Source organism: Sulfitobacter sp. UBA1132, assembly GCF_002311545.1.
GTDB lineage: Bacteria > Pseudomonadota > Alphaproteobacteria > Rhodobacterales > Rhodobacteraceae > Sulfitobacter > Sulfitobacter pontiacus.
Window position 1 is genome coordinate 1 of the sequence record NZ_DCAN01000019.1, and the last position, 110,032, is coordinate 110,032.

Here is a 110,032-nt window from a genome sequence, read left to right on the forward strand (position 1 = left end):
CTCGTTGACCTCGAACAGGTCGATGTCGTTGATGTTCATGCCATTGTCGGCAAGGATCTTTTCGGTCACCGGAACAGGGCCGGTCAGCATGATGGTCGGGTCGGTCCCGATCTTGGCGGTGGCACGGATGCGCGCGCGTGGCTTGAGACCGTATTTCTCGCCGAATTCCTTGTTCCCGATAAGGACAGCCGCCGCACCGTCCACGATGCCCGAGGAGTTCCCCGCGTGGTGGATGTGGTTGATCTTTTCGAGGTGCGGATATTTCATCAGCGCGACCTTATCAAAGCCGGGCATGACCTCGCCCATCTGCTGGAACGCAGGGTTCAGCGACCCGAGCGACTGCATGTCGGTTTGGGGGCGCATGTATTCGTCATGGCTGAGGATCGACAGACCGTTCTGGTCCTTGATCTCGATCACGGATTTATCAAAGCGCCCTTCGTCCCACGCCTTTTTCGCACGCTGCTGCGACTGCATCGCCAGCTTGTCGGCCTCGTCACGGGTAAAGCCGTATTCGGTCGCGATGATGTCAGCCGAGATGCCCTGCGGCACGAAATACCGCTCCATCGCGAGCGAAGGGTCAACGGCAATCGCAGCACCGTCGCTGCCCATGGCCACGCGGCCCATCATTTCAACGCCACCGGCGATATAGCCCATGCCTGCGCCACCGCGCACCTGGTTGGCGGCAAGGTTCACAGCTTCCATGCCAGAGGCGCAGAAACGGTTGATGGCAAGGCCGGGGATGCGTTCATCCAGATCGGATGCCAGCACGGCAGAGCGCGCCAGACAGCCGCCCTGTTCCATCACCTGGGTCACGTTCCCCCAGATCACGTCCTCGACGGCGTGGCCTTCGAGGTTGTTCCGCTCTTTCATCGCATTGAGCGTCAGCGCGGACAGGCGCAACGAAGTCAGCTCGTGCAGGGCGCCGTCTTTGCGGCCCTTGCCACGCGGGGTGCGCAGGGCGTCGTAGATATATGCTTCGGTCATGTGGTGTCTCCCTTTGGGTCAGGCGCGGTCAGCAGGGCTGCCGGGCATCAGGTCGTAGGGGGCTTTCCAGCCCGGTGTGTCGCTCAGACGCGTGAGCCACGCGTCGATATGGGGCCAGTCCTTGCGGACAAAGCCGAAAGGCTCGGGGTAATACAGATAGCCGCAGCAACTCAGATCGGCGTTGGTGATCCCGTCGCCGACAATCCAGTCGCGGCCGTTCAGATGGTCGTTCAGCACGGCATAGGCCGCAGACAAACGCCCCTGCATAAAGCCGATGACTTCTTTGGGCTGCTTGTCTTCGGGCAGGAAGTTCATCAAAAAACGCGTCATACCGGCGTTCGAGCTAAGCTTGTGGTTGTCCCACAGCACCCACCGCAGGATCTCGCGGCGCTCTTCGGGATTGCTCCCGCCGAATTTGCCGGATTGCTCCGAGACATAATCCTGGATCACGCCGGATTGGGTCAGACGGATGTCACCATCAATCATCACCGGCGCTTCGCCCATGTTATTGATCGTCGTGCGGTAGTCCGGCGTGCGGGTTTCGCCGCCGAAGAAATCAACTTTCACCGGCTCCCAGTCGAGCCCCGACAGCTGCAGCGCAAGCGCCGCCTTATAGGCGTTTCCGCTTTCGCCGAAGCAATGCAGTTTGATGGTCATCTGAACCCTCCCTCAAGTCCTGTGTGTTGATCGTCGTCGTCCCGTGGGGGTTTCACACCCCCACACCCCCGTGGAGTTTATCCGGCAAAATGAAGATGCGCGGGTTTGCGTTAATCAGTTACTAATCATCCTGTCGTATTCAACCCCCGCGCGGCAGGCTGGAGAGCTGAGCCGCGTGCAAAGTGAAGCCCTGCTTTGGTCGCGCTGATCGCAGGATCAGGGCAGGGTGTTTGCGCTTCATTTTGCCCCTTAAACTCTCCCCGAAGGGTCGGGTTCGGCAGGGCGTTCGGGGTGTGGTGGTGTGCTACCTCTTTCGTCCGTCCAGTTCCGCGTTGAACAGCCGCAGTCGCGCGGTCAGGTTCTCTTCGTCGATCACGCTGTTGAAGTTCTCGAAGAGAAACGACAGCGCTTCGCCTTCATCCAATCCGGCCTCTGCCGCGAATTTCTTCAGGCGGCGGTAGCCGTCTTCGGTCATGGCGACAGGGAAGCGGCGGGTCAGGCGGAAACGTTTGGGCATCGGGCGTCCTTTCAGTCAGCATCGGGGTGGGGGATGTCCCCACCCCGGTGCAACCTAGAAGTTTGCCGCGTCCAGCGCCATCACAGTATCCGCGCCGGTTTCGATCCGCTTGAGATGCAGCGAAGTCGCGGGCAGTTGGCGGGCCATGTAGAAACGGCCGGTTGCCAGCTTGGTCTCGTAGAAGGACGCGTCGCCGGTGCCATCTTTCAGCGCTTTCTTCGCGGCCAGACCCATTTTCGCCCACATCAGGCCCAGACAGACATGCCCGAACATATGCATGAAATCATTCGACCCCGAGAGCGCGTTGTTGGGGTTCTTCATGCCGTTCTGCATGAAGTACATGCCCGCCGATTGCAGGTCTTTGCTGGCAGCCTTCAGCGGCTCCATAAAGCTGGCGTCGAACTCGGCGTCCTGGCCTGCGTTTTCCTTGATGAAGGTCTTGACCATATCAAAGAAGGCCATGACGTGTTTGCCACCGTCCTGCGCCAGCTTGCGGCCCACGAGGTCCAGCGCCTGAACGCCATTGGCCCCTTCGTAGATCATGGCGATACGGGCGTCGCGGGTGAACTGGGACATGCCCCATTCCTCGATATAGCCGTGGCCACCATAGACCTGCTGCGCCTTGACCGTCATGTCATAGCCGATGTCGGTCAGGAAACCTTTGATGACGGGGGTCATCAGCGAGACAAGCCCGTCGGCATCCTTGTCATCCGCGCGGTGTGCCGCGTCGATCAGGCTGGCCCCCCAGAGGATGAACGCCCGCGCCCCTTCGACAAAGGATTTCTGCTCCATCAGGCTGCGACGGATATCGGGGTGGACGATCAGCGGATCGGCAGGCTTGTCGGGGTGCTCTGTGCCGGTGACGGCACGGCCTTGCAGGCGGTCCTTGGCGTAGGCCAGCGCGTTCTGATAGGCCACATCGGCCTGCGCCAGACCCTGCATGCCGACGCCCACGCGGGCTTCGTTCATCATGGTGAACATCGCGCGCATGCCTTTGTGTTCGTCACCCAGCAGGTAGCCGACCGCGCCGTCATAGTTCATCACACAGGTAGAGTTGCCGTGGATGCCCATTTTCTCTTCGATGGAGCCGACGGACACCGCGTTGCGTTCGCCAAGCGCGCCGTCTTCCTTGACCATGAACTTGGGCACGATGAACAGCGATACGCCCTTGATGCCTTCGGGGCCGCCTTCGATCTTGGCCAGCACCAGATGGATGATGTTATCGGCCATGTCGTGTTCACCGGACGAGATAAAGATCTTCTGGCCGGTGATCTTATAGCTGCCGTCTTCCTGTGGCGCTGCCTTGGTGCGCATCAGGCCCAGATCGGTGCCGCAGTGGGGCTCTGTCAGGTTCATGGTGCCGGTCCATTCGCAGGACACCATGTTGGGCAGATACGTATCTTTTTGGGCGTCAGAGCCGTGGGCGAGGATCGCCGAGGCCGCACCGTGGGTCAGGCCCTGATACATGGTGAACGCCTGGTTGGACGCCGAGAACATCTCGCCCACGGCGGTGCCGAGGATATAGGGCATGTTCTGGCCGCCGTATTGCTCTGGCATGTCCAGACCGGTCCAGCCGCCTTCCTTGACCTTCGCAAAGGCGTCCTTGAACCCTTTGGGGGTGTAGACGACGCCGTTCTCCAGACGGCAGCCTTCCTGATCACCCACCGCGTTCAGCGGGGCGAGGACTTCGGAGGTCAGCTTGCCTGCTTCTTCCAGAATGGCAGAGGTGAAATCCGCCTCAAGCTCGTCGTAACCGGGGGTGGACGACGCGGTGACGTTCAGCACATCGTGCAGGACGAATTGCATATCCTTGATCGGGGCGGTGTAGCTCGGCATGTGGTGTTCTCCCTTGGCCATCTGGCCGTCGTTTGGTCAGTATATCTAGGTCGGTGTATCAGGTGTTCGGGTGCGCCGGACTGCGGGCCTATTCTGCCGCGTTGCGGGCGCTGTTGATGGAGGCGATCATTTTCTCCCCCCATTTCAACTGGTTTTGCAGGTCGTCGATGGCGTTGTTCAGATCCTCGCGCTGTGCTTCGAGGTCGGCCAGACGTTCGCGCGCGATGTCATAGGTGCGCGCCAATTGGGTCTGTTGCTGGTCGCCCATGTGGTACAGGTCCAGCAACTGGCGGATTTCTTCGAGGCTGAAGCCAAAGCGCTTGCCACGCAGGATCAGTTTCAGCCGCGCACGGTCCCGTTTGGTAAACAGGCGCTTTTGTCCCTGACGTTCGGGGAAAAGCAGTTCTTTCGCTTCGTAGAACCGCAAGGTGCGCGGGGTCACATCGAAGGCGGTGCACATCTCGCGGATGGTCATCGTAGTGTTGGACATATCAGTTACTCGCTATTCTATCACTGCTGTAGAACGGTCAACTTCACCTAAACTGGGAGCGGTATAACCCAGAAACAAGCTTACGTAACTTGGACGCTACGTCAAACATTTGCTTTACGTTGAGTAAATCTGCGTAACCCCACGGGGATTTTCCCGAGGCGGTCATTGATAGGTATCTCGCGCCGACTAAGTGGTGTGGGGGAGCAAGTTTTATCGGCCGGGGGGGGATATGTCCGAGGATATGGATCCGCGATTATTCACAGAGTGTCTGCGCGAGGTCAGCAGCGTTTCGGCGCTATGGCTGCTGGTGCAACGCTTTGCCAAAGCGCAGGATTTTCGCACGGTCACCTATCACAGTATTGATGTGCAATCGCTTGGGGACTCCAGCTTTGGCGCTGTCGCGATCGGTATCCCGGCAGAGTTTCACCGGATGTATACCGAAGAGCACCTGTATCTGGACGATCCCTTCCCCCCCTTCGCGGCCTCACAGATCACCCCGTTTTTCTGGCGTGACCTGCCGCAGCTGACCACCTTGACCGAAAAGCAGAAAGCCTATCTGAACAGAGCGAGGGAATTCGGCTTTGCCGATGGGCTGGTCTGTCAGGTCTTTGGGCCACAGGCGCGCAATGCTTTGGTCAGTATCGGCTTCCACCACGACAGGCCGCGCCCGACCGATGCAGAGGTTCTGGACCTGCACGTCGCCAGCCAGTTTGCCCATATGCGGTTTTGCGCGCTTGTGGCAGGCCCTGCTGCACCCAATCGGCGCTTGTCCCCGCGCGAGCTGGAATTGCTGCGTTGGATCGCGCGCGGCAAGAGCAACACCTCGATCGCGCAGATCATGGGGGTGTCGCGACACACGGTCGATACGATCATGCGGCGTCTGTTTGGCAAACTGGATGTGACCGACCGGACCCGCGCTGCGGTGCGGGGGCTGGCCTTTGGCCTGATCGATCCGTCGCTGGATAACCTGTCGTAATGCAAGGGAGCGTGACCGGATGTCGCGCACTTACGGGACGTGCGCATCACCCGTCGGACGCATAGTCGTGGCGAATTCTCAACTGTAAGTGGACAGGCCGTGGCGCAGAACAAACCCCCGAAACCCTCAACAACACCGAATACCTATGATCTTGCGCAGGGGCCGGTGATTTCCGCGTCTTCTGCATCGCGGGGGCTCAAGGATGCGGCCAAGCTCGTTGAAGACGTGGCGTATGAATTTGCTGCCTGCCTCGACGCTGATTCACTGTCGGAGCTGATTGTGACAGCAGCAGACCTGACCCGTCTTTCCGATGTGATGGGTCGGATGGCCGCGCGGCAGGCGTAAGCCGGCCCGCATCGCATCGATTTCTCATACCATCGCTCGATGCTGCCAACGACGGCACCCTCCAGCCAGCGGCTGTCAGATATGGTAGCGCCCCGTAAACCCAAGGCGCTACACACAAATATCAGTCGCGCTTGGCCAATGCGGCCTCTGTATCGTCGCGAGATTTCTGCAGCTCTTCGATGGCTTCGTCCAACTGCTTGCGCTGTTCTGCCAGCTCTCCCAACTGGCGGTCCGCGCTCACGACCCACGCCCGCATTTGCGCTTCGGTGCCTTCGTTTTCATAGATCAGCAGCCACTGGCGGATGCCTTCCAGCGAATACCCGAACTTGCGTCCCCGCATGATCAACTTCATGCGGGCGATTTCCCGCGCGCCATAGCTGCGCGACCGGCCTTCGCGCTCGGGGTGGAGCAGTTCTATGTACTCGTAATAGCGCAACGTGCGCGGCGTGACGTCAAACTCCGCACACATTTCTTTAAAGTTCAGGCGTTTGTCTGTCATCTTGGTCTCCTCAAGTTCGGAAACTATGCGGTTCACTTTCCAAGCGCAACACTGGGGTTGCTCTTGCTTGGCCGCTCGGTTGATATGGGGAGAATAACGCCAAGGAAGTAAAAAATGTCAGACAAACTTCGCATCGCCAAGCAGTTCATAGCGGCGCTGCCTTACAGCGGTGCCCTGGGCATGGAACTGCAAGAGCTGGACGGCGGCGTCGCCGTGATCGACATGCCGTATGATGAACGGCTGATCGGCGATCCGCGCACAGGTGTCTTGCATGGCGGGGCCGTGTCGGCGTTGATGGATACTTGCTGCGGGGCCGCGGTGATGAGCCACCCCAGCAATCCCGGTGGGACGGCGACGATTGATTTGCGCATCGAATATCTGCGCGCGGCTGTGCCCGGTCAACGGATCACGGCGCGGGCGGAATGTTATCACGTGACGCGGAATGTCGCCTTTGTGCGCGCCACGGCACAGGACGAAGAAGACGGCAGCCCGGTCGCCACCGCCACCGGCAGTTTCACGGTGGAGGGCAAACGATGAGCACACGGAGCAAACCCGAGGCGGTACAGGTCGTCAAAAAGCGTCGCGATGCGGCGCTACGCGCGCTGGTAGACGGGGTGCCCTACATCAGCTTTCTGGGGATCGAGTTCGACCGCCGTGGCGACGAGCTGACCGGCGTTCTGCCGTTTTCCGACAAGCTGATCGGCAACCCGCTGTTGCAGGCGCTGCACGGTGGGGTCACGGCCTCGTTCCTTGAGGTCACGTCGATCATCACGCTCAGCTGGGAATACCTGTGGGAGGATCTTGAATCCGGTGCGCTGGCCGTCGACAAGATGGATGCGACGCATCTGCCACGACTGCCCAAGACCATCGACTTCACCGTCGATTACCTGCGTTCGGGTCTGCCGCGCGATGCCTATGCGCGCGCGCGGATCAACCGGTCGGGGCGGCGCTATGCCTCGGTGCATGTCGAGGCATGGCAGGACAACCGCAGCAAGCTTTTCGCGCAGGCAACGGGCCATTTCCTGATGCCCCAACGCCGTGACTGACGCGATTCCCAAGGGCGAAGTCAGCGCCGTCGCCCAAGGCAAACTATCCGCGAAAGAGGTGGTGACCCACCGCCGCGTGCTGAACATCGCCATCCCGATTGTTATCTCCAACGCCACCGTGCCCATCTTGGGCGCGGTGGATACCGGCGTCGTCGGGCAGATCGGGCTGGCGGCCCCTATCGGAGCCGTGGGAATCGGCGCGATCATCCTGTCATCGCTCTACTGGGTATTCGGCTTTCTGCGGATGGGCACCGTCGGGCTGACCGCGCAGGCGGCAGGCAACAACGACGCGGCAGAGGTCGCGGCACTGCTGACACGCGGGCTGCTGATCGGCGGGCTGGCGGGCCTTGCGCTGGTGATGCTGCAGATACCGCTGTTCTGGGCGGCGTTTCAGGTTTCTCCGGCCAGCGTCGAGGTTGAGAACCTCGCCCGGTCCTATATGGGGATCCGCGTCTGGTCCGCCCCGGCGGCGATTGCGATATACGCGATCACCGGCTGGCTGATCGCGCAGGAACGCACCCGTGCCGTGCTGGTGGTGCAACTGTGGATGAACGGGCTGAATATCGCGCTGGACCTGTGGTTCGTGCTGGGGCTCGGCTGGGGTATCCAGGGCGTCGCCATCGCGACCTTTCTGGCTGAATGGTCGGGGGCGGCGCTTGGGCTGTGGTTCTGCCGTGCGGCTTTTGGAGTGCCTGCATGGCGGGACTGGGCGCAGGTGTTCGACGGGCCGCGCTGGATCAACATGATGAAGGTCAACGGCGACATCCTTGTGCGGTCGCTTCTGTTGCAGGCGGTGTTCGTCTCGTTCCTGTTTCTGGGATCGGGGTTGGGGGATGTAAAGCTCGCCGCTAACCAGGTGCTATTGCAATTCCTGATGATCACGGCCTTTGCGCTTGACGGTTTCGCCTTTGCGGCCGAGGCGCTGGTCGGGCGGGCCATGGGCGGCAAGCAGCGTGATGTTCTGCGACGGGGCGCGGTGCTGACCAGCGGCTGGGGTCTGCTGGCCTGTGCCTTGATGACCGTGGGCTTCGCATGGGGCGGGGGCATGATCATCGACCTCATGACCACGGCCCCGCTTGTGCGCGAAGAGGCGCGGGTGTTCTTGCCCTATATGGTCGCGGCCCCGCTGCTGGGGTGGGCGTCATGGATGCTGGACGGAATCTTTATCGGGGCCACGCGGTCGCGGGACATGCGCAACATGATGGCGGTGTCCTTTGTGATCTACTGTGCAAGTGCGGCGCTGCTGGTGCCGTGGCTGGGCAACCACGGGCTGTGGATTTCGCTGCTGGTGTCCTTTGTCGCGCGTGGGGTCACGCTGGCGCTGCGGTACCCCGCGTTGGAGCGTGCGGCGGGATAGGCCCCGCCCGCGCAGGGTCGGGGCGAAGTCGCGCGGATAGCGCCCCGATCTGCGCCGGGGCGTCCTGTCAAAGCCAAGCGCTGCGGTTGCTGCCCACGGCATCGGCCACGGTGTCAAACCCGTCCTGCTTCAGCAGTTTGTCGAGCCCCTTGGCGATATCCGCCGCCAGTGACAGCCCGCCATAGACCAGCGCCGTATAAAGCTGCACCGCCGAAGCGCCTGCGCAGATTTTGGCATAGGCATCCTCGGCCGAGCTGATGCCCCCGACGCCCACCAGCGGAATATCGGTAAGCGTCGACAGGCGCGCCAGCACGCGCGTGGATTTTTCGAACAGGGGCTCGCCCGACAGCCCCCCCATCTGGTCACGCTGCGCGTTCTTCAGGCCGGTGCGGTCCAGCGTTGTATTCGTGGCAATGATCGCGGCAACATCTGCGTCATTGGCGACCTCGGCCACATCGGCGATCTCCGCCTCGGTGAGGTCGGGGGCGATTTTCAGGAACACGGGCGTATCGCCGCGCACCTCCATCACGCCGGCCAGAAGTGCTGCGAGGGCGGCCTTGCCCTGCAGGTCACGCAGCTTTTCGGTATTGGGCGAGGATACATTGACCGTGGCGAAATCCACGTGATCGCGGGCAAGCTCCATCACGCGGGCGAAATCGGCGGCGCGGTCGGTGCTGGTCTTGTTGGCCCCAAGGTTGAGCCCCACGGGCACGCCCGCGCCACGGCGCGCCAGACGCGTGCAGATCGCCTGCATGCCTTCGTTGTTGAAGCCAAAGCGGTTGATCGCCGCGCGGTCCTCGGTCAGGCGGAACAGACGGGGTTTGTCATTGCCGGGTTGGGGCAGGGGCGTGGCGGCCCCGACCTCGATAAAGCCGAAACCCGCGTTGGACAGCGGCGCGACGGCGGTTGCGTTCTTGTCAAACCCCGCGGCAAGGCCGACAGGGTTGGGCAGGCTCATCCCGGCAAGCGAGGTTTTCAGCCGTTTCGATGTGACCGGACCGGGTGTCGGGGCCAAGCCAAGCCGCAGTGCGGTGATCGCCAGACCATGGGCCGTTTCGGGGTCAACCTGATGCAGGGCGCGCAGCCCCAGCTGCTCGGCCATGCGTTTCATGCAAATTCATCCGTCAGGGGCAGCGGTGCGCTGCGGATCAGGCGCGATGTCACAACCGCGGCCTGACGGTGCACCACCGCCTGTTTGTACCGCGGGTCCGAGATCAGCTGCAAAAAGGCATGGGCGTTGGGGTATTGCGCGATGAACATCACATCCCAATCCTCGTCCGAGGGGCCGATCAGCGTCGCCTCGAACTGGCCGCGCCACAGGATCGATCCGCCGACATCCGCCAGCACCGGACCGCTTTCGGCACCGTAGTTCTTATACGCTTCCGCCCCTGTCAGCGCCTTGGCGGCCAGCGCGTGATCGTCGGGGTAGGCGGCCTTGTCGCGCAGTTTGACAAGGTTCACCATGTTCAGCGGCGTGTCGCGGTCCAGCCCCTTGAAGGCGTCGAACTGTGCGCGATCCGGGTCGATATATCCTGTCATCATTCAGCTTCCTTAAAGCCAGCGGGAAATTCATGCGCCCCGTTCAGCAAGGGCAGGGGCTGGGCCCAAACCACATCCTCTAGCATGAGCATGCGGTACAGATGCGGGAACTCGGCACCGCCGCGCGACACCTCCCATTTCAGCGCATCGCCAAGGCGGTCGGTCTCTACGGCCAGAAGAAACAGGTCTGCCTCACCGGCAAAGTGTTTCGCAGCCGTTTCAGCCGCTTGTTCAGAGGTCGAGAAATGCACATAGCCATCGGCGACATCAACCGGCGCGCCCGTGGTAGAGCCGTCGCGGCGCAGGGCCTGCCATTCATCGGAGCGGAAAATTTTGTAAATCAACATAGCCGCTGTGATGCCTTGGTCGGTGCAAACGGTCAAGGGCTGTGCGCTTTGCCGCAGCGCAGGGCGGTGACCTTGGGGAAGGGCGGGTTTGCGCTCAGATGGTCTTTGACAAGGGGGCAAACTGGGGGTCACCATAGGTGCATAATTCAACCCAAAGGGGGGACCCATCATGAAACGATTCCTGACAGCCACGGCAGCGCTTGCGCTGACCTCGGGCATGGCAGCGGCGGATTATAGTCTGACCATCCTGCACACCAATGATTTCCACGCGCGGTTTGAACCGATCAGCAAATACGATGGCCCTTGTTCCGCCGAGGACAATACCGCCGGTGAATGTTTCGGGGGCACCGCACGGCTGGTCAACGCGATCAAGGACGCCAAGGCGCGCACCAACAACTATGTGCTGGTCGACGGCGGGGACCAGTTTCAGGGCTCGCTGTTCTACACCCACTACAAGGGCAAGATGGCAGCCGAGATGATGAACATGCTGGGCTATGACGGCATGACCGTGGGCAACCACGAATTCGACGATGGCCCCGAAGTGCTTGCCGGTTTCATGGAGGCGATCGACTTTCCCATCCTGATGTCGAATGCTGATGTCTCTGCCGAACCGCTGCTGGCGGACAAGCTGGCGAAATCTGCCGTGATCGAGCGTGGCGGTGAAAAGATCGGCCTGATCGGGCTGACCACCGAAGACACTCACGAACTATCGAGCCCCGGAGACAACGTCGTCTTTACCGATTCCGTGGCTGCCGTTCAGGGCGAGGTCGATCTGCTGACCGCGCAGGGTATCAACAAGATCATCGTGCTCAGCCACTCGGGCTATGGGGTTGACCAGATGGTCGCCGAGAATACCACAGGTGTTGATGTGATCGTCGGCGGGCACACCAATACGCTGCTGTCCAATACCGATGAAAAAGCCGAAGGGGCCTATCCGACGATGGTCAAGGATACGGCGATTGTGCAGGCCTATGCCTACGGTAAATATCTGGGCGAGCTGAACGTGACCTTCGATGACGAGGGTAAGATCAAGGAAGCCTCGGGCGATCCGATCCTGATCGACGCAGGCGTCGCAGAGGACGAGACCACCGTCGCCCGTATCGGTGAGCTGGCCCAACCGCTTGAAGAACTGCGCAGCAAAGTCGTCGCCGAAACCACCGAACCGATCGAGGGCGACCGGTCGGTCTGCCGCGTGCAGGAATGTCAGATGGGCAATCTCGTCGCCGATGCGATGCTGGCCCGTGTGGCGGATCAGGGGATCGAGGTCGCGATCCAGAACAGCGGCGGCTTGCGCTCTTCCATCGACGCCGGAGAGGTGACCATGGGCGAAGTGCTGGCGGTGCTGCCGTTCCAGAACACCCTGTCGACCTTTCAGGTCACCGGTGCGGCATTGGTAGAGGCGCTGGAAAATGGCGTGAGCCAGATCGAAGAGGTCGCAGGTCGTTTCCCGCAAGTGGCGGGCATGACCTTTACCGTGGACACCAGCGCCGAGCCGGGCAGCCGCATCAGCGATGTCACCGTATCCGGCATGCCGCTTGACCCTGAAAAGACCTATGGCGTCGTGTCCAACAACTATGTGCGCAATGGCGGCGACGGCTATGCGCCGTTTACCTCTGCGCAGAACGCCTATGACTACGGTCCCGATCTGGCGGATGTAACGGCTGAATTCATCGCCGCCAACGGGGCCTACACGCCCTATACCGATGGCCGCATCACGGTGAAGTAAGCCAAGTCGCCATATTAACGCGAAACGGCGCGCCGCTGGAAACAGGGGCGCGCCGTTTTTATTTCAAGCACCTGCGACAAGCGCAGGGATTGACCCGATCACTCGCTCAGCGGTGCGGGGTCAAAGCTGATCTCGCCGGAGTAGCTTTTGGGATTGTCCCCAAGTGACGTGCCGATAAAGGTCACTTGGCTGTTTGCCTCTACCGTTTGGCTAAAGCTGCTGCCGGTTTCCAGCGTGCCGGATGACCACGACCCGTCACCCGCGCTGACGTTGCGCGCGGCGCTGGCGTTGTTGACAAAGCGCAGCTCGTCCCCGGCGTCGACATAGATCACGGCAGGAAAGAAGGCGTCGTCAAAGATCACGACGTCATGGGTTTGCGCGGTCGCTGCGGTGGCAGCCGCAAGTGTGACCGCTGTCGCGCCAGCAGAAATGAGTTTGGTAAGTGAAATTGGCATATCCATGCTCCCTTTCAAAAGGGGCCCCCCCCTTAAAACTGATGAAGGGTGTGCTAATGCAGGATTGCGGCGGAAATAGGGCGGATATGCCTCAGAACCTTGGCCTATGCTAAAGAACCTGACCCGTCTGCCCGTCGAGCCACGTCTTGAACGACTGCAAGGCCGCGGTTTCGGCACGGTCCTCGGGCCAGACGAGGTAGTAATTCCCGATGCTCTGTGTCGTCTGCGTTGATGCCAGCACAAGCTGCCCGTCTCGCAGGTAGGGCTCGGCCGAAAAGGTAGGAAGCAGCGCCACGCCTAATCCGTGCACCGCCGCCTGCGCCATGGTTGAGAACTGGTCGAACATCATGCCGGCAGGGGGTTCTTGCGTGACACCAAGCGCGCTCAGCCACCGCGACCAGCCGCGCGGGCGGGTCTCCAGATGCAGCAGCGCATAGCGCAGGATCTGGCTGGGATCCTCCAGCGGTTCGGTCAGCAGTTCGGGCGCGCAGACGGGGACCACCGTCTCGGGCATCAGCGGCAAATAGCGCACACCGGGCCAGTCTTCCTTGCCAAAATGTATTGCAGCGTCAAAGGGGCTGTTCTGGAAGGAAAACGGATGCAACCGCGTGCTGAGGTTCACCGTCACCTCCGGGTGGGACTGGGCAAAGTCGCGCAACCGCGGGGCCAGCCAATGCATGCCGAACCCCGGCAGAATGGCAAGGTTCAGCGCCCCCGCAATCGGGTTCGTGCGCGCGGTGATGGAGGCCTGAGCCAGCCTGTTCAAAACGTCACGCACCTGAATAACATAGCTTTTTCCCGCCTCCGTCAGCACGAGTTGACGCCCTTGACGGTCCAGCAGCGCCACATTCAACTGCGCCTCTAGCGTCTTGAGCTGCCGGCTGATCGCGCTTTGCGTCAGGGACAGTTCCTGCGCCGCCAATGTGGCACTGCCCAAGCGTGCCACTGCCTCGAATGCGAGCAGGGCGTTGACCGACGGAAGGAAGCGACGCGGGGCGATCATATGACTTTGACTCATAGGTTCAGGAGTAACCAGCGATAGTCATTGCCGCCGGGCTTTGCAATACTGCGCCCAAATCCGAACCCCGAGGAGGACATACCATGAGCACCGAATTGCCCGTATTGAAAGCCAAAGACGCCCCCGACATGGGCAGCTTTGATTGGGCGGATGCGTTCCGCCTGAACGAACAGCTGACCGAAGACGAACGCATGATCCAGGAAAGCGCGCGCGCCTATGCGCAGGAAAAGCTACAGCCCCGCGTGATCGACGCTTTCGCCAATGAAACCACCGACCCCGCGATCTTCCGCGAGATGGGCGACATGGGCCTTCTCGGTGTCACCGTGCCCGAACAATACGGCGGCTTGGGCGGCAACTATGTGTCTTACGGTCTGGTTGCGCGCGAAGTTGAACGTGTGGACAGCGGCTATCGGTCGATGATGTCCGTGCAATCTAGCCTCGTCATGTACCCGATCTACGCCTATGGCTCGGAAGAGCAACGCATGAAGTATCTGCCGAAACTGTCCAGCGGCGAATTCATCGGCTGCTTTGGCCTGACAGAACCCGATGCAGGCTCTGACCCTGCGGGCATGAAAACCCGTGCGGTGAAAACCGCCAACGGCTACAAGCTGACCGGCTCCAAGATGTGGATTTCGAACGCGCCGATCGCGGATGTCTTCGTGGTCTGGGCCAAGTCCGAAGAGCACGGCGGCAAGATCCGCGGCTTCATCCTTGAAAAAGGCATGAAGGGTCTGTCCGCGCCAAAAATCGGCAACAAACTCTCGCTGCGTGCCTCGATCACAGGCGAGATCGTGATGGACAACGTCGAAGTCGGCGAAGATGCCCTGTTGCCCCATGTCGAAGGTCTGAAAGGCCCGTTCGGCTGTCTTAACCGCGCCCGCTATGGCATCAGCTGGGGTGCACTGGGGGCCGCTGAATTCTGCTGGCACGCCTCGCGTCAATACGGTCTGGACCGCAAGCAGTTCAACAAACCGTTGGCGCAGACACAGCTGTTCCAAAAGAAACTTGCCGACATGCAGACCGAAATCGCGCTTGGCCTGCAAGCCTCGTTGCAAGTGGGCCGTCTGATGGACAACGCCAACGCCGCGCCGGAAATGATCTCTATCGTCAAGCGCAACAACTGCGGCAAGGCGCTGGACATCGCCCGCATGTCCCGCGACATGCACGGCGGCAACGGCATCAGCGGCGAATTCCAGGTGATCCGCCATATGATGAACCTCGAGACGGTGAACACCTATGAAGGCACGCACGACGTGCACGCGCTGATCCTGGGCCGCGCCCAGACCGGCCTGCAGGCGTTCTTCTAAATCTCTGGCAGAGGGGGCTTCGGCCCCCTCATACCACCGGACCCGTCAGGATTTGACCGACGGTGCCCCACCTTCAAACGCATTCCCGTTGACGTAATCACAAGGCGCTGACTGCATTTCCAGGTGAAGCCCGTTGCCGGTGTAGGGATGCGCACGGGCCAATGCCTCGTCCACCTCTATGCCCAAACCTGCTGCGGTGGGGGCTGTGATGAACCCGTCCTCCACCTTGATCGTGCTCTTGATCAACTGGTCGTGGAACGGCGTTTCGATACATTCGCACATCAGGACATTCGGGATCGATGTTGCCAGATGGATATTGGCCGCCCATTCCACTGGACCCGCATAAAGATGCGGCGCGATTTGCGCGTTATAGACCTCTGCCATGGCGGCGATCTTCTTGGCCTCCCAGATACCACCGACACGGCCCAAGGCAGGCTGCAGGATCGCCGCCGCCCCGGACCGCAGCACAGGCGCAAACTCGGCCTTGGTGGTCAGCCGTTCTCCGGTCGCGACTGGGATCGGCACGGCACGCGCTACGGCGGCCATCTGCTCCACCGCATCCGGCGGGATCGGCTCTTCGTACCAGAGCGGGCTATAGGGCGCGATGGCGTTCCCCAAACGGATCGCGCCTGCGGTGGTGAATTGCCCGTGGGTGCCGAACAGCAGATCGGCCTTGTCGCCAACGGCCGCGCGGATCGCTTTGCAAAAGGCGACAGATTGCGAGATGTCGGTCATCGCCGGCATATGCCCGCCGCGCATGGTATAGGGCCCCGCCGGATCGAACTTGATCGCGGTATAGCCCCGCGCCACACAGTCCAGCGCCGATTCCGCCGCCATCTCGGGCGAGGTCCAGAAAGCGGTCATATCGTGATGCGGCAGCGGGTAAAGATAGGTATAGCCCCGCACGCGCTCGTTCATCCTGCCGCCGATCAAGGCATAGACCGGACGATCCCGATCCTTGCCCAGAATATCCCAGCAGGCGATCTCCAGCCCCGAAAATGCGCCCATGACGGTCAGGTCGGGTCGCTGGGTAAAGCCTGACGAATAGGCGCGGCGGTACATCAGCTCGATATTTTCGGGATTCTCGCCCTGCATGTGACGTGCAAAAACATCCTCGATCACCGCCCGCATGGCCTGCGGCCCAACCGACGCGGCATAGCATTCGCCCCAGCCTACAATGCCGGTATCCGTGGTCAGCTTGACCAATATCCAATAGCGCCCGCCCCAACCGGGGGCAGGGGGCGCTGTGACGATAACCTCAAGATCTTGCAATTTCATCGCGTGATCCTCTTTTCCAAATGGTTCAAAATCCCGGGGGTACGGGGGCTGGCCCCCGTGGCGCTAGCGGTCAAACAGGATGACATTGCGCCGCGCGGCACCGGTCTTGGTATCCTCGATCGCGTCGTTGATCTGCTCCAGCGACCACCGCCCCGAGATCAGCTCGTCCAGTTTCAGCCGTCCTTGGGCATATAGATCGACCATCCACGGAATATCGCGCTGGATCACCACGTCGCCCATTTTGGAGCCGACCGTGCCCTGACCCATTGCGGCGAATGTGCCGGGGTCATAGGTCGCGCCGTCGCCGATATGAGGCATGCCGACCATGACCACACGCCCCCCCGCGGCAAGGTATTTCGGCGCGTCATTATAGGCAGGGATCGCCCCAACGGTCACGATCACCGCATCCACGCCCTTGCGGCCAATCGCCTGTTCCAACTGCCCCCAGGGTTTGTCTTCGGTGGCAAGGATACCATCCGTGGCCCCGAACTCCTTGGCGATCTCCAGCTTCTCGGCGCTCATATCCACGGCGACGATGCGGCGGGCCCCGGCGATGCGCGCGCCCTGAATGGCGTTCAGCCCGACGCCACCGGCACCGATGACCACAACGTCTTGACCGGCCCGCAATTGCGCAGCATTGACCACCGCACCGACGCCGGTGATCACCCCGCAGGCGATCAGGCTGGCGGCATCCTTGGGAATATCGGCGCTGATCCTGACGACCTGCGCCTGATCCACAACGACTTTTTCGGCAAAGGCACCGGATGCCATGGCCTGATGCAGCTTGCCGCCGTCTTTGGTTTTCAGCGGGCCGGTGTCGCCGTCATAGGGGGTTTCGCAGATCACAGGACGACCGCTGGCGCAGTTGGGGCAGCTGCCGCAGGCGCGGATCAGCGTGACCACGACGCTATCCCCGACCGAGACGCCGCTTACCCTGTCGCCCACAGCGGTCACCTGTCCCGCGGCCTCGTGACCATAGACCGCGGGCAGCGATCCGCCCCAGCCCCCACTGGCAAAAGAGATGTCCGAATGACAGATCGCTACGGCATCCAGCGTCACCTCGACCTCGGCCCCCTCGGGGGCGCGGAGTTCTACGTCTTCGATTGTCAGGGGAGCACCAAATTCATGGCAAACGGCGGCTTTGATCAACGGCATAACGGGTCCTTCCGGGCGCGTGAGTTTTGGGGGAGGGTGGCAAGCTCTGCCCCCTCCCGCAAGCGCTATATGCGCCGCGCTGCGTCAGGCTTACGTTATGTCAGTCCACATGCGCGGGATTTATACGCACGCGCCGGAAGAGCACCAAGGCGACCACCCGCGCCATTACGGTCAGCGAGGTCAGCAGCACCGGCCTGCGCCCGAAGCGGTCGGACAGGCTGCCCACCAGCGGGCTGAAGATGAATTGCATCACCGCGAATGTCGTCGCCAACACACCGCCCCACAGCGCGGCGCGTGACAGATCGGCGGATTGGACCTGCGCGATCAGGTCCGGCATCACAGGGATGATCAGACCAATGCCCATGGCATCGATCATGACGGTCAGGATGATAAATATGACCGCCGGACGCATGGGCTATCGCACGCCGGTTGCGCGGTTACAGCGCACGCGCGCGGGCCACGAAGGCGGCTGCATCTGCGGGGGCCTGTCCCATCTGGGTTGACGGGTCAAAGAGGGTCTTGGCCACGTCGGGGTAATCCGCGTGGACCAGATCGGCCAGTGGCACCTGTTTGGCCAGCGCATCTTGGCACAACTGTTTGGTGATCTTCTGGGCCGCGGGGCGGGGCATCGTCTTAGCCAGGGCAAAGCTCAGCGCTTCGGCGTGGATCAGGCCCAGCCCATCCGTTAGCGCGCTGTGCATTTTCACAGGGTGCGGCGTCAGTCCCGCGACAAGGCTTTTGGTGTGGTTCAGCGCGGCGGCAAGGCTCAGTGCCAGCTGAGGCACAGCCATCCACTCCGCGAACCAAGCGCCGCCATCACGCTGATGCTGATGCGCCGCGGCGGCCTGTAGCGTGGCGCGCTGGCCGGTGAACTGGTGCCCGAGGGCGACAATCGCCGAGGGCCCCACGGGGTTCTGTTTTTGCGGCATGGTCGACGACGCGCCTGCCGCCCCAAGGGCAAGCTCGGCGGTTTCGGTCATGGTCAGCGCCAGCGTGCTTTGCGCGATATGCGCCAGCGCTGCCATCACGCGGCCCTGCCAATCGGCGATGCGCAGCACGGGGCCGCGGTCCACATGCCAGCTGCGCCCGGGGTCTTGCAGCCCAAGCGCTTGGGCCAGCTGCGCGCGGGTCTCGGCAGCCTTGGGACCAAGGGCAGAGCCCGTCCCCGCCGCTCCCGACAGGGACACGAACAGCGCCCCTTCGCGCAGCGCCTCAAGCTGGTCGAGCGCATCGCACAGTGGCATGCCCCATTCCGCCAGCACCGCGCCCCAGCTGGTGGGGGTGGCGTGCTGGCCATAGGTGCGGGCAGGCATCGGCAGGGATTGGTGCTGTTCGGCACCTGCCGCAAGGGCCGCGATGATCTCGCGCAGATCGGTTTCCGCCAGCTTGAGCGCCTGACGCAGGCGCAGCATCAGCGCGGTATCGATGATGTCCTGACTGGTCGCGCCCCAATGGACGTGCTGGGCAAATTCCGGTGCCTGCATCTCGGCGCGGAATTGGGCTAGAAGCCCCGGCACGGACACGCCGTTTTCTCCGGTAGAGGCGGCGATCGCCCCGGGGTCGACCTGAATCTCGAGAGAGGCGCGGTGGATCGCGGCGGCGCTCATCTCGGGGATGATACCAAGGCTGCCCTGCACCTTGGCCAGCGCCCCTTCGACCAGCAGCATCGCGCGGATCGCAGCGCTGTCCGAGAACAGGCGGCCTGCGTCACCGGTGTTGAAAAGCTGTGCGAACAGGGGGCTGTCAAAGACGCTGGCGGCCATGGGTTACCTCGGGATAATGTCGTCAATGATCCGCGCCAGACCGGCGGGATCGGTAAAGAAGGGTGAATGCCCGCAGGCCATCTCATGAACATCCGCGCTTGGCCAGTCTTTCGTCATCGTGACCTGATAGGCGGGCGGGATGGTGCGGTCGTCCATACAGCGGATATAGCTGCGCGGCATGGCGTCCGCACGGGCAGTATCTGGCAGAGGCTTAATCGTCGGGGCCACGGCCTGCGCACAGAGGCGTGGTGCGGCAAAACCTGCGACATCCGGCGGGCAGTCGTGATAGAACAGCGCCTCTGTCATTGCGGGATCAAGGGTAAAGCTTTTGCCGTCGGGGGCGAGGCGCACAGCGGGCATCAGCGGTTGTGACGGGGCCTGTTTGCGCATCTCGGCCAGCGACAGACCCGCCGCAGGGACGTAGGCACATAGATAGATCAGCCGCGTCATGGCGCTTGGATTTTTCTGTGCCGCCGCCCCGATGGCAAAACCGCCCATCGAATGACCCACCACCACCGTATCGGGGGTAGAGGCCGCAAGCACCGCATCGGCATAGCTGTCGAGCGTGACCGCGTTGACCGGCGTCGTGTCGTCGCCGTGGCTGGGCAGATCAATCGCACGGGGGCTGTGGCCCAATTCTTGCAACGCAGGGATCAGATGGCGCCAGCACCACGCGCCGTGGCACGAGCCATGGACCAAAAGGATGTCAGACATGGCCAACGCTCTGCAAAAACTCGGTCAGCAGCGCTGCATATTCCTGCGGGTGTTCGACGCAAGGCAGGTGGCCGGCCTTGCGGATGATCTTGAACTTGGATCCCGGGATCAGCTCGATGGTCTCGCGCACCAGATCAGGGGGGGTGGACCCGTCTTCGGAGCCCGCGATCCCCAGCACTGGCAGGCGCAGCGCCGCCGTGGGGGTGTAGAAATCCGTCCCCGAAATCGCGGCAGAGCAACCGGCATAGCCTTCGGCCGGTTGGCGTACGACCATATTGCGCCAAAGCTCAAGCTCGGGCGTGGCGCGGAAGGGGGCGGCGAACCAGCGTTCCATGATGGTGTCCGCCATCGGTTCGATCCCGCTTTCTTGCACTGCGCGCACACGGTCTGCCCACATGTCCTTGGTGCCGATCTTGGCGGCGGTATTGGACAGCACCATGGCGCGGATCAGGTCCAGCCGCTTGGTGGCGAGCCCTTGGGCGATCATTCCGCCAATGGACAGCCCGACAAAGACGCAGCCCTTTACGCCCAGATGATCCAGCAGTTTTTCCGTATCACCAATCAGCGCCCCCATCGCATAGGGCGCGGGCGGGCAGGACGACAGCCCATGCCCGCGTTTGTCAAAACGGATGATCCGCAGACCCTTGGGCAGCAGCGGCAGGATCGGGTCCCACAGACGCAGATCAGTCCCCAGTGAATTGGCAAAGACCACAGGTGCGCCATCCTCCGGGCCATCCACGCGGTAATGCAGGCGCACATCGCCAGTATCGAAAATCTTCATGTCAGAACCTCCTGTGGGGCGTCAGTCAAGCGTGGCAAGCGCCTGCGAGAAAATATCACTGTCTACATTCCCGCCCGAGATAGTGACGATCACATCATCGCCGTCGATCTCGTCTTGCCGGAACAGCGCGGCGGCAAGGGCCACAGCCCCGCCGGGTTCGGCAACAAGTTTCAGCCGGTTGAACGCATGGCCAATCGCCTGCAGCGCCTCTGCGTCGCTGACCACAAGGCCGGGGCCGCAAAGCCGGTTGAGGATTGGAAAGGTCAGATCGCCCGGTTGCGGCGTGACGATGGCGTCGCAGATCGACCCGCCAAGGGCGGCGTTGCGCGTGATCTCTCCTGCGGCGAGCGACCGCGCGGCATCGTCAAAGCCTTCGGGCTCGGCGGTGCGCGCACGCAGCCCCGGTGCTTCGGCTTCAAGCGCCAGCGCGATGCCAGAGGTCAGCCCCCCGCCACCACAGCAGGCAATTACATCGGCACGGGCGATCCCCGCTTCGGCGGCCTGCTGCGCGATTTCGAGCCCCGTTGTCCCCTGACCGGCGATCACCAGCGGGTCGTCAAAAGGCTTGATCAACGTGAGCCCACGTTCCTCCGCCATAGCCGCGCCGATGGCGTCGCGGTCCTCGGTCATGCGGTCATAAAGCACGACCTCGGCCCCAAGCGCGCGGGTGTTGGCGATCTTCAGACGGGGGGCGTCGGCGGGCATGATGATGACCGCAGGCACCCCGTGCAGCTTGGCCGCATAGGCAACACCTTGGGCGTGGTTGCCACTGGAAAAGGCGATGACCCCCTTGGCGCGCACGGAGGGCTCCAGTGCTGACACCGCCGACCAGCCGCCGCGAAATTTGAAGCTGCCGGTGTGTTGCAGGCACTCGGGCTTGACCCAAACGCGCCGCCCCGCGATGTCATCCAGAAACGGAGAGTTCAGCAAAGGCGTGCGCCGCACGTGCCCCTCCAGCCGCCGCGCTGCCGCGCGGATCATGTCGATATTCATTGCATCTTCCCGATCCATTCGTTCAAGGCCGCAACCGCCTCTGGTTCGTCCAGAAACGGAATATGCCCACGTCCCGGCACCCGCGCGACCACCATATCGGGGCGGCGGCGTTCCATCTCTTGCAAGGTTTCCTCGCTCAGCAGATTGGACGCCATGCCACGGATGCAGGCAATTGGCAGCCCGTCAAGCGCGTCAAAGAATGGCCACAGGTCGGGGGAGGGGGCAGAGAACGCCTTGGCCACCGCATCGCGCAGGTGCTTGTCATAAGTGATCTGCAAGCCGCTTTCGGTCTGGGTGTAATGCTTTTGCGCCTCTGCCATCCAACGACTGTCGGGCACGCCGTCAAATTCGGGAAACACACGCGGCATGGCGGCGGCGGCCTCGGCATGGGTCTTGGCGGCAGGGTTGCGGCCGATATAGCCCATGATGAAATCCAGCCCCTGCGGGTCAATATGCGGGCCAACGTCGTTAAAGGCGACGCCCAGCAACCTATCCTTGGCTCCCTTGGCCAGCCCCAATGCATTCAGCCCCCCGCGCGAGGTGCCAAGCACGGCGGCCTTGTCGATGCCAAGATGATCCAGCAGCTCCAGCGCATCACGACATTCAATAGGGGGGGAATAGTGTGACCAGTCAGGGTCGAAGTCAGAGCGCCCGCGCCCGCGATAGTCCATCTTGATCAGACGCACGCCCTTCAGATGGGGGGTGACATAGTCGAAATCCGCTGTGGTCCGGGTCAATCCTGCAAGACAGAGAATCGGCAGACCCGCCCCTTCGTCAGTGAAATAGAGCGATAGCCCGTCGGATGTGGTGAAATGAGCCATTATACGCCTGCCAGTTCTGGGATGCCGTTGAGGTCCTGCAGCACATGGGCCGGTTGCCACGGCAGCCGGTCCATCGGCTCTCCCGCGCGGTTGACCCAAGCGGTGGTAAAGCCAAAGCCTGTCGCCGCCGCCGCATCCCATCCGTTGGACGAGACGAACAACACCTCGGAGGTCGCGCAGGCAAAGCGCTGACCGACCAGTTCATAGACTTTCGTATGTGGCTTGAAGACGCCGACGCTTTCCACCGACAGCACCGCATCCAGCGTGTCACCCAGATTGGCGGAGGAAACCGCACCGTCCAGCATGGCTGGTGATCCGTTCGACAAGATCGCGGTATTCAACCCAGCTTCCTTCAGTGTTTTCAGCATCTTGGGCACTTCGGGGAAGGCCTGAAGCTCCCAGTAAAGCGCCAGCAGGCGTTCGCGCAGGGCGGGGTCGTTGTCGTGGCCGGTCTTGGCCAAAGCCCAGTCCAACCCGTTTTGGGTGACCTGCCAGAAATCATCGTGTGCACCGGTGACAGCGCGCAGCCAGGAATAGCCAAGCTGCTTTTGCCGCCAATGTTCGGCGACCTGCGGCCAGCTGTCTTTTATCGCTGCAAAATCCGGCTCTGACGCCGCTTGCCGTGCGGCTGCGGCCACATCGAACAAGGTGCCATATGCGTCGAACACGCATGTTGTAATCGCCATGATTTCCCCCCTGAATATTTCTTCCGCAAGACTGTCACGACCCGTCACGACAGAAAAGGCCGAAAAACTGGCCTCATGGGGGTTTACGACGGGACGCAGGCTTGAAACACTGCGCGCCGAACCCGGAGCACCCGCGCAGATACGCGGCCTCCTGTATTTTCCCTTTATGGATCGGAGCTTTCTATGACGCAGGTTAAATCCGGCGATACTGTTGCTATTCACTACACTGGTACCCTGCTTGACGGCAGCACCTTCGACAGCTCGGAAGGGCGCGAGCCTTTGGAGTTCACGGTCGGGTCCGGCCAGATCATCCCCGGCCTCGACAGCGCGATGCCCGGCATGGAAGTCGGCGACAAGAAAGTCGTCAAGATCGGCAGCGCAGAGGCCTACGGCGATGTGAACCCCGAGATGCGTCAGGCCGTGCCACGCGAAGGCATCCCTGCGGATATCCCGCTGGAAATCGGCACGCAGCTGCAGATGCAAACCCCGGACGGGCAGGCGATGCCGGTGATGGTTGTCGAGGTTGACGACGCCACTGTGACCCTTGACGCCAACCACCCGCTGGCGGGCAAAGACCTGCAGTTCGACATCGAACTGGTAAAAATCGCCTGAACTACGCCCATACAGTCCGGCGCTTTTGATCGCGCCGGACTGTCTTGTCCTAAGAAACCGCTCGAAACCTCGCGCGCCGCGAAGTAAGCAGCGGTTATGGACAGTCAAAACACCTTCGACATTTTTATCGTGGCCACCCCCGGTCTGGAAGACATGCTTCTCGCCGAGGTGACAGAGAAAGGCTTTGCCAATCCTGTGGCCTCGCCCGGCGGGATCACGGTGCAGGGCGGCTGGCCCGAGGTCTGGCGCGCGAACCTGCACCTGCGCGGTGCCTCGCGCGTGCTGGCGCGGATCGGGTCCTTCATGGCGTTCCATCTGGCGCAGCTGGACAAGCGCGCGCGCAAGTTCCCCTGGGGCGATGTGCTGCGAGCCGATGTGCCGCTACGGGTGCAGGTGACCACGAAAGCCTCTAAAATCTATCACGCCGGTGCCGCGACGCAGCGGATTGAAACCGCCTTGCGCGAAAGTCTCGGGGTTACGATCTCGCCCGAGGCGGCTCTCGTGCTCAAGGTCCGGATCGACGACAATGTGGTGACCATCAGCCTCGATACCTCGGGCGATGCGCTGCACAAACGCGGCCACAAGGAAGCCGTGGGCAAAGCGCCGATGCGCGAAAACCTGGCCTATCTGATGCTGCGTCAGGCGGGGTACACGGGCACCGAGACGGTGGTCGATCCCATGTGCGGTTCAGGGACCTTCGTAATCGAGGCGGCCGAGATCGCCATGGGCCTCAACCCCGGCCGCTCGCGCCATTTCGCTTTCGAAGACCTCGCGAGCTTTGACGCTGCCCAATGGGCCGCCATGCGCGACACCCCCACCACATCCACGCCGCTGCGTTTCTATGGTTCTGACCGTGACGCGGGTGCCGTCCGGATGAGCCGTATGAATGCCGAACGGGCAGGGGTGGCCGATGCCGTGACCTTCGAAAACCACGCCGCGGGCGAGCTGACCCCGCCCGATGCCCCCCCCGGCCTCGTCATGGTGAACCCACCCTACGGTGGGCGCATCGGCAACAAGAAACTGCTTTATCCGCTTTATGGTACGCTCGGCCAAACGCTGCTGACCCGCTTTAAAGGCTGGCGCGTTGGCCTCGTCACGTCCGAGCCGCCCTTGGCCAAAGCCACGGGCCTGCCGTGGAAACCCCAAGGCCCTGCGATCGCCCATGGCGGCATGAAGGTCTGGCTCTACCAAACCCCGCCCCTGCGCTAAACGCGACGCCCTATTTCCAAATGGTCTGAAATCCCGGGGTCCGGGGCAGAGCCCCGTAAATAGAACTTTGTGGCAGCGCCCCGGTCCGCCAGTACCGTCAAAGATGCTCGGCTTGCGGCATCCCCAGCACATGGAACCCGCCGTCGACGCGGATGATCTCGCCCGTTGTACAAGCCCCGGCATCCGAGGCCAGATAGACCGCGGTCCCGCCAACCGCTTCCAACGTCGCATTGGCGCGCATGGGGGCGTTTGTGTCGGTGTGCTTATAGGTCTTGCGCGCCCCGCCAATCGCGGCACCGGCAAGCGTTTTCATCGGGCCGGGGCTGATCGCGTTGACGCGGATGCCTTCGGGGCCCAGATCATTCGCCAGATAGCGCGTGGCGCTTTCCAGTGCGGCCTTTGCCACGCCCATGACGTTGTAGTTGGGCGTCACGCGGTTGGATCCCATATAGGTCAGCGTCAGCAGGGTGCCGCCATTCTCGACCATCAGCGGGTGCGCACGGCGGGCGATCTCGATGAAGGAGTAGGCTGAGATATCCATGGAGTTCTTGAAGTTCGCGCGACTGGTGTTCAGGAAGCGGCCAGTCAGCTCGGACTTGTCGGAAAAGGCGATGGCGTGGACGACGAAATCGATCGTTGGCCAACGCGCGCCCAATTGGTCAAACGCGGCATCAAGCGAGGCGTCGTCGGTGACATCGACATCGACCATGAAGTCCGACGCTACACTCTGCGCCAGAGGTTCGAGACGCTTCCCAAAGGCCTCGCCCTGATAGGTGAACGCCAGTTCCGCACCGGCTTCGGCCATCGCCTTGGCAATGCCCCAAGCGATGGAGCGTTCGTTCGCGACACCCATGATCAGGCCGCGTTTTCCTTTAAGCATGTCTGACATCTGCTGCCCTTACTCTTGGAATTTGGAAAGGATCATCGATCCGTTGGTGCCGCCGAACCCGAAGGAGTTGGTCATCACCGAATCTAGGCCGGCATTGTCCACACGCTCCAGCGCGATTTCGGACGGGTCCAGTTTCGGGTCCAGATCAACGACGTTGATGGACTTGGCGATAAAGTCATTCTTGAGCATCAGCAGGCAGAAGATCGCCTCGAGCGCGCCGGCGGCGCCTTGGGCGTGGCCGGTCATCGACTTGGTCGAGCTGACGGGGGGCGTGCTGCCTTGGCCAAAGACGCGACGGACCGCTTCGATCTCGCCCACGTCGCCGACAGGTGTGGAGGTGCCGTGCGCGTTGATATAGCCGACCTTGCGGCCCTCGGGCAGGGTTTCCAGTGCCAAGCGCATGGCGCGTTCGCCGCCCTCGCCGGACGGGGCCACCATGTCATGACCATCGGATGTCGCCGCATAGCCGGTGACTTCGGCATAGATCGTGGCACCGCGCGCCTTGGCGTGCTCAAGCTCTTCGAGCACCAGCATACCGCCGCCGCCCGAGATGACGAACCCGTCGCGGTTGGCGTCAAAGGCGCGGCTCGCGGTTTCGGGGGCGTCGTTATATTTGCTGCTCATCGCGCCCATGGCGTCGAACAGGCAGGACAGCGTCCAGTCAAGCTCTTCGCCGCCGCCAGCGAACATCACGTCCTGTTTTCCCAGCATGATCTGTTCCGCCGCGTTGCCGATGCAATGCAGCGAGGTAGAGCAGGCCGAGGTGATGGAATAGTTGATGCCCTTGATCTTGAAGGCGGTGGACAGGTTCGCGCTGACGGTGGAGGACATGCATTTCGGCACGGCAAACGGTCCGATCCGCTTGGTCGCGCCGGTGTCGCGTACCACGTTATGTGCGGTGAACAGCGCTGATGTCGACGGCCCGCCAGAGCCCGCCACAAGGCCGGTGCGCGGGTTGCTGATCTGGTCTTCGCTCAGGCCCGCATCCGCGATGGCTTGCTGCATGGCGATATAGGCATAAGCCGCACCGCCGCCCATGAAACGCAGCGCGCGTTTGTCGATGTGGTCGGCCACATCAATCTTGAGCGTCCCTGCAACGCGGCTGCGAAAGCCGTGCTCTGTCATTTCGGGGCTGGCGACGATGCCGCTGGTCCCGTCTTTCAGCGATGCCAGAACTTCTTCTGCATTGTTTCCGATGGACGAGACAATTCCCAATCCTGTGACGACGACGCGGCGCATGGGCTGCACTCCCTTAATCTGTGTGGGGCGGGTGCCCTCTTGATGCTGCGCGGCCCGCACGCTTGTCGCGGGGCCGCACGTTCGTTACCCGTTTGCCGCCTATGGGGCGACAAATCAAGTCATCAGTCTGTCTGGATGATCAGCAAGGTGATCCGAGCGATGATCTGACGGGTGGGCTTAGCTCTCGCTTAGCGCGACCTTCATGTCCTTGACCTGATAGATCACTTCGCCGTCGGCTTCGACGATGCCATCGGCAACGCCCATGGTCAGGCGGCGGGTCTGGATCGCTTTGGTAAAGTCGATCTTGTAGGTCAGCATCTTGCGGTCAGGGCGTACCATGCCGGTCAGCTTCACTTCGCCCACGCCAAGCGCATAGCCGCGCCCCTGCCAGCCGCGCCAGCCCAGGTTAAAGCCGGTCAGCTGCCACAGACCATCCAGGCCAAGGCAGCCGGGCATGATCGGGTTGCCGGGGAAGTGGCAGTCAAAGAACCACAGGTCCGGCGTGATGTCGAATTCCGCCGTGATGTGGCCTTTGCCATGGGCACCGCCATCGGCGGAGACGTCTGTGATCCGGTCCATCATCAGCATCGGCGGGGCGGGCAGCTGCGCATTGCCTTCGCCGAAAAGCTCGCCACGGGCGCATTTGAGCAGGGCTTCTTTGTCAAAGCTGGTGGGGTAGTCGGCCATATTATCGCGGCTCCTGAGGGCTGAATTTCAAATCCCGGCAGGTTTAGCATTGCGCGCCGCAGGCCCGCAAGGGCGCAGGCACACCGCATTTACGCGACGGCGAAAGGCGGCGCTGGCAAGAGTTTCCGGATTTCCGTTTGAAAACCGCCCCCATTGCCCCTTATATATAGCGCATGAGAGGTACTTATAGCCAATGACCCAAACAACACAGCAGATCAGTTCTGAGTGGCTTGCCAAGGCGGGCCTGCGCCCCACGCGGCAGCGCATGACGCTGGCGCATCTGTTGGTGGGCGACGGTCAGCACCGCCATGTCACCGCCGAAAGCCTGTTTGACGCGGCCAAGGGGCAGGGCGATGCCGTGTCGCTGGCAACCGTCTACAACACCCTGCGCGCCTTTTGCGACGCGGGGCTGATGCAGGAAGTCACGGTTGACGGGTCCAAAAGCTATTTCGATACCAACACCCATGATCACCCCCACTTTTTCTGGGAGGATGAGGCACGCCTGTCCGATGCGCCCTCTGACCAATTGGTGATCGCGCAACTGCCCGACGCCCCCGAAGGGGCCGAGATCGCCTCGGTCGATGTGGTGATCCGTCTGCGCCGCAAGGGCTAGGGTCGTTCGGTCTGGGGCACGGTTTTTACCGGTCCCGTGCGTTCAGAACCACTGCCCCGGTTCCATCAACCCCAGATCCAGCAGTTGGCGAGAATGCCATTCAAACGGCGCGGAGTTGTGCCATTTGAAGCTGGCGATACTATCCCTGCTGCCCGGGTTGGACTTGAGCGCCTTGGCCGTGCGGAAAGAACAGATCGACGCCGTGATATTGTGGTGCCACGGGCAGGCGTAGGTGTTGTATTCTTCATCCGTGAAGGTGTGATCGTCCCGCATCCGCAAGCCGGGCTTGGCGCGGAACAGCGAGATACGGTCGATCTTGCGCCGCGCGGCGGGCACATGTTCCTCGAACCGCCAACGCAATCCGCCAAAGAAATCAAGCTGCCGTTCCTTGGGATGGTTGTCCGGCGTGCCGTCAGGCCGCGCCAGCGCGTAATAGCCGGACCGGTCCAGAAAGGCGTTGTCCAGCGATACCGCGTTCGGGGCGGCACCTAGATCATCTGCATAAAGATCAACGACATAGGTGAGCATTGCGTCGCGGCGCTCTTCCGTGTGAAAGGCCAGCAACTCCCCCACGGTGCGCGTCTCGCAGAAAGGGTAGAACAGATATTCGGCGTTGTAGCAGGTATAAAGCCATTGCCCCGGTGCGGCCTCGATCACGGCGTTTACGGCATTTTCCAGCGCGCCCTCGCGGTCCATGTCGTAGTCCACGCGCAGCACGCCTTTGCTTTCGGCGACATCACGGGCCAGCGCGAAGCTGGCGGGCATAAAGGCGACAACGGTGGCAAAGCCAAGCTGCTGGTGGTGGCGCAGCGTCGTCTCGATCTCTATCGCGTCCTCGACCATGATGAGGGCAATAGGCCCCTTGCTCAGCACCGCTTTGCTGTCACTGATAAAATGGTCAAGACTGCGGTACTGCATGACACCCCGGCTCTATTTGTACTGTGCCCTAAATCTGTCAAATCGGGACGCATTGCAAGAGAACGCTGGCGCTGTTAGACCGCGCTTTTGCACCTTTGATCAACGGACCCTGCCATGACCGCGCCAAAAAAGCTGTTCATCAAGACCTACGGCTGCCAGATGAATGTCTACGACAGTGAACGTATGGCCGAGTCTCTGGGCGATAACTACGTCGAGACAAAGACCGCAGCTGACGCCGATATGATCCTGCTGAACACCTGTCACATCCGTGAAAAGGCAGCAGAAAAAGTCTATTCCGAACTGGGCCGCCTAAAGCCTCTTAAGGAACTGAACCCCGATCTGAAGATTGGCGTCGCAGGCTGCGTGGCGCAGGCCGAAGGGGCAGAGATCATGCGCCGTCAGCCGGCCGTCGATCTGGTCGTGGGGCCGCAATCCTATCACCGCCTTCCCGCGATGGAGGCGCGCGTGCGCTCTGGCAAAACCGCGCTTGATACGGATTTCCCCGAAGAAGATAAATTCGAAAAGCTGAAAGGCCGCGGCAAAGCGACGCGTGCGCCTTCTGCGTTTCTGACCGTGCAGGAAGGCTGCGACAAATTCTGCGCCTTCTGCGTGGTGCCCTATACCCGCGGGGCCGAAGTCTCGCGCCCCGCGACTCGCGTGCTGACCGAAGCGCGCGAACTGGTAGAACGCGGCGTGCGCGAAGTCACCCTGCTGGGTCAGAACGTCAACGCCTATCACGGCGTGGGGGAAGAGGGGGCGGATTACACGCTTGCCCGCCTGATCAAGGAGTTGGCCAAGATCGACGGGCTGGAGCGTATCCGCTACACCACCAGCCACCCCAACGATATGGACGATGCGCTGATCGCCGCCCATGGCGAGATCGACAAGCTGATGCCCTATCTGCACCTGCCCGTGCAATCCGGCTCGGACCGTATCCTCAAGCGGATGAACCGCAGCCACACCGCCGAAAGCTATCTGCGGCTGATCGAACGCATCCGCGCCGCGCGCCCCGATATCGTGATGTCGGGCGATTTCATCGTCGGCTTCCCCGAAGAAACCGACGCAGACTTCGAAGCCACGATGGCGCTCGTCCGCGAGGTGAAATACGGCTACGCCTATTCGTTCAAATACTCGACCCGTCCCGGCACCCCCGCCGCCGAACGCCCGCAGGTAGAGGCCGCCATAGCCGACGAACGCCTCCAGCGCTTGCAAGGGCTGATCACCGGTCAACAGCGCGAGATCCAGAACAGCATGGTGGGGCGCGATGTTTCTGTTCTTGTCGAAAAAACGGGCCGCGAGGCGGGGCAGATGGTGGGGAAATCCGAATACCTCCACTCTGTGCATATCGACGAGGCGCAGGCCGAAATTGGCGACGTTGTCCGCGTCAGAATCGTTGATGCCAAAACCAATTCGCTGACGGCGCGTCAGATTTAGGTGTCACCGGTCGCGATTTGCCCGCAATGATTGTAGACCAAAACGACTGCAATGGCCGGAAAATGGCGTAAGTGTGGCAGTAATATAGTAAATATGGCCGCATTCGCGCTTCACAGAAGCGCGTTTACCTCTTAATCTCACAACATATAGCGGACGACCGTGGTGCCTGGGGTATCTGTGGGTCTTCTGGCTGGGGGACAGTAAGAAAAGGACGAGGGCTGTGTTTAATACAATTTCCAAGGGGCTACGGCTGTTTGCGGGCACGATGATTGCCGCAACATTCGTGCTTCAGGCATCTGCTGCCGATGCACAAACAAGATCTCAACAGGGCCGCGACAAGGGCCAGTATATTCCAACGATCTGGGTTGACCCCGATGGGTGTGAACATTGGGTCATGGATGACGGTGCCGAAGGCTATATGACACCGCATGTCACCCGTCAGGGTATTCCGGTCTGCCGCCGGGGTAACGTCTGCGGCGTGATGAATACGGACCAGTTTTTCAACACCGACAGCTACCGTGTGCACCCGCAGGGCCGCGCCCGTCTGGCTGAATTCTTCAAGACCACGGGTGCCGTGTCCTATATCATCAGCGGGCACACAGACAGCCGCGCGTCGGATGCCTATAACATGAAGCTGTCGCTGAACCGTGCCAATGCGGTTGCCAGCATCGCCCAGCAATCGGGGGCCCGCATCGCGGATGTCCGTGGCTATGGCGAACGGATGCCAGCGGCGTCCAATGGCACAGCGGGCGGTATGGCCAAGAACCGCCGCGTCGAAATCATCTGCATTCGCTAAGGGGACAGTAACGTGATGAAAGCTAAGATTATGATGGTCACCGCCTGCGCCCTGACACTGGGTGCCTGCGCTGACTACGAAGGCCGGGGCTATCCCGCCGATAAAACCGTCGACCGTGGCTTTGACAAAAAGCACCTGAGCCAGCTTCAGGCCGGCATCTGGGTCGATCCCAACGGCTGCGACCACTGGATCATCGACGACGGCGTCGAAGGCTACCTGAGCCAGCGACTGGACAAATACGGCAAGCCGGTCTGCTCTGGCGTGGCCCAGCCCACATATACGGCGGGCGACTTCAAAGGCGGCTCGCGCGTCCGAGATCCCAACTGATCTTGCGACCACTCCTGCACATAGGATCGGGCCGGCGCGTTTTACGCTCCGGCCCTTTTTTGTCGGCCCAAAGGGGTACATAGTTTGAATATGGGACCCATATTAATTTAAAGACACCTCCAATTAGGAAAACGCTTTGCCATCTAGTGACACAATGACGCCTCCCGCTTCTCACGCGCAGCAGCTCGAATTTCCGGACAACCGGCTTCTGATCGATCTCTGCGGCCCCTATGACGCCAACCTGACCGCCGTAGAGACGGCGCTTGAGGTCCAGATCGTGCGTCGGGGCAACCATCTGTCGGTGATGGGAGAGGAAGACGCGACCAGCCGCGCGGCCTCAGTGCTCGAAGGGCTTTACGCCCGTCTGGAAGGCGGACGCAGTGTGGAGCCCGCCGATGTTACCAGTTTGCTACGCATGGGCGATTCAGCGGCTGGGACGGGGGTGCGCCCGGGCGACCAGATCGAGATGCCGAATTTGGGCGGCGTCGAAATTCAGACCCGCAAGAAACGCGTCGAACCCCGCACCCCTGCGCAGAAAGCCTATGTGCAATCACTGTTCGACAACGAACTGGCCTTCGGCATCGGCCCTGCCGGTACGGGTAAAACCTATCTTGCGGTGGCCGTCGGCGTGTCGATGTTCATCGGGGGCCACGTGGACCGTATCATCCTGTCGCGTCCTGCCGTTGAGGCGGGGGAGAAACTGGGCTACCTGCCGGGTGACATGAAGGACAAGGTCGATCCCTACATGCAGCCCCTTTATGACGCGCTGAACGATTTCTTGCCCGGTAAACAACTGGCCAAACTGATCGAAGAGAAAAAGATCGAGATCGCGCCGCTCGCCTTCATGCGCGGGCGGACCCTGTCCAACGCCTTTGTTGTGCTGGACGAAGCGCAGAACGCGACCTCGATGCAGATGAAGATGTTCCTGACCCGTCTGGGCGAAGGCTCGCGGATGGTGATCACCGGTGACCGGACCCAGATCGACTTGCCACGCGGCGTGCCATCGGGTTTGCAAGACGCGGAACGGCTGCTCAAGACGATCCCCAAGATCAGCTTTAACTACTTCACCTCGAAAGACGTGGTGCGCCACCCGCTCGTGGCCGCGATCATCGAAGCCTATGAAGCAGATGCAGGCCACGCGTGATGCCCGGCTGCTTCATTTTGCCAGATAAACTCCGGGGGGCCGGGGGCTGGCCCCCGGTGGGGCGCTGATGCAGGCGCTCGACGTGATAGAGGAAGACCCCCGTTGGGCCGGTCTGGACCTTGATACCCTATGCCCCCGCGCGATGCGCGCCACTTTGGCGCATCTGTCGCTGGATGCCGACACCGCCGAGGTGACGGTGCTGGCCTGCGACGATGCACATATCGCCACGTTGAACGCAGATTTCCGCGACAAGCCCACGCCGACGAATGTGCTCAGCTGGCCCGCCGACGAACGCGGAGCCGCGCGCGACGGCGAACTTCCGCTGCCGGTCACGCCGGGGTTCGACAATATGCTGGAACTGGGCGACATCGCGATTTCATATGACACCTGCCACGCCGAGGCAGAGGCCGCAGGCCGCCCGATGGCCGATCACGTGACCCATTTGATCGTGCACGGGCTGCTTCACCTGTTGGGGTATGACCACGAACGGGACGGGGATGCGACCCTGATGGAACGGTTAGAGGTAGAAATACTTGGCAAATTGGGGTTGGATGACCCATATAGAGACGACGCAGTGCAACCGCCTGCCTAAACACATAAAGACAGGACCCGATGGGCGACACAGACGGATCATCTGAGGCGGCGCAGAGCGCGCAGTTGGAAGACATCATACCGGCCTCCGAGGCCGAAGAAACCGAAGACACCCCGAAATCCGGTGGCTTCTTTTCCCGGGTCATGGGCGCACTTAGCGCGTCGGACAACGAGGAAGAGGAGGAGATCACCGCGGCACAGACTGACAGGCTGTCGACCCGCGGCATGATGAACCTGCGCCGGATGCGGGTGGATGATGTGGCGGTGCCCAAGGCGGATATCACCGCCGTGCCGGTGACCTCGACGCTGGATGAGCTGGTCGGCGTGTTCAAGGACAGCGGTCTGACGCGCCTGCCGGTGTATGACGGCACGCTCGATACCCCCGTTGGCATGGCCCACCTCAAGGATCTGGCTCTGACCCACGGATTTAATGGCCGAAACACCGAATTTGACCTTCAGGCGATGCTGCGTCCCTTGCTGTTCGTGCCGCCGTCCATGACCATTGGCGTCTTGCTGACCAAGATGCAGGCCGAACGGCGCCATATGGCGCTGGTTATTGACGAATACGGCGGCGTCGACGGGCTGGTCACGATCGAGGATCTGATCGAACAGGTCATCGGCGAGATCGAAGACGAACACGACGTGGACGAAGGCAAATATTGGACGGTCGAAAAGCCCGGCTGCTACCTTGCGCTGGCCAAGACGCCTCTGGATGATTTCGAGGCCGAGATTGGCCATTCGCTGACCGACCACGATGATGTCGACGAAGAAGAGATCGACACCCTCGGCGGGTTGGTCTTCATGCTGTCGGGACGGGTGCCGGCACGTGGCGAAGTGGTCGTGCATCCCGATGGCCCCGAGTTCGAGGTGATCGACGCCGATCCGCGCCGGATCAAGCGTTTGCGCGTGCGTATGGCCGGATCTCACTGATGACTTTGCGTAGTGCCGCTTGGATGCGGTTCGGGGCCGCGGTGCTTGCGGGCGTTGTCGCCGCCTTTGGGCAGGCGCCGTATGACCTGCCGCTGGTCTTGCTGGCTGCACTTGCGGCTGTTCTGTTGATCTACCGCTTTGCTGCGACGCCTCGGCAGGCCGCAGCGCTCGGCTGGGGCTTTGGCTTTGGCTATTTCTTGCATGGATGGTCTTGGCTGATATCGCCCTTCATGGTCGACCCTGAACGCTATGCCTGGATGGCACCTTTTGCTGTGGCGGGGCTGACGGGCGGTTTGGCCTTGTATTGGGCTTTGGCGTTCTACGTGTCCCGCCGGTTGTCGGCACAGGTCAGGCCGCTGATCTTCGTCCTGCCCGCCGCCGAAATGCTGCGCGGTTATCTGTTCACCGGCTTCCCGTGGGGGATGTTCTCTCAGTCTTTGGTCAACCATTGGCCCGGGCAGGGGCTTGCGCTGGTGGGGCCCTACGGCATGACCCTTGCCTTTGTCGCGCTGGCTGTGGCGATGGTGCAGCGCGCGCGGGGCACATTGCTGCGGCAGGGCGCTGTCTGGGGCGCGCGGGTCTTGGGCGTGGCGGCGTTGACGGTGCCCTTTGGAGGGCGCGACGCTCCGGTTACCGACCATATGATCCGTATGGTGCAGCCGAACGCGGCGCAGAAAGACAAATGGGACCCCGTCAAAATCCCCGAATTCTTTGATCGCCAGTTGGCGCTGACAGCTGCGCCGTCTGCGCAGGGGGATGCGGCGCCTGATCTGATCCTCTGGTCCGAAACCGCCATCGCATGGCCGCTTGATTTGGCCCATGGCGCGCTGACCTATATCAGCGAAGCCGCCGCCGGTACGCCTGTGGTGCTGGGGGTGCAGCGGCGTGACGACATGGCCTATTACAATTCGGCCGTGGTGCTGGGGCCAGACGCCGAGGTTGTGCAGACCTATGACAAGCACCACCTCGTGCCCTTTGGCGAATATATCCCTTTTGGCGATCTGTTGGGCCGTATCGGTCTGCGCGGCATGGCGGCGCAGTTTGGCAGCGGGTTTTCCTCGGGTCCGGGGGCCGCGCTGATGGATCTGGGGCCCTTGGGCCAGGCGCTGCCCCTGATCTGCTACGAGGCCGTCTTTGCGCGGGACGTTAACGCCGCACCTGCGCGGCCTGCGTTCTTGATGCAGCTCACGAATGATGCGTGGTTCGGCAAGGGGCAGGGGCCGTTGCAGCATCTGGCTCAGGCCCGGATGCGCGCGATAGAGCAAGGTCTGCCCATGGCACGCGTCGCCAACACGGGCGTTTCGGCGATGATTGACCCCTGGGGCCGCATCACAAAGAGTTTGGCCCTGAACGAGGCAGGCTTTCTGGATGCCCCTCTGCCCGCTCCACGCCCTGCGACACCCTATAGCAGATGGGGCGAATGGCCGTTTCTTTTCATCACTTTGGCGGGGTTTGCCCTTGTTATCCTGCGCCGACGACGCAACTTAAAGTTTGACCAAAGGGGCAGGCAAAGCTAAGCCCCGTTAATCGGCCACAACGGCTTCCTGACGTGGCTAAGAAATCTATTGGAGCACTAAATGTCCCGCAAAAACTACACGTTCACTTCGGAATCCGTTTCCGAGGGCCACCCGGATAAGGTCTGCGACCGGATTTCCGACGCCGTACTTGATGCCTTTCTGACCGAAGAACCCGAAGCGCGTGTCGCAGCGGAGACCTTTGCGACCACCAATCGCGTGGTCATCGGCGGCGAGGTTGGCCTGTCGAACAAGGACAAGCTGGATGAATACCTTGGCAAGATCGACGGCATCGCCCGCGCCTGCATCAAGGACATCGGCTACGAGCAGGATGAATTCCACCACGCCACCTGCGAGATCACCAACCTGCTGCACCCGCAGTCGGCACATATCGCGCAAGGCGTGGATGCGTCAGGCGACAAGGAAGAGGGCGCGGGCGATCAGGGCATCATGTTCGGTTTCGCAACCAACGAGACGCCAGAGCTGATGCCGGCGCCGATCCACTATGCCCATGCGATCCTGCGCCGTCTGGCCGAGGTGCGCAAAGACGGGACAGAGCCGACATTGCGCCCCGACGCCAAAAGCCAGCTTTCCGTGCGCTATGAAGACGGCAAGCCTGTTGGCGTGTCCTCGATCGTCTTGTCGACGCAGCACGCCGATGCAGGCCAGACCAGTGCCGACATCCGCGACATCGTCGAACCCTATATCACCCAGGTTCTGCCCGAAGGCTGGATCACCCCCGACACCGAATGGTGGGTGAACCCGACGGGGACCTTTGTCATCGGCGGCCCTGACGGCGACGCGGGCCTGACCGGGCGCAAGATCATTGTGGATACTTATGGCGGTGCGGCACCGCATGGGGGCGGCGCGTTCTCGGGGAAAGATCCGACGAAGGTTGACCGCTCTGCCGCCTATGTGGCGCGCTATCTGGCGAAAAACGTCGTGGCTGCCGGTCTGGCCGAAAAGTGTACGATCCAGCTGAGCTATGCCATCGGCGTGTCCAAGCCTCTGTCGATCTACTGCGATACCTATGGTGGCGACGCGGATGTCACGGATGCGGCGATTGAAAAGGCGATCCGCCAGATCATCGACCTGACACCGCGCGGCATCCGCGAGCATCTTCAGTTGAACCGCCCCATCTTTGAACGCACCGCGGCCTACGGCCACTTTGGTCGCGCACCCGAAGCGGATGGCGGCTTTAGCTGGGAAAAGACCGATCTGGTCGATGCGCTAAAAGCTGCGCTGTAAACACATGCGTCATGGCACAGGAAAGGGCAGCCCCAATGGGCTGCCCTTCTGCGTTGGTGGGGGCTGCTATAGATCCCCTAGACCGGGGCGTTTGCCGATAGAGACGTGGTCGATATCTTCGGTCCGGAACCCCTTGATCAGCGAGGGGATCATCGCAAAGACCAGCAGGAAGATGGGCAAGCCGACGACCGTGATCACCTGTTGCAAAGCGGTCAGCCCCAAATCGCCTGCAAGGATCAGCAGCATCGCGGCGACCAGCCCTTCGGACACACCCCAGAACACCCGCTGGCGGGTGGGGCCGGGTTCAGGCGAACCGGTGCACAGCATGTCGACAACCAGCGATGCGGAATCCGAGGATGTTGCAAAGAAGATCGCCACCACCAGTATGGCGATACCCTGCACAATATCGGCGAAAGGGAAGCTTTCGAAAAACGCGAACATGGCAAGCGGGACGGAATCAGCCACTGCGGCGCTCAGCGAACCGGCCTGCGCGCCAAGAGCCGTGCGCGCGGCGGTGCCGATGCCGTCAATCTCCATCGCTTGCCAGCCGAAGATCGAGAACCAGATCAACGTGAACAGCGACGGCCCCAGCAGCACGCCAAAGACGAACTCCCGTATCGTGCGTCCCCGCGAAATCCGCGCGACGAAAAGCCCGATGAAGGGCGACCACGTGACCGTCCAGGCCCAGTAGAACACCGTCCAGCTGCCCTGCCAGCCCCAATCCCCATTCGAGGGGTTGGTATCGGCAAGCATATCATTCCAGAAGGCGAGCCGTGGCAGGTTGCTTAGGTACAGGCCAAAGGTCTCGACCATGCCGCGCAGCAGGAACAGGGTCGATCCGGTCACCAGCACAAAGACCATCAACGCCACGGCCATGCCGATATTGAGGTTGGACAGCAGCTTCACCCCCTTGTCGAGCCCCGCCACGATAGACACCACGGCTACGGCTGTCAGCGCGATCAGGATGCCGACCTGAAGCGGCACGCCGTCGTCCCACCCAAATAGCGCCGACAGACCCGCTGCGATCTGCGATGACCCCAACCCAAGCGAGACCGCGACGCCGAACAGCGTGCCGAGGATCGACGCAATGTCGATCGCCTTGCCCCAAGGGCCGTGGATGCGCTCTTTCAACAGCGGGTAAAAGACCGAACTGACCCGCACGGGCAGATCATAGCGGTTGATGAAATAGGCAAAGGCAAGACCGGGCAGCGCGAAGATCGTCCAGGTGTGCAGCGCAAGGTGGTATGTGGCGATAGAGATGGCGTCTTGTGCGGCCTGTTCCGTAAAAGGTTCAACGCCGGGCAGGGGCGGGTCCGAAAAATGGCTGATCGGCTCTGCCACGCCCCAGAACATCAGCACGGTGCCGATGCCGCCCGCGAATAGCATGGTGAACCACGACAGGTTTGTATAGTCGGGGCGGCTGTCGCGCGGGCCAAGGCGGATATGGCCGTGACGGCTCATCGCGGCCCAGATCAGAAAGCCCAGCCAGACGTTGACGCCAAGAATAAAGAACCACCCCAGATGTGATACGATCCAAGCGCGGCCTGTAGCGAACGCATCCCCGATAGGTTCAGGGGCAAGGACAAGAGCCAGTACAAATAGGGCGGTACACAGGGCGGAAACAAAGAATATCGTGGGATCCGTTCGTAGTCCTAGTCGGCTTGCCAGTTCCCGCATTCGCATGTCCTCCGCTGCATTATTATCGGTTCTTGGTCAGGTAGAACCCTGTAGCTCAACGTAAAGTCTTCGTGATCGTTCCGGGTTTGCTGCGCCTCAAAGGGGCGGCACCGCCGTTGCGCATGGGGCGCGTTGGCTTTTGCGGCGCAGGATTACGCGAAATGTTGCGCCCGTCCCCCGCGCAGGCTAAAGCCAGCGCCATGACACATCCTGAACGCCCCCGCCGCAATTTCTACGGTCGCCTTAAAGGCAAATCGCTTAAGCAAAGCCAGAAAGGCTATATCGAAGAGGATCTAGAGGCGCTGTCGCCCGGTCCTGTCGATTGGGACGCGAACCCCGACCGTACACCACTAGACCTGCCGACGCTGTTTGGCGGCAAGCCCGTCTGGCTTGAAGTCGGCTTTGGCGGCGGCGAACATATGGTGCATCAGGCGGCGCAAAACCCTGACGTAGGCATCATCGGCTGCGAACCTTACATCAACGGGGTCGCGATGCTGTTGGGCAAGATCCGCCGCGCGGGTGTCGATAACGTGGCGATCCACCCCGGCGATGCACGCGATATCTTTGACGTGCTGCCAGAGGCGTCGATTGACCGCGCTTTCCTGCTGTACCCTGATCCGTGGCCGAAAACGCGCCACCACCGTCGTCGCTTTGTGACGCCGGAACATCTTGAGCCGCTGGCAAAGGTGCTCAAGCCCGGCGCGATCTTTCGCGTTGCCACGGACATCGAAGACTATGTGCGCCAGACGCTTGAGCAGGTGCCACGCCACGGGTTCGAATGGCTGGCGGAACGCCCCGGCGACTGGAAAGAGCCGTGGGGCGACTGGATTTCTACCCGCTACGAACAAAAAGCCCTGCGCGAGGGGCGCGTGCCGCACTACCTGACTTTCCGCAAGACCTGAGCGGGCGGGCGCGGGCCAAGAACGCTGGCAATGGACGGGGCGGGATCGCTGGTTTAAGACGGGCTTTCAGGAAGTTTTTTTGAGGGTTATCCATGTCCAGCCACGCCACGCCCGTCCCGATGACCTCTACCGCTTGCGGCCCGCTGTCCGGCGTGGCCGAGGTGCCGGGGGACAAGTCGATCTCGCACCGGTCCTTGATTTTGGGCGCGATGTGCATTGGCGAAACCACCATCAGCGGATTGCTTGAAGGCGACGACGTGCTGGACACGGCCAAGGCGATGCAGGCCTTTGGCGCGGAAGTCACCAATATGGGCGGCGGCAACTGGTCTGTGCGCGGTGTGGGCGTGGGCGGTTTCGCAGAACCGGACGGGGTGATCGATTGCGGAAACTCGGGCACAGGGGTGCGCTTGATCATGGGGTCAATGGCGACCTCCCCCATCACCGCGACATTCACCGGCGACGCCAGCCTGAACGGCCGCCCCATGGCGCGGGTCACCGATCCGTTGGCCTTGTTCGGCACGCAATCTGTCGGGCGCAAGGGCGGACGCTTGCCCATGACCATCGTGGGGGCGGCTGACCCGGTGCCCGTGCGCTACACCGTGCCAGTGCCGTCCGCACAGGTGAAATCCGCCGTCTTGCTGGCAGGGCTGAACGCCCCCGGCAAGACCGTCGTGATCGAGGCCGAGGCCACGCGCGACCATACAGAGCGGATGTTGGCGGGCTTCGGTGCCGAGATCTCGGTGGAAGACACGGATGAGGGCCGTGTGATCACCCTGACCGGCCAGCCAGAGCTACAGGCCCAACATGTTGATGTGCCGCGCGATCCGTCCTCGGCTGCGTTTCCGGTCTGTGCCGCCTTGATCGTGCCGGGATCCGACGTGCTGGTGCCGGGGATCGGGCTGAATCCGACACGGGCAGGGCTGTTCACCACGCTGCGCGAGATGGGGGCCGATCTGACCTATGAGAATGAGCGGACGGAGGGCGGCGAGCCTGTCGCTGACCTGCGCGCCAAATTCTCGCCCGACCTCAAAGGGATCGAGGTGCCGCCGGCGCGTGCGGCGTCGATGATCGACGAATATCCGGTGCTTTCTGTCGTGGCCGCCTTTGCGCAGGGCCAGACCATGATGCGCGGCGTGAAAGAGCTGCGGGTCAAAGAAAGCGATCGGATCGACGCGATGGCCAAGGGGCTGCGCGCCAACGGGATCGAAGTGGACGAGGGCCCCGATTGGTGGGCGGTCACCGGACGGGGGCACGGGAACGTGCCGGGCGGTGCCACCTGCGCCAGCCAGCTGGACCACCGCATCGCGATGTCCTTTATGATCCTTGGCATGGCCGCAACCTCGCCTGTCAGTGTGGACGACGGGTCGCCGATCACCACGTCTTTCCCGATCTTCGAGCCGCTGATGAAACGCCTTGGCGCGGATGTGGCGCGGGGGGATGCGTGATGCTGGGCTTTACCGTTGCGATTGACGGGCCGGCTGCGGCGGGCAAGGGCACTGTCGGGCGCGCTGTTGCGGCGCATTTCGGTTTTGCGCATCTGGACACTGGCCTGCTGTATCGCGCCGTAGGGGCGAAAGTGCTGGAGGGCATGACCGCCGAAGAGGCCGCTTTGACCCTGCAAGCCGATGATCTTGAGAATGACCAACTGCGCACCAACGCCGTGGCAGAGGCCGCGAGCCGCGCGGCCGCGATCCCCGCTGTGCGGGCCGCCTTGGTCGATTTCCAGCGCAGCTTTGCCATGCGGGCAGGGGGCGCGGTGCTGGATGGGCGCGACATTGGCACGGTGATCTGCCCCGATGCGCCGGTCAAGCTGTTCATTACCGCCACGCCCGAGGTCCGTGCACAGCGCCGCTTTGCCGAGCTTAGCGCCAAGGGGGCCGAGGTCACGCTGGAAGGGGTGCTGGCCGATGTGCAGGCCCGCGATGCCCGCGACAGCACCCGCGCCGAGGCACCGCTGAAGCCAGCCGAGGATGCAGAGCTGATGGATACCTCGACCATGGATATCGAAACAGCCGTGGCCCGCGCCATCGAACTGGTGGCCGTACGTAGAGGTGACTAGACGCGGCGGAACGAATATCGGCGCCTGACGTTGGTCTGGGACGTGCCTGGCGATAGGCTGGGCACGATAGGAATAAACAAGAGGTGCTGACTATGAAGACCGCTCAAGACTATCTCGACGCTGCGAATGCCGTTGTCCCCAAGATGGACGCCAAGGACGCGATTGCGAAACATGCCGAAGGCAAGGGTGTCTTTATCGACGTGCGCGATTCCGGCGACATCGCCAAAAGCGGGACCATCAAGGGCGCGCATCGTGTGCCGCGCGGCATGATCGAATTCCGCGCCGACCCGAACAAGGAAGAGATGTATAACCCGATCTTCGAAAAAGACGCCGAGATTTACCTGATCTGCGGCGCAGGCGGTCAGGCCGCGCTGTCAGGTAAGACGCTGCACGACATGGGCTATACCAATGTCACCAACATCGGCGGTTTCCCCGGCTGGAAAGACGCGGGCGGCCCTACCGAAAGCTGATACCACATTGCGCGGATGACGGAATGGACAAGGGCAGGCTACGGTCTGCCCTTTTTGCTGACATCGCCCTGTATGAAGCTGTATGAACAGGGGTTCACCCGTGCCGGCCCTTGCCTTTGCCCCGAAACAGGGCTATACGCGCGACTGTCTAAGGGGCGGATACACGTTTCGGGCGCGAGATATCAGGCAGGGTCGGTTTCATCCGGCCCTCTTTGTTTTGCGGATCGAATCCCATCGCGGATGACAATTTTAACCACAGACCGGCGGAGACAACCGCGCGGCCAGAAACCAAATGCTAAAGGAAAATCAAGCTACATGGCTATGAACTCAATGGAAGACTTCGAAGCACTTTTGGAAGAAAGCTTTGAAATGGACACGCCCGAAGAGGGCTCTGTTGTCAAAGGCAAGGTTATCGCGATCGAAGCGGGCCAAGCTATTATCGACGTAGGCTACAAGATGGAAGGCCGCGTTGAACTGAAAGAATTTGCCGAGCCTGGCGAAGCACCCAAAGTGGAAGTCGGCGACGAAGTCGAAGTATTCCTGCGTCAGGTAGAAAACTCCCGTGGCGAAGCTGTCATCTCGCGCGAGATGGCCCGTCGCGAAGAAGCCTGGGACCGTCTGGAAAAAGCCTATGCCGCAGAAGAGCGCGTTGAAGGCGCGATCTTTGGCCGCGTTAAAGGTGGCTTTACCGTTGATCTGGGCGGCGCAGTTGCCTTCCTTCCCGGTTCCCAAGTTGACGTGCGCCCCGTGCGCGATGCCGGCCCTCTGATGGGTCTGAAGCAGCCGTTCCAAGTTCTGAAAATGGACCGTCGTCGTGGCAACATCGTTGTTTCGCGTCGTGCAATCCTTGAAGAATCCCGTGCCGAACAGCGTGCCGAAGTTATCGGCAACCTGACCGAAGGTCAGGAAGTTGACGGTGTGGTCAAGAACATCACCGAATACGGTGCCTTCGTTGATCTGGGCGGTGTTGACGGCCTGCTGCACGTCACAGACATGGCATGGCGTCGTGTGAACCACCCATCCGAGATCCTGTCGATCGGCGAAACCATCAAGGTTCAGGTCATCAAGATCAACAAAGAGACGCACCGCATCTCCTTGGGTATGAAACAGCTGCAAGAAGATCCATGGGATCTGGTTCAAGCCAAGTACCCGCTGGAATCCACGCACACTGGCCGCGTCACCAACATCACCGATTACGGTGCGTTTGTTGAGCTGGAGCCAGGCGTTGAAGGTCTGGTTCACGTTTCCGAAATGTCCTGGACAAAGAAGAACGTACACCCCGGCAAGATCGTTTCCACCAGCCAAGAAGTCGAAGTCATGGTTCTGGAAATCGATGGCGCCAAGCGTCGCGTTTCCCTTGGTCTGAAACAGACCATGCGCAACCCATGGGAAGTGTTTGCTGAAACACACCCAGAAGGCACCGAAGTTGAAGGCGAAGTCAAAAACATCACCGAATTCGGTCTGTTTGTTGGCCTGCCAGGCGACATCGACGGCATGGTTCACCTCTCTGACCTGAGCTGGGACCAGCGCGGCGAAGAAGCGATCCAGGACTACCGCAAAGGTGACACGGTTCAGGCCGTTGTTTCCGAAGTTGACGTGGAAAAAGAACGCATCAGCCTGTCGATCAAGGGTGTGGGCGGCGACAAGTTCGCAGAAGCAGTGGGCGGCGTGAAGCGCGGTTCCGTTGTGACTGTGACCGTGACCTCCATCGAAGACGGTGGCATCGAAGTCGAATACGAAGGTATGAAAGCCTTCATTCGTCGCTCCGATCTGTCGCGTGACCGTGCCGAACAGCGCCCCGAGCGTTTCTCGGTTGGTGACAAGGTTGACGTCCGCATCACCAACGTTGACGCGAAAGCGCACCGTCTGGGCGTGTCGATCAAAGCACGTGAAATCGCAGAAGAGAAAGAAGCAGTCGAGCAGTATGGCTCCTCTGACTCCGGCGCATCCTTGGGTGATATCCTGGGTGCCGCTCTGAAAGGCGACGAATAAGCCTTAGCGCTTGTTGCACAGATCAGGGGCCTCGCAGTGCACACTGCGGGGCCCTTTTTCGTTGCGAATCGCAATCTGTGGCGAGGGGCAGGGAAGGGCGGCTGGCAGCGCTGTTCCGGGTGGTTGCGTGAAATGTGACTAAAAAATGACTGGAAAACAGCGACTTCCCGCTACTTAATCGCAATAATAGAAATATGCATGACTTCACGAACGCGTTTGGTTTGCTATAGTCCCATCTAGTTAAGACATTAATTGCGCACCTCGGAGGACGTTAAATGATCCGGTCAGAACTGATCCAGAAGATTGCCGACGACAATCCCCATCTCTATCAGCGCGACGTGGAACGGATCGTAAATACCATCTTCGAAGAGATCACCGGCGCGATGTCCGACGGTGATCGGGTAGAGCTGCGCGGCTTTGGTGCCTTTTCAGTGAAAAAACGTGACGCCCGTGTGGGCCGGAACCCTCGCACTGGGGAAACGGTTCATGTAGAAGAAAAGCACGTGCCGTTCTTCAAGACCGGTAAACTGCTTAGAGATCGTTTAAACGGGAATTCCTAATGCGTTATGTTCGCTACCTCTGCATCGCAATCTTCGCCATTGCACTGATCGCGGTTGCCTTGGCCAACCGGTCTATGGTGTCGCTGAAGTTGCTACCGACCGAGGTATCGGGCTGGTTCGCGTTGAACCCTGAAATTCAGGTGCCGCTGTTTATTGTCATTCTGGGCAGCATCATCGCCGGTCTGCTGGTGGGTTTCGTCTGGGAATGGATCCGCGAATACGGCCAGCGTGCCGAAGCCGCACGTCAGGCCCGCGAAATGCGCCGTCTGGAGCGTGAAGTCGCACGCCTGAAAGGCGAGAAATATCAGGACCAGGACGAGGTTCTGGCGCTGCTGGATCAAGCAAGCTAAGCGGGCCTATGCCCCTTAGCGCAGGAAATATCCGATGACCCAAAATTTGCACGTGAAATTCTGCGGCTTGCGCAGCACGCAGGATATTGCGGCGGCCGCTGCGGCCGGTGCGCGCTATGTCGGCTTTGTTTTCTTTGAAAAATCCCCCCGGCACGTCACGATTGATCAAGCCGCTGAACTGGCCATAGAGGTGCCAATTGGGCTGTGTAAGGTCGCGTTGACGGTCAACGCGGATGACGCCTTTCTGGACGCGCTGACGGCCGCTGTGCCAATTGATATGCTGCAGCTACACGGCAAGGAAACGCCCGAGCGTGTCGCCGAGGTCAAGGCGCGCTATGGGCTGCCGGTGATGAAGGCGGTCGGCGTGGCCGATGCAGATGACCTGCCACAGATTGATGCCTATATGGCCGTGGCAGACCAGATCCTGATCGACGCGAAACCGCCCAAAGGGGCAGCGCTGCCCGGTGGCAATGGATTGTCGTTTGACTGGCGCCTGATCGCAGATCGCACATGGGACAAGCCGTGGATGCTGGCGGGGGGGCTGACCCCTGACAATGTGGCTCAGGCCGCTCGTATGACCGGCGCACGGCAGGTAGATGTCTCTTCCGGTGTGGAACGCGCGCCGGGTGTAAAGGACGCAGGGCTGATCGCGGCATTCGGAAACGCCGCGAAGGTCTAGTATTGGCAGGATGGCCCCTTAGAAGGTGAGGGGGTATTCCTTGGCCAGCGCGTCGAATTTCATCAACGACGCAATCAGCGCTGGCATCTGATCCAGATAGATCATGTTCGGCCCGTCCGACGGTGCGTTGTCCGGGTCTTCGTGGGTCTCGATAAAGACCGCGCCCACGCCAATCGCGACCGCTGCGCGCGCCATGACGGGGGCGAACTCGCGTTGTCCGCCGCTGGAGCCACCTTGCCCGCCGGGCTGCTGGACCGAATGCGTCGCGTCCATCACGACAGGGTATCCGGTTTGCGCCATCTGCGGCAGGCTGCGCATGTCAGCGACCAGCGTGTTGTAGCCAAAGGAGGTGCCGCGTTCGGTCAGCAGGATGCGCTTGTTACCGGTGGATTCGATCTTGGCGACGACGTTTGGCATATCCCACGGTGCCAGAAACTGACCTTTTTTGACGTTCACAACCTTGCCCGTATTGCCCGCGGCCAGCAGCATATCGGTCTGGCGGCACAGGAAGGCGGGGATTTGCAGGATGTCGACAGCCTCGGCCGCGATGGCGCATTGCGCTTCGGTATGCACGTCGGTCAGGACGGGGACGCCGATGGATTTGCCCACCGATTGCAGCACAGCCAGACCTTCGTCGATGCCAAGCCCGCGTTTGCCACCAAGGGAGGTGCGGTTGGCTTTATCATAGCTTGCTTTGAACACGAACTGTGCGCCCACGGCATCGCATGCCTCTTTCATCTGGCCGGCGATCATCTGGGCGTGGGTTTCGCTTTCCAGCTGGCAGGGGCCTGCGATCACCGTCAGCGGGCGATCATTCCCGATGACGACATTTCCAACGGTGACTTGGGTCATTTTGTTACCTGTTCTTTCAGAATGGAGGAGGTCAGCGATAGCATGAGGTAGATGCCCGCAAAGATCAGGAATGTCAAAATCGTGTTCTCGAACTTGCGTGGGTATGAGGCGCTTTGCGACGCCACCGGACGCACCGCGACGGTCAGATAGCGGACCTGACGGCTGGCCTCTGTTCGGGCTTGTTCCATCTGGGTCTGGGACGCCTGCAAGGCGGCATCTGCCGCGGCCAGATCGGCCTGCGCCAGTTGCAAGCTGACCGCTTGTTGTGCAAGCGAGTTGGTGCCCTCGGTCGCGCTGTTCATGCGTTCGTTCAGCTTGTCCAGCTGTGCGCTAAGCCGGCGCACGTCGCCTTGGGCGCCGTCCACCTTGGCGCGGTTCGGGCGCGGGTTGTCGAGCAGGGCGGCAAGTTCAAGCTCTTTTTCCAGCAGCAAGGTTTCATAATTGGTGATCTGCCCGCGGATCGATGCGATCACCGCCTGCGGGTCCACCCCGTTGTCGACCTGCAGCTTGATCAGCGCTTCCTGCGCCTCGCGGCGTTTGGCGACCGTCTGCTCATAGGCTTCGCGGGCGTCGCGCATGCCATCTTCGCGCTTTTGCTGCGACAGGGCGTTCACGCGTTCTTCGGCATATTCCAGCAGGTGTTCGGAAAAGTCTTTCGCGACCTCGGGATCGGCGGCAATCACCTCCATGCGGATCATGCCTTCGGTCGGATCGTATCCGATTTTAACGTTGTCTTTATAGTGTTTATACGCTTCCTCGTTCGACGCGTCAGGGTTCATCCGCTGGATCGGGTCGATCGCGGGGTCCGAGAAATGCTTCATAAAGCCGACATCACGGTCCAGCCGCAGCATCGCGTCTTTTGACTGGAGGTAACTTTGTGTCGCGATACTATCGGCGGAGTTGGCAAATTGGGTCGGCAGCAGCCCGCCAAGGGGGCCAAGCCCGCCTGTGCCTTCGTTCTGGATAATCAGGAACTGGCTGTCTGTCGCATACATCGGAGTGGCGATGTTGTAGAAATAATACCCGCCCATGATTGTGGGCAGCCCGACAAAGAAGGCCAGCCGCACCATAAGCAGGCCCATCTTGCGGCGGCGGCGCTTGGTGATGTCGCGCTGGATGTCCGAAATCTCGCGCATGCGGCGTTCCATCGGATTAACGTCGGTCGAGGGCAGATTGCGCCCCCCGGCAGGGACTGTCTGGGGAAGCTGGATGCGCCCTTTCTGCAATGCCGTGCCGGTGGATTGCTTGTCCTGAGGAACGACCAGTTCCAGCATGTTGGAGCGTTGGAACGGGTCGATCCCTTCGGCGCGCAGCAACCGCACCGCATCGAAGTCAGAGGTCGGGGCAAGCCCGTGTTTTTGCGCCACGCGACGGGCCATGCGCAATTGGCGGCCGGTCAGCCCTTCGCGGCGGATCGCGTCGATGTCCTGCTCTCCGCTGACCTCGGTCGTTGATGACACCTCGCCGCTGCGGGCGTCGGTGGGTGGGGTCGGGCGCGCAGCGGAGGCAGCGGCAGCTTGGCTGGGCGCTGCAGCTCTCGGTGCTTCGCCGCGTGATGCAGCCGCAGCGCGTGGCGCGTCGGGGGCCTGCGGCTTTGGCGGGGCTGCCGCGGGGGCATCACGTTCGACCGCGTCGGTTCCTTTTGGGGCCGCAGCAGGGGTCGCACGTTTGATGCGGAATTTTCTAGCCTTGGGTTTCGTAGTCATAAAGCTGTTTGGCCTCTTCCAAGGTGTCGAAGATATGTAGCTTTCCGCCAAGCAAGACAGCAGCGGACCGCGCGAATTGTTCCAACGTCTCTGCTTGGTGCGAAACGATGATGATCGTCGTCGTGCGCAGCCGTTCTTGCAGAATTTCGCCCGCCTTGCGGTTGAACTCCACATCTGTGGTGCTCGGCATGCCTTCGTCGATCAAATAGATGTCGAAATCAAGCGCAAGCAGCAGTGAAAACGAAAACCGTGATTTCATCCCGGCCGAATATGTCCCGACGGGCTGGTCAAAATATTCCCCCAACCCACACAGCCAGCGACAAAAGCTTTCGACGTAGTCAGGGTCCAGCCCATAGAGACGGGCAATATAGCGGGCATTCTCTACCGCGGAAACCTTGTTGACGACACCGCCCATGAACCCCAGCGGGAAGCTGATGTTGCAGCCGCGCCGGATCTCGCCTTCGTCCGGCTTTTCCAGCCCCGCCATCATATTGATAAGGGTCGTCTTGCCGGTGCCGTTCGGGGCGAGGATGCCAAGGGAATGACCCAAATCCACGCGAAATGACACATGGTCGAGAATGACCTTGTGTTGCGTGCCAGTCCAAAAGGACTTGGAGACGTTGTCGAATTCCAGCATGCCTGCTCCGATTGGTGCTGTTGCGGGTATGTCGCGCCCTGTTTCCCGAGCCTTGGGCGGTGTCTAGCCCTCTATTTTGACTATATTATGTCGTAGTTGGGGCCGAATTTACAAGGAGCCAAAACGACCCACGCGCCCGAAGGCAGTGCCATCGGCGATGGTTTGCAGGGGCGCGCTATACGAAAGGTCGAGGGGTGCGGGTGTTAGTGACCGATCACCTTGGCGTCGTGGCACTGGGCATCCTGGGTCTCAAGCTCCAGCGTGACGTGGCTCAGATCGAACTCGGATTTCAGGTGGGATTTCAACGCTTGGCGCAGGGCGCTTGGGTCTGTGGCCTGTTCGGCGACGATATGGGCATCAAAGGCCGCGCCGTGTTCCTCCATCAGCCACAGGTGCACATGATGGACGTCTGCAACACCGGGCTGGTCGCGCAGCGCCGCGATCACGTCTTCGGTGCGCAGCGCATCGGGCGAGGCAAGCATCAAGATCCGCGCCACCTGCGGCAGTTCGGTCCCGGATTGCCAAAGGATGTATCCGGCAATCAGCAGCGTGGCCAATGGGTCCACCCAAGCCCAGCCGAACAGGATCATCAGCGTCCCCGCCACAATCACGGCAACCGACCCCAAGGCATCGGCCACATTGTGCAAAAAGGCCGCGCGGATGTTCACGCTGGATTTCGATGCGCGAAAGGTCAACGCGGCGGTGCCCAGATCCACCAGCAAGGCGAAGCCGGCGACGATCACCACGATCCAGCCCGCCACGGGTTCGGGATTGGCAAAGCGCATCGCGGCCTCATAGACCAGATACAGGCCGATCACGATCAATGTGGTATAGTTGATCAGCGCCGCGACCGCCTCGATCCGGCCGTAGCCAAAGGTCATATCTGCATTGGCTGGACGACGGGCGATCTTGCGCGCGGCGAAGGCGATGATCAGCGCGATGGCGTCGCTGAAGTTATGCAGCGCATCGGCGATCAGCGACAGGCTGCCTGCGACGATCCCGCCGATGACCTGTGCGACCGTGAGGCCGAGGTTGATCGCCACCGCGAGGGCAATCTTGCCGTCGCCGCTGTCGGGATCGACGTGATGATGGTGACCGTGTGACATGGGGGGCTTTCGCTATCTGTGGTGTTAACCGTGGGGATGATCAGGGCAGGGGACCGCGGCGTCGGCGCAACACTCTGTCATCAGGAACTCGGACAGATCCTGTACCGCGTCATGGGACACCGCCGCGCAGATGGTGCTACGCCCCTGCCGCTGCTGGCGCACCAGCCCTGCGGCTACAAGCAGTTTCAGATGATGGGTCAGCGTCGACCCGGTGATGCCCGCGCGATCACCCAGCGTGCCAATGGTCAGCCCGTCAGGGCCTGCGCGCACCAGCAAACGGAGAACTTGCAACCGTTGCTCTGACCCGAGCGCGGCAAAGCGCGCAGCAGCCAAGGCGAGATCATGGGGGGAGGCGGGATTCATTTTCATGTTTTTAGAAATATAGAAATGACTGGCCGCGTCAAGCTCATTTCGAAATGTCTCGAAATGAGTGCTGGACACCACCGCGTCACCGCCCCCTTTGAAACCGGCGCGCCACCGCTTAGGTCTACCCCCATGACCGACATCCGCCCCGAACTCAGCCAATGCACCCTCTGCGCCGACCGCTTTGCGGCTACGGCGACGGGGCACCGGCCCAATCCGGTGGTCTGGTTCCAACCGGGCGCGCGGCTGCTGATCGCCTCGCAAGCGCCGGGGTTGAAAGTGCACGAGGCAAACACCCCCTTCTGGGATGCCTCTGGCAAGCGGTTGCGCGACTGGCTGGGCGTGGACGAGACGACCTTTTATGACCGCAGCCGCGTGGCGATCATCCCCATGGCCTTCTGCTTTCCGGGCTATGACGCCAAGGGCAGCGATCTGCCGCCGCCGCCGATCTGTGCGAAAACATGGCGGGCCCGGGCGCTGGATACCGTGCCCGATGTCCGGCTGACCGTGTTGATCGGGGCCTATGCCATGCGCTATCACCTGCCCGGGTTCACCACAGTCACCCGCGCCGTTGCCGATTGGCAAAACCACTCGAAGGGCGTCTTTGCCTTGCCTCATCCCTCGTGGCGCAATACCGGTTGGCTCAAGAAAAATCCGTGGTTCGAGGAGGACGTGCTTCCCCGGCTCCGCGCTGCTGTAAGGAATGTACTGGATGACTGAAGCGACGCCACTGGACATCGCCCATGCCGCCATGATGGCCGATGAAAGCGATGACGCTGCCCGCCTGCGGTTCTATGAACGCATGGCCGATGTGGAGCTTTTCCTGCTGCTCGAAGCCGAACCGGACGCCGATCAGGTCAGCCCTGTCCTGCTAGAGGACGCCTATGTGCTGGTCTTTGACCGGATCGAACGGCTTGCGGCCTATGTCGGGCAGCCCGCGCCCTATGTGGCGCTGTCCGGGCGCGCGATTGCGGGGATGCTGGATGGCCAACCGCTTGGCATGGCGGTGAACCTGGATGTCGCCCCTTCGGCGATCCTGCTGCCCGACAGCGCCGTGGCTTGGCTGCGCGACACACTCGCCCATGAAGCCGGAGAGGTCGAGGCGCGCATCGACCGTGTTCTGCCGCCCAAGGGCCTGCCCGAAACGCTGATTGCCGCGATTGATGCCAAGCTGGCGACCGCCACAGGCATGGCGGCAGGGGCGTGGCTGGTCGGGGTTGAATACACCGGCGGCGGGCGCGGGCATCTGCTGGGCTTTGTCGGGGCCATCCCGCGCGCGCAAGACGCGCTGGTTCGTGCCGCTTCCGAGGCGCTGACATTCTCGGGTATCGATGCGGGGGCGATGGATGTGGGCTTCTTCGCGCCCTCTGATCCGACGGTTGAAAAGCTGTCGAAAGTCGGGCTGCGTTTTGATCTGCCCCAGATGGACCCGCTGGAAAAAACCCCGCGGATGGAGGCCCCCGGCTCTGACCCGTCAAAGCCGCCGATCCTGCATTAGCGAGGACCAAAGCCGCTTGCATCCCGCCCCGCTTGGCGCGATCAATAGGCCATGACATTGAACCCCGCCGATCCCGCATTCGAGGCCGCGCTGCGTGCCGAACTGTCGCCCGACGTCTTCCGCGCGGTCGAACCCCGCTATCTGGAAGAACCCCGCGGGCTGTATGCCGGAAAATCGGCCGTGCTGGCCCTGCCACGCACGGTCGAAGAGGTAGCGACCCTGATCCGCCATGCCAATGCAGCACGGGTCGGCGTGATCCCCTATGGCGGAGGTACCGGACTTGTGGGCGGCCAGGTGGCAGAAACTGGCCCCGCTCCGCTGATCCTGTCGCTGGAACGCATGAACAAACTGCGCGCAGTCTACCCCGATGAAAACGTGCTGGTAGCCGAAGCGGGGATGATCCTGTCCGACGTGCAAGACGCCGCCGAGGCGGCGGATCGCCTGTTTCCCCTGACCCTCGCGGCACAGGGTTCTGCCCGAATTGGGGGGAACCTCGCGACAAATGCGGGCGGCACCGGCGTGCTACGCTATGGCAACGCCCGCGATCTCTGTCTGGGGCTAGAGGCCGTGCTGCCCGATGGCCAGATATGGAACGGCCTGACACGGCTGCGCAAGAACAACACCGGCTATGATCTGCGTCACCTGCTGGTCGGTGCCGAGGGCACGCTTGGCGTCATCACCGCCGCTGCGCTCAAACTCTTCCCGCGGCCCGCCAAGACGGGGACCGCGCTGCTGGTCGTGAACTCTCCGGCGGCAGCGCTGAAGCTGCTGTCGCTCGCGCGCAGTCAGTTGGGCGAGATGATCAGCGCGTTCGAGATCATGAACGGCGTCGGGCTGGATTTCCTCACCGAAAAGATGCCCGAACTCCGCCAGCCCTTCGACACCCCGCCAGAATGGAGCGTGCTGATCGAATTGGGCCTCAGCGGTGATCTGGAACCGATGGCGGCGCTCGAGACACTGTTTGCCGCCGCCTTCGAGGCGGAGCTGGTGACAGACGGGCTCATCGGGCAAAGTCAGCAGCAGTCCGAAGATTTCTGGGCCGTCCGCGAGATGATGCCCCACGCCAACCGCCAGATCGGGTCGATCTCCAGCCACGATATCTCGGTCCCCCTGGGCGCGCTGCCCGAATTTATCATCCGCGCGGGGGAAAAGATCGGCGCGCTGGGCGATTTCAGGATCAATTGTTTCGGCCATGTGGGCGACGGCAACCTGCACTACAACGTTTTCCCGGTGCAGGGCCGAAGCCGCGAGGATCATCTGGAGGATCGCTTGCCCATCAAGACGGCGATCCATGATCTGGTGCACGAGCTCGGCGGCTCTGTCAGTGCGGAGCACGGGATCGGGCGGCTCAAGGTCAAAGACCTCGAACGCTATAGCGATCCGGCGAAGCTCTCTGCGTTGCGCGCGATCAAGGCGGCGCTGGACCCGAACGGGATCATGAACCCCGGCGCGATGTTCCCCGCGCCGGAATAAAGTCTTGGCAACGCGGTTTACGCGCCTTCAAAGGCACAAAGCGCGTTGACCTCCATCCCCATCGCTTCCAGCCGCTTGCGCCCGCCAAGTTCCGGCAGGTCGATGATAAAGGCGCAGGACACGATCTCGCCGCCCAAACGCTGGATCAGCTTGATCCCCGCCTCGGCGGTGCCACCGGTGGCCAGTAGATCGTCGACAACCAACACCTTCTCACCGGGCTGGATCGCGTCGTCGTGCAGCTCCACAATCGCCTCGCCGTATTCCAGCTTGTAATCCTGAGAGATGGTGCGACCGGGCAGCTTGCCCTTCTTGCGAATAGGTACAAAGCCGACGGACAGCTGATGCGCGATCGCGCCACCCAGAATAAAGCCGCGCGCCTCAAGTCCGACGACCTTGTCGATGTCGATACCGGCATAGGGGTGCAGCATCTGGTCGATGGCCATACGGAACCCGCGCGGGTCGGCGAAAAGCGTGGTCACATCGCGAAACATGATCCCTTCGTGAGGGAAATCGACAATGGTACGGATGTAATCTTGAACCTGTTTCATGCAGTGCTCCGGTCGTTGGGCTTTGGTCGGTCGCCACACCAGCGCAACAACCGCGCCACAGCGTTAAGCGACACGCCCCCTGTCAGCAAGCATCTTCAACAGCGCGGCCCCGCGGGACATCACGTCAAAACCGCAAGGCCCCGCTTCATTTTGCCAAATAAACTCACCTGCCACAGCACCCGCCACGGGCGCTGCGACGGCGTTTGCCGTGCGCCCTAAAGCACGCGACCCGCGACGGCATCCAGCTTGGCCACAAGGGCCGCGTCGCGCATTTCTGGCTGGGTCATAATCGCATATTCCAACGCGCGGTCGCAGCCATGCGGGCAGGGGGCGCGGTCGGCTCCCAGCAGTTTGGGCAGGCGCGCGACCAACTGACGGCCCTTGTCGGCATTGCCCATCAACGTCTCGATGATCTTGGTCACATCGACCTCCCCGTGGTCCGGGTGCCAACTGTCGTAATCCGTGATCATCGCGACCGAGGCATAGCAAAGCTCTGCCTCGCGGGCCAATTTCGCTTCGGGCATATTGGTCATGCCGATCACATCCGCCCCCCAGCTTTCGCGGTACATCTTGGATTCCGCCAATGTGCTGAACTGCGGCCCCTCCATCGCAAGGTAGGTGCCGCCGCGGTGCACGTTGATGCCCGCGTCGCGCGCAGCGGTTTCGCAGGCGTCGCCCAAACGTGGGCAGGTGGGGTGCGCCACGCTGACATGGGCCACGCAGCCGGTGCCGAAGAAAGATTTCTCCCGCGCGATGGTGCGGTCGATGAACTGGTCCACAATCACAAAATCTCCCGGCGCCATTTCATCGCGGAACGACCCGCAAGCCGAGACGCTGATCACATCCGTGCAGCCGAGCCGTTTCAACGCATCGATATTGGCGCGGTAGGGAACGGTAGAGGGCGCATGCACATGCCCGCGCCCGTGTCGCGGCAGAAAGGCCATCTCTACCCCGTCCAGCGTGCCGGTCAGGATCGCATCGGAGGGCGGGCCCCAGGGGCTTTCCACGGTAAGCCATTCGGCCCCCTCCAGCCCGTTGATGTCATAGATGCCGGAGCCGCCGATCACGGCAATTTTCGTCTGAGTCATGAAGTCGCCCTTGGATTGAGTTGCGGGCAGAGTATCAAGCTTGGCCCATAGGGAAAGCCTCAAATCCGGCCCGCGCCGTCGCGTGGCTTCCATTTTGTTCACGTTTCAGCTAGGAGGCCGCAAAGACCTTTCCGACTTATTGATGCGATTTGACCCGAAGGATGCCCGATGGCGCGTACCACGTTCCGTAGTTTTACCAAAAATCTTGATGTGACCGACCTGAGATGGATGCCGGGAGAGGGGTTCTCTCCGTCGCGGCTGCGCATTGAATTGCTGTCGGGGCTGACCGTCGCCCTGGCCCTTGTGCCCGAAGCGGTTGCCTTTGCCTTTGTCGCGGGGGTCCACCCGTTGGTGGGTCTCTATGCGGCTTTCCTGGTGGGGTTGATCACCGCGTTGATCGGCGGGCGTCCGGGGATGATCTCGGGGGCGACGGGGGCTTTGGCGGTTGTGATGGTCGCATTGGTCGCGCAGCACGGTGTTGAATATCTGTTCGCCACGGTCGTGCTCATGGGGCTGATCCAGATTTTCGCGGGTGTCATGCAATGGGGCAAGTTCATGCGGCTGGTGCCGCACCCTGTTATGCTGGGGTTTGTGAACGGTCTGGCCATCGTGATCTTCCTTGCCCAGATGGGCCAGTTCAAAGTGCCGGGCACGATGGTTGATATAGGTCACGGCATGTCGGGTGGCGAATGGCTTTCGGGTGGGCCGCTTTACCTGATGCTGGCGCTTGTCGCCGCGACGATGGCGATCATCTGGGTCATGCCGCGCATCACCAAGCTGATCCCCGCACCGCTGGCAGGCATCGGCATCATCGCCATTCTGGTGATCGCGACAGGCATGGATGTGCCACGGGTCGGCGATCTGGCCTCGATCGAGGGCGGCTTTCCGACGTTCCACATGCCGTTTGGCGAAGGTGTCGGCCTGTACGGCACCGCCTTGGCACCCTTCACGCTCGAGACGCTGTATATCATCCTGCCTTATGCGGTGATCCTTGCGGCCATCGGCCTGATTGAATCGCTGCTGACGTTGAACCTTGTCAGCGACCTGACCAACACCCGCGGCGGGGCCAGTCAGGAATGTATCGCGCAGGGCGTGGCCAATACCGTGACCGGCTTCTTCGGCGGTATGGGCGGCTGCGCCATGATCGGTCAGTCCATGATCAACGTGAAATCCGGCGGGCGCACGCGGGTTGCGGGGATTGCGGCTGCGGTCTTTTTGCTGCTGTTCATTCTGGTCGGTGCGCCACTGATCGAGCAGATCCCGCTGGCAGCACTGGTCGGGGTGATGTTCATGGTCGTGATCGGCACCTTTGCGTGGAACTCCTTTGGGATCCTGCGCAAAGTGCCCCTGACCGATGCCTTCGTGATCCTGCTGGTCACCGTCGTCACCGTCTACGAAGACCTTGCGGTCGCGGTGGTCGTCGGTGTGATCGTGTCGGCGCTAGCCTATGCGTGGAACAATGCGCGTCGCATCCACGCCAAGACATACACCACACCTGAAGGGGCCAAGGTCTATCAGATTCAGGGGCCGCTGTTCTTTGGATCGTCCGAAGGTTTCGCCGAGCTCTTTAACGTCAAGGCCGACCCCAGCGAGGTGATCGTCGATTTCGAAGACAGCCGCGTTGTGGATCAATCCGCCCTGCAAGCGATCGAGACGATTGCCGCGAAATACGAAGGCGCGGGCAAGCGCATCCAGCTGCGCCACCTCAGCCGCGATTGTCACCGTTTGCTGAAGAAGGCCGGGCATCTGATGATCGATAGCGACGATGATCCCGACTACGAGATCGCGGCGAATTATCAGGTCCGTACCGGCATTCTTGGCGGTCACTAAACCGCCCGACCGACTGACACGAAAAAGCCCCCGATGCAGTCCGCATCGGGGGCTTTTTGCTTTTCGGGATGTGGGAGGATCAATCGTCGGGGCGGATGATCTCGAACACGTCGGTCACGCGGGCATAATCGCGGTAGCCCAAGCGGGACAGCGGTTGGTAGGTCGTCACGTCGAACCGCCCGTCCTTGATGCAATCGTCGCGCATATGGACGCCGACGACCTCGCCGAAGACGACAAAGTTATTCTCTCCCTCGATCTTGACCATCTGGGTCATGCGGCATTCCAGGCTGGCAGGGGCGGTCGCCACACGGGCGCAGTTGATCTGATCGCAGCTCGCCTTTTCGATGCCAGCGTGGCCGAATTCATCCGCACCATGGGGCAGCGTCGCAGAGGAGGCGTTCATCGCGTCGCGCATCGCGTATTCGACAATGTTCACGCAGAAGACGCCGGTCTCGCGGATGTTCGCCATGCTGTCCTTGGTCCCGTCCACATCGGCCTTGGTCCCGGTAGAGGCAAACATCACCTGCGGCGGCGTATAGGCGACCCCGTTGAAAAAAGAATAGGGGGCCAGATTGTCGTTCCCGTCCGCGTCTCGGGTGGAAATCCATCCGATCGGGCGCGGTGTGACAATCGCGTTGAACGGGTTATGGGGCAGGGGGTGGCCATCTTGCGGGCGGTAGAACATCAAACTCTCCTCATGGTTTGCACCTATGGCTAGCGCCATGATAAAGGCAGCGCCACAGGAAAACCGTCCAGAGGGCCACGCCTTGTATCATATTACCCCCGAGACGGCTGCCGATCACTGGGAAGTCGAAGCGTTGTACGACACCTGCTTTGCGCCGGGACGCGAGGCGTTGTCGTCCTACCGCCTGCGCGACGGGGTGCCGCCGGTGGCGGGGCTGAACCATGTGGCACGTGACGCGGGCGGTATCCTTGCCGGGGCCATCCGCTATTGGCCGATCTGTATCGGTGCCCATGCCGCGCTGTTGTTGGGGCCCGTTGCCGTGCACCCGACGCGGCAGGGCGAAGGCTTGGGTGCCTTGCTGATAGAGGGCAGTCTGGCGCAAGCGGCCCCGCTGGGGTGGTCGCGCGTGATGCTGGTGGGGGATGCGCCTTACTATAACCGCTTCGGCTTTACCTTGCTGACCGATGTGGTGATGCCGCCGCCAACGAACCCTGAACGGGTGTTGGGCCGCGCGCTGGTCGATGGCGCGTGGGAGGGCATCGCGGGCGATGTCACCGCTTGGCCACATTGAAAGCGGCGGCGGGATGGCCCACATTCTAGCCAAACAGGCGGAGGCCCCACCCCATGCAGATTGAAAGCAACCTACCCAGCACCATTGACGTAGAGGCACGGCTGGACCAGATCGCCAAGCGCTACAAAAGCGCGGGCGGCGTGGGTATCAATGTGTTGAACGTCATCGGCGGCAGCGCCGAGGGGTTGATCGACAAGCTTCCCTCGCCCGTGCGCCGCAATCTTGAAAGCGCCACCGTCAAGGCATTGGGCCAGGCGATGAAGGCAGCGACGTCGACGCGGTCGATGGTGCCGGACCAGAAAAGCTGGCTGAACCAGGCGGTCAGCGCGGCGATGGGGGCGGCGGGCGGCGCAGGTGGCTTGCCCACGGCACTGGCAGAGCTGCCGGTGACGACGACCTTGTTGCTCCGCGTTATTCAGGGGGTGGCGGTGGAACACGGCTTTGATGCCCATGCCGAGAATGTGCAGTTCGATTGCGTGCAGGTGTTCAGCGCCGCGGGGCCCTTGTCAGAGGATGACGGGGCCGATCTGGCGTTCCTATCGGCACGTGTCGCGTTAAGCGGGCGGGCCATGCAGGCGGTGATTGCCAAAGTGGCCCCGCGTCTGGCGCTGGTCTTGGGGCAAAAGCTGGCTGCACAGGCAGTGCCGGTGCTGGGGGCGGTGGCCGGTGCGGCGACCAACTATGCCTATACCAGCTATTACGAAGATATGGCCCATGTGCACTTCGGGCTGCGCAAGCTGGCGATTGATGCGGATGTCCCCCACGAAGAACTGGTCGAGCGGCTGCGCGCCAAGGTTGGGCTGCGCAAGATCGCCTAGCGCCCGATACTGCCCGGCGCGACTGTGGTGGCCTTGAGGATCGCATAGCAAGTCGTGCCCGGTGTCAGCCCAAGCTCGGCGACAGCGCGGGCCGTCACGCGGCTAAGCAACCGGTCGCGTCCCGCACGCAGGGCAATGGCCGCGCCCGGACCGTCGCCCGGGTGAACCGCCTCGACTGTGACGGGCAGCACGTTGACCGAGCTCAGCCCCTCGGGGCGGGTCAGGGACAGGATCACGTCCTGGGCCAGCACCCGCAGACGCACGCGGGCACCGGCATCGGCGTGCACGCCGGGCAGCTCAAGCTCTCCGGCGCTGATCCGCAGGGTCGTGATCCCGTCATTCCCATGTTCTACGACATCAGCTTCGATCACGGCACCCGCCTCGCGGACACCAAGCAGGGGTACGGCAGCGGGATCGGCCATGACATCGAACAGCGGACCCTGCGCCTGAACCTTTCCGTTCTGGATCAGCACCAGCGTATCGGCCAGCCGCGCGATCTCGTCCACCGCGTGGCTGACATACAGGATCGGCAGCCCGAGCGGCCCGTCGCGCAGCCGTTCGAGAAAGGGCAAAATCTCTTGCTTGCGGGGCCCGTCCAGACTGGCGAGCGGTTCATCCATCAGCAACATGCGCGGGTGGCTCAGCAAGGCACGCCCCAAGGCGACGCGCTGCTTTTGGCCGCCTGATAGCGTGGCGGGCGCGCGGTCGAGCAATGTCTCTAGCCCAAGCAGTGCCACCACGTCGCGTTGTGACGGGCCGCTGCTGCCGCGCGGCGCATAGCGGGCACCGAACATCAGGTTTTGCGCCACGCTGAGATGCGGGAACAGCCGCGCGTCCTGAAACACGGTGCCAAGGCGGCGCTTGTGCGGGGGGACATAGATGCCGCCCTCGGTATCCAGCAGCACCTCGTCCTCGATCACGACGCGCCCGCGGTCGGGGTGGAGCAAGCCACCAACAGCGTTGATCACGGTGGATTTTCCGGCCCCCGACCGGCCAAACAGCGCGGTGATGCCCGGCCCGGCCTCAAGCGCGAGGTCCAGCGCGAAGCCGTCAAAGCGGTGCGACAGGGACAGTGAAAGCGTCATGTGCCCGCGATCCTTTTGGCAACGCGGCGGGCGAGCAGCTCGGACAGAAGCACGGCGCTGACCGCGATGGCCGAAGACATAAGCACCATCGCCACCGCCTGACCCTCGCCACCGGGTATCTGCAAGGCGGCCCAGATGGCGCTTGGCAGGGTTTGCGTCTGGCCGGGGATATTGGCGACAAAGGTGATCGTGGCGCCAAATTCGCCCATGGCTTTGGCAAAGCCCATCACGGTCCCCGCCAGCACACCCGGCAAAATGAGGGGGAGGGTGACACGGGCGAAAACCGCCGCGCGGGGGGCGCCAAGCGTGGCGGCGGCGTCTTCGAGCTTGGGGTCCACCGCCTCTATCGCCAGGCGCATGGCGCGGACCATCAAGGGGAACCCCATGATGATCGCGGCCAGTACCGCGCCGGACCAGTGGAACGCCAGTTGCAATCCGATGGTGTCCAGTGCGCGGCCCAAGGGCGCATTCCGCCCGAAGGCCATCAGCAGCAGATACCCCGTGACCACAGGAGGCAAAACCAGTGGCAGATGCACGGCGGCATTCAGCAGCGCCTTGCCCCAGAAATCCCGTCGCGCCAGCAACCACGCCACCCAAAGCGCCAGCGGAACAGCCAGCAGCGTCGCCCAACAGGCAACCCAAAGCGACAGGCGCAGCGCGTCCCATGCGGCGGCGTCTGCGATCATTCGGGCAGCGGCATAAAGCCGTGGCGGGCAAAGACCGCGCGGGCGTCGTCGGACTGCAGGTGCGCCATGAAGGCCGCGCCGCTGTCAGAAAGCGCGGCGGCGGGATAGGTGATCGGGCTGTGGGCCTCCTGCGGGATATCATAGAGGATGCGGACCTGCGGTTCGGCCAAAGCATCGGTGCGATAGACCACGCCCAAAGGCGTCTCGGCCCGCGCGACCAAAGCCAGTGCGCTGCGCACGTTATCCGTCTCTGCCAGATGCGGGGCGATCGCTTCCCATTGTCCTGTCGCCTCAAGCCATTCGCGCGCATAGATACCGGCGGGCACGGCGTCCCGTTGACCCATAGCTAACCGTGCATCGCCAAGGACGCGCGCCAGATCGGCGGCTTCCGGCGCAATATCGCTGTCTGCGGGTGCGATCAACACAAGCGAATTGCCCAGCAGATCAACCACCGCGTCAGCTTTGACCGCGCCGCGATCCCGCAGCCATGTCATCCAGACCGGTGCCGCCAACAAGACCACATCGGCAGGGGCACCCGCATCGATCTGCCGTGCCATCGTGCCGGACCCGGCAAACGACAGCGCCACATCGCCGTCATAGCCGCGCGCGACCTCGTCCAGGGCACCGCGCAGGCTGGCGGCCGCAAAGACCGTCACCGAAGGCTGCTCTGCCTGCGTGAGGGTGGGCAGCAGCGCTGCAAAAATGAGCGGCAAAAAACGTTTCATTCCCGCAGTATCCGCCATGCCGTAGGGGCGTGCAAGGGCGACTGGTCTTGTCATCACGGCACGGGTAGGCTTTTGTTGCCGTACCACCCCGGAGACAGAATGCCCCGCATGAAACAGCTGCCCATATCACTGCAAGGTGCCCGCAAGGGAGAGGTGCGAACACAGTTCGCCGCGCTGTGTTACCGTGTGCGCCAAGGCAAGGTGCAGGTGCTGTTGATCACGTCTCGGGGGGCGAAACGCTGGATTGTGCCGAAAGGCTGGCCGATGGATGCCAAAACCCCCGGTGCCGCCGCCGCGCGCGAGGCATGGGAAGAAGCGGGCGTGCGCGGGCGGGTCACGGGCGGCTGCCTTGGCGTCTATTCCTACACAAAGGAAATGGACGATGGAGAGATGCTGCCGGTGGTGGCCATGCTCTATCCCGTAGAGGTCAAGATCACCGCCGATAAATACCCCGAAGCCGGCCAGCGGCGGCGCAAGTGGATGTCGCGCAAGAAGGCCGCCAAAATGGTGTCAGAGCCCGAGCTGGCGCGCATGATCCGGGACTTCGATCCGCGCGGGCGGAGTTGAGCCGCTTGACGGGACCGGCTTGCGCCCCCATTTTTAACATATCTTAACGACGAGAGGATGCCTGCGGGCGCGATGATCAAGTTTTCGCTGAAATGTGATCAAGACCACCAGTTTGAAAGCTGGTTCAAATCTGCCGCCGCCTTTGATGCGCTGGCGCAGGCGGGGCATCTGACCTGTGCGCTGTGTGGGTCGGCCAAGGTGACCAAGGGCATGATGGCCCCCCGTGTCACAACCGGTGAGCGCCGCGAGAACCGCGGTGAGGGTGGTCAAAAGCCGGACGCCGCAGTACCGGTGCTATCGAAGCCTCAAAGCGCGTTGGAAGAGGCGCTGAAGGCGCTGCGCAAAGAGGTCGAAACCTCCTCGGAATATGTGGGCGATGATTTCGTGCGTGAAGCCCGTGCCATCCACATCGGGGATGCGCCCGACCGGTCAATCTATGGCGAGGCGCGTCTGGACGAAGCCGTCGCCCTGATCGAAGAGGGTATCCCGCTGACGCCGCTGCCGTTTCGGGCCAAACGCACCACGTCATAGACGGGGGGGGGCGCAGGCGACCTTGGGCGGGCGGATACCCCGCCCTGCTACCTTGCAACTTGCGGTTCACACATAATTTCCCTGCGTTACGACAGCGGCCTGCGGGCTTGCTAAGGGCGGCGCTTGCGCGTACACCGCGCCGGAGTTTTGCAACGGGGGACATATGCCTGTTCTGGTGATGAAGTTTGGTGGCACGTCGGTGGCCACCTTGGACCGTATCCGCCGCGCGGCCAAACGCGTGGGCGTCGAAGTGGCCAAGGGCTATGACGTGATCGTCATCGTTTCCGCCATGTCGGGAAAGACGAACGAGCTGGTCGGCTGGGTGAACGAAACCTCTCCGCTATATGACGCGCGCGAATATGACGCTGTCGTCTCCTCGGGCGAGAATGTCACCGCGGGTCTGATGGCGCTGACCTTGCAGGAAATGGACGTACCGGCGCGCAGCTGGCAAGGCTGGCAAGTGCCGGTCAAGACGACCTCCGCGCATTCCTCGGCCCGGATCGAGGAAATTCCGCCTGCAAACATCATGGCGAAATTCGGCGAAGGCATGCGCGTCGCGGTTGTCGCGGGCTTTCAGGGCGTTTCCCCCGAGGGCCGGATCACCACGCTAGGGCGTGGCGGGTCGGACACCACTGCCGTCGCCTTTGCCGCTGCCTTTGATGCAGAGCGTTGCGATATCTACACCGATGTGGACGGGGTCTACACCACCGACCCGCGGGTGAGCGCCAAGGCGCGCAAGCTCGACAAGATCGCCTTTGAAGAGATGCTGGAACTGGCGTCGCTGGGGGCCAAGGTCCTGCAAACCCGGTCGGTCGAACTGGCCATGCGGTACAAGGTCAAGCTGCGCGTGCTGAGCAGTTTTGAGGAACAATCAGACGAGGCTGGAACGCTGGTCTGCGCCGAGGAGGAAATTATGGAAAGCAATGTAGTATCGGGTATCGCGTTTTCGCGTGACGAAGCAAAGATGACGCTGGTTTCGGTCGCGGATCGCCCCGGCATTGCCGCCGCGATCTTCACCGCACTCAGCGATGGTGGCGTGAACGTCGATATGATCGTTCAGAACATCTCGGAAGAGGGGCGCACCGATATGACGTGGTCCTGCCCCGTCGATCAGATCAAACGCGCGGAAGTCGCGATTGATGCCGCGAAAAAATCGGGCGAGCTGAATTTCGACGATCTGATCGCGGATACCGATGTGGCGAAAGTGTCGGTCGTGGGGATCGGCATGCGCAGCCACACCGGCGTTGCGGCGAAGATGTTTCAGGTGTTGTCGAACGAGGGTGTGAACATCAAAGTCATCACCACCTCCGAGATCAAAATCTCTGTTCTGATCGACCGCAAATACATGGAGCTGGCCGTTCAGGCGCTGCATGACGCGTTCGAGCTGGACAAACCCGCCTAATTCCCGGGCACCCCACCTGCGAAGATCACAGCGTTTTCCCGCAACAGGGGAAAACGCATCTTCCGGCCTCGGGGAGCAGATGATAGATGTCAATGATATCAGGCGTTTCAATTTTGGGACGCCTGTGATCTAAGCTGGCATCGCCGGGGGGAAATGATCACATGGCTGATGGGATAGAGACAGAAAGCCGCAAGCTGTTGGGTCGCTTACGCGATGCCATGGCCAGTGATGATGCAGGGCAGGCGCGGCTGGACAAGATCACGCATCTGATCGCGTCCTCTATGGGCTGCGAGGTCTGCTCTATCTACCTGTTCCGCGATGAAGACACGCTGGAACTTTGCGCGACCGAAGGGCTGAAGGCCGATGCGGTCCACGAGACGCGCATGAAGATGGGCGAGGGGCTGGTCGGGCGCGTCGCCAAACGCAAGCGCATTATCAACACGCCAAATGCCCCGCAGGCCCCCGGTTTCCGCTTTATGCCGGAAACGGGCGAAGAACTGTATTCAAGCTTTCTGGGTATACCGGTGCAGCGCTTGGGCGAGATGCTGGGCGTTCTGGTGGTGCAATCCAAGGCCGCGCGGGAATTCTCGGCTGACGAGGTCTATGCGCTGGAAGTGGTCGCCATGGTGCTGGCCGAAATGACCGAGCTAGGGGCCTTTGTCGGCGAGGGTGCCGCGATGTCGGCGCGGCACAGTCAGGCGGTTCTGATCCGCGGCACCGTGGCGCAAGAGGGCGTGGCCGAGGGCCACGTCTGGCTGCACGAGCCGCGCGTTGTCGTGTCAAAGCTTGTGGCCGATGACCCTGCCAGTGAAACCGCACGCCTGAACGAGGCGGTCGATGATTTGCGTGTCAGCGTGGATCAGATGATGGCAATGGCGGGCGGGGACAAAGACCAGCAACAGGTGCTTGAAGCCTATCGGATGTTCGCCAACTCCAAAGGCTGGTTGCGCCGGATGGAGGAAGACATCGGCCGTGGCCTGTCTGCCGAAGCGGCTGTCGAGAAAGAGCAATCTCTGGCGCGCGCCCGTATGGGGCAGGCCGCCGACGCCTATCTGCGCGAACGTCTGTCCGATCTCGATGACCTCAGCAATCGCTTGCTGCGCATTCTGACAGGGCAGGGGTCGAACACGGGGGCCGAGATGCCCACCGACCCTATTCTGGTGGCGCGCAACATCGGACCGGCTGAGCTGTTGGAATACGGCCGTTCCCTGCGCGGTATCGTGCTGGAGGGCGGGTCGGTTGGCAGCCATGCCGCGATTGTCGCACGGGCGCTGGCGATCCCGCTGATCGTCCATGCCAGCCGCGTGACCAATGATGCGCTGAACGGCGACCGGATCATGGTGGACGGCGAACAGGGCGTGGTGCATCTGCGCCCCGAGGAAACCGTTGCCTCTGCCTTCCGCGACAAAATCGCGATGCAGGCCGAGGCGCAGGAACGCTATGCGTCGATCCGCGACAAACCGGCGATCACCAAATGCGGCACGCGGGTCGGGCTGCACATGAACGCGGGTCTCATGGCGGATCTCCCCTCGCTTGACGGGTCAGGGGCCGAAGGGGTGGGGCTGTTCCGCACAGAGCTTCAGTTCCTTGTGCGCAGCCAGATGCCGAAACGGTCGGAGCTGTCCGCGCTGTATAGCCGTGTGTTGGATGCCGCGTCGGGTAAACGTGTGGTGTTCCGGACGTTGGATATCGGGTCGGACAAGGTGCTGCCCTATATGAAGCCCAACGACGAACCGAACCCCGCTTTGGGCTGGCGTGCGATCCGTGTCGGGCTGGACAAGCCGGGCATGATGCGGATGCAGTTGCAGGCGTTGATCCGTGCGGCGAACGGGCGCCCCCTGTCGGTGATGTTCCCCTTTGTCGCGCAGTTCGAAGAATACCGCGCCGCCCGTGCCGAGATGGATAAGACGCTCGCCCGCGAGGCGCGCTTGGGCCATGTGCTGCCGTCGCAAATCGAAGTGGGCGCGATGCTGGAGACACCGTCGCTGGCCTTTGCCCCGACGAAGTTTTTCGAAGAGGTCGAATTCCTGTCGATCGGGGGCAACGATCTTAAGCAGTTCTTCTTTGCCGCCGACCGCGAGAACGAGCTGGTGCGCCGCCGCTATGACACGCTGAACGTCAGTTTCCTGACCTTCCTAGAGAACATCGTAGACCGTTGCCGCGAAACCGGTACGCCACTGTCATTCTGTGGCGAGGATGCGGGCCGCCCGATAGAGGCGCTGTGCTTTGCTGCCATCGGGATCACAACGCTGTCCATGCGTCCCGCGTCCATCGGGCCGGTCAAAAGCATGTTGCACCGCTCTGATCTGGGGGAAATCCGCGAGGTGATCCACGCCGCACGTGATCGCGGGGATCAATCGGTACGTCCCGCGGTGATGGAGTATCTGCGCAGCCAGACCAACGAAGTCCGCCGCTTGCCCTGAAGGGCCTGACGGCTTGTCTGATGTGTCAAACGCGCCCGATTTATCCACGCAGACGCTGGATGCCGCGTCGAAAAACCCAATCGCGCAGGGTGGTTATGCACATTTGTTGCGTGGCGGGCCAGGCTCTTCCCGCAGTTTCGCAGAGCGAAAAAAGAAACCGAAATAACGGCTATGCGCGTGCAGGATAATTCCCTTTAATGCCCCCAAGTCGCAGCGCGGAGGAACGCTGCAGCCAGCTATGGGAGAGGCGCGGGCATATGAACCCTTTTGTATTCAACACCACAAAATCTGTCGTATTCGAAAACGGGGCCGCCGTGCGTATCGCCGCGCTGGCAGGCGGGTTGCTGGGCAAGGCGTGCCTGTTGATCACCGACCCCGGTTTGCGCAAACTTGGCCTGTGCGACCCTTGCATCGACGCGCTTGAGAAAGCCGGTCATCAGGTCACCGTCTTTGATGATGTAGAGGCCGACCCCTCGCGCGAGACATTGATGCGCGCGGTAGAGGCAGGGCGCAGCGCGGGGGCGACCGGAGTCATCGGCTTTGGCGGCGGGTCATCACAGGATGTGGCCAAGCTTGTGGCGCTTTTGCTTGGCTCTGACGAGGATCTGGATGCCGCTTGGGGGGTAGGGCAGGCCAAGGGGCCGCGCCTGCCGCTGGTGTTGGTCCCCACCACCGCTGGCACCGGGTCAGAGGTCACGCCTGTGTCGATCATCACCGTCGGGGCAGAGGAAAAGCGCGGCGTATCCTCGCCCGTGATCCTGCCTGACATGGCCATTCTGGACGCCTCCCTGACCGTCGGTCTGCCCGCGTCGATCACCGCGGCCACAGGCGTTGACGCGATGGTACACGCGATCGAATCCTATGCCTCGGTCAATGCCAACAACAACCCTGTGTCCAAGCTTCTCGCCCGCGAGGCGCTGCGCCTGCTGGGGGCCAATATCGAAACCGTCGTCGCGGATGGCAGCAACCTGGAGGCCCGCGGCGCGATGTTGCTGGGGTCGATGCTGGCGGGGCAAGCCTTTGCCAATGCCCCCGTCGCGGCGGTACACGCGCTGGCCTATCCCATCGGTGGCACCTTCCATATCCCGCACGGGCTGTCCAACGCGCTGGTGCTGCCCCACGTGCTGCGCTTCAACGCGCCCCAAGCCGGCAGTGTCTATGCCGAGATCGCTGCCGATGCCTTCCCCGAACTGGCAGAGGTCGAAGGCGGTCAGGCGCGGACTGCCGCCTTCGTTGATGCGCTGACGGATCTATCCAAGCGGCTTGGGCTGCCGCCACGCTTGCGCGATGTCGATATCCCCCAGTCCGCGATCCCCAAGATGGCCGAAGACGCGATGGTGCAGGCCCGTCTGCTTGTGAACAACCCGCGCGAGGTGACACAGGCCGATGCTCAGGCAATCTACGAGGCGGCTTGGTAATGGCCGCCCGCGCACCCGCTGCCACCCGTGCCGATTTCGCGGATTTCTATCCATTGCAGACGCGATGGAACGACAATGACACCTATGGGCATATGAACAACGTCGTGCACTATGCGCTGTTTGACACGGCCGTAAACGGCTGGCTGATCGAACGGGGGCTGCTGGACCCGCAGACCAGCCCCGCCTTCGGGCTCGTCGTGGAAACCGGTTGCCGCTATTTCGGAGAGATGGCCTTCCCCGACCGCGTGACAGCGGGGCTGCGGGTGGCGCAGCTTGGCAAAAGCTCCGTCCGGATGGAGTTGGGCCTGTTCCGGAACGACGAGGAAAACGCCTCTGCCGAAGGGTTCTTTGTGCATGTCTATGTAAACCGCGACGACCACCGCCCGACCGAGATTCCCGCCGCGACCCGTACCGCGCTAGAAGGGCTGAAAACCACGGCCTGAGCGTGGCGTAATCCCGCGCGCCCTAGCTTGGCGGTTGCAAATGCTTGGTGTCCACATGTTATACATCCCCGAATCACAGCGTTTTTCTGCGTTGCGGCATTCTGTGTCGCGCGGGATGACGCGTTGAAATTTAACAATAAACCGGAGAAATCTCCCCGTGTCCAAGAAGAAACGTATCGTCGTTAAAATCGGATCCAGCCTGTTGGCCAATGAAGAAAAGCTGACATTGCGCTATGCTTTCATGAACGGTCTCATGGCGGATTTGGGGGACCTTCAGGACCAGGGATACGAGATCATCCTGACCTCGTCAGGCTCGGTCGCGCTTGGCCTGAACATGATCGGGAAACGCCCCGAAGAGGCCGGTATTCTGGACAAACAAGCGGCGGCCGCCTGTGGTCAGCCACTGCTGATGAACGCCTACCGTCAGGTTGCGAATGAATACAACTTTGACGTGGCGCAAATGCTGGTGACCGTCGAAGACATGGAAGAGCGTCGCCGCTTTCTGAACATCAAGAACACCATGCTGCGGCTGTTTGAAAACCAGATCCTGCCCATCATCAATGAGAACGACTCCATCGCGACACGCGACCTGAAAGTGGGCGACAATGACCGTCTCTCCGCCAAGGTGGCCCAGATGGTCGAGGCCGATCACCTGATCATCCTGACCAGCGTCGAAGGCTTGTATGACCGTGACCCCTCCGAACCCGGTGCCCAGTTCATCGAGGAAATCGAAGATGTATCCGAACACCTCGAATCCACCAAAAGCATCAGCGAATTGGGCAGCGGCGGCATGCTGACCAAGATGCTGGCGGCCAATATGGCACAGAACGCCGGTGTCGAGACGATCATCGCCGACGGTATCATCGAACGCCCGATTTCCTCGGTACTGAATAACGAACGCCGCCACACCCGTTGTCTGGCGTCGGCCAAGGCCGCGTCGCCGCTGATGATCTGGCTAAGCAACCGTTTGCAGGTTGCCGGAACGCTGGTCGTCACGGACGAGGCTGTCCGCGCTATCACCGCCAAGGAGCGCGGCTTGCAGCGTGATGATCTGGTGTCGATCCAGGGCGAATTCTCTAAAGGTGATGTGCTGCACGTCTATGACGAGCAGGGGAACGAGTTCGCCCGCGGGCTGACCAACTTCTCGTCCGAAGAGACGATCCTGATGGCGCGTAACCCCGAGATGGAGATCGAAGACGTCATCGGCTACAAAACCAAAAGCGCGGTTGTGGGGGCGGAAAACATCCTGATCCTCGAAGATCACCACCTGCAGCTCGACGCGCCCGAAGAAGACGACAAGCCCGTCATTTCCCTGTAATTGACCATTTCACGGCGGGAGATATTTTTCCCGCCGTTTTGCTTTAAACTGGGCTAGACATTTCCCCAGAAAATCGGGATAAGCGCCAAACGCATAGGGGCCAGTGGCCCATGTGCCAGCCGCGTCATCGCGGCCGAGGCGAGTTGGCGGAGTGGTTACGCAGCGGATTGCAAATCCGTGTACAGGAGTTCGATTCTCCTACTCGCCTCCATTATATTCCCCTCTCTAAATTACGTTTCTCACAGGCTGGTCGCGCGTGGCATGCGTCGTGGCTATGGCATCCTCTATGTTTTAACCGTATTATCCGACAAACACGGAAAATTGCGCCTATTGACCCGACTGGCCGTTGCCCGGCGGGCGGTGATGTGGCATCTCACGAGACAAATAACTGAACGAAAGAGTTTAGCTGATGACAGATTTCACAGCCCGCCGCACCATGATGGTTGATACTCAGGTGCGCCCTTCGGATGTTACCAAGTTCCCGATCATTGATGCGATGCTTAAGGTGGCGCGCGAGGATTTTGTGCCGGTGGCCCGCCGCGAGGCAGCTTATCTGGGCGAAAACATCAGCTTGGGCGAAGGGCGCGTGCTGCTTGAGCCGCGGACGCTGGCCAAGATGCTGGACGATCTTGGGGTCGAGAATGACGAGCTGGTGCTCGATATTGGCTGTGGCTACGGCTATTCCTCTGCCGTGATCGCACATATGGCCGAAGCGGTCGTTGCCGTCGAGGATGACGAGCAGATGGCGAAAGAAGCGCAGGAAACCCTGATCAACGCGGATATCGACAATGTCATCGTGCACCACGGCCCGCTGGCTGAAGGGGCGCAGCAACATGGGCCCTATGATGTAGTGATCGTGCAAGGCGGTGTCGCCGACGTGCCCGAAGCGCTGTTGGCGCAGCTCAAGGATGGCGGGCGGATCGCTTGCCTGTTCATGGACGGCCCCCTGGGCGAGGTGCGTTTGGGCTACAAAAGCGAACGTGGCATCAGCTGGCGCAAAAGTTTCAACGCCGCCGCACCTGTCCTGGACGGGTTTACCCGCGCGAAAGAATTTCAGCTTTAAGCTATCAGAACTGCTGCAGATGACGGCAGATGCAGTGACACCGATGGAGTGTGAAATATGATGAATACGGGCAAGATGCGGTCCGTCCGCAGCATGATCGCGGCGTCCTGCGTCGGTTTGGGGCTGCTGGCACCGATGGCCACACAGGCAGAGACGTTGGCCGATGCGCTGGTCGGGGCCTATAACAACTCGGGCCTGCTGGACCAGAACCGCGCCGTGTTGCGCGCCGCAGACGAAGATGTGGCGATCGCGAAATCCGCGCTCAAGCCGGTGCTGCAGTGGACGGGGAACCTGACGCAATCCTATAACCGGTCGGTCAGCGGGGGCACCAGCACCATCCCGGCGGGTTTCAAAAGCTCTACCGATTCACTGACGACATCGGTGAACCTTGTGGCGTCGCTGCTGGTCTATGACTTCGGGTCGTCGCGCTATTCGATCGAGGCGGCAAAAGAAACCGTGCTTGCCACGCGCGAAACGCTGGTCAGCGCCGAACAGCAGATTCTGCTGCGCGCTGTTGATGCCTATATGACCGTGATCCAGACGCAGCAGCTTGTCTCTCTGGCGGAGAATAACGTGCGGGTTCTGACGCAGGAATTGCGGGCTGCCCGTGACCGTTTCGAAGTGGGGGAGGTGACTCGCACCGACGTATCGCTTGCCGAAGCACAGCTGGCCGCCGCACGCAGCAATCTTGCCGGTGCACAGGGCGATTTCATCAGCGCGAAAGCCTATTACAAGGTGGCCGTGGGGCGTGAGCCCGGTCGTCTAAGCCCGCCACCAAGCCTGCCGAAGCTGTCTAACAGCATCGCGACGGCCAAAGCACTGGCGGTGCGTCAGCACCCCGATATCCTGACCGTCCAGCACCAGGTCGCGGCTGCCGATCTGCTGGTACGCAGTAACGAAACCGCGCTGAAGCCCAATGTCTCGGTGCAGGGGTCTTACGGTCTGACCGAGACGTTTGATTCCCAAGCCTCGACACGCAGCGGGTCGATTGGCTTTCAGGTCGGGCAAACGATCTATCAAGGCGGTGCCTTGTCGGCCGGTGTTCGCAAAAGCCAGGCGCAGCGCGACGCACAGCGCGGCAATCTGCATGTGGTGGTTAAAGACGTGGAACGTGCGGTCAGCGATGCCTATGCGGGGCTTGCCTCTGCCCGGGCGCAGATCGAAGCCTCCCAGCGTCAGGTCCGCGCGGCACAGATCGCCTTTGACGGTATCCGCGAGGAAGCCAGCTTGGGCGCGCGCACCACACTTGATGTACTGGACGCAGAGCAATCCTTGCTCGACGCCCGTTCTGCCCGTGTATCAGCGCAATCGCAGCTTTATGTTGCGGCCTATTCGGTGCTCTCCGCGACGGGTCAGCTGACCGCGCAGGACCTGAAACTGCCGGTGCAGATCTATGATCCATCCGCCTATTATAATATGGTTAAGGACGGCCCGACAAAATACTCCAAAGAGGGGAAGCAGTTGGATCGTGTGCTGAAGGCGCTGCAAAAAGACTGACATTTTCACCACCCCCATTGTGAGAAGCCAACCTTCGGGTTAGACTATTCGCGAAGAACGAGTGGTGATTAAATATGTCCGAAACCGTCACAAATGCAGAGGTCGAAGACGTTCTGTCTTCGATCCGCCGTCTGGTCTCCGAAGATCGCAAACCAGCGCAGAAGCCGTCGGAAGCGCCTGCGATTGAAGAGAAACTTGTGCTGACGCCGTCCTTGCGCGTGTCCAATGACGCGCCTGTGGCCGCCCCTCGGAAAAAGGCGACGCCAGAGGCGGTTCAGCCCCGGTCGGCGTCCTATCAGGATGCGATGCAGGACATGGATACGGACGTTGAGACGGACGAGGAGGCGGATTTGTCCGCCTCGGATCGCAATCAAGTTGCCGAAGATTTTAAGTTTATTTCCGGCCGCGAACCGCGCTTTCGCGCCCAGTTCGCCACGCCCGCAGGGGATGGCAAGCCGCAGGATACGACCGAGCCGCCGCGCAAGCTGGCCTTTAGCGCGCCACGTGCCGCGGCATACTCCACCGATATGCTCAACCTTGGCTCATCCGAGCTGGTCGATGACGTGCCACCGACGCCGGACCGGTTGAGCGCGAAAATCGCTGCCCTCGAAACAGCGATCAGCCGCATTCCCGAAAACTGGGAACCTGACGAGCCCGGCAAAAGCGATTATTCCGGCAGCGAAGACCCCGCGATGGCCTGGGAAGACGACGTTGAATTCGACGCCACCGGCGCGCCAGTGTCCGATGCCACCCAAAACGATACGGAAGAGGGCCTGCTGGACGAGGATATGGGCTGGCACGATCCTGTCGAGTCCCATGCACCTCAAGAGCGTGCCGAACCCCAAGATCGTGTTGTGGACGGCCCCTTTGCCACCCGTGTGACCGCAGCAGACGCGACTGTGACCGATACCACCGACGCCCCTGCCGAAACGGCGCAGGATGATGATGCGACGCTCGGGTTCGGGCCGGATGAATATCTGGACGAAGAGATGCTGCGTGATCTGGTGTCTGAAATCGTGCGAACAGAGCTGCAGGGGGCCTTGGGTGAACGGATCACCCGCAACGTCCGCAAACTGGTGCGCCGTGAAATTCACCGCGCCTTGACGTCGCAAGATCTGGAATAAAGAGCCTTTAGCGCGAAGGTGCATCTTAGTGGATAAAGGGGCAGGGCGTCACGCAAGCCCCTTGCCAGATGTTTTGCAGCTCAGGCCAAGACGCCGCCGCCGCAACGTCCGCTTCGAGCCCGTAGTATTCGTTACCTCAACACTGAGCTATTGGTCAGCATGATCCGAAATCTTCAGAGACTCATCGAGCGCCAGATACAGAAGGCGAAGCTGCAAGGTCAGCTTGAAGGTCTTGAAGGCGAAGGCAAACCACTGCCTGATCGCTCAGCGGATGCTTTTGTGGATGCGGGAGAAGCTGCGGGGTTCCGCATTATGGCTCAAGCCGGTGTCGTGCCGGAAGAAATCGAACTCAAGAAGAAGATGGCTGCGCATCAGAGCCATCTTGCCACGCTTGCAAACGGGCCTGAACGGAAGGAAGCGATGGCTGAACTCGCTCGCCTTGAACTGCGATACAATATTGCTCGTGAAGCTCGCCAGAAGTTCATGCGCAGATAAATTCTACTCCCCATCTTTTTTGGAAAGCAGCGCGAGCACTTTTCCTGATCGCGCACCCTCAGCGAACACCAGCTTCGTCGCTGCAACCTAGATTCAAGAACCCAGCACTCTCGCAGAAATCCGCCACTGTCGGGGCTTTACCGTTTCGGCGCAACGCATCAGGTAAGCGGCAGGGCGTCACACCTTGCCCTTTTGCGCATCAGGCGGGCGAAACGCTTTCCGGCATAACACAAACGCATTTAGCCAAAAAAAACGCGGCCCGTGAGCCGCGTCTTTTTGTTCAAACTTTTGGCAGTCTTCAGGCAGCTTCAGCCTGTTGTGCAGCGTGGCGACGCTCGGACTCTTCGCGGGACAGGGCGACAGAGGTACGGACACCTTTGCCAACAAAGTCCATCAGACCTTCGACAACACGCTCGTTGGGGTCGATGCCCGCGCAGCTCAATACTTCGCGGCCATCGCGGGAGCGGGCCCAACGGGCAATCTGTTCAGGACCGTTGCCGTATTTTTTGTCATCGGCAATCGCATCGTCCAATGCAGCCAGTACCACAGCTGCGAAAAGTTTGCGGGCACGGTTACCTTGTTCATTGTTAAAGGCAGTGCCATCAACGAAATCTTTCATCTCGTCGTCCTTTCTATTATTCTTGCTCTTGTCATTTAGGCGTGGGGTTCCTTATGACCGAAAGAGCTCGATTCGGATACACCTTTATTGCATAACACTCATGCATTTGCTGCATGGCTTTCGCGGTTGCAGCATCGGGTGCGCTGTCTTGCGGGGGTCGACGTTGATATATATAGGTCGGTCCAATCTCTCTTCAACTTCATTGCTATGGTGCTGATACATGCCAAAGATTAACGGGAACGAAATTCGGCCAGGAAATGTGCTCGAGCATAACGGTGGTCTCTGGGCAGCGGTCAAGGTCGATCATGTCAAACCGGGCAAGGGCGGTGCCTTTGCTCAGGTCGAAATGCGCAACCTGCGCAACGGGTCGAAACTGAACGAACGCTTCCGCAGCGCCGACAAGGTTGAAAAGGTCCGGCTAGAGCAAAAAGACCAACAATTCCTGTATGAAGACGCAGGTATGCTGGTTCTGATGGACACCGAAACATACGAGCAAGTGCAGCTTTCAGCCGAGCTTCTCGGAGAGCGTCGCCCCTTCTTGCAGGACGGTATGATGGTCGTGGTCGAGTATCACGAGGAAGAGGCGTTGAACGCGTCCTTGCCACAAAAAGTAACCTGTAAAATTGTCGAAACTGAACCGGTCGTCAAAGGCCAGACAGCGGCGAATTCCTTCAAGCCAGCGGTGCTTGATAACGGCGTCAAAGTGATGGTGCCGCCCTTCGTCGGACAGGACGAAGAGATCATCGTGAACACCGAAACGATGGAATATTCCGAACGCGCGTAAGCTCTGGTGTGACGCTACGTCATAGCTTCGCTGCAGTGCAGAGCCCCGGTGAATGCCGGGGCTCTTTTGCGTTGCGGGGCAGGCGGGGTATTGGATTTGGGAGCCTCGGATCTCCCCAGTCGCGGGTATTTGTTGCCGATATGCAACTTTTCCGGCGGGCTGCGCACGCTGTCATCTTGGCCTGCCTAATATTTGCGCAGGGCCGTTGCGGGGCCTTAGCCGTCCGTCACCATGGTCACCGTGGCATCCCCCGCCTGCATCGCCGCCTTGGCGCGGTCATACCGCAGATAGGCCAGTGCATAGGTGCCGGTGCGGGTAAAGATCGTACCAGCAGGTTTGCCATCGGCGGTGATGTCCGTGCCGGGTTCTACCGGCGCGCTGATCTCGACCTGGGCCAAACCTTTGCGCAGCTCGGTCTTGTGTTTCATGCGGGCCGTTACCTCTTGTCCGACGTAGCAGCCCTTGCGAAAATCCACGCCGTTCAGCCGCTCGAACCCCATTTCGAGGATAAAGCTGTCCGAGGTAAGCTCTGCCCCGGTTTCGGGGATCATATAGGTCACCCGCAGCGCGTCCCAATCGGTGGTGTCATCGGTTTGCGGTGTGTCGCGATAGGCGCGCCAGCCCATGCGGGCATCGCGAGGGTCGCTATAGGCATCGTCCGGTGCGTTCTCTAGCCCGCGGTGCAGATGCAATCCGGTCGCGTCTATCGTGACATCAGCCCGCAGCTTGTACATGGTCAGGCGCTGCACCAGCGCGTCGGCATCCGCTTCGGCCACGTCCAGCAAAACGCTGTCCCCGTCGGCGGACAGGAAGAAATCGGTGATGAATTTGCCTTGGGGCGTCAGGATCGCGGCATAGATCGGGGCCTGATCCAGCTTGCGGATATCGTTGGTCACAAGGCCCTGCAGAAACTCGCGGGTGTCGGGGCCTGACAGTCTCAGGATGCGGCGGCTGGTCATATCGCTTGTCCTTTCAATGGTTAACATGACATATAGCAGCGCAGTTCGAAGCTGAAAGGGGCAACCATGCGCGCGCCTATATCTGTTGTCATTCCGACCTTGAATGCCGAAGCGCCCCTGACCGGCTGCCTAACCGCCCTGATGGAGGGGCTGGAGGCGGGACTCATCCGCGAGCTGATCATCAGCGACGGGGGGTCAACCGACATGACCCTGACATTGGCAGAAGCATGGGGCGCAGAGATCGTCAGCGGTCCGGCATCGCGGGGCGGACAGTTGCGGCGCGGCTGTGCGAAAGCGCAATCCGACTGGCTGCTGGTGTTACACGCCGATACGCGGCTGGCACCGGGGTGGACGGGGCCCGTCACCGCGCATCTGCGGGGGCAGAAAGCGGGCTGGTGCCAGCTTCAATTTGACCAAGGCGGCATGGCAGGCAAAGCGGTGGCCGCTTGGGCGAACCTGCGTAGCCGTTTGGGGCTTCCCTATGGGGATCAGGGGCTGCTGCTGCCACGTGCGCTTTATCAATCGGTTGGTGGGTATCCTGATCAGCCGCTGATGGAAGATGTGGCGCTGGCGCGTGCCCTGCGCGGCCATCTGCTGGGGCTGGACGTCACCGCGGTGACGTCGGCCGACAAATACGCGCGGCAGGGCTGGTTGCGTCGCGGGGCGCGTAACCTATGGACATTGATCCGCTATTTCGCGGGGGTCGCCCCGGCCAAGCTGGCCGAAGGCTATGCCAAGTGATCAGCGTGCCGGGTGTTGGCCTAGTTGCCGAACAGCCGGAGCCCGATACGTTGCAGCAGGTTCGGCTCGACAGGTTTGAGGCCGCGTTCCATCCGCCGCATCGCCGCTAGATTGCGTCCGTCGCTGACGGTTTTTCCATCCTCGAACTGAAGCCGATAGAGATCGGCATAGATGCCGCCACGGGCCAGAAGGTCTTCGTGTTTGCCTTCGTCCATGACGCGACCACGGTCCATCACAACGATCTTATCCGCGCCGCGGATGGTAGACAGACGGTGGGCGATGACCAAGGTGGTGCGCCCCTGAGAGAGACGGTCCAGCGCTTGCTGCACGACTTTCTCTGACTGCGCGTCCAACGCGCTGGTGGCTTCGTCCAACAGCAGGATCGGTGTGTTGCGCAGCAGGGCGCGGGCGATCACGACACGTTGGCGCTGCCCCCCCGACAGGGCAGAGCCGCGCGGACCGACGCGGGTTTCAAGCCCGTGTTCAAGTTTGGGCAAAAAGTCCGACACATGCGCCGCATCCAGCGCTTGCTGCAGCTCTTCGTCAGATACATTCTCGCGGCCCAATACGATATTCTCGCGCAGGGTTTCGTCAAACAAAAGCGCCTCTTGCGTCACGACAGAGAACAAGCCGCGCAGCGCGGGGATGTCCATCTCTGTCAGGGGGACGCCCGCGATGCTGACGTTGCCCTCTTGCGGGTCGATCAGACGGGTCAACAGGTTGAATATCGTCGATTTCCCCGCGCCAGATGCACCGACAAGCGCCGTCGTCTCGCCTGCCGCAGCGTGCAGCGTGAGATTGTCCAGCACCTTGGCATCCCCGTAAGACAGGCTAACCCCTTCAAGCGCGATATGCGGTGGGGTGGTGGGCACAGGCGTGGGTTTGGCGGGCGAGGTGAGGTGTACCGGCTCGTCCATCAGCTCTTTCAGACGTTCCAGCGCGGCAGCAGCCGTCTGCCACAACCCGCTGATCGCCCCCAGACGGCGCAGCGGGTTAAAGGTGAACCCCATCGCGGTAAAGAAGGTCATGAACTGACCGATGGTTTTTTCGCCTTCGATTATTTCGTTGCCGCCATAAAGGATCACGGCCATGAACCCGAGGCCCGAGATGATGTCGATCATCCCCGGAATGGCCGAGTTCCCGAAAGAGGCACGTACCTCGGTACGGATATAGGTTCTGGTCAGGTCGCGGTATTGCTTGGCCTGATACTTCTCGAGCGCGTTGAGCTTGATTTGCACGATGCCGTGGAAAACCTCGTCTAGCCGTGTCGACAGGGTCGCGCCCAGATCCCGTGCCTCGCGCGACCGCGCGCGCACAAAGCGCTGCGCCAATGCTGCGGGCATGACCATCAGCGGCAATCCGATGCAGGCCAGCAGCGCCCAGACCGGGTCGATAGAGATCGCGACGCCGAGCAATACGATCAGCCCGATCAAGTCGCGACCGGCACCGGTGATCACCGCCTGCCAGACCGATCCGATGGCATTCACATCCGATTGCACGCGCTGGATCAGAAACCCCGGAGGATTCTGTTGGTGAAAGGCCCCGTCCTGCACCATCATCCGGTCCAGCAGATCGATCCGCATATCAGCCGCCGACTTCTGCTTGATGCGTGTCAGCAGCACCTTTTGCACCACACCCGACACGGCGCGCAGGACGAAAATGCCCACCAGCACCAAACCAACCCACAGCAATGCGCCTTTCTCACCAGCGACGAAGACCTGATCGAACATCGGCTGCATCAGCTTTGCCAACCCGCCCATGGTCGAGGCCTCGATCGACATGAAGATGATCGCGACAAGCAGCACCCACATATGCTTTTTCAGATAGTCGCGCCAAAGCCAGGTCAGCAGTTCGCGCGAGGTATAGGTCACATCACTCATATAAAGGCCGGTTCCTTTGGGCATATACAGTTACGGGTTTACGCAGCCCGTAGGGGCAGGGCAAGCTGCCTGCGCGCTTTGTGTGATTGACGCGGCGCTGGCTGCGGATAAGTTGCAAGAGATTTTTCCTGCTGAAGGGCCCTTGTGTCATGCCGAAACTTCCCAACCTGTCACAAGGGCGCGGCTACCTCGCGATCCCCGGTCCGTCGGTCATGCCCGAGGCTGTGTTGAACGCGATGCACCGTCCGGCCCCCAATATCTATGCCGGTGAGATCGTCGATATGATGCCGCCGTTGATGGAGGATCTGCGCCGTATCGCGGGCACGCAGCATCAGGTGGCGATGTATATTGGCAACGGCCACGCCGCCTGGGAGGCATCGCTGAGCAATGTCGTAGCCCCCGGTGACAAGGTGCTGGTGCCCGCGACAGGGCGGTTCGGCCACGGCTGGGGCGATGCCGCCACGGGGATCGGGGCAGACGTCGAGGTGATGGATTTCGGCCTGCAATCCACAATGGATATCGACCGGATCGCCGATCGTCTTGAGGCGGACACCAACCACGAGATCAAAGCCGTGCTGGCCGTGCATGTGGATACCTCGACCTCGGTGGTCAATGACATCGCCGGTCTGCGCGCGGCACTGGATGCGGCGGATCACCCTGCGCTGCTGATGGTGGACTGTATCGCGTCCTTCGCCTGTGACCGCTTCGAGATGGACAATTGGGGGGCCGATGTCATGGTCACCGCCTGCCAGAAGGGGCTGATGGTCCCGCCCGGCGTAAGCTTTGTCTTTTTCAACGACCGTGCGGCTGCGGTGCGCGATGCGATGCCACGGGTCAGCCGTTTCTGGGACTGGACCCCGCGCGCCAACCCCGAGGAGTTCTACCAGTACCACTGCGGCACGGCCCCCACGCACCATATCTACGGCCTGCGCGCGGCGCTGGATATGATCCACGACGAGGGGCTGGAAGCCGTCTGGCAGCGTCACGAGACCTTGGCGCGCGCGGTGTGGGCGGCCTGTGACGCGTGGGGGGCAGAGGGCGACCTTTCCCTGAACATCGCCGATCCCGCTTTGCGCAGCCATGCGGTGACAGCACTGCGGCTCAAGGCCCCCCAAGCGACAGAGCTGCGCGACTGGGTCGAAGGCAACATCGGCCTGACCCTCGGTATTGGACTGGGCATGGCCCCCAAGGGCAGCCCCGAAAGCCACGGTTTCTTCCGTCTGGGCCACATGGGGCACGTGAACGGACAGATGATCATGGGGATGCTCGGCGGGATAGAGGCCGGGATGTCCGCACTCGGGATCAAACGCGGCTCCGGCGCGCTAGAGGCGGCGGCGAAGGTGATCGGCGGGGCCTAGCCCCGTCGCGCGGCTATGCGATCGATCATGGCATTGACGGCCCAGCCCGACAGCACCACCGCCAGCAAACCCCATAGCGCCCAGATCACAACGAATAGCCACAGGATATTGACGCCGAACATCACGACGCAGGCGCTGGTATAGTTAGGGGCCGGTTGGCCGCGGTCGGAAGAGCGCATGATGCCACCTCGCAACTGGATCATGGCCCAGCATAGGCGGGATATGCGCTACGTCAGCCTTTTTTCGCATCCTCAAGGGCACCCGGCAACGCCGCGGCAAAGGCATCAAGGTTTTCTGGCGTGCCGCAGCTGACCCGAATACAGCGGTTCTGCGGCGCCGCGAAGGGCATGCGCACAAAGACGCCGCGCGCCACCAAACCGTCCAGTACCGCCTTGGCAAAGCTGCCGTCCGCCCCGCAATCAATCGCCACGAAATTCGCGGCAGAGGGAAGGGCAACCAACCCGTTATCCTCAGCGATCTGCGCAATCCGGTCCCGCGCCTCAGCGATTCGAGCCTGCACATGGGCCAGCCAGTCGCTGTCCTGCAAGGCCGCAAGCGCCCCGGCCTGGGCCGCGCGGTTCATCCCGAAATGGTTGCGCACCTTCCCAAAGGCTGTGATCAGATCCGGTGCGCCGATGGCATAGCCAACCCGCGCCCCCGCCAGACCATGGGCCTTGGAAAAGGTCCGCATCCGGATCAGACGCGGGTCATCGGCGACAAGATCGGGGGCGGTGCCCTCGGGGGCGCAATCGATATAGGCCTCGTCCAGCACCAGCAGACAGCCCTTCGGCAATGCTTCCAGCGCGCTGGAAATGACGGGCCCTTCATGCCAGCTTCCCATGGGGTTGTCGGGGTTCGCCAGATAGACCAGCTTGGCATCTACCTCGGCAGCTTTGGCAAATAGGGCCGCAGGATCCTCGTGATCACCGGCATAGGGGACCTTATGCAGCACACCGCCAAAGCCTGCCACGTGATAATTGAATGTCGGATAGGCCCCGTCCGAGGTCACGACCGCGTCCCCCTCCGTCACCATGAGCCGCACCAGATAGCCCAGCAACCCGTCGATTCCTTCGCCCACGATGATGTTGGCGGGCGAGATACCATGATGCTCCGCAAGGGCTGCGCGCAGGTCGTGGCTTTCCGGGTCGCCGTACATCCACTGCTGGGCCTGCGCCATTGCTTCTATCGCGCGGGGAGAGGGGCCAAAGACGTTCTCATTCGCCCCCAACCGCGCATCAAAGACGCGCCCCATGACGCGCTCCTGCGTTTCGGGGCCGACAAAGGGCACGGTAGAGGGCAGGGCGTCGGCAAGCGGGGTGAGGCGATACTGTGTCATGGGGATCAGCTACTGCATCTGCCCTGCTTCGGGCAAGTGACATCAGCATGCCCGCGCGCGGTTTTGGGTGCCGTAGCGTTTCGCTTTGCAACATGCGGACTTCATGCCCAAACTCACGAAAATTCAAGGAGGACCCAATGAGCCGCGTTTCCGTCACCTATGACAATCACATCGCCCATGTGCGCCTGACCCGCGCCGATAAAATGAATGCCGTCGATCAGGATATGATCGACGCCGTCATCGCCGCCGGGAACGAGGTCGCTGCATCGAACGCGCGTGCCGTCGTGATCTCGGGCGAGGGCCGGGCGTTCTGCGCGGGAATCGACATCGGCAATATGGGGGCGCTGGCGGGCGGTGACCCGACGGAACGGATGATGACGCGCACCCATGGCGACGGCACCACCAACCAGTGGCAAGAGGTCGCGATGGTCTGGACCCGCGTCGGCGTGCCAGTGATCGCGGCGCTGCATGGCAAGACCTACGGCGCGGGCCTGCAACTCGCGCTCGGGGCCGATATCCGCATCGCGGCCCCTGATACCGAAATGGCGGTGATGGAGATGAAATGGGGCATTGTCCCGGACATGGGCGGCATGGTCCTGCTGCCCAAACTGGTGCGCGGCGACGTGCTGCGCCTGATGACCTATACCGCGCAACCCATCGGGGCAGAGCAAGCCGAACGCTGGGGCCTCATCACCCAAATCGCCGAAGACCCGCTGGCCGCCGCGATGGCGCTTGCCACCACCATCGCCGGCAAAAGCCCGAGCGCCATCAAGGCCGCCAAACGTCTGACCGCCTTGGCAGAGACGGGAACCGAAACAGAGGTTTTGCGCGCGGAATCCCGTGAACAGGCGGCGCTGCTGGGACGCCCGCACCAAATGGAAGTCATCGCCGCCGAGTTCGGCAAACGCCCCGCGGTCTTCAAAGACTAGCGCCGCAAAAAAGTCAGCCCCGACTGATCGCTCAGACGGGGCCTTCCAAATGGACGATCTTTGCTTCCCAGCGAGGACCGCAGGCGTATCTTGCACCGGTATTCGTTTCCAAATGGTAAAAAATCCTCGCCGAAGGCATCTTTTGGAGCGTCAAAAGAGATTTTTGCCTTCGGCGAGGATTTAAAGCCATTTGGAAGCGGTGCTGATTATCCCAGCTCGGCCAAACGGTTCAGAGCGGCCTGAAGCTGGTCCGCTTCTTCCTGCCGCGCATCAAGGTTGCTTTGGGCTTCCGCGACGACCTCCGCCGGGGCGGAGGCGGCGAATTTGGGGTTGTTCAGACGTCCTTTCAGTCCGCCGATTTCTTTACCCAGCTTATCCAGCGACTTTTGCAGACGCGCTTTTTCCGCGTCGATGTCGATCAGCCCCGCAAGCGGGAGGCCAAAGCTCGCGCCCGGCGCGGCGATGGAGACAGTGCCTTTGGGGAAGCTTTCTGCCTTCTCAAGGGTTTCGACCCGCGCCAGACGTTTGATCATCGCCTCGTTGCGGTCCCATGCGGTTTGGCCGGCGTCGTCCATATCGGTGTAAAGCATGGGCACTTTGAGCCCCGCAGGCACATGCATCTGTTGACGTGCTGAACGAATGGATTCGATCAGGCCGATCACCCAGTTGAGTTCGCGGTCGGCATCAGCGTCCAGCATCTCGGCGGTGCTGTAGGTCGGCCAGTCGCCATGCACCAGCATCTTGGGACGGGTCGCTGTGGTCTGCCACAGTTCCTCGGTGATGTAGGGCATGATCGGGTGGAGCAGTACAAGGCATTGATCCAGCACCCATTTCAGCGTCTGGCGAGTCTCGGCGGCCTCTGGCGCGTCGTCTTGCAGCAGGGGTTTGGAGAGCTCGACATACCAGTCGCAGACCTTGCCCCAGACAAAGGCATAAAGCGCATTGGCCGCGTCATTAAAACGGTAGTTGTCCAGTGCTGCGTCGACCTCTTCGCGGACGCGGGCGGTTTCGCCGATGATCCATTTGTTCAGCGTGTGATCGACCTGGGTGTGGCTGGTGTAGGTCACCGCCGCGACGCTGTCCTCGAACACGCCGTTCATCTCGGCGAAACGGTGGGCGTTCCACAGTTTGGTGCCGAAGTTGCGGTAGCCGGCGATGCGTGCGGTCGACAGTTTCAGGTCGCGCCCCATGGCGGCCATTGCCGTCAGGGTAAAGCGCACCGCATCCGCGCCGTATTCATCGATCAGGTCCAGTGGGTCCAGCACGTTGCCAAGCGATTTGGACATCTTCTTGCCCTTCTCGTCGCGCACCAGCGCGTGGACATAGACTGTATCAAACGGCTTTTGATCGACCACGGCGTATTGCATCATCATCATCCGGGCGACCCAGAAAAAGATGATGTCAAAGCCGGTGATCAGCACTGAAGTGGGGAAGTATTTCGCCAGCTCATCCGTCTGTTCTGGCCAGCCGAGCGTGCCGATGGGCCAGAGGCCCGAGGAGAACCACGTGTCGAGAACATCAGGGTCGCGGGTGAGCGTCTTGCCGGGGGCCATCGCCTGCGCTTCGGCTTCGGTTGCCGCGCAGTATTCCTTGCCCTCGTCGTCGAACCACACTGGTATCTGGTGCCCCCACCACAATTGGCGCGAGATGCACCAGGGTTCGATGTTTTCCAGCCAGTTGAAGTATACCTTGCGGTCCTGTTCGGGCAGGATCTGTACTTCGCCGTTGCGCACCGCGTCGATGGCGGGTTGCACGATCTTCGAGGTCTCGACAAACCATTGATCGGTCAGCATCGGTTCGATCACCACTTTCGACCGGTCGCCGAACGGCTGCATGATCTTTTTGGGCTCGACCAACGGGACCAGCGTCTCGTCCCGCTCTTCGCCGCCTTCTTCGGGGGCGAGGGGGGCTTTGACGGGTTTGCCCAAACGCGGATCGGTCGGCGGCACCATGACCGCGAGGCCTTCGGCGGTGATGTCGGCAATGACCTTGGTGCGCGCCTCGAACCGGTCGAGGCCGCGGTATGCGTCGGGGACGAGGTTGATCTCTGTCGCGTCCGCAGGCGCGTCTTCGCGGCCTTCAGCGACGGCGGCCGCGCGTTCTGCGGCGGCGTCATAGGGCAGGCCGTCGGCGCGCATGGCACCGCGGGTGTCCATCAGCGCGTAGAGCGGGATGTTGTTGCGTTTGGCGACGCCGTAGTCGTTGAAGTCATGGGCGCCGGTGATCTTCACCGCGCCCGAGCCGAAATTCTTGTCGGGGTATTCGTCGGTGATGATCGGGATACGGCGGCGCTGCGCCTTGGGGCCAACGGGGATTTCACACAGCTTGCCAACGATCGGCGCATAGCGTTCGTCGGAGGTGTGTACCGCGACCGCGCCATCGCCCAGCATGGTTTCGGGGCGGGTCGTGGCGATAGAGATATAGTCGCGTTCCTCGGAAAGCGTCACGTTACCGTCTTCGTCTTTCTCGACGTACGTATAGGTCGCGCCATCGGCCAGCGGGTATTTGAAGTGCCACATGTGCCCGTCGACTTCGGTGGATTCGACCTCGAGGTCGGAAATCGCCGTCTCGAAATGCGGGTCCCAGTTGACCAGACGCTTGCCGCGATAGATCAGGCCCTTGTTGTACATATCCACGAAGACCTTGATCACGGCGTCGTGGAAGTTGCCTTCCTCGCCCGCGGGGGCACCGGGGGCACCGGACATGGTAAAGGCGTTGCGCGACCAATCAAGCGAGGTGCCAAGGCGTTTGAGCTGGCCGATGATCGTGCCGCCGGACTTCTGCTTTTGCTCCCAGACCTTGGCGGTGAAATCCTCGCGGGTGAAATCAGTGCGGCGTTTGCCGTCTTTGGCAAGCTCGCGTTCCACTACCATCTGCGTCGCAATACCGGCGTGGTCCTGACCGGGCTGCCACAGCGTGTCAAAGCCGCGCATCCGGTGCCAACGCACCAGAATATCCTGCAATGTATTGTTGAACGCGTGGCCCATGTGCAGCGATCCTGTCACGTTGGGCGGCGGGATCATGACCGAAAAGGTTTCCTTGCGCGAGGCATTGGCACCGGCCTTGAAGGCACCGGACTCTTCCCATGCGGCATAGAGGCGGGCTTCGGCCTGGGCGGCGTCAAAATTCTTGTCGAGGGCCATGATCAGCGTCCTTCTATTCACGTAGCGCTTTGAGCTTTGGGATGATCTAGCCGAGCGGGGCGTAAAGGGGAAGGCTGGGGGGCCGAAAACTTGGCGTAGCAGCCCCAGCTTTCGCCCCGCGTCGTATGGACATCGCCGGTTTGGCGCTTAAGGTCGGGCGCAACACCAAGATGATGATCAAAGGATGCCGCCAGATGGAAAAATTCGGGAAAAGCCAACCGGTCAAACGGGTCGAGGATGTGCGGTTTCTGACCGGCGAGGGGCGCTATGTGGATGACATCGCGCCAACCGACGCGCTGCATGCCTATTTCTTCCGCTCGCCCGTCGCACATGGGGTGATCACGACGCTGGATGTCACAGATGCGGTCGAGGCAGAGGGCGTGCATGCGGTGCTCACGATCGAGGATCTGGAAGCGGCGGGGATGGATATCTCTATGGCGGCGACCGTGTTGCAGAACCGCGATGGCACGGAAGGGGCCAAGCCCTTGCGTCCGATGCTTGCCAAGGGGCGCGTGCGCTTCGTGGGAGAGCCCGTCGCGGTGGTGATTGCCGAGACATTGAACCAGGCGCGCGACGCGGCGGAGCTGATCGCATTCGACGTTGACGATTTGCCCACCCATATGACGTTGGAGCGGGGCGGCGAGACGCTGCACCCCGAAGCGCCGGACAACATGGCGTTCGACTGGGGCATGGGCGACGAGGCGGCGACGCAAAAGGCATTTGATGCCGCAGCGAAAACCGTCAGCCTGAACGTGGGCGACAACCGTATCATCGTCAACGCGATGGAGCCGCGCGGCTGCTATGCGGAATGGAACGACGGCAAGGTGCATCTTGCGAACAACGGGCAGGGCGTCTGGGTGCACAAGGGCAACCTCAAGCGCGTTTTCGGGCTGGATGATGACCACGTACAAGTCACAAACCCCGACACAGGCGGCGGTTTCGGCATGAAGGCGGCAGCCTATCCCGAATATTTCTCGGTCGCGCAGGCGGCGCGGGCCTTGGGGCGTCCGGTGCGCTGGATGTCGGACCGGACCGAAGCCATGCTCAGCGACAATGGCGGGCGCGATCTCACCTCGCTTGCGGAATTCGCCTTTGACGAAAACAACAAGATCACGGCCTACCGCGTCCGCACCAAATGCAACCTCGGGGCCTATAACAGCCAGTTCGGCCAGCCCATTCAGGCGCTGCTGTTCAGCAAGGTCTTGATGGGTGTCTATGATGTGCAGACCACATGGCTGCAGGTCGAAGGCTACTACACCAATACGGTGCAGACCGATGCTTATCGTGGTGCCGGCCGACCCGAGGCGATCTATGTGCTGGAGCGCTTGATGGACCGCGCCGCGCGCGAGTTGGGCGTCGACCCGTGGGAGCTGCGCCGGATCAACTTTATCAAGCCCGAACAGTTTCCCTATACCTCTGCCACGGGCGAGCATTACGATGTGGGCGAATTCAACCGCTTGCTGACCCGCGTCGCCGTCGAGGCGGATCATGATGGCTTTGCAGCGCGCAAGGCGGCGGATGCGGCCAAGGGGCTGCTGCGCGGGCAGGGGCTTTGCTATTACATCGAAAGCATCCTTGGCGATCCGGCAGAGGGGGCCAAGGTCGCGTTCAACGAAGACGGCACCGTGTTCATCTATGTTGGCACTCAATCGAACGGGCAGGGGCATGAAACCGTCTATGCGCAATTCCTGTCGGATCAGACCGGGATCCCGGCTGAATTGATCCATGTCATTCAAGGCGATAGCGATCTGATCAAACAGGGCGGCGGGACCGGCGGCTCGCGCTCTGTCACCACGCAAAGCACGGCAACGCTGGCGACGGTGGCCAAGATGACCGAAGCTTTCACCGCCTTTCTGTCTGACGAAATGGGCGTGCCGGCGGCGCAGATCAGCTTTGACGACGAACGCTTCCGCGCGGACGGGTCGAACATGACCCCCACCATGCTGGAAGTCGCCGAGATGGCCCGCCAGAAAGGCCGCGACGATCTGCTGGTACACCACGAACGGGCGACTTTGCCGGGGCGCAGCTATCCCAACGGGGCGCATGTATCAGAAGTTGTGATCGACCCCGAAACAGGCGTTGTGACCGTCGACCGCTATACGGTGGTGGATGATTTTGGCAATCTGATCAACCCGATGCTGGCCGAAGGTCAGGTGCATGGCGGGGTGGTGCAGGGCATCGGCCAGGCTATTCAGGAGCATGTGGTCTATGACGAAGACGGCCAGCTGCTGACGGCCTCTTTCATGGATTACGCGATCCCGCGCGCGGCGGATGTGCCGTTCGTGTCCTTCAACTCCGAACCCGTGCCATCTACGGCGAACCTGATGGGGATGAAGGGTTGTGGCGAGGCGGGGACCGTGGGCGCATTGGCGGCCGTGTCGAACGCGGTACAGGATGCCCTGTGGGAGCGTGGCGTGCGTCAGGCCGACATGCCGTTCACACCGCATAAAGTCTGGGCCTTGCTGAACGACAGCGTCATCGCGGCAGAGTGAGCTTGGCTTGTCTCGGGGCGCATCACCCGCCCCGAGGCAGGGGGTTAGCTCGTGATCTTCATCACGATGCAGGTGGTTGAACCGGTGGCATACAGCTTGCCATCCTCGACCCCGCGAATTTCGCCATGTGCGACACCGGTAGAACGACCCACGTGATCGGTCGTTCCGATGCAGTCGATCTGCATGCCCAAGGGGATCGAACGCAGAATGTTAATCTTGTATTCCAGGGTCGTATAAACCGACCCGCGCGGGACTTTGGTCATCACGGCGCAGGCCATCGCGGAATCGAGCAAGGTGCCGTACCAGCCCCCATGGACGGTCCCCATCGGGTTGGTCACGTTGAATTCGGGCGTGCCGCGAAATACCGCGCGGCCCTCGGACACGTCATGCAGCGCATAGCCCAAGGTGCCGCCAATGGGCGGGCCGGGGTTGGTGCCGTCCAGGATCTTCTGCATGAATTCCAACCCGCTGAGAGAGAGCGCTTCGGATTGGCTCAGCAAATCTTCGGGTGTTTCGGCGAGGCGTGGCATAAAAAATCTCCGGCAGTTGAATGCCGGAGAAGACTGTTCTGTTCTTGACCCAAGGGCAAGTTGTGCGGTGGTTTTACGCCACGTCGGACAGCGATGTTTGCGCCGTCACCCCAAGGGCACGACAGACAGCACGGGTCAGCTCGGGCCGGTTGAGCGTGTAGAAGTGCAGGTTCTCGACACCTTCCGACACCAGCTCGCTGCACATTTCGGTGCAGAGCGCGGTGGACAGCAGATCGTGGCGGTCATCGCGGATCGCGGCGGCATAGGCTTCGTCCAGTGCTGCAGGCACGCTGGCCCCACAGCGGGTGGCAAAGTTGCGCGCCGATTTCCAGTTTGTCACCGGCATGATGCCCGGGGTGATCGTCTTGGTGATCCCCGCCGCGGCACAGGCGTCGCGGAAGCGCAGGAATGTTTCGGTCTCGAAGAAGAACTGGGTGATTGCCTCGTCCGCGCCAGCGTCGAATTTGCGTTTCAGCCATTCGACGTTTTGCGCCTGATCATGGGATTCGGGGTGCGGTTCGGGGTAGGCCCCGACGCGCAGGGTGAACTTGCCGGTCTTTGCCAGCGCCTCGATCAGCTCGACACTGTCGGCAAAGCCGTCCGCGTGGGGCGTGAAGGTCGGTGCACCGTTTTCGGGATCCCCGCGCAGGGCGACAATATCGGTCACGCCGATCTCGGCAAAGCTGTCGGCGACCTCAAGCGTTTCGGCCTTGCTGGCCCCCACGCAGGTCAGATGCGCGGCAACGGGCAGGCCAGAGGTGCGGCGCAGCACATGGGCAGAATCATGGGTCAGGTCGCGGGTAGACCCGCCCGCGCCGTAGGTCACGGAAAAGAAACGTGGGGCCAGCGGTGCCAGGGCCTGCGCCGTGTCCCAAAGACGGAACGACGCGTCCACGGATTTGGGCGGGAAGACTTCGAATGAAACGGCGGGACTGGTCATTTTTACGATCCTGTTTTTAGCTTTCGTCTCTTGTCGCACAGATGCGGTTGTGAAACAAACTCATAACTTTCATTTTCAACATGAGGAACGCCTCATATGCATATCGAGTTCCGTCACCTGCGCACCATTCAGGCGATTCACGAAGCAGGCGGGCTGGCCCGCGCAGCAGAGACGATGAACATCACCCAATCAGCCCTGTCCCATCAGGTAAAGGGGTTGGAGGATCAGGCTGGCGTGGAACTGTTCGTGCGCCGGTCCAAGCCGCTGAAGCTGTCGCCCGCAGGCTTGCGGCTGCTCAAGCTGGCGCAGCAGGTCTTGCCGCAGCTTGAAGCAGCGCAGGCCGAATTCATGGGTCTGCGCGCGGGCAGCACAGGCCGCATGCATATCGCGATCGAATGTCACGCCTGTTTCGAATGGCTGTTCCCCGTGCTCGAACAATTCCGCAAAAGCTGGCCCGATGTGGATGTCGATATCCGCCCCGGTCTGGCCTTTGACGCCTTACCTGCCTTGCTGCGCGAAGAAGTCGATCTGGTGGTGTCTTCCGACCCCGAAGAGCTGCCGGGCGTGAAATTCGTCGAGCTGTTTGATTACAAGGCGGTCTTTGTCGCCTCCAGCACGCATCCCTTGGCGCAGAAGCCCTTTGTTGAAGCGGCGGATTTCAGGGGCGAGACGCTGATCACCTATCCGGTGGAACGGACCCGTCTGGATGTGTTCAGCCAGCTCTTGATCCCCGCCAAGGTCGAACCGCTGGCGATCCGGCAGGTGGAGCTTACGGCGGTGATCCTGCTGCTGGTCGCGTCGAACAGGGGCGTATCGGTGCTGCCCGATTGGGTCGTGCGCGAGGTGAAATATAGCAATGATTACGTCACCCGTCCGCTGACCGAGAACGGCATCACCCGCAGGCTTTATGCGGCGGTGCGCGAGGATGATCTGGAGAAACCTTTTATGACCAAGCTCTTGGGGTTGGCAGGGGAAGAGGCGCGCAAACTGCAGCGGGCCTGATCGCTGCTGCCCTTAGCGGTGCAGCCGCGGGTCGAGCGCGAAGTCTTCCTGCACCACATCGTCGTAGTGATCGGCTGCCTTTTGGGCGTCAAAGATCAGGTTCCAGCTGTGCCGCGATACCGTTGACGGGATCAGCACAAACAGGTGATCGCGCAGCAGCGCGTCGCCAAACCCCTTTTGCCCCGCACCATGGGCACCGGGCACCAGCCAGTTCGGGTTGGGGACATCCGCGGCTTGCACCATATGCACCGTCGTCGGGTCGATCACACGGCCTGATGTCAGCACGTGATGCGCGGTGTCCAGCGCCTTGAACCCCTTGTGCACCGCAACCTCGAGGATCGCGGTGGCAGGGTCGAGCGCGGTATAGACCGCCCGCACACCGCTGCTGTTCCAGCGTCCACCGACGCGGTAAGCCCCTTCGCCGCTGTGCCATGTGGGCGCATGCTGCCGTTGATCCAGCCGCCAAAAACGCAGCTCGCCCGTCCCAAGCGGCGGGGGCAAAGGGGTCAAGCGTAGACCCCGTACTCCATCCGGGTGAGCGCGTTTTCAACGGCTTCCGCCCCCGCTGCCGACGACAGCAGGTCAATCGGACGGCGGTTATCAAGGCCGATGGCAGGGGCCAGCATCCATGCTTCTGCCGCGTCCTGATCGCCCAAGACGTCCGTCGCCTGCGCCAGTAGCTCGGCAAAGCGCCACGCGCGGCTGCTTTGTTCGGGGGACAGACGGTCCTTGCCCTTGTCGGCTTTCTTGCGCTGAAGCGTGCGCAGGCTCATCCCGATCGCCTTGTTCAGCGCATCGCCCGAGGACAACACCGACACGGTATCGACCAGATGCAGCAGCGCTTTCGAGGAAATGCCTTTGACGATCACATCATGCGCATCAAGCGAGTTGCGCACCGTCTGGTTGATCACCTTGCGCCCGCCCAGCAGATGAAAGGCACGCACGGCGTCCTCTGCATCCACGTCGATCAGGGGGATTGCACTGCTGTCGGATTGAAAGGCCGTCGCACCCATGGCTGAACTCCTTTTCGTCATGTGTCGTAAAATATATGACACGTGACGCGGTGTTTTTCAAGGGGGCGGGGGGCTCGCATTCATGCGATAAAGGGCAGGGGCGCGGACGCCCCCGCCGGTAGGGTGTTAGCCAACCTTGACGATGGCCTTGCCTTGGTTGCCACCGGTCAACAGGTCCATGAACGCTTGTGGCGCGTTTTCCAGACCCTCGGTAATGTCCTCTTTCACCGCAATGGTGCCGTCGGCGACCTTGGGGGCGACTTCCTTGAGGAACTTGGGGAAGTTGTTCCAATGGTTCGAGATGATGAAGCCGTTCACGCTGAGGAAGTTCACAAGGATCGTGCGCCAGAGTTTCGGCGCGGTCAGCGCCTCTTCGGCGGCACCAGCACCCAGACCACCGGCGTTATACCATGCGATCATACCGCAGATCGGGATACGCCCATGCGGGTTCATCATCGGGATCACGGCTTCAAGCACTTTGCCACCGACGTTTTCAAAATAGATGTCGATCCCCTTGGGGCAGGCGTCTTTCAACGCGGCGCGCAGGGATTTCGCGTCGTCATAGGCGCGGTGGTCGATGCATTCGTCAAAGCCAAAGTGTTCCTTGGCCATGGCGCATTTGTCCGCGCCGCCCGCAATGCCCACGACGCGCAGCCCGTGCGACTTGGCGATCTGGCCGACCATCGACCCGACCGGACCCGTTGCCGCCGCGACGACGAGTGTTTCACCCTCCTTCGGGCGACCATATTCCATCAAACCTTGCCAGCCGGTAAATCCGGGCATGCCCAGAACCCCAAGCGACGTGGTGATCGACACCTGATCCGGATCGACCTTGCGCAGTTGGTTCGCAGGCAGCACGCCATGGGTGGCCCAGCCCAGCATCCCGAACGCATGATCGCCGGGTTTGAAGTCGGGGCTGTTGGAGGCGATGACCTCCCCGACCGAACCGCCCTCCATCGTGCCGCCGACAGGTACCGGGGCCGCATAGGATTTCGCGTCGTCCATGCGGCCACGCATATAGGGGTCAAGCGACATGTATTTCACACGGACCAGCACTTCGCCGTCACCGGGGGTGGGCACGGGCCCTTCTTCAAGGCGGAAGTTATCGGCGGTCGGGGCCCCGTCAGGGCGCGACGCAAGCACAATTCGTTTCATCTGGTCGGACATTTTGCTTTCCTCCTTAGCAATGTTTCTGGCACGTTATATGGAAATCGAAGGCAAGCAAGGCAACCGCGCGCGCCACGTTGCGTCAGATGCCGCTGCCCCCTTGGCAAATCCGGCATGGGGGCTTATACGCACGGCCTGATCCATCAAAGGACACGGAAATATGGTTGGCAGTGCAAATCTAAACATCATGATCAAGGCGGCCCGCCGAGCGGGGCGCGGGTTGGTCAAGGATTTCCGTGAGGTCGAGAACCTTCAGGTGTCCATGAAGGGGGCCGGCGACTTTGTCAGCCGCGCCGATATTCAGGCGGAAAAGACGCTCAAGGCCGAACTGATGGGCGCACGCCCGACCTATGGCTGGCTGGCCGAAGAGGGTGGTGAGGAAGAGGGCCAAGACCCCACACGCCGCTGGATCGTCGATCCGCTGGACGGGACAACGAACTTTTTGCACGGTCTGCCCCATTGGGCGGTCTCCATCGCGCTGGAGCATAAAGGCCAGATCGTCGCGGGCGTCGTCTTTGATCCCGCCAAGGACGAGATGTTCTTTGCCGAAAAAGGCACCGGTGCCTGGATGAACGAAGGCCGTTTGCGTGTCTCGGGCCGTTCGCGGATGATTGAATCGGTTTTTGCCACCGGTCTGCCCTTTGGCGGTCGCGGAGATTTGCCGGACACCCTGCGTGATCTGGGCCGCATCTTGCCGGTCTGCGCCGGTGTGCGTCGCTGGGGCTCTGCCGCGCTGGATCTGGCCTATGTGGCCGCTGGTCGCTATGATGGCTACTGGGAGCGCCGGTTGAACAAATGGGATCTGGCAGCGGGCATGTTGATCGTGCGCGAAGCAGGCGGCATGGTCGAGCCACTGAACCCCGAAGGCAACATCCTGGACGATGGCGAGATCGTCTGCGCGAATGAGGCATTGTTCAGCGGATTTTCAAAAATTGCACGCGGGTGATCCTGTGGCCGAGGGCGGGATGCCTTCGGCGAGGATTTAAACCATTTGGAAGCGCCCGTCGGCTATTTGTCTGACGGGTGGTTGATACCGTCGGTGTAGGGGATCGGTTCCTGCGTCCAGGGCGCGGCCCCGTCGAGACACCCCAGATTGACGCCGCATTGCGCGGGGTCGGATCGACGCTGGTGGTACATGTAGATGCCACAGATCTTGCAGAAGTAATGTTTCGCCGTATGGGTGCCCCAGGTGTAGAGCGTCAGATGCTCGGCCCCTTTGGTCACCTTGAGCGTGCTGGTGAGCGCCGTCACCGCCGGTGCCGCGCGGCGGCGGCAAAAGGAACAGGTGCAGCGTGTGGCAGAGGAGAGTCCCTCTGGCAGGGTGGCGGTCAGGGTGACGCTGCCGCAGTGACAGGTCGCGCTATGGGTGCTGGCGGTCATTTTCGTTTCACTTTCGGGATACGGCTGGCGGAGGTGGGGTAGGTCGCTTGCGGGTGCGGCGGGTGGCCGTCCGTGGCCGACCAGAAGCGCGGCCCGCCCAAGCGCAGCCACAGCGGAATGGTCAGCACCATCCCCACGATAAATCCGCCCGCGTGCGCCCAGTAGGCGACACCGCCCACGGTCGGGTCCGCCCCGACGCCACCGATAAACTGCATCCCCAGCCACAAGCCCAGCATGATCCATGCGGGGATCGGGAAGATGCGGAAGAACACGATAAAGATGATCAGGATGTCGACCTTGGCTTTGGGGTAAAGCAACAGATAGCCGCCCATCACCCCCGCAATCGCGCCCGATGCCCCGACTGTCGGGACCGGCGAATAGGGGGCAGAGATCACATGGGCCAGCGCCGACAGCAGCCCGCAGGCGAGATAGAATAGCAGATAGGCACCGTGGCCCATCTCGTCCTCTATATTGTCGCCAAAGATGTAGAGAAACAGCATGTTACCCGCGAGATGCATCCAGCCGCCATGCAGGAACATCGAGGTGAGGATGCCGGTATAGCCATCCCCCGTGGTAACGCGGCCGGGGATGAGCGCCCAGTCGAAGAAGAAGATATTGAGCGCGCGGTCGTCGCTGAAAAGCCCGACATAGCTGAGGAAAACGCCGATATTCACCGCCATCAGCAGATAGGTGACATAGGGCGTGCGGCCGGACGGGTTGTGATCGCGAATGGGGAACATGGGCTGACCCTTAGCCATTGCGCGGGTGTGGTCAAGGGCGGGCGTCGCACGCCCGCCCATGTGGCAGATCAGCCGGCAGCCCCCAGCAGCTGCGCGTTCCCGCCAGAGGCGGTGGTGTCGACGCAGACATGGCGTTCGGCGCGGACGCGGGCGGTATCTGGAAGCCCGCGCAGCAGCGGGATGATCGACCCGTCGCGTTCAGACAGGGCTTGTTCCAGTTTGCGCGCGGTCGCCTCGTCACCCCACCAGAGCACACCACCATAGGCTGGCCCATCGGTCAGCGCGGTCGCGTCGATGCTGCCCGACAGTTCTACCGCATTCCCGCCAAGGGCCGTGACCGCGCGGGCTTGCTCGGCTGCGGTGTCCTTGCCCGGCCCCATGCACAAGAGCGCCGGACGCGGCAGGGTGCTGAGCCGGTTGGATTCGCCCGTAGGCCCCGGCAGCGTGATGGTTTCAAGAAAGGCCCCACTGTGGCCGGGCAGCTTGGGCAGGTCTTTCTGCGTGCTGTCCCATGTGTCCTCCACCACCTTGAGGTCAGGCGCGCTGAAACGGGGAAGGTAGTTCGGACCGCCCGCTTTCGGACCTGTACCCGACAGGCCTTCGCCGCCGAAGGGCTGGCTGCCGACGATCGCGCCGATCTGGTTGCGGTTGACGTATATGTTGCCCGCCTCGATCCGTTCCGAGACATGCTGCACCCGGTCATCGATGCGGGTGTGCAGCCCGAAGGTCAGCCCGTAGCCTGTGGCATTGATCGCGTCGATGACCTTGTCGAGCTCGGTCGCCTTGAACGTGGCGATGTGCAGGACGGGGCCGAAAATCTCGCGCTCCAGATCCGCGATCCCGTTCACGCGGATCATTGTCGGCGCGATGAAAGTGCCGACGGTGGGGGCGGTCAGCTCGGCGATGATCCGGCCCTCGGCGCGGGCGGTCTCGATATGCTCGGCGATGCCTTTTTGCGCGGTCTCGTCGATCACGGGGCCCACGTCGGTCGAGATGTCCCAAGGGTTGCCCATGACCAGCGCGTCCATCGCGCCTTCCAGCATCTCGATCACATCTTCGGCGATGTCTTCCTGAATATAGAGACAGCGCAGGGCAGAACAGCGTTGCCCGGCAGATTGGAAGGCGCTTTCGACAACCGATTGCACGGCCTGTTCGGGCAGGGCGGTGCTGTCGACGATCATGGCGTTCAGCCCCCCCGTTTCCGCGATCAGAATTGCACCGGGGTCACAATGTTCAGCCATCGCGGACCGGATGCGCAGCGCTGTGGCGGTAGATCCGGTGAAGGCCACACCGTTGATCCGTTTGTCCGAGGTCAGCGCCGCGCCGACTTCGCCACCGCCGGGCAGCAGTTGCAACGCGTGACGGGGCACGCCGGCATCATGCAGCAAGGTCACGGCAAGGAAGGCGATCAGCGGGGTCTGTTCCGCCGGCTTGGCCAGCACCGCATTGCCCGCAGCCAGTGCCGCGCTGACCTGCCCGCAGAAAATCGCCAGCGGGAAGTTCCACGGCGAGATGCAGGTGAAAATGCCGGCGGGGGGTGTGTTGGTCGCCTGCTGTGCGTAGTAGCGCAGGAAATCCACCGCCTCGCGCAGCTCTGCCACGCAGTCGGGCAGGCCTTTGCCGGCCTCGCGCGACAGCAGGGCGAAAATCTCGCCGTAGTGCGATTCCAGCATATCGGCTGCGCGCAACAGGACCTCGCGGCGTTCCTCTAGCGGGGTGTCCCAGACGGCGGCATTGTCCAACGCTTTGGCGACATCAGCCTCGGACGCGTTGCGCACGGTGCCGGGGCTGCGGCCAGAGGCGGCAGGGTTCATCAGGCGTGCCGATTTCTTGGGCTTTGCCTCGCCGTTCAACAGCGGCACAGCGGCCCAACGGTGGGCTTTCCACGGCGCGCGGGCGGATTCGATCACATCCAGCGTCGGGGTATGCATCAGATCGAACCCCATCGAGTTCACGCGCGCGGGGGCGTAAAGCTCGGGCCCGGTGGGGATGTGCAAACCGCTTTCCGCGAGGCTGTCGAAGGGGTCGGCAGCGACGACCTCGGGGGCGACGTCTTCGTCGACGATCTGGTTCACAAAGCTTGAGTTCGCGCCGTTTTCCAACAGGCGTCGCACAAGATAGGCCAGCAGATCGGCATGTGCGCCCACGGGGGCGTAGACGCGACAATGGGTGCCGTGCTTGTCCATCACGATGTTATGAAGGGTTTCGCCCATGCCGTGCAGACGTTGGAATTCGAACTTCTCTTTATCCTCGGCCATATGCAGTACGGCGGCGACCGTATGCGCGTTATGGGTGGCGAACTGCGGATAGATCCGGTCGGTCATGTTCAGCAGTTTGCGCGCGTTGGCGATATAGGACACATCGGTCGCAGCTTTTTGGGTGAAGACGGGGAAACCTTCGACACCTTTGACCTGTGCGCGTTTGATCTCGGTGTCCCAGTAGGCGCCTTTCACCAAGCGGACCATCAGTTTGCGGTCGTGGCGGATCGCCATGTCATACAGCGCATCGATCACCACACCAGCGCGGGGGCCATAGGCCTGCACCACGATGCCGAAACCGTCCCAACCGGACAGCGCAGGTTCGGAGAGCACTTTTTCGATCACATCCAGCGAAAGGCCCAGACGGTCGGCTTCCTCGGCGTCGACGTTCAGCCCCATGCCGGCGGATTTCGCCAGCAAGGCAAGCGCCCTCAGACGCGGCACCAGATCACGCATGACGGATGCTTCTTGCGCTACCTCATAGCGCGGATGCAGGGCCGACAGCTTGACCGAGATGCCGGGGTTCTTGCGGCTGTCTTTGTGCACGCAGGCCGTCGCGATGGCAGAGATCGCGCGGCTGTAGCTTAGGTGATAGCGTTTGGCATCGCTTTCGGTGCGCGCGGCTTCGCCCAGCATGTCATAGCTGTAGGTATAGCCTTTCTTCTCCATGCCCTTGGCGCGTTCCATCGCGGCGTTGATATTCTCGCCCAGAACAAACTGGCGGCCCATTTCCTTCATCGCGCGGCTGACGGCGGTGCGGATCACCGGTTCGCCCAGACGTTTGATGGCTGCGCGCAGGTGGCGCACGGGGCCGGGTTGGTCATCGTCCAGCACGCGGCCGGTCAGCATCAGGGCCCATGTGGACGCGTTCACCAGCGGCGAGGTGGAGTGCCCCATATGCCGGCCCCAGTCAGAGGGCGCGATCTTGTCCTCGATCAGCGCGTCGATGGTCTCGGCGTCGGGCACACGCAGCAGCGCTTCGGCAAGGCACATCAGCGCGACACCTTCGTCGGTGGACAGACCGTATTCGGCCAGAAACACTTCCATGATACCGGGGGAGGTATGGCCGCGGATATCGCGCACGATCTGTGCCGCGGTTTGCGTGATCTTGACCCGTTCCTCTGGCGACAGATGCGCATTGCGCACCAGTTCACGCAAGACGTTGTCCTGGTCGGTGTAGGTGCCTGCGTCAATCTGGTGGCGCAAAATAGGGGAAGAATCGCGTGCCATGAGGTACTCCAACTGATAATTGCGCTAGAATAGCTCGGGAATAGTAGTATTAGTTCCTGATTCCGGCCAGTTTGGTGGGTAAACCGCTTTATTATTGGGCCTCTTGCGTGACAAACGACGACTTTAAAATGGACCGCTTCGATGCGGCGATTCTGACGGTACTGGCCGAAGACGGGCGCATCAGCATCACTGACCTCGCCAAACGGATCGGGCTGTCCAAATCCCCCACCCAAGCGCGGCTGCGACGGCTTGAGGATAGCGGCGTCATTCTGGGCTATCGTGCCCTGCTGGACCCGATCCGTCTGGGGCTGGATCACGTGGCTTTCGTAGAGGTCCGTTTGGAAGACACCCGCGAGGTCGCCCTGCGCGCCTTTAACGAGGCCGTGTCCCGTGTGCCTGAAATCGAACAGGCCCATATGATCGCAGGGAACTTTGATTACCTGCTTAAGGTGCGCACCCGTGACATGGCTGCCTACCGTCGTTTTCTGGGCGAAACGGTGACCACGCTGCCTTATGTCGCCAACACCTCTACCTATGTGGCGATGGAAGCGGTCAAGGAAATCATGCTCGCGGACATGGCGTAAGCCGCGAAGGCGCGCGGGGCCAATCGTGATTTTGATGCCGGCTGCCCTGCATCTGACCATTTACACCGCCCGCAACCTAGCTATTGTGCGCGGCACTGCGGGCGTGATGGAATGGTAGACATACCAGACTTAAAATCTGTTGGGCCTTGTGCCCGTGTGGGTTCGAGTCCCACCGCCCGCACCATTATAATGCGCTTAATCGTTATAAAACAATAAATTGATAATTTTTAACATTTCTTAATCCACCCCTGTATCCCCCCATTGGGAGGAGTAAGCGCACAAGTTAGAAACTTGTGAGGGTGAGTTTCGTAGGCAGCTGGATAGGGATGGGGGTTTGTGAAGGCGGGCCTCACACGCATAACTCTTTGCGAAATTTGTACTACGGGGGCTGTTTTCTAAGAAATTCTGTTATACCTACTGGTTATGAACGCAAGGGTCACATTTAAACCCAAGCCAGAAAAGCTTGTCGATTCAATGCTTTATCTGTCTTTGAAGGAGATAGCGCTTGACCAGTACAAGATGGTCAAGCTGTTGTATCTGGCTGACCGTGAGCATCTTCGTCGCTTTGGGCGTCCTATCACCTTTGATAAATATGTCGCTATGCCCTTTGGTCCCGTCGCATCCTCGGCGTTTGACTTGTTGAAAGGCAACAAAGTTCTAGGGATCGACCCATCAGACTTGCCGTTCGATATGCGCAAACACGATAAGATTGTAGTTATTGAACATCCCAAGCGCGAAATAGACAGGTCAATATTCTCCAAGAGCGATTTGATGGTTCTTGACCAAACTGTTGAGAAGTATGGGAACATGTCGTTTGATCAGCTTTACCAGCTGACGCATGACCACTTCGCTTATGATCGGGCATGGAAGTCTAGGAAAACAAAAGCTGACGAAATGAGATTTGAGGATTTCTTGGCTGAAGACGCTTCAAAAGAAAGCCGAGTTTCGGATTTGTCGTTCACGTCCAAAGCAATGTAATGCCTGCTAAAGTTGGCGATATTTTCAAGTTCGTGACTGAGAAGGCAATCGGCCATGAAACCCGCGATAAATATCATGTTGCGATAGCGCTCTCGAAGGGCGCGATGCTTTTCATAAGCTCTGACCCCTTTGAGGGTGCTATGAAAATAGACCGCAACGACTGGGCTAAAATGCCGAAGGAAGAAAGCTACATTAGCTGTAGTGGTTTGTTACGTTATACTAAGGACGACCTCGAAGGAGTCACGCCCGTCCCGGCAGGAAGGCTAAGTGATGATTGCCTAAGGCGGCTTGAGGGGCATGTGGCTTCCTCATACACACTCGAAATAAGAGAAATCGACATAATCCTTACTGCGCTTAAGGACTACGCTGGCGGCTAAGCCTCCCGCAGCCAGTACTTCTACCAGTTCGGATTTACAGGCGCGCCCGTCGCCTTCTTTTTCTATGCGTTGTCAGCAACAGGATTCTTAGAACACGCCACTACCAACTGCGGATCAGCCGATAACGACCTCAGATCAAACCACATGAACCGCGTTCTGTACGCCTTGAGCATTCATGGAAATCTGTGAAGAGTTCACACAGTTACGATTACAACGGAAATCACAGATTTACACGTCCCGCCCCCCGTATGGGTGCAACTAGCTGTGTTTATCTTTAATGATGCGTCTCGGACGACTTAAGTTGGAAGACGCGGATGTAGTAGTCCCGAGCCTCATCGGTAAACCCATACATCTCTATGTACTTGACTAAAGCGGCCTCTAACAGCTTGATGCGCTCAGATTCACCCATTCCGGTTGCCTCCCTTTGTTGCTCACGTTGAGTGTCAAAAGTTAATATGCAGTTAAAAATTAAATGTGAACCATGACGTGTGGTATCGGTTTCGCCTAGCTCGGACGGCAAAATTCAGAGGTAGTAGGCTACGAAAAAAGCGGCCAACCACAGAAGTCCGACAGCCGCTGCAAACGCGATGCGCTCGTACACCCATCGACGTGAATGCCGCTTTGTTTTGTCATCATCCTTAGCCATAAGACGCAAATGGCCCGCTTCAATGCAATGGCAAGGGGGCTATCTGAACGATTGGTTATTTAGCCTTTGTTAGCTTCGTACGAAGTAGCTGATTACCTCATAAACGGCATAACACCAGAGAACGACTAAAGTCGCGACGGCAAGCCAGTATGACCACCGCCAGCGGCGAAACTTGCGAATGAAATTAGGTTCATTCCCACTATTTTCAGAAACCATCAGACTCTTACGTACTTTCTACAATTTGGGTACGGTTCGGGCCGCTTGCACTGCCGCTTCTAGCAGATACGAGGAGGGGGGCTATAATCTATGTTAACTCGAAGAGCACTAAATCCCCGAAATTCAACTAAAATTAGCTCAGAAATGACTCCTCCCTGAACATGGCATGATCAATGGCGGATCATTCGAAAGCGACCTTACGTCAAGCGACTTGGACCATGCGCCCGGCATTGCAGGACTTATCCCTGATAAGATAACGCGTTTTCAGTAGGTTGAGAGCTTTCGAGCGGTTCTGTCCAACCTAGGCCTACACGTATGATATTATTGGGCTAATTGGAGGTCATAGCAATTTTTTGCAGCAACTAGGCACTATGAGCTAGGATGAGGGGTGAGATTTCAAATGGTTTACCAAATGGCTTATGTGAGTGTTACCGACACCCAACTAGGCGACGATGATTTATCTGACATTTTGAGCGCTTCCATACGGAACAATGAGCGCGATGAGATCACCGGCCTGCTCATGTATCACGACCAACTTTTTTTTCAGGTCCTGGAAGGTTCCGAGGACATGGTCAAGAAAAGCTACAAGCGAATAGCATACGACCAGCGGCACCACGGCCTTTCGAATGTTTGGGAAGGTGAAACAGACGCTCGGGCATTCCCATCTTGGGCCATGGGTTATGCAAAACCAGATGCGTTGGCGAAAGAAAGCAGAGAATGTCTCATTTCTCTTGCGGATCTCAAGAAGGCAGACACCTCACTTTTAGCAGGGCAATCGATGGCCGAAGCTCTTACGAGGTCAGTTCTAAGTGAGTTTCGCGGATTGCGCTGAGCTAGGACCTTTGATGGCTATGTCTTGGTCCGAAGGCTGATGTAGCACCCTGTCCAGCCATTTTCTGGCCATGACCGAGATGTTAGTACTTGATTGCTCGAGGAGCGGACGGAGTTGAATTACGACTGCGGTATCACCGTGGTCCAAATTCGACTTTAGCCAGTCATGCACAGTATCGGGATCTATATCGAGCTCCAGTCCCCAAAGATGCTGGCCTATCCTGACCGCATCCAATTTCTCCATCATAGCATCCAAGTCTTCTGACGCCCTTAAATGCTCGACTTCAAAACTCACAAGGAAAGCGGCCAACCCGATACTCCTGCCAATGAAACACGCGGTTACTTCTCAAGGCATTAAACCGCTTGCAGCGCATTTTTCCAAGGAAAATTCTGCCTAAGGGTAGGAGTACTTCAAAGGCTGGACGTAACGGATCATGTCGCAAACGCATCAGGAGGACATGCTAGCGTCTGAGAAAAGTGTCTTTACCTCACCTCCAAGCTCAAGCGGATCGAAGGGCTTTACAATTACGCCAAGCGCCCCTGCTTTGAGAACCGCTTGGTTTTGATCCACACCCGCCCGGGCAGTCACAAATATTGCTGGAATCATGGAGAAGCCCTCCAAATTTCTGATATTCTCTAAAGTCTCTACGCCGTTCATGTTCGGCATCATAACGTCCAACAGTAGGAGATCCGGCTTGAATGCTTCCACTGCGCTCATCGCTTCAATGCCGGAAGCGCAGCTCAGGACCTCGAATTCGCCTGAAATTTTTAATGAAAGTTCGACCAACTCTCGTATGTCGTCGTCATCTTCGACGTGGATCACCTTGATCATTAAACATCCTCGAAACCGGTTATTTGTTAAAACCCTTAGCGGTCTTCCAAGGCTGTAGATAGTGCGTTGCGGCAATTTTTCCAGACGACCTTTGCATATGCTTTGGGCAAGCATCCTCAATATAAAAACTCAAGCAGAATAACGACATAGGGCCAACATTCGAATTTGATGCATGGGAGTTTTTGCTATGGCTGAATCTCGGGCTAATGTTGCGAAGCTGCGATTGAAGACGCTACCACCAGCGGAGGATCTGCTGGAAAAGACCTCACATCGAACCACTTGAATCTGGACCCGTCCGAATTCTTCTGGTCACCCATCACTATCTGGGCTTGGTTCACGCTATTGCGGATAAGCCCAGCGCGAAAAGCCCTCAAGTCGATCAGTGACCACGATTCCAAGCATGATTGATCAGCGCTTGAATGGCCGTAAAACATCCAGTCCCCGTTGCCGTTCACGATTTTGGAAAGCTCGGTCTGTCTGCCAGACGCTACAGCTGAGCGGACGGTGAACTGGTGGGGATACCGGCGAGCATAGCCAGGACGACGCACACGGGCCGCTACGCGCATGTCACGAGCATCCAGCATCATGAGGTCGGTAGCTTCCATGTGGTCAAATGGGTCTGGGGAGGTTTCCAAGAGGTGCCCGCCGATTAGCTGCTTTATCTCAGGCAGGAACCTGTCAGACCAGTTTCTGTTGGTGGCATAGCAATTCATCTTTCACAGTCTCCAATGCGGCCCCCACCGCGATGCCCGCGCCTCGTGATTGAAGCGCGGGCGAATGTGTATGATTCAAGATTCAGGTTAGCTTTCGCGTGGCTTAGCAGCGACGTATTCGGCGCGCTTACGCAGATAGTCAGCAACCGTTTTTCGTGCCTGAGTGTATTGTTCGCATTGAATCCCACCGGCGCTATCGATTTCGGCCCACTCAAGCATTGCTGCGGCGTCGTCATGGGTGGATGGGTAGCTACTGGCAATCTCCGCACCAACGGCCTCTATCTCGCTTTCCAACGCAGCGAACTCGCCAGCGTCATCGTCGCCTTCAATTTCGGCGATCCGGCCTTTTAGGGCCTTCCAGTGGCCTAAGCGGCTGACAACTGTTTTATCCGCCTCGACGTAGAACTCACGAACTCCCGCTGCACGCTCAATCCTGTCCAGATCATCAAACAGGCTTTCAGCAATGCCGCCCATCACCCCGAACATTTCGGTGTAGCCCACCTTCTGCAAATCCACCGAAATAGAAGTATCGCTTGCCGCCATACCCACGCGGGCCAAAGAGTAGAGGCTATTGATCCCCGTCAACAGGCGGCGGTCTGGAGTGTCTGGTAAATCGGCGTCTAAGATTGAACGAGTCATGCGTTTGCTCCCTCTTTAAAATTTGTGCAGTCCAGCGCACCGGCCAGGACGTCAGCGGCTTTCACGGATTGACCGCAGAGAGTGTAAATCGCGTTATGCAGATGGCTGGATTCCGTTGTCTGATCGATCAAGATTTCTAGTCCTTGCAGCAACCCGTGCAGTACCGTCGCGGCATCCTGCATATCTTGGCGGGTTTTGAGTTGTTTCGTAGTCATGAGGTAGTCCTTTCATTTGTGTACAGATGGCTTTGTCGCCAACACCTGTCTTGCTTGCGCAGTGTGGTGTGGTGTCTGTTTTGTCAAACCACCTCATCCAGTGTGCTCGAAGAAAACGTCGGATAATTGGCGGCGCGAAAAGTTACGCTGCTTGCGAAACCCGTCGTTCACCAGAATCAGGCACAGTCTGACGTACCTGATCATTTTGTTGGGCTGCCCTTAAAGCCGCACGCAGCACGCCAATTCGAGCATAGTCCGCCTGTGCCCAGCGCTCTTTACCTTCAAGGGCTGCGATTGACTGTTGAATGCGAGACACTTGAGGGGAAGCTTGCTGCTGCTTTTCCTGCAGTGCCTCCATAGTGCGGCTGTGCTTTGCATTGGCCCAAGCAGCTTTCAGCGCCCGACGCATGATCACTCGAAAGCCGTATAGTGCCACGTTGGCCTTACGCACGATTGCCCAAGCTGCGGTCATAATGGCTTTGCGGTCGTAGTGTGCTGCGATTGTCATGGCGGTTGCCTTTCTTGGTTGATAGAAATACTATAAGGTTGACTTAAAATAAAGTCAATAGATTTTCTATCAAGTTAGGTGAGCGCATGACAGGTGAGCAAGTTCGAGCGGCAAGGGCATTGCTGAAGTGGTCAGCGAAAAAGCTCGCTGAAGTAAGCGGAGTAAGCTACCCAACCATTCAACGGTTAGAGAGCAGGGACGGCCCTCTGGCTGGATACGCCGATACTCATGACGCGATACGCAAAGCGTTCGAAAGTCATGGCATCCAATTCATGGTAAGTGGGGAGGTCGCTACAGGTCTCGGCGTAGCCATCGGCAGATAGGTTTAGGATACCGATTGCGATTTACGGCCAACTCTACCCGTTACTCCCTAAATAAGTATATCAAAACCGGAGGAATGTAACACAACATTGGAAGCTAATTTCCTCCAATGTTGCGATACTTTTCTCCGGTGTTCTTCTAACGAGATGCGAGAAATGTGTTACGCATCAATAACTGAGGGCAGGGTCGGTACCTGCTTATCCCATCAGTTTCTTCGTGAACTTCACGAGTCTTTCTGCTTGGAAGGCCACAGATTTCTTTCCGATGTCGCTCAGCTCACCAGGTGTGCAGGAGTACCCATAAGGGTTTCCACCGTCCTCGAACTTAATTGGATCGGCGTAGCCTGGTGGCACTATGATAGCCCCCCAGTGCATCGCTGTCGTGTAGACGGACTGGATCGTCATTTCCTGCCCACCCTGCGGATTCTGTGCGGATGTGGTCGCAGTGATAGCTTTGTTTGCGAGAGCGCCATTCTGCCATAGTGGCCCCAGAGTATCCACGAACGCGCGGAACTGGCTGGACGGCACCCCGAACCTGGTTGGCACAGAGACGAAATACCCGTCCGCCCACTCCATATCATCCGGCGTCGCTTCCGGTATGTCTTCCATCTTTTTGAGCTGATCCCGCCAAGCATCTTGCCCATTGACCACCTCGATTGGAGCCGTTTCTTTGCACCGACGCAATCTTACCTCGGCACCCGCAGCTTGGGCAGCGCGGGCGGCTTCAAGTGCGACACCGTGATTGGTGCCATAAGTCGAATAAAATAGAACTGTGATCTTAGGCGTCATGAGGGTTCCCTTTCGCAGTTATCTCTTTGAAAACTGAAAGGTGATCCGAATTGTTCCGCGCAATTAATGTTTTTGGTCTTGGTCAGACAGCTACTAGGGGCCAAAAAGTGTTCGTAAATCTTGTGTACCGTAGGGCAGTTCGAATACCATTAATACCGGAAATTCCTTGAACCTATTGTATGGTTAAGCACGCGCCAACACTGCAAAGCCTCAATTTTTACAAACGTGTCTACAACCCTGTATTTCCGCTGTATTAACAGCAGCCAGCATACCGCTATTTCCCGTTAGAAAACGGTCACCGGCAACGCTCGAACTCTGATCGGCACACCTTCTCTGCTTCGGTTAGCCCAGCTTGCAACTCAGCTATCATTGTATCCGGCCATTGCTCTGCCAGCGCACCGTAGACTGTCCAGGTGATGCAACTCACGTAATCATCGAAGCTATCGGACTTCGTGGCGAGCTTTTGCCCTACTTTATCACGAGCCACGGCCATCACAGTCTGCCGGATCATCTCGACGCGGTCGGGGCGCATTGGGCGCTGAAATGGTTCTTGGCCTTCATATCGCATTGCGGCTTGTCCTTGCTTTGGAGGTTGCGGCACCCCATGCTAGTGAAAGTAGATGAGGACCGTGTTCATGAAGTATTGGAACATCGAATTGATCGCCGGCATCGGCGGCTTATTGGCCGTCGTTGCCGGTCTGCTATGGCCTGCGGCTTGGCCCTATTTGGCTGGCTGCATCGGCGCATCATGGATCTACGCTATTGTGGCTGTGCGGCAGTCTGGGCGAGCAAAGAAGAAATCATTGCGCGTTTCTCGTCCTGACTAGTCTGCTTCTTCGGCATGGGGCCACCGTTCCGGATCATGCTGCCCAAATCGGAGACAGCGCGTTTTGTCGATAGTTCAGCTCCACCTTTTGCAGCCATCGCCGCAAGTGACGGTATCGCTAGGAGTGGATTTGCCGAACTCGCTGCGCCGGCAAGCATCCCCCCACCAGCCATTGCGGGAAGCGTTCCTGAGGTAGGTGAGAACCGCCCAAACATTCGCAGTGAATTCTGTGTTGGTGTACCGCGAACGATGCTTTCCATGGCTTTGATTTCTTCTGCGCTGTAGTTACGCTTCTTTCGGGGATCATCTAGGATTTGTCGAATGTTCTGGCGGATCGCGTTGATCTCATTGCCGCCCGTACCGCTTGTGGCGGCGCGGTTTTCAGCTTTGTACATCCGCTGATCAATATCCTCACTTTTCTTGATGCGCCGCGTCATGTCTCGACCCTCTCGCAACGATGCAACCGCAGCCGTAGGGTCTCCCCCAGTGACGTCCTGCGGACTGATATTATCGAGGTAGCGCGTGATTTCTTCTTTCATGCCCATTCCGATGCCGCTTTCAGTCGGATCTAGCGCGCCGGCAACATCTCGTCCGACGAGGCGACGAGACTTTTCAACTTCCGCAATGCGGGGTGTCATCATCTGTTTGATCTTATCTGCGGTGCGCGATGCCTTAGGAGCAAGGTAGGTATCCATCCCGTCGCGTGCAGAGCGGTCAGAAACGGCCGCCTGTAGTCGCTGGGTGGCGTCGGGTGTCAACTGCGCGGGAGATGCTTCAACTGCTTCGTAGGCGGCGCTCTGTCGCGCTTTGAGTTCATCTATCGTCGGAGCTTGGGGGCTGGGCCGCAAACTGCGCGCCACACCAACGGGGGTGAGCCCGCCAATCATTGACGCAATCGTGTCTGCCACGGGATTGCCCGGAGCCACCTCTTGCGACGTTTGCCCCGCGATGCCAGATCCCGCAGCGCTCGCGGCCTCTGTAGCCCCGAGCATAAGCGGCGATTTGGCCGCGCGCATTGCTACACCGCCGGGAATAGCCATTGCGCCGCCTTCCTGCCCAATCCGCCGGCCATAGCGTTGAGCCGTATTCTGGGGCGCTACGTCCGATATTGTTGGGGACAAGAGGTTCAGGAATGCTTCGCTGCCGCCAGCTGGGCTTTGAATTTGCGGGCCTTGTTCAATTTGCGCATCGGGGCTGGGGACGGGCATCCCGTTGGGCCCCGGTACCATCTCGGGCGCATACTTTGGCTTGGAGAACATGCCGTTTACAACCTTGGTGGCCATATCAACCGGAGCGCCAAGCATACCTGCAATGCCTTCATTGACGCCGCTCATGGTCTGTTCGAACAAGTTCGTTCGCGGCTGCTGATCCCGCGCCCGTCTGCGGCGCAATTCGGCACGAAGTCGGGCCTTCTGGGCTGCGTTCATATCAATTCTTCCTCCCTGCGCTGCTATCGCTTCGGCTTCGGCTTCGGCCACGCCGATAAAATCCATGTCAGTCATTCCGGCTTGGCTCCTTTTCGCCATGTCCTGACGAGCCATAAGCTGGCGTCGTCGCAATTGAGTTCGTCGTTCTGATAGTTGCTCGTTCATTTTCTGCCTTTCTGGGAGTTGGGTAGATTATGATTGAAGGCGGGATCGGCTTCGGAAACGAAGCATTCTTCTACCCTCGCTTTGAAGGCATCGGCGCTCTCACCTAGGAGACGCGAAACGTCATCTCGCACCTTGCCCCTCAGGAGGATCGCCACCTGCGGATCGGGCAAAACTTCCGGGTCTTTGGACATGGCGCAGAGGTAGATGCAGTTCGGCTGCACCGCTGCGCTCAAGCCACTTTCATTTTCGATTTTCTTTAGTCGGGTCAGTAGCGTCATTTGCTTGCCTCCAATGCCGTGATGCGGCGTTCAATCTCTGTGGTCTCCAAGGTGCGGCGGAATTGCTCGACCACAGCCATGACAGACGCGGCCTCAAGGGGCGTGACCTCGCCCCCAGCAACGGCCCTGAGAATAGCCCGTGCGGCGTTAGCGGCATCCTCTGCCGTCTCAATTTCGGGCAGGTCGAATGAAACTGGCCCATCCTTACGCGCAGGCGCTATCCGGTCGAGGCAGAGCCGTAGCGCTGTCACGTCGCCCTCTAAGGCCTTATCTATCGCCGCTTTGGTCAATGCCTCCTGCTGTCCCTCTAGCATCGCCTCGATGGCCATTGTGGCCCTGTGGCGCGATCCTTTGGGCTTGCCGGGATTGCCGGGGGCAAAAGTGCCATCTGCATTTCTGGCTTCCGTTTTTGAGCCGCTGTTACGGTCTTTCTGTTTCGTCATCGTGCGACCCTTTTCTGTGAACCTGTCAGGTGCTGTTTCTGTCCGTTTTGCTCCACCACCTCAGACGAACCACTAGCCGCACCACCACCACCCTCCCCCCCTTTAGGGGGAGGGGTGGTGGAGCAGTGGTTTAGAGGGGTGTTTGCTCCACCTTGCTCCACTACGTTTTCAGGGGTGGTGGAGCAGATCACTCGGTTGCCCATTCGCCTACCTCCAAGCAGGGGCGAGGACGTCTGTTTCCATCAATAACCGACAGCTTGATAAGCGCCCCGGATTGCAGCCAAGCCTCAATCATCTTCTTGATACGGCGCTTGTCCTTTGTGGCATTAAGACCCAGAACTTCCGCAACGATCACGCCGGCCCAATCTTTGCCTGCCTGATCCGAGTAGCGGGGGTGCTTTCCCTCGATGGCATGTTGCACGGCCAACAGGTCATTGCTGGTGAACCCGTCGAAGGTATCCGGCCATTCCCAAGCCTCCGCAACGCCGACGCTCTCACCGTTGGCCAGTTCAACCGAGACCATGCGCCGCCATGTGCGCTTTCCTACAGGAGCGAGGTTCGACTTATCACGGGTCACGGTGAAATATGTGGTAAGGTCGTCAGGCAAAATGCCTGCCTGCTCTCTCTCGTCCGCTGTCATACGGTTGAGAACTCGGCCAGAA

The 110,032-nt window shown here is 60.7% G+C and carries 113 protein-coding genes, 2 tRNA genes, 1 pseudogene and 1 riboswitch (1 of these 117 cut by a window edge); of the genes and pseudogenes, 57 read left to right on the top strand and 59 right to left on the bottom strand.

The window, feature by feature from the left end:
- The 5 genes from B4F27_RS13740 to B4F27_RS13760 form a co-directional block, all read right to left on the bottom strand.
- On the bottom strand, positions 1-984 hold a 984-nt coding region (locus tag B4F27_RS13740), incomplete at its 3' end, for an acetyl-CoA C-acetyltransferase (protein WP_286759906.1).
- A gap of 18 nt (positions 985-1,002) precedes the next feature.
- Positions 1,003-1,641: a glutathione S-transferase family protein gene (locus B4F27_RS13745; protein WP_286759907.1), complete on the bottom strand. Its 639-nt coding sequence runs from the start codon at positions 1,639-1,641 to the stop codon at positions 1,003-1,005.
- Between the two features lie 304 nt (positions 1,642-1,945).
- Positions 1,946-2,158 (bottom strand): hypothetical protein, encoded by a 213-nt coding sequence (locus B4F27_RS13750; RefSeq protein ID WP_005849464.1) that lies wholly within the window; start codon positions 2,156-2,158, stop codon positions 1,946-1,948.
- A gap of 54 nt (positions 2,159-2,212) precedes the next feature.
- The gene (locus B4F27_RS13755) at positions 2,213-3,994 is read right to left on the bottom strand and encodes an acyl-CoA dehydrogenase C-terminal domain-containing protein (RefSeq protein ID WP_074634798.1); all 1,782 of its coding nucleotides are present in this window, start codon (positions 3,992-3,994) and stop codon (positions 2,213-2,215) included.
- Positions 3,995-4,082: 88 nt separating this feature from the next.
- On the bottom strand, positions 4,083-4,484 hold the full coding sequence (locus B4F27_RS13760; protein WP_037944722.1) for a MerR family transcriptional regulator: 402 nt from the start codon (positions 4,482-4,484) through the stop codon (positions 4,083-4,085).
- A 229-nt stretch (positions 4,485-4,713) separates the two neighbouring features.
- Between B4F27_RS13760 and B4F27_RS13765 the strand changes: the two genes are divergently transcribed.
- Both B4F27_RS13765 and B4F27_RS13770 read left to right on the top strand, forming a co-directional pair.
- Positions 4,714-5,460, top strand: coding sequence for a helix-turn-helix transcriptional regulator (locus tag B4F27_RS13765; protein ID WP_037966187.1), 747 nt, complete (start codon positions 4,714-4,716; stop codon positions 5,458-5,460).
- A gap of 99 nt (positions 5,461-5,559) precedes the next feature.
- On the top strand, positions 5,560-5,805 hold the full coding sequence (locus B4F27_RS13770) for a hypothetical protein (protein WP_005849460.1): 246 nt from the start codon (positions 5,560-5,562) through the stop codon (positions 5,803-5,805).
- Between the two features lie 121 nt (positions 5,806-5,926).
- Here B4F27_RS13770 and B4F27_RS13775 read toward each other — a convergent pair whose 3' ends face one another.
- Complete coding sequence (locus B4F27_RS13775; RefSeq protein ID WP_005849459.1) at positions 5,927-6,304, bottom strand: MerR family transcriptional regulator; 378 nt, start codon at positions 6,302-6,304, stop codon at positions 5,927-5,929.
- A 114-nt stretch (positions 6,305-6,418) separates the two neighbouring features.
- Here B4F27_RS13775 and B4F27_RS13780 point away from each other — a divergent pair, with 114 nt between their 5' ends.
- Genes B4F27_RS13780 through B4F27_RS13790 form a run of 3 tightly spaced genes read left to right on the top strand, consistent with a single transcriptional unit; the run spans position 6,419 to position 8,707 of the window.
- Complete coding sequence (locus B4F27_RS13780; protein WP_005849458.1) at positions 6,419-6,841, top strand: PaaI family thioesterase; 423 nt, start codon at positions 6,419-6,421, stop codon at positions 6,839-6,841.
- On the top strand, positions 6,838-7,350 hold the full coding sequence (locus tag B4F27_RS13785; RefSeq protein WP_064217103.1) for a PaaI family thioesterase: 513 nt from the start codon (positions 6,838-6,840) through the stop codon (positions 7,348-7,350). The genes B4F27_RS13780 and B4F27_RS13785 overlap by 4 nt, the downstream gene beginning before the upstream one ends.
- The gene (locus B4F27_RS13790) at positions 7,343-8,707 is read left to right on the top strand and encodes an MATE family efflux transporter (RefSeq protein WP_286759908.1); all 1,365 of its coding nucleotides are present in this window, start codon (positions 7,343-7,345) and stop codon (positions 8,705-8,707) included. Before B4F27_RS13785 ends, B4F27_RS13790 begins: the two co-directional genes overlap by 8 nt.
- A gap of 67 nt (positions 8,708-8,774) precedes the next feature.
- On the opposite strand, the gene B4F27_RS13795 is transcribed toward B4F27_RS13790, so the two are convergent.
- The 3 genes from B4F27_RS13795 to B4F27_RS13805 are packed head-to-tail and all read right to left on the bottom strand — an operon-like array spanning position 8,775 to position 10,593.
- Complete coding sequence (locus B4F27_RS13795; protein ID WP_074634674.1) at positions 8,775-9,818, bottom strand: quinone-dependent dihydroorotate dehydrogenase; 1,044 nt, start codon at positions 9,816-9,818, stop codon at positions 8,775-8,777.
- Positions 9,815-10,246, bottom strand: coding sequence for a DUF1330 domain-containing protein (locus tag B4F27_RS13800; RefSeq protein WP_286760129.1), 432 nt, complete (start codon positions 10,244-10,246; stop codon positions 9,815-9,817). Before B4F27_RS13800 ends, B4F27_RS13795 begins: the two co-directional genes overlap by 4 nt.
- Positions 10,246-10,593 carry a DUF952 domain-containing protein gene (locus B4F27_RS13805; RefSeq protein WP_037945094.1) on the bottom strand — a complete coding sequence of 116 codons (348 nt, stop codon included), beginning with the start codon at positions 10,591-10,593 and terminating at the stop codon, positions 10,246-10,248. The genes B4F27_RS13800 and B4F27_RS13805 overlap by 1 nt, the downstream gene beginning before the upstream one ends.
- Before the next feature lie 169 nt (positions 10,594-10,762).
- Here B4F27_RS13805 and B4F27_RS13810 point away from each other — a divergent pair, with 169 nt between their 5' ends.
- Positions 10,763-12,319 (top strand): bifunctional metallophosphatase/5'-nucleotidase, encoded by a 1,557-nt coding sequence (locus B4F27_RS13810; protein ID WP_037944716.1) that lies wholly within the window; start codon positions 10,763-10,765, stop codon positions 12,317-12,319.
- Positions 12,320-12,417: 98 nt separating this feature from the next.
- On the opposite strand, the gene B4F27_RS13815 is transcribed toward B4F27_RS13810, so the two are convergent.
- Positions 12,418-12,774, bottom strand: coding sequence for a cupredoxin domain-containing protein (locus B4F27_RS13815; protein ID WP_286759909.1), 357 nt, complete (start codon positions 12,772-12,774; stop codon positions 12,418-12,420).
- 109 nt (positions 12,775-12,883) lie between these two features.
- Positions 12,884-13,777, bottom strand: coding sequence for a LysR substrate-binding domain-containing protein (locus B4F27_RS13820; RefSeq protein WP_037966280.1), 894 nt, complete (start codon positions 13,775-13,777; stop codon positions 12,884-12,886).
- A 98-nt stretch (positions 13,778-13,875) separates the two neighbouring features.
- Here B4F27_RS13820 and B4F27_RS13825 point away from each other — a divergent pair, with 98 nt between their 5' ends.
- A complete protein-coding gene (locus tag B4F27_RS13825) occupies positions 13,876-15,099 on the top strand; it encodes an acyl-CoA dehydrogenase (RefSeq protein ID WP_005849449.1) in 1,224 nt (407 codons plus the stop codon).
- 45 nt (positions 15,100-15,144) lie between these two features.
- On the opposite strand, the gene B4F27_RS13830 is transcribed toward B4F27_RS13825, so the two are convergent.
- From B4F27_RS13830 to B4F27_RS13870, 9 genes and pseudogenes are all read right to left on the bottom strand, one after another.
- The gene (locus B4F27_RS13830; protein ID WP_286759910.1) at positions 15,145-16,377 is read right to left on the bottom strand and encodes a mandelate racemase/muconate lactonizing enzyme family protein; all 1,233 of its coding nucleotides are present in this window, start codon (positions 16,375-16,377) and stop codon (positions 15,145-15,147) included.
- Positions 16,378-16,440: 63 nt separating this feature from the next.
- Positions 16,441-17,532: a zinc-binding dehydrogenase gene (locus B4F27_RS13835; protein WP_286759911.1), complete on the bottom strand. Its 1,092-nt coding sequence runs from the start codon at positions 17,530-17,532 to the stop codon at positions 16,441-16,443.
- Between the two features lie 145 nt (positions 17,533-17,677).
- A pseudogene (locus tag B4F27_RS13840) lies at positions 17,678-17,944 on the bottom strand (MFS transporter); the annotation flags it as partial.
- A 25-nt stretch (positions 17,945-17,969) separates the two neighbouring features.
- Positions 17,970-19,295 (bottom strand): lyase family protein, encoded by a 1,326-nt coding sequence (locus B4F27_RS13845; protein ID WP_286759912.1) that lies wholly within the window; start codon positions 19,293-19,295, stop codon positions 17,970-17,972.
- A gap of 3 nt (positions 19,296-19,298) precedes the next feature.
- Positions 19,299-20,009: an alpha/beta fold hydrolase gene (locus B4F27_RS13850; RefSeq protein WP_286759913.1), complete on the bottom strand. Its 711-nt coding sequence runs from the start codon at positions 20,007-20,009 to the stop codon at positions 19,299-19,301.
- Positions 20,002-20,790: a 3-oxoadipate enol-lactonase gene (pcaD, locus tag B4F27_RS13855; protein WP_005849443.1), complete on the bottom strand. Its 789-nt coding sequence runs from the start codon at positions 20,788-20,790 to the stop codon at positions 20,002-20,004. Before pcaD ends, B4F27_RS13850 begins: the two co-directional genes overlap by 8 nt.
- 21 nt (positions 20,791-20,811) lie before the next feature.
- The gene (locus B4F27_RS13860) at positions 20,812-21,783 is read right to left on the bottom strand and encodes a threonine ammonia-lyase (RefSeq protein ID WP_286759914.1); all 972 of its coding nucleotides are present in this window, start codon (positions 21,781-21,783) and stop codon (positions 20,812-20,814) included.
- The gene (locus tag B4F27_RS13865; RefSeq protein WP_286759915.1) at positions 21,780-22,604 is read right to left on the bottom strand and encodes an alpha/beta fold hydrolase; all 825 of its coding nucleotides are present in this window, start codon (positions 22,602-22,604) and stop codon (positions 21,780-21,782) included. Before B4F27_RS13865 ends, B4F27_RS13860 begins: the two co-directional genes overlap by 4 nt.
- Positions 22,604-23,290, bottom strand: coding sequence for a haloacid dehalogenase type II (locus B4F27_RS13870; protein ID WP_286759916.1), 687 nt, complete (start codon positions 23,288-23,290; stop codon positions 22,604-22,606). The genes B4F27_RS13865 and B4F27_RS13870 overlap by 1 nt, the downstream gene beginning before the upstream one ends.
- 183 nt (positions 23,291-23,473) lie before the next feature.
- Between B4F27_RS13870 and B4F27_RS13875 the strand changes: the two genes are divergently transcribed.
- A complete protein-coding gene (locus tag B4F27_RS13875; protein ID WP_005849439.1) occupies positions 23,474-23,902 on the top strand; it encodes an FKBP-type peptidyl-prolyl cis-trans isomerase in 429 nt (142 codons plus the stop codon).
- Positions 23,903-23,998: 96 nt separating this feature from the next.
- Complete coding sequence (locus B4F27_RS13880) at positions 23,999-25,111, top strand: THUMP domain-containing class I SAM-dependent RNA methyltransferase (protein ID WP_286759917.1); 1,113 nt, start codon at positions 23,999-24,001, stop codon at positions 25,109-25,111.
- 97 nt (positions 25,112-25,208) lie between these two features.
- Here the strand turns inward: B4F27_RS13880 and B4F27_RS13885 are convergent, their stop codons facing one another.
- The 3 genes from B4F27_RS13885 to fabA form a co-directional block, all read right to left on the bottom strand.
- Positions 25,209-26,000 (bottom strand): enoyl-ACP reductase FabI, encoded by a 792-nt coding sequence (locus B4F27_RS13885; RefSeq protein WP_074634663.1) that lies wholly within the window; start codon positions 25,998-26,000, stop codon positions 25,209-25,211.
- Between the two features lie 9 nt (positions 26,001-26,009).
- Entirely contained in the window at positions 26,010-27,239 is a 1,230-nt protein-coding gene (fabB, locus tag B4F27_RS13890; protein ID WP_005849436.1) for a beta-ketoacyl-ACP synthase I, read from the bottom strand.
- Positions 27,240-27,416: 177 nt separating this feature from the next.
- Entirely contained in the window at positions 27,417-27,926 is a 510-nt protein-coding gene (gene fabA, locus B4F27_RS13895; protein WP_005849435.1) for a bifunctional 3-hydroxydecanoyl-ACP dehydratase/trans-2-decenoyl-ACP isomerase, read from the bottom strand.
- A gap of 193 nt (positions 27,927-28,119) precedes the next feature.
- On the opposite strand from fabA, the gene irrA reads away from it, so the two are divergent.
- Entirely contained in the window at positions 28,120-28,539 is a 420-nt protein-coding gene (gene irrA / locus B4F27_RS13900) for an iron response transcriptional regulator IrrA (RefSeq protein WP_005849434.1), read from the top strand.
- Positions 28,540-28,581: 42 nt separating this feature from the next.
- On the opposite strand, the gene B4F27_RS13905 is transcribed toward irrA, so the two are convergent.
- Entirely contained in the window at positions 28,582-29,457 is an 876-nt protein-coding gene (locus B4F27_RS13905; protein WP_009825129.1) for a glycosyltransferase family 2 protein, read from the bottom strand.
- A gap of 114 nt (positions 29,458-29,571) precedes the next feature.
- Between B4F27_RS13905 and miaB the strand changes: the two genes are divergently transcribed.
- The 8 genes from miaB (at position 29,572) to metK (ending at position 37,441) form a co-directional block, all read left to right on the top strand.
- Positions 29,572-30,891, top strand: coding sequence for a tRNA (N6-isopentenyl adenosine(37)-C2)-methylthiotransferase MiaB (gene miaB, locus B4F27_RS13910; RefSeq protein ID WP_286759918.1), 1,320 nt, complete (start codon positions 29,572-29,574; stop codon positions 30,889-30,891).
- Positions 30,892-31,111: 220 nt separating this feature from the next.
- Positions 31,112-31,687, top strand: a complete 576-nt coding sequence (locus B4F27_RS13915) for an OmpA family protein (protein WP_005849431.1) — start codon at positions 31,112-31,114, stop codon at positions 31,685-31,687.
- A 15-nt stretch (positions 31,688-31,702) separates the two neighbouring features.
- Positions 31,703-32,014 (top strand): hypothetical protein, encoded by a 312-nt coding sequence (locus B4F27_RS13920; protein ID WP_005849430.1) that lies wholly within the window; start codon positions 31,703-31,705, stop codon positions 32,012-32,014.
- A gap of 154 nt (positions 32,015-32,168) precedes the next feature.
- Positions 32,169-33,158: a PhoH family protein gene (locus B4F27_RS13925; protein WP_286759919.1), complete on the top strand. Its 990-nt coding sequence runs from the start codon at positions 32,169-32,171 to the stop codon at positions 33,156-33,158.
- Positions 33,159-33,225: 67 nt separating this feature from the next.
- Positions 33,226-33,750, top strand: a complete 525-nt coding sequence (ybeY, locus tag B4F27_RS13930; protein WP_286759920.1) for an rRNA maturation RNase YbeY — start codon at positions 33,226-33,228, stop codon at positions 33,748-33,750.
- 20 nt (positions 33,751-33,770) lie between these two features.
- Complete coding sequence (locus B4F27_RS13935) at positions 33,771-34,679, top strand: hemolysin family protein (RefSeq protein WP_037944697.1); 909 nt, start codon at positions 33,771-33,773, stop codon at positions 34,677-34,679.
- On the top strand, positions 34,679-36,196 hold the full coding sequence (gene lnt / locus B4F27_RS13940; protein ID WP_286759921.1) for an apolipoprotein N-acyltransferase: 1,518 nt from the start codon (positions 34,679-34,681) through the stop codon (positions 36,194-36,196). Before B4F27_RS13935 ends, lnt begins: the two co-directional genes overlap by 1 nt.
- A gap of 8 nt (positions 36,197-36,204) precedes the next feature.
- Positions 36,205-36,252: riboswitch (SAM-SAH riboswitch) on the top strand.
- Between the two features lie 4 nt (positions 36,253-36,256).
- Positions 36,257-37,441, top strand: a complete 1,185-nt coding sequence (metK, locus tag B4F27_RS13945) for a methionine adenosyltransferase (RefSeq protein ID WP_005849425.1) — start codon at positions 36,257-36,259, stop codon at positions 37,439-37,441.
- A 66-nt stretch (positions 37,442-37,507) separates the two neighbouring features.
- Here the strand turns inward: metK and B4F27_RS13950 are convergent, their stop codons facing one another.
- A complete protein-coding gene (locus tag B4F27_RS13950; protein ID WP_286759922.1) occupies positions 37,508-39,118 on the bottom strand; it encodes a BCCT family transporter in 1,611 nt (536 codons plus the stop codon).
- Positions 39,119-39,318: 200 nt separating this feature from the next.
- On the opposite strand from B4F27_RS13950, the gene trmB reads away from it, so the two are divergent.
- From trmB to B4F27_RS13990, 8 genes are all read left to right on the top strand, one after another.
- Positions 39,319-40,020: a tRNA (guanosine(46)-N7)-methyltransferase TrmB gene (trmB, locus tag B4F27_RS13955; RefSeq protein ID WP_235183805.1), complete on the top strand. Its 702-nt coding sequence runs from the start codon at positions 39,319-39,321 to the stop codon at positions 40,018-40,020.
- Between the two features lie 92 nt (positions 40,021-40,112).
- A complete protein-coding gene (aroA, locus tag B4F27_RS13960) occupies positions 40,113-41,465 on the top strand; it encodes a 3-phosphoshikimate 1-carboxyvinyltransferase (protein ID WP_037944692.1) in 1,353 nt (450 codons plus the stop codon).
- Positions 41,465-42,079 carry a (d)CMP kinase gene (locus B4F27_RS13965; protein ID WP_286759923.1) on the top strand — a complete coding sequence of 205 codons (615 nt, stop codon included), beginning with the start codon at positions 41,465-41,467 and terminating at the stop codon, positions 42,077-42,079. The genes aroA and B4F27_RS13965 overlap by 1 nt, the downstream gene beginning before the upstream one ends.
- 92 nt (positions 42,080-42,171) lie before the next feature.
- The gene (locus B4F27_RS13970; protein ID WP_009825118.1) at positions 42,172-42,549 is read left to right on the top strand and encodes a rhodanese-like domain-containing protein; all 378 of its coding nucleotides are present in this window, start codon (positions 42,172-42,174) and stop codon (positions 42,547-42,549) included.
- 315 nt (positions 42,550-42,864) lie between these two features.
- Positions 42,865-44,541, top strand: coding sequence for a 30S ribosomal protein S1 (gene rpsA, locus B4F27_RS13975; protein ID WP_235183804.1), 1,677 nt, complete (start codon positions 42,865-42,867; stop codon positions 44,539-44,541).
- Positions 44,542-44,816: 275 nt separating this feature from the next.
- Positions 44,817-45,101, top strand: coding sequence for an integration host factor subunit beta (ihfB, locus tag B4F27_RS13980; protein WP_005849411.1), 285 nt, complete (start codon positions 44,817-44,819; stop codon positions 45,099-45,101).
- A complete protein-coding gene (locus B4F27_RS13985) occupies positions 45,101-45,451 on the top strand; it encodes a LapA family protein (protein ID WP_009825117.1) in 351 nt (116 codons plus the stop codon). The genes ihfB and B4F27_RS13985 overlap by 1 nt, the downstream gene beginning before the upstream one ends.
- 34 nt (positions 45,452-45,485) lie before the next feature.
- Entirely contained in the window at positions 45,486-46,130 is a 645-nt protein-coding gene (locus B4F27_RS13990; RefSeq protein WP_286759924.1) for a phosphoribosylanthranilate isomerase, read from the top strand.
- Between the two features lie 18 nt (positions 46,131-46,148).
- On the opposite strand, the gene kdsA is transcribed toward B4F27_RS13990, so the two are convergent.
- The 5 genes from kdsA to B4F27_RS14015 form a co-directional block, all read right to left on the bottom strand.
- On the bottom strand, positions 46,149-46,982 hold the full coding sequence (gene kdsA, locus B4F27_RS13995) for a 3-deoxy-8-phosphooctulonate synthase (protein ID WP_093733572.1): 834 nt from the start codon (positions 46,980-46,982) through the stop codon (positions 46,149-46,151).
- Positions 46,979-48,688: a capsule biosynthesis protein gene (locus tag B4F27_RS14000; protein WP_286759925.1), complete on the bottom strand. Its 1,710-nt coding sequence runs from the start codon at positions 48,686-48,688 to the stop codon at positions 46,979-46,981. Before B4F27_RS14000 ends, kdsA begins: the two co-directional genes overlap by 4 nt.
- Positions 48,666-49,325 carry an ABC transporter ATP-binding protein gene (locus B4F27_RS14005; protein ID WP_005849402.1) on the bottom strand — a complete coding sequence of 220 codons (660 nt, stop codon included), beginning with the start codon at positions 49,323-49,325 and terminating at the stop codon, positions 48,666-48,668. The genes B4F27_RS14000 and B4F27_RS14005 overlap by 23 nt, the downstream gene beginning before the upstream one ends.
- 203 nt (positions 49,326-49,528) lie before the next feature.
- Complete coding sequence (locus B4F27_RS14010; protein WP_286759926.1) at positions 49,529-50,431, bottom strand: cation diffusion facilitator family transporter; 903 nt, start codon at positions 50,429-50,431, stop codon at positions 49,529-49,531.
- A gap of 24 nt (positions 50,432-50,455) precedes the next feature.
- A complete protein-coding gene (locus B4F27_RS14015) occupies positions 50,456-50,800 on the bottom strand; it encodes an ArsR/SmtB family transcription factor (protein WP_005849397.1) in 345 nt (114 codons plus the stop codon).
- Between the two features lie 126 nt (positions 50,801-50,926).
- Here B4F27_RS14015 and B4F27_RS14020 point away from each other — a divergent pair, with 126 nt between their 5' ends.
- The 3 genes from B4F27_RS14020 to B4F27_RS14030 are packed head-to-tail and all read left to right on the top strand — an operon-like array spanning position 50,927 to position 53,765.
- Entirely contained in the window at positions 50,927-51,514 is a 588-nt protein-coding gene (locus tag B4F27_RS14020; protein ID WP_286759927.1) for a uracil-DNA glycosylase family protein, read from the top strand.
- Entirely contained in the window at positions 51,507-52,292 is a 786-nt protein-coding gene (locus B4F27_RS14025) for an SseB family protein (protein WP_005849394.1), read from the top strand. Before B4F27_RS14020 ends, B4F27_RS14025 begins: the two co-directional genes overlap by 8 nt.
- A 51-nt stretch (positions 52,293-52,343) precedes the next feature.
- The gene (locus tag B4F27_RS14030) at positions 52,344-53,765 is read left to right on the top strand and encodes an FAD-binding oxidoreductase (protein WP_286759928.1); all 1,422 of its coding nucleotides are present in this window, start codon (positions 52,344-52,346) and stop codon (positions 53,763-53,765) included.
- A 17-nt stretch (positions 53,766-53,782) separates the two neighbouring features.
- Here B4F27_RS14030 and B4F27_RS14035 read toward each other — a convergent pair whose 3' ends face one another.
- Both B4F27_RS14035 and B4F27_RS14040 read right to left on the bottom strand, forming a co-directional pair.
- Positions 53,783-54,313 carry an adenine phosphoribosyltransferase gene (locus B4F27_RS14035; RefSeq protein ID WP_009825109.1) on the bottom strand — a complete coding sequence of 177 codons (531 nt, stop codon included), beginning with the start codon at positions 54,311-54,313 and terminating at the stop codon, positions 53,783-53,785.
- A gap of 215 nt (positions 54,314-54,528) precedes the next feature.
- Positions 54,529-55,401: an S-methyl-5'-thioadenosine phosphorylase gene (locus B4F27_RS14040; RefSeq protein WP_009825108.1), complete on the bottom strand. Its 873-nt coding sequence runs from the start codon at positions 55,399-55,401 to the stop codon at positions 54,529-54,531.
- Positions 55,402-55,569: 168 nt separating this feature from the next.
- Here B4F27_RS14040 and B4F27_RS14045 point away from each other — a divergent pair, with 168 nt between their 5' ends.
- A complete protein-coding gene (locus B4F27_RS14045) occupies positions 55,570-57,231 on the top strand; it encodes a SulP family inorganic anion transporter (protein ID WP_286759929.1) in 1,662 nt (553 codons plus the stop codon).
- A 79-nt stretch (positions 57,232-57,310) separates the two neighbouring features.
- Here the strand turns inward: B4F27_RS14045 and B4F27_RS14050 are convergent, their stop codons facing one another.
- Positions 57,311-57,916, bottom strand: coding sequence for a flavin reductase family protein (locus B4F27_RS14050; protein ID WP_005849383.1), 606 nt, complete (start codon positions 57,914-57,916; stop codon positions 57,311-57,313).
- Between the two features lie 37 nt (positions 57,917-57,953).
- On the opposite strand from B4F27_RS14050, the gene B4F27_RS14055 reads away from it, so the two are divergent.
- Positions 57,954-58,487 carry a GNAT family N-acetyltransferase gene (locus B4F27_RS14055; RefSeq protein WP_009825105.1) on the top strand — a complete coding sequence of 178 codons (534 nt, stop codon included), beginning with the start codon at positions 57,954-57,956 and terminating at the stop codon, positions 58,485-58,487.
- Between the two features lie 53 nt (positions 58,488-58,540).
- Positions 58,541-59,305: an EcsC family protein gene (locus B4F27_RS14060; RefSeq protein ID WP_005849379.1), complete on the top strand. Its 765-nt coding sequence runs from the start codon at positions 58,541-58,543 to the stop codon at positions 59,303-59,305.
- On the opposite strand, the gene modC is transcribed toward B4F27_RS14060, so the two are convergent.
- The 3 genes from modC to modA are packed head-to-tail and all read right to left on the bottom strand — an operon-like array spanning position 59,302 to position 61,801.
- Positions 59,302-60,390 carry a molybdenum ABC transporter ATP-binding protein gene (modC, locus tag B4F27_RS14065; RefSeq protein ID WP_286759930.1) on the bottom strand — a complete coding sequence of 363 codons (1,089 nt, stop codon included), beginning with the start codon at positions 60,388-60,390 and terminating at the stop codon, positions 59,302-59,304. The two genes, B4F27_RS14060 and modC, sit on opposite strands and share 4 nt — an antisense overlap.
- A complete protein-coding gene (modB, locus tag B4F27_RS14070) occupies positions 60,387-61,076 on the bottom strand; it encodes a molybdate ABC transporter permease subunit (RefSeq protein WP_286759931.1) in 690 nt (229 codons plus the stop codon). The genes modC and modB overlap by 4 nt, the downstream gene beginning before the upstream one ends.
- Positions 61,073-61,801 carry a molybdate ABC transporter substrate-binding protein gene (modA, locus tag B4F27_RS14075; protein WP_286759932.1) on the bottom strand — a complete coding sequence of 243 codons (729 nt, stop codon included), beginning with the start codon at positions 61,799-61,801 and terminating at the stop codon, positions 61,073-61,075. The genes modB and modA overlap by 4 nt, the downstream gene beginning before the upstream one ends.
- Positions 61,802-61,909: 108 nt before the next feature.
- On the opposite strand from modA, the gene B4F27_RS14080 reads away from it, so the two are divergent.
- The 12 genes from B4F27_RS14080 (at position 61,910) to B4F27_RS14135 (ending at position 74,082) form a co-directional block, all read left to right on the top strand.
- Positions 61,910-62,368 carry an NUDIX hydrolase gene (locus B4F27_RS14080; protein ID WP_005849371.1) on the top strand — a complete coding sequence of 153 codons (459 nt, stop codon included), beginning with the start codon at positions 61,910-61,912 and terminating at the stop codon, positions 62,366-62,368.
- A gap of 57 nt (positions 62,369-62,425) precedes the next feature.
- On the top strand, positions 62,426-62,899 hold the full coding sequence (locus tag B4F27_RS14085) for a DUF1178 family protein (RefSeq protein WP_414717703.1): 474 nt from the start codon (positions 62,426-62,428) through the stop codon (positions 62,897-62,899).
- 163 nt (positions 62,900-63,062) lie between these two features.
- Positions 63,063-64,301, top strand: coding sequence for an aspartate kinase (locus B4F27_RS14090; RefSeq protein WP_037966259.1), 1,239 nt, complete (start codon positions 63,063-63,065; stop codon positions 64,299-64,301).
- A 161-nt stretch (positions 64,302-64,462) separates the two neighbouring features.
- On the top strand, positions 64,463-66,724 hold the full coding sequence (gene ptsP, locus B4F27_RS14095; RefSeq protein WP_005849365.1) for a phosphoenolpyruvate--protein phosphotransferase: 2,262 nt from the start codon (positions 64,463-64,465) through the stop codon (positions 66,722-66,724).
- Positions 66,725-66,981: 257 nt separating this feature from the next.
- Positions 66,982-68,142 carry an iron-containing alcohol dehydrogenase gene (locus B4F27_RS14100; protein ID WP_286759934.1) on the top strand — a complete coding sequence of 387 codons (1,161 nt, stop codon included), beginning with the start codon at positions 66,982-66,984 and terminating at the stop codon, positions 68,140-68,142.
- The gene (locus B4F27_RS14105; RefSeq protein WP_009825098.1) at positions 68,142-68,585 is read left to right on the top strand and encodes an acyl-CoA thioesterase; all 444 of its coding nucleotides are present in this window, start codon (positions 68,142-68,144) and stop codon (positions 68,583-68,585) included. Before B4F27_RS14100 ends, B4F27_RS14105 begins: the two co-directional genes overlap by 1 nt.
- A gap of 157 nt (positions 68,586-68,742) precedes the next feature.
- Positions 68,743-69,903, top strand: a complete 1,161-nt coding sequence (proB, locus tag B4F27_RS14110; protein ID WP_005849359.1) for a glutamate 5-kinase — start codon at positions 68,743-68,745, stop codon at positions 69,901-69,903.
- A 137-nt stretch (positions 69,904-70,040) separates the two neighbouring features.
- A tRNA-Cys gene (locus B4F27_RS14115) sits at positions 70,041-70,114 on the top strand.
- Between the two features lie 198 nt (positions 70,115-70,312).
- Positions 70,313-70,966, top strand: a complete 654-nt coding sequence (locus B4F27_RS14120) for a protein-L-isoaspartate O-methyltransferase family protein (protein ID WP_005849328.1) — start codon at positions 70,313-70,315, stop codon at positions 70,964-70,966.
- 57 nt (positions 70,967-71,023) lie between these two features.
- Complete coding sequence (locus B4F27_RS14125) at positions 71,024-72,463, top strand: TolC family outer membrane protein (RefSeq protein ID WP_286759935.1); 1,440 nt, start codon at positions 71,024-71,026, stop codon at positions 72,461-72,463.
- A 74-nt stretch (positions 72,464-72,537) separates the two neighbouring features.
- Positions 72,538-73,587 carry a hypothetical protein gene (locus B4F27_RS14130; RefSeq protein WP_286759936.1) on the top strand — a complete coding sequence of 350 codons (1,050 nt, stop codon included), beginning with the start codon at positions 72,538-72,540 and terminating at the stop codon, positions 73,585-73,587.
- A gap of 159 nt (positions 73,588-73,746) precedes the next feature.
- Positions 73,747-74,082 (top strand): DUF1992 domain-containing protein, encoded by a 336-nt coding sequence (locus B4F27_RS14135; RefSeq protein WP_039912143.1) that lies wholly within the window; start codon positions 73,747-73,749, stop codon positions 74,080-74,082.
- 298 nt (positions 74,083-74,380) lie between these two features.
- On the opposite strand, the gene B4F27_RS14140 is transcribed toward B4F27_RS14135, so the two are convergent.
- Positions 74,381-74,701, bottom strand: a complete 321-nt coding sequence (locus B4F27_RS14140) for a DUF6280 family protein (protein WP_005849321.1) — start codon at positions 74,699-74,701, stop codon at positions 74,381-74,383.
- 220 nt (positions 74,702-74,921) lie between these two features.
- Here B4F27_RS14140 and efp point away from each other — a divergent pair, with 220 nt between their 5' ends.
- Entirely contained in the window at positions 74,922-75,485 is a 564-nt protein-coding gene (gene efp / locus B4F27_RS14145) for an elongation factor P (RefSeq protein ID WP_009825091.1), read from the top strand.
- A gap of 215 nt (positions 75,486-75,700) precedes the next feature.
- Here efp and B4F27_RS14150 read toward each other — a convergent pair whose 3' ends face one another.
- The gene (locus B4F27_RS14150) at positions 75,701-76,444 is read right to left on the bottom strand and encodes a YgfZ/GcvT domain-containing protein (RefSeq protein WP_286759937.1); all 744 of its coding nucleotides are present in this window, start codon (positions 76,442-76,444) and stop codon (positions 75,701-75,703) included.
- 66 nt (positions 76,445-76,510) lie between these two features.
- On the opposite strand from B4F27_RS14150, the gene B4F27_RS14155 reads away from it, so the two are divergent.
- On the top strand, positions 76,511-77,185 hold the full coding sequence (locus B4F27_RS14155) for a TIGR04283 family arsenosugar biosynthesis glycosyltransferase (protein WP_286759938.1): 675 nt from the start codon (positions 76,511-76,513) through the stop codon (positions 77,183-77,185).
- 20 nt (positions 77,186-77,205) lie between these two features.
- On the opposite strand, the gene B4F27_RS14160 is transcribed toward B4F27_RS14155, so the two are convergent.
- Positions 77,206-79,065 (bottom strand): ABC transporter ATP-binding protein, encoded by a 1,860-nt coding sequence (locus B4F27_RS14160; RefSeq protein ID WP_005849313.1) that lies wholly within the window; start codon positions 79,063-79,065, stop codon positions 77,206-77,208.
- 149 nt (positions 79,066-79,214) lie between these two features.
- Between B4F27_RS14160 and B4F27_RS14165 the strand changes: the two genes are divergently transcribed.
- The gene (locus B4F27_RS14165; RefSeq protein WP_286759939.1) at positions 79,215-80,423 is read left to right on the top strand and encodes a pyridoxal-phosphate-dependent aminotransferase family protein; all 1,209 of its coding nucleotides are present in this window, start codon (positions 79,215-79,217) and stop codon (positions 80,421-80,423) included.
- Here the strand turns inward: B4F27_RS14165 and B4F27_RS14170 are convergent.
- Positions 80,420-80,626: a hypothetical protein gene (locus tag B4F27_RS14170; protein ID WP_286759940.1), complete on the bottom strand. Its 207-nt coding sequence runs from the start codon at positions 80,624-80,626 to the stop codon at positions 80,420-80,422. The two genes, B4F27_RS14165 and B4F27_RS14170, sit on opposite strands and share 4 nt — an antisense overlap.
- Before the next feature lie 29 nt (positions 80,627-80,655).
- On the bottom strand, positions 80,656-81,759 hold the full coding sequence (locus B4F27_RS14175) for a pyridoxal phosphate-dependent aminotransferase (protein WP_286759941.1): 1,104 nt from the start codon (positions 81,757-81,759) through the stop codon (positions 80,656-80,658).
- Between the two features lie 137 nt (positions 81,760-81,896).
- On the opposite strand from B4F27_RS14175, the gene B4F27_RS14180 reads away from it, so the two are divergent.
- The gene (locus tag B4F27_RS14180) at positions 81,897-82,688 is read left to right on the top strand and encodes a crotonase/enoyl-CoA hydratase family protein (RefSeq protein WP_037944666.1); all 792 of its coding nucleotides are present in this window, start codon (positions 81,897-81,899) and stop codon (positions 82,686-82,688) included.
- A gap of 206 nt (positions 82,689-82,894) precedes the next feature.
- Here the strand turns inward: B4F27_RS14180 and B4F27_RS14185 are convergent, their stop codons facing one another.
- Entirely contained in the window at positions 82,895-85,831 is a 2,937-nt protein-coding gene (locus B4F27_RS14185) for a valine--tRNA ligase (protein WP_286759942.1), read from the bottom strand.
- Positions 85,832-86,025: 194 nt separating this feature from the next.
- Between B4F27_RS14185 and B4F27_RS14190 the strand changes: the two genes are divergently transcribed.
- On the top strand, positions 86,026-88,323 hold the full coding sequence (locus B4F27_RS14190; protein ID WP_286759943.1) for a xanthine dehydrogenase family protein molybdopterin-binding subunit: 2,298 nt from the start codon (positions 86,026-86,028) through the stop codon (positions 88,321-88,323).
- Between the two features lie 44 nt (positions 88,324-88,367).
- Here the strand turns inward: B4F27_RS14190 and B4F27_RS14195 are convergent, their stop codons facing one another.
- Both B4F27_RS14195 and metF read right to left on the bottom strand, forming a co-directional pair.
- Positions 88,368-88,853, bottom strand: a complete 486-nt coding sequence (locus B4F27_RS14195; protein WP_260003408.1) for a PaaI family thioesterase — start codon at positions 88,851-88,853, stop codon at positions 88,368-88,370.
- A gap of 73 nt (positions 88,854-88,926) precedes the next feature.
- Positions 88,927-89,793, bottom strand: coding sequence for a methylenetetrahydrofolate reductase [NAD(P)H] (gene metF, locus B4F27_RS14200; RefSeq protein ID WP_005849299.1), 867 nt, complete (start codon positions 89,791-89,793; stop codon positions 88,927-88,929).
- Between the two features lie 96 nt (positions 89,794-89,889).
- On the opposite strand from metF, the gene B4F27_RS14205 reads away from it, so the two are divergent.
- Positions 89,890-90,795 (top strand): LysR family transcriptional regulator, encoded by a 906-nt coding sequence (locus B4F27_RS14205; RefSeq protein ID WP_037963802.1) that lies wholly within the window; start codon positions 89,890-89,892, stop codon positions 90,793-90,795.
- Positions 90,796-90,807: 12 nt separating this feature from the next.
- On the opposite strand, the gene B4F27_RS14210 is transcribed toward B4F27_RS14205, so the two are convergent.
- The 3 genes from B4F27_RS14210 to B4F27_RS14220 form a co-directional block, all read right to left on the bottom strand.
- A complete protein-coding gene (locus tag B4F27_RS14210) occupies positions 90,808-91,305 on the bottom strand; it encodes an RES family NAD+ phosphorylase (protein WP_005849296.1) in 498 nt (165 codons plus the stop codon).
- On the bottom strand, positions 91,302-91,808 hold the full coding sequence (parS, locus tag B4F27_RS14215) for a type II toxin-antitoxin system Xre/ParS family antitoxin (RefSeq protein ID WP_037963804.1): 507 nt from the start codon (positions 91,806-91,808) through the stop codon (positions 91,302-91,304). Before parS ends, B4F27_RS14210 begins: the two co-directional genes overlap by 4 nt.
- Before the next feature lie 126 nt (positions 91,809-91,934).
- The gene (locus B4F27_RS14220) at positions 91,935-92,975 is read right to left on the bottom strand and encodes an NADP-dependent oxidoreductase (protein ID WP_005849292.1); all 1,041 of its coding nucleotides are present in this window, start codon (positions 92,973-92,975) and stop codon (positions 91,935-91,937) included.
- A 160-nt stretch (positions 92,976-93,135) separates the two neighbouring features.
- Between B4F27_RS14220 and B4F27_RS14225 the strand changes: the two genes are divergently transcribed.
- Positions 93,136-93,921, top strand: coding sequence for an inositol monophosphatase family protein (locus B4F27_RS14225; protein ID WP_005849287.1), 786 nt, complete (start codon positions 93,136-93,138; stop codon positions 93,919-93,921).
- 62 nt (positions 93,922-93,983) lie between these two features.
- Here the strand turns inward: B4F27_RS14225 and B4F27_RS14230 are convergent, their stop codons facing one another.
- From B4F27_RS14230 to putA, 3 genes are all read right to left on the bottom strand, one after another.
- Positions 93,984-94,355 (bottom strand): GFA family protein, encoded by a 372-nt coding sequence (locus B4F27_RS14230; RefSeq protein WP_074634592.1) that lies wholly within the window; start codon positions 94,353-94,355, stop codon positions 93,984-93,986.
- Positions 94,352-95,095, bottom strand: coding sequence for a rhomboid family intramembrane serine protease (locus B4F27_RS14235; protein WP_005849284.1), 744 nt, complete (start codon positions 95,093-95,095; stop codon positions 94,352-94,354). The genes B4F27_RS14230 and B4F27_RS14235 overlap by 4 nt, the downstream gene beginning before the upstream one ends.
- 68 nt (positions 95,096-95,163) lie before the next feature.
- Entirely contained in the window at positions 95,164-98,583 is a 3,420-nt protein-coding gene (gene putA / locus B4F27_RS14240) for a bifunctional proline dehydrogenase/L-glutamate gamma-semialdehyde dehydrogenase PutA (RefSeq protein ID WP_286759944.1), read from the bottom strand.
- 128 nt (positions 98,584-98,711) lie between these two features.
- On the opposite strand from putA, the gene B4F27_RS14245 reads away from it, so the two are divergent.
- From B4F27_RS14245 to B4F27_RS14265, 5 genes are all read left to right on the top strand, one after another.
- Positions 98,712-99,167: an Lrp/AsnC family transcriptional regulator gene (locus B4F27_RS14245; RefSeq protein WP_005849280.1), complete on the top strand. Its 456-nt coding sequence runs from the start codon at positions 98,712-98,714 to the stop codon at positions 99,165-99,167.
- A gap of 97 nt (positions 99,168-99,264) precedes the next feature.
- A tRNA-Leu gene (locus B4F27_RS14250) sits at positions 99,265-99,351 on the top strand.
- Between the two features lie 290 nt (positions 99,352-99,641).
- Positions 99,642-100,145, top strand: coding sequence for a Panacea domain-containing protein (locus B4F27_RS14255; protein ID WP_286759945.1), 504 nt, complete (start codon positions 99,642-99,644; stop codon positions 100,143-100,145).
- Positions 100,145-100,522, top strand: coding sequence for a hypothetical protein (locus tag B4F27_RS14260; RefSeq protein WP_286759946.1), 378 nt, complete (start codon positions 100,145-100,147; stop codon positions 100,520-100,522). The genes B4F27_RS14255 and B4F27_RS14260 overlap by 1 nt, the downstream gene beginning before the upstream one ends.
- A gap of 1,262 nt (positions 100,523-101,784) precedes the next feature.
- The gene (locus B4F27_RS14265) at positions 101,785-102,216 is read left to right on the top strand and encodes a BLUF domain-containing protein (protein ID WP_286759947.1); all 432 of its coding nucleotides are present in this window, start codon (positions 101,785-101,787) and stop codon (positions 102,214-102,216) included.
- A gap of 447 nt (positions 102,217-102,663) precedes the next feature.
- Here B4F27_RS14265 and B4F27_RS14270 read toward each other — a convergent pair whose 3' ends face one another.
- The 4 genes from B4F27_RS14270 to B4F27_RS14285 all read right to left on the bottom strand — a co-directional run bounded on the left by B4F27_RS14270 (position 102,664) and on the right by B4F27_RS14285 (position 105,122).
- The gene (locus B4F27_RS14270; protein ID WP_286759948.1) at positions 102,664-103,047 is read right to left on the bottom strand and encodes a response regulator; all 384 of its coding nucleotides are present in this window, start codon (positions 103,045-103,047) and stop codon (positions 102,664-102,666) included.
- Between the two features lie 800 nt (positions 103,048-103,847).
- Complete coding sequence (locus tag B4F27_RS14275; RefSeq protein ID WP_286759949.1) at positions 103,848-104,399, bottom strand: hypothetical protein; 552 nt, start codon at positions 104,397-104,399, stop codon at positions 103,848-103,850.
- Positions 104,396-104,614 (bottom strand): hypothetical protein, encoded by a 219-nt coding sequence (locus B4F27_RS14280; protein ID WP_286759950.1) that lies wholly within the window; start codon positions 104,612-104,614, stop codon positions 104,396-104,398. The genes B4F27_RS14275 and B4F27_RS14280 overlap by 4 nt, the downstream gene beginning before the upstream one ends.
- 142 nt (positions 104,615-104,756) lie before the next feature.
- Positions 104,757-105,122, bottom strand: a complete 366-nt coding sequence (locus B4F27_RS14285; RefSeq protein ID WP_286759951.1) for a hypothetical protein — start codon at positions 105,120-105,122, stop codon at positions 104,757-104,759.
- Between the two features lie 86 nt (positions 105,123-105,208).
- On the opposite strand from B4F27_RS14285, the gene B4F27_RS17660 reads away from it, so the two are divergent.
- A complete protein-coding gene (locus B4F27_RS17660) occupies positions 105,209-105,445 on the top strand; it encodes a helix-turn-helix domain-containing protein (RefSeq protein WP_414717704.1) in 237 nt (78 codons plus the stop codon).
- A gap of 195 nt (positions 105,446-105,640) precedes the next feature.
- On the opposite strand, the gene B4F27_RS14290 is transcribed toward B4F27_RS17660, so the two are convergent.
- The 5 genes from B4F27_RS14290 to B4F27_RS14310 form a co-directional block, all read right to left on the bottom strand.
- Positions 105,641-106,231 carry an NAD(P)H-dependent oxidoreductase gene (locus B4F27_RS14290; protein WP_286759952.1) on the bottom strand — a complete coding sequence of 197 codons (591 nt, stop codon included), beginning with the start codon at positions 106,229-106,231 and terminating at the stop codon, positions 105,641-105,643.
- Positions 106,232-106,990: 759 nt separating this feature from the next.
- Positions 106,991-108,649: a hypothetical protein gene (locus B4F27_RS14295; protein WP_286759953.1), complete on the bottom strand. Its 1,659-nt coding sequence runs from the start codon at positions 108,647-108,649 to the stop codon at positions 106,991-106,993.
- On the bottom strand, positions 108,646-108,927 hold the full coding sequence (locus B4F27_RS14300) for a hypothetical protein (RefSeq protein ID WP_286759954.1): 282 nt from the start codon (positions 108,925-108,927) through the stop codon (positions 108,646-108,648). The genes B4F27_RS14295 and B4F27_RS14300 overlap by 4 nt, the downstream gene beginning before the upstream one ends.
- The gene (locus B4F27_RS14305) at positions 108,924-109,370 is read right to left on the bottom strand and encodes a DUF5681 domain-containing protein (protein ID WP_286759955.1); all 447 of its coding nucleotides are present in this window, start codon (positions 109,368-109,370) and stop codon (positions 108,924-108,926) included. Before B4F27_RS14305 ends, B4F27_RS14300 begins: the two co-directional genes overlap by 4 nt.
- 187 nt (positions 109,371-109,557) lie before the next feature.
- Positions 109,558-110,032, bottom strand: the end of a protein-coding gene (locus tag B4F27_RS14310; protein WP_286759956.1) for an AAA family ATPase. Its footprint extends 704 nt past the window's final position; only the last 475 of its 1,179 coding nucleotides appear in the window; the start codon falls outside the window, past its right edge — the gene reads right to left on this strand; its stop codon occupies positions 109,558-109,560.

Bases quoted from the DNA above. Each gene is read 5' to 3' on its own strand.
- B4F27_RS13745 (WP_286759907.1), bottom strand. From the start codon at position 1,641: ATGACCATCAAACTGCATTGCTTCGGCGAAAGCGGAAACGCCTATAAG.
- B4F27_RS13750 (WP_005849464.1), bottom strand. From the start codon at position 2,158: ATGCCCAAACGTTTCCGCCTGACCCGCCGCTTCCCTGTCGCCATGACC.
- B4F27_RS13755 (WP_074634798.1), bottom strand. From the start codon at position 3,994: ATGCCGAGCTACACCGCCCCGATCAAGGATATGCAATTCGTCCTGCAC.
- B4F27_RS13760 (WP_037944722.1), bottom strand. From the start codon at position 4,484: ATGTCCAACACTACGATGACCATCCGCGAGATGTGCACCGCCTTCGAT.
- B4F27_RS13765 (WP_037966187.1), top strand. From the start codon at position 4,714: ATGTCCGAGGATATGGATCCGCGATTATTCACAGAGTGTCTGCGCGAG.
- B4F27_RS13775 (WP_005849459.1), bottom strand. From the start codon at position 6,304: ATGACAGACAAACGCCTGAACTTTAAAGAAATGTGTGCGGAGTTTGAC.
- B4F27_RS13780 (WP_005849458.1), top strand. From the start codon at position 6,419: ATGTCAGACAAACTTCGCATCGCCAAGCAGTTCATAGCGGCGCTGCCT.
- B4F27_RS13785 (WP_064217103.1), top strand. From the start codon at position 6,838: ATGAGCACACGGAGCAAACCCGAGGCGGTACAGGTCGTCAAAAAGCGT.
- B4F27_RS13795 (WP_074634674.1), bottom strand. From the start codon at position 9,818: ATGAAACGCATGGCCGAGCAGCTGGGGCTGCGCGCCCTGCATCAGGTT.
- B4F27_RS13800 (WP_286760129.1), bottom strand. From the start codon at position 10,246: ATGACAGGATATATCGACCCGGATCGCGCACAGTTCGACGCCTTCAAG.
- B4F27_RS13805 (WP_037945094.1), bottom strand. From the start codon at position 10,593: ATGTTGATTTACAAAATTTTCCGCTCCGATGAATGGCAGGCCCTGCGC.
- B4F27_RS13810 (WP_037944716.1), top strand. From the start codon at position 10,763: ATGAAACGATTCCTGACAGCCACGGCAGCGCTTGCGCTGACCTCGGGC.
- B4F27_RS13815 (WP_286759909.1), bottom strand. From the start codon at position 12,774: ATGCCAATTTCACTTACCAAACTCATTTCTGCTGGCGCGACAGCGGTC.
- B4F27_RS13820 (WP_037966280.1), bottom strand. From the start codon at position 13,777: ATGATCGCCCCGCGTCGCTTCCTTCCGTCGGTCAACGCCCTGCTCGCA.
- B4F27_RS13825 (WP_005849449.1), top strand. From the start codon at position 13,876: ATGAGCACCGAATTGCCCGTATTGAAAGCCAAAGACGCCCCCGACATG.
- B4F27_RS13830 (WP_286759910.1), bottom strand. From the start codon at position 16,377: ATGAAATTGCAAGATCTTGAGGTTATCGTCACAGCGCCCCCTGCCCCC.
- B4F27_RS13835 (WP_286759911.1), bottom strand. From the start codon at position 17,532: ATGCCGTTGATCAAAGCCGCCGTTTGCCATGAATTTGGTGCTCCCCTG.
- B4F27_RS13845 (WP_286759912.1), bottom strand. From the start codon at position 19,295: ATGGCCGCCAGCGTCTTTGACAGCCCCCTGTTCGCACAGCTTTTCAAC.
- B4F27_RS13850 (WP_286759913.1), bottom strand. From the start codon at position 20,009: ATGTCTGACATCCTTTTGGTCCATGGCTCGTGCCACGGCGCGTGGTGC.
- pcaD (WP_005849443.1), bottom strand. From the start codon at position 20,790: ATGAAGATTTTCGATACTGGCGATGTGCGCCTGCATTACCGCGTGGAT.
- B4F27_RS13860 (WP_286759914.1), bottom strand. From the start codon at position 21,783: ATGAATATCGACATGATCCGCGCGGCAGCGCGGCGGCTGGAGGGGCAC.
- B4F27_RS13865 (WP_286759915.1), bottom strand. From the start codon at position 22,604: ATGGCTCATTTCACCACATCCGACGGGCTATCGCTCTATTTCACTGAC.
- B4F27_RS13870 (WP_286759916.1), bottom strand. From the start codon at position 23,290: ATGGCGATTACAACATGCGTGTTCGACGCATATGGCACCTTGTTCGAT.
- B4F27_RS13875 (WP_005849439.1), top strand. From the start codon at position 23,474: ATGACGCAGGTTAAATCCGGCGATACTGTTGCTATTCACTACACTGGT.
- B4F27_RS13880 (WP_286759917.1), top strand. From the start codon at position 23,999: ATGGACAGTCAAAACACCTTCGACATTTTTATCGTGGCCACCCCCGGT.
- B4F27_RS13885 (WP_074634663.1), bottom strand. From the start codon at position 26,000: ATGTCAGACATGCTTAAAGGAAAACGCGGCCTGATCATGGGTGTCGCG.
- fabB (WP_005849436.1), bottom strand. From the start codon at position 27,239: ATGCGCCGCGTCGTCGTCACAGGATTGGGAATTGTCTCGTCCATCGGA.
- fabA (WP_005849435.1), bottom strand. From the start codon at position 27,926: ATGGCCGACTACCCCACCAGCTTTGACAAAGAAGCCCTGCTCAAATGC.
- irrA (WP_005849434.1), top strand. From the start codon at position 28,120: ATGACCCAAACAACACAGCAGATCAGTTCTGAGTGGCTTGCCAAGGCG.
- B4F27_RS13905 (WP_009825129.1), bottom strand. From the start codon at position 29,457: ATGCAGTACCGCAGTCTTGACCATTTTATCAGTGACAGCAAAGCGGTG.
- miaB (WP_286759918.1), top strand. From the start codon at position 29,572: ATGACCGCGCCAAAAAAGCTGTTCATCAAGACCTACGGCTGCCAGATG.
- B4F27_RS13920 (WP_005849430.1), top strand. From the start codon at position 31,703: ATGAAAGCTAAGATTATGATGGTCACCGCCTGCGCCCTGACACTGGGT.
- B4F27_RS13925 (WP_286759919.1), top strand. From the start codon at position 32,169: ATGACGCCTCCCGCTTCTCACGCGCAGCAGCTCGAATTTCCGGACAAC.
- ybeY (WP_286759920.1), top strand. From the start codon at position 33,226: ATGCAGGCGCTCGACGTGATAGAGGAAGACCCCCGTTGGGCCGGTCTG.
- B4F27_RS13935 (WP_037944697.1), top strand. From the start codon at position 33,771: ATGGGCGACACAGACGGATCATCTGAGGCGGCGCAGAGCGCGCAGTTG.
- lnt (WP_286759921.1), top strand. From the start codon at position 34,679: ATGACTTTGCGTAGTGCCGCTTGGATGCGGTTCGGGGCCGCGGTGCTT.
- metK (WP_005849425.1), top strand. From the start codon at position 36,257: ATGTCCCGCAAAAACTACACGTTCACTTCGGAATCCGTTTCCGAGGGC.
- B4F27_RS13950 (WP_286759922.1), bottom strand. From the start codon at position 39,118: ATGCGGGAACTGGCAAGCCGACTAGGACTACGAACGGATCCCACGATA.
- trmB (WP_235183805.1), top strand. From the start codon at position 39,319: ATGACACATCCTGAACGCCCCCGCCGCAATTTCTACGGTCGCCTTAAA.
- aroA (WP_037944692.1), top strand. From the start codon at position 40,113: ATGTCCAGCCACGCCACGCCCGTCCCGATGACCTCTACCGCTTGCGGC.
- B4F27_RS13965 (WP_286759923.1), top strand. From the start codon at position 41,465: ATGCTGGGCTTTACCGTTGCGATTGACGGGCCGGCTGCGGCGGGCAAG.
- B4F27_RS13970 (WP_009825118.1), top strand. From the start codon at position 42,172: ATGAAGACCGCTCAAGACTATCTCGACGCTGCGAATGCCGTTGTCCCC.
- rpsA (WP_235183804.1), top strand. From the start codon at position 42,865: ATGGCTATGAACTCAATGGAAGACTTCGAAGCACTTTTGGAAGAAAGC.
- ihfB (WP_005849411.1), top strand. From the start codon at position 44,817: ATGATCCGGTCAGAACTGATCCAGAAGATTGCCGACGACAATCCCCAT.
- B4F27_RS13985 (WP_009825117.1), top strand. From the start codon at position 45,101: ATGCGTTATGTTCGCTACCTCTGCATCGCAATCTTCGCCATTGCACTG.
- B4F27_RS13990 (WP_286759924.1), top strand. From the start codon at position 45,486: ATGACCCAAAATTTGCACGTGAAATTCTGCGGCTTGCGCAGCACGCAG.
- kdsA (WP_093733572.1), bottom strand. From the start codon at position 46,982: ATGACCCAAGTCACCGTTGGAAATGTCGTCATCGGGAATGATCGCCCG.
- B4F27_RS14000 (WP_286759925.1), bottom strand. From the start codon at position 48,688: ATGACTACGAAACCCAAGGCTAGAAAATTCCGCATCAAACGTGCGACC.
- B4F27_RS14005 (WP_005849402.1), bottom strand. From the start codon at position 49,325: ATGCTGGAATTCGACAACGTCTCCAAGTCCTTTTGGACTGGCACGCAA.
- B4F27_RS14010 (WP_286759926.1), bottom strand. From the start codon at position 50,431: ATGTCACACGGTCACCATCATCACGTCGATCCCGACAGCGGCGACGGC.
- B4F27_RS14015 (WP_005849397.1), bottom strand. From the start codon at position 50,800: ATGAAAATGAATCCCGCCTCCCCCCATGATCTCGCCTTGGCTGCTGCG.
- B4F27_RS14020 (WP_286759927.1), top strand. From the start codon at position 50,927: ATGACCGACATCCGCCCCGAACTCAGCCAATGCACCCTCTGCGCCGAC.
- B4F27_RS14025 (WP_005849394.1), top strand. From the start codon at position 51,507: ATGACTGAAGCGACGCCACTGGACATCGCCCATGCCGCCATGATGGCC.
- B4F27_RS14030 (WP_286759928.1), top strand. From the start codon at position 52,344: ATGACATTGAACCCCGCCGATCCCGCATTCGAGGCCGCGCTGCGTGCC.
- B4F27_RS14035 (WP_009825109.1), bottom strand. From the start codon at position 54,313: ATGAAACAGGTTCAAGATTACATCCGTACCATTGTCGATTTCCCTCAC.
- B4F27_RS14040 (WP_009825108.1), bottom strand. From the start codon at position 55,401: ATGACTCAGACGAAAATTGCCGTGATCGGCGGCTCCGGCATCTATGAC.
- B4F27_RS14045 (WP_286759929.1), top strand. From the start codon at position 55,570: ATGGCGCGTACCACGTTCCGTAGTTTTACCAAAAATCTTGATGTGACC.
- B4F27_RS14050 (WP_005849383.1), bottom strand. From the start codon at position 57,916: ATGTTCTACCGCCCGCAAGATGGCCACCCCCTGCCCCATAACCCGTTC.
- B4F27_RS14055 (WP_009825105.1), top strand. From the start codon at position 57,954: ATGATAAAGGCAGCGCCACAGGAAAACCGTCCAGAGGGCCACGCCTTG.
- B4F27_RS14060 (WP_005849379.1), top strand. From the start codon at position 58,541: ATGCAGATTGAAAGCAACCTACCCAGCACCATTGACGTAGAGGCACGG.
- modC (WP_286759930.1), bottom strand. From the start codon at position 60,390: ATGACGCTTTCACTGTCCCTGTCGCACCGCTTTGACGGCTTCGCGCTG.
- modB (WP_286759931.1), bottom strand. From the start codon at position 61,076: ATGATCGCAGACGCCGCCGCATGGGACGCGCTGCGCCTGTCGCTTTGG.
- modA (WP_286759932.1), bottom strand. From the start codon at position 61,801: ATGAAACGTTTTTTGCCGCTCATTTTTGCAGCGCTGCTGCCCACCCTC.
- B4F27_RS14080 (WP_005849371.1), top strand. From the start codon at position 61,910: ATGAAACAGCTGCCCATATCACTGCAAGGTGCCCGCAAGGGAGAGGTG.
- B4F27_RS14085 (WP_414717703.1), top strand. From the start codon at position 62,426: ATGCCTGCGGGCGCGATGATCAAGTTTTCGCTGAAATGTGATCAAGAC.
- B4F27_RS14090 (WP_037966259.1), top strand. From the start codon at position 63,063: ATGCCTGTTCTGGTGATGAAGTTTGGTGGCACGTCGGTGGCCACCTTG.
- ptsP (WP_005849365.1), top strand. From the start codon at position 64,463: ATGGCTGATGGGATAGAGACAGAAAGCCGCAAGCTGTTGGGTCGCTTA.
- B4F27_RS14100 (WP_286759934.1), top strand. From the start codon at position 66,982: ATGAACCCTTTTGTATTCAACACCACAAAATCTGTCGTATTCGAAAAC.
- B4F27_RS14105 (WP_009825098.1), top strand. From the start codon at position 68,142: ATGGCCGCCCGCGCACCCGCTGCCACCCGTGCCGATTTCGCGGATTTC.
- B4F27_RS14120 (WP_005849328.1), top strand. From the start codon at position 70,313: ATGACAGATTTCACAGCCCGCCGCACCATGATGGTTGATACTCAGGTG.
- B4F27_RS14125 (WP_286759935.1), top strand. From the start codon at position 71,024: ATGATGAATACGGGCAAGATGCGGTCCGTCCGCAGCATGATCGCGGCG.
- B4F27_RS14130 (WP_286759936.1), top strand. From the start codon at position 72,538: ATGTCCGAAACCGTCACAAATGCAGAGGTCGAAGACGTTCTGTCTTCG.
- B4F27_RS14135 (WP_039912143.1), top strand. From the start codon at position 73,747: ATGATCCGAAATCTTCAGAGACTCATCGAGCGCCAGATACAGAAGGCG.
- B4F27_RS14140 (WP_005849321.1), bottom strand. From the start codon at position 74,701: ATGAAAGATTTCGTTGATGGCACTGCCTTTAACAATGAACAAGGTAAC.
- efp (WP_009825091.1), top strand. From the start codon at position 74,922: ATGCCAAAGATTAACGGGAACGAAATTCGGCCAGGAAATGTGCTCGAG.
- B4F27_RS14150 (WP_286759937.1), bottom strand. From the start codon at position 76,444: ATGACCAGCCGCCGCATCCTGAGACTGTCAGGCCCCGACACCCGCGAG.
- B4F27_RS14155 (WP_286759938.1), top strand. From the start codon at position 76,511: ATGCGCGCGCCTATATCTGTTGTCATTCCGACCTTGAATGCCGAAGCG.
- B4F27_RS14160 (WP_005849313.1), bottom strand. From the start codon at position 79,065: ATGAGTGATGTGACCTATACCTCGCGCGAACTGCTGACCTGGCTTTGG.
- B4F27_RS14165 (WP_286759939.1), top strand. From the start codon at position 79,215: ATGCCGAAACTTCCCAACCTGTCACAAGGGCGCGGCTACCTCGCGATC.
- B4F27_RS14170 (WP_286759940.1), bottom strand. From the start codon at position 80,626: ATGATCCAGTTGCGAGGTGGCATCATGCGCTCTTCCGACCGCGGCCAA.
- B4F27_RS14175 (WP_286759941.1), bottom strand. From the start codon at position 81,759: ATGACACAGTATCGCCTCACCCCGCTTGCCGACGCCCTGCCCTCTACC.
- B4F27_RS14180 (WP_037944666.1), top strand. From the start codon at position 81,897: ATGAGCCGCGTTTCCGTCACCTATGACAATCACATCGCCCATGTGCGC.
- B4F27_RS14185 (WP_286759942.1), bottom strand. From the start codon at position 85,831: ATGGCCCTCGACAAGAATTTTGACGCCGCCCAGGCCGAAGCCCGCCTC.
- B4F27_RS14190 (WP_286759943.1), top strand. From the start codon at position 86,026: ATGGAAAAATTCGGGAAAAGCCAACCGGTCAAACGGGTCGAGGATGTG.
- B4F27_RS14195 (WP_260003408.1), bottom strand. From the start codon at position 88,853: ATGCCACGCCTCGCCGAAACACCCGAAGATTTGCTGAGCCAATCCGAA.
- metF (WP_005849299.1), bottom strand. From the start codon at position 89,793: ATGACCAGTCCCGCCGTTTCATTCGAAGTCTTCCCGCCCAAATCCGTG.
- B4F27_RS14205 (WP_037963802.1), top strand. From the start codon at position 89,890: ATGCATATCGAGTTCCGTCACCTGCGCACCATTCAGGCGATTCACGAA.
- parS (WP_037963804.1), bottom strand. From the start codon at position 91,808: ATGGGTGCGACGGCCTTTCAATCCGACAGCAGTGCAATCCCCCTGATC.
- B4F27_RS14220 (WP_005849292.1), bottom strand. From the start codon at position 92,975: ATGTCCGACCAGATGAAACGAATTGTGCTTGCGTCGCGCCCTGACGGG.
- B4F27_RS14225 (WP_005849287.1), top strand. From the start codon at position 93,136: ATGGTTGGCAGTGCAAATCTAAACATCATGATCAAGGCGGCCCGCCGA.
- B4F27_RS14230 (WP_074634592.1), bottom strand. From the start codon at position 94,355: ATGACCGCCAGCACCCATAGCGCGACCTGTCACTGCGGCAGCGTCACC.
- B4F27_RS14235 (WP_005849284.1), bottom strand. From the start codon at position 95,095: ATGTTCCCCATTCGCGATCACAACCCGTCCGGCCGCACGCCCTATGTC.
- putA (WP_286759944.1), bottom strand. From the start codon at position 98,583: ATGGCACGCGATTCTTCCCCTATTTTGCGCCACCAGATTGACGCAGGC.
- B4F27_RS14245 (WP_005849280.1), top strand. From the start codon at position 98,712: ATGGACCGCTTCGATGCGGCGATTCTGACGGTACTGGCCGAAGACGGG.
- B4F27_RS14255 (WP_286759945.1), top strand. From the start codon at position 99,642: ATGCTTTATCTGTCTTTGAAGGAGATAGCGCTTGACCAGTACAAGATG.
- B4F27_RS14260 (WP_286759946.1), top strand. From the start codon at position 100,145: ATGCCTGCTAAAGTTGGCGATATTTTCAAGTTCGTGACTGAGAAGGCA.
- B4F27_RS14265 (WP_286759947.1), top strand. From the start codon at position 101,785: ATGGTTTACCAAATGGCTTATGTGAGTGTTACCGACACCCAACTAGGC.
- B4F27_RS14270 (WP_286759948.1), bottom strand. From the start codon at position 103,047: ATGATCAAGGTGATCCACGTCGAAGATGACGACGACATACGAGAGTTG.
- B4F27_RS14275 (WP_286759949.1), bottom strand. From the start codon at position 104,399: ATGACTCGTTCAATCTTAGACGCCGATTTACCAGACACTCCAGACCGC.
- B4F27_RS14280 (WP_286759950.1), bottom strand. From the start codon at position 104,614: ATGACTACGAAACAACTCAAAACCCGCCAAGATATGCAGGATGCCGCG.
- B4F27_RS14285 (WP_286759951.1), bottom strand. From the start codon at position 105,122: ATGACAATCGCAGCACACTACGACCGCAAAGCCATTATGACCGCAGCT.
- B4F27_RS17660 (WP_414717704.1), top strand. From the start codon at position 105,209: ATGACAGGTGAGCAAGTTCGAGCGGCAAGGGCATTGCTGAAGTGGTCA.
- B4F27_RS14290 (WP_286759952.1), bottom strand. From the start codon at position 106,231: ATGACGCCTAAGATCACAGTTCTATTTTATTCGACTTATGGCACCAAT.
- B4F27_RS14295 (WP_286759953.1), bottom strand. From the start codon at position 108,649: ATGAACGAGCAACTATCAGAACGACGAACTCAATTGCGACGACGCCAG.
- B4F27_RS14300 (WP_286759954.1), bottom strand. From the start codon at position 108,927: ATGACGCTACTGACCCGACTAAAGAAAATCGAAAATGAAAGTGGCTTG.
- B4F27_RS14305 (WP_286759955.1), bottom strand. From the start codon at position 109,370: ATGACGAAACAGAAAGACCGTAACAGCGGCTCAAAAACGGAAGCCAGA.